This window comes from Nocardia coffeae, from assembly GCF_019890715.1.
GTDB classification, from domain to species: domain Bacteria; phylum Actinomycetota; class Actinomycetes; order Mycobacteriales; family Mycobacteriaceae; genus Nocardia; species Nocardia jiangxiensis.
In genome coordinates, this window is sequence record NZ_JAINZY010000013.1 from 173,015 (window position 1) to 288,357 (window position 115,343).

At 65.4% G+C, this 115,343-nt stretch carries 100 protein-coding genes and 1 pseudogene (1 of these 101 cut by a window edge); 54 read left to right on the top strand and 47 right to left on the bottom strand.

Translation table 11 applies throughout. The features are described from left to right. Positions 1 to 847, top strand: the 3' portion of a protein-coding gene (locus K7711_RS35970; RefSeq protein ID WP_222975359.1) for a hypothetical protein. 770 nt of this gene lie to the left of the window's left edge; 847 of the gene's 1,617 nt are visible here — the last part of the coding sequence; its start codon lies off the left edge, out of view; it ends in the stop codon at positions 845 to 847. Here K7711_RS35970 and K7711_RS35975 read toward each other — a convergent pair. Together K7711_RS35975 and K7711_RS35980 are read right to left on the bottom strand one after the other, a co-directional pair. Then, positions 828 to 1,115, bottom strand: a complete 288-nt coding sequence (locus tag K7711_RS35975) for a hypothetical protein (RefSeq protein WP_222975361.1) — start codon at positions 1,113 to 1,115, stop codon at positions 828 to 830. The genes K7711_RS35970 and K7711_RS35975 overlap by 20 nt on opposite strands. Before the next feature lie 85 nt (positions 1,116 to 1,200). Beyond that, complete coding sequence (locus K7711_RS35980) at positions 1,201 to 1,563, bottom strand: DoxX family protein (protein WP_040824495.1); 363 nt, start codon at positions 1,561 to 1,563, stop codon at positions 1,201 to 1,203. A 319-nt stretch (positions 1,564 to 1,882) separates the two neighbouring features. Between K7711_RS35980 and K7711_RS35985 the strand changes: the two genes are divergently transcribed. The 3 genes from K7711_RS35985 (at position 1,883) to K7711_RS35995 (ending at position 5,387) form a co-directional block, all read left to right on the top strand. Continuing rightward, the gene (locus K7711_RS35985) at positions 1,883 to 2,818 is read left to right on the top strand and encodes an RNA polymerase sigma-70 factor (protein WP_222975363.1); all 936 of its coding nucleotides are present in this window, start codon (positions 1,883 to 1,885) and stop codon (positions 2,816 to 2,818) included. Between the two features lie 48 nt (positions 2,819 to 2,866). After that, the gene (locus tag K7711_RS35990; RefSeq protein WP_222975365.1) at positions 2,867 to 4,363 is read left to right on the top strand and encodes an aldehyde dehydrogenase family protein; all 1,497 of its coding nucleotides are present in this window, start codon (positions 2,867 to 2,869) and stop codon (positions 4,361 to 4,363) included. 70 nt (positions 4,364 to 4,433) lie between these two features. After that, positions 4,434 to 5,387: an alpha/beta hydrolase gene (locus K7711_RS35995; RefSeq protein ID WP_222975367.1), complete on the top strand. Its 954-nt coding sequence runs from the start codon at positions 4,434 to 4,436 to the stop codon at positions 5,385 to 5,387. 117 nt (positions 5,388 to 5,504) lie between these two features. Here the strand turns inward: K7711_RS35995 and K7711_RS36000 are convergent, their stop codons facing one another. The 4 genes from K7711_RS36000 to K7711_RS36015 form a co-directional block, all read right to left on the bottom strand. Further along, a complete protein-coding gene (locus tag K7711_RS36000) occupies positions 5,505 to 6,173 on the bottom strand; it encodes an HNH endonuclease family protein (RefSeq protein WP_222975369.1) in 669 nt (222 codons plus the stop codon). Between the two features lie 171 nt (positions 6,174 to 6,344). Further along, complete coding sequence (locus K7711_RS36005) at positions 6,345 to 7,145, bottom strand: class I SAM-dependent methyltransferase (protein ID WP_308015106.1); 801 nt, start codon at positions 7,143 to 7,145, stop codon at positions 6,345 to 6,347. Positions 7,146 to 7,251: 106 nt separating this feature from the next. Continuing rightward, the gene (locus tag K7711_RS36010; RefSeq protein ID WP_308015107.1) at positions 7,252 to 12,717 is read right to left on the bottom strand and encodes an ATP-binding protein; all 5,466 of its coding nucleotides are present in this window, start codon (positions 12,715 to 12,717) and stop codon (positions 7,252 to 7,254) included. Between the two features lie 111 nt (positions 12,718 to 12,828). Beyond that, entirely contained in the window at positions 12,829 to 13,488 is a 660-nt protein-coding gene (locus K7711_RS36015; protein WP_222975373.1) for a TetR/AcrR family transcriptional regulator, read from the bottom strand. 203 nt (positions 13,489 to 13,691) lie between these two features. On the opposite strand from K7711_RS36015, the gene K7711_RS36020 reads away from it, so the two are divergent. The 4 genes from K7711_RS36020 (at position 13,692) to K7711_RS36035 (ending at position 16,533) form a co-directional block, all read left to right on the top strand. Continuing rightward, positions 13,692 to 14,621, top strand: coding sequence for a metal-dependent hydrolase (locus K7711_RS36020; protein WP_222975375.1), 930 nt, complete (start codon positions 13,692 to 13,694; stop codon positions 14,619 to 14,621). A gap of 8 nt (positions 14,622 to 14,629) precedes the next feature. Next, complete coding sequence (locus tag K7711_RS36025) at positions 14,630 to 15,778, top strand: DUF7802 domain-containing protein (RefSeq protein WP_222975377.1); 1,149 nt, start codon at positions 14,630 to 14,632, stop codon at positions 15,776 to 15,778. Positions 15,779 to 15,797: 19 nt separating this feature from the next. After that, positions 15,798 to 16,055, top strand: a complete 258-nt coding sequence (locus K7711_RS36030) for an SAM-dependent methyltransferase (RefSeq protein WP_222975380.1) — start codon at positions 15,798 to 15,800, stop codon at positions 16,053 to 16,055. A 91-nt stretch (positions 16,056 to 16,146) separates the two neighbouring features. Continuing rightward, positions 16,147 to 16,533, top strand: a complete 387-nt coding sequence (locus tag K7711_RS36035) for a VOC family protein (RefSeq protein ID WP_222975382.1) — start codon at positions 16,147 to 16,149, stop codon at positions 16,531 to 16,533. On the opposite strand, the gene K7711_RS36040 is transcribed toward K7711_RS36035, so the two are convergent. The 3 genes from K7711_RS36040 to K7711_RS36050 all read right to left on the bottom strand — a co-directional run bounded on the left by K7711_RS36040 (position 16,467) and on the right by K7711_RS36050 (position 18,943). Further along, positions 16,467 to 17,093: a TetR/AcrR family transcriptional regulator gene (locus tag K7711_RS36040; RefSeq protein WP_222975384.1), complete on the bottom strand. Its 627-nt coding sequence runs from the start codon at positions 17,091 to 17,093 to the stop codon at positions 16,467 to 16,469. The genes K7711_RS36035 and K7711_RS36040 overlap by 67 nt on opposite strands. Next, positions 17,093 to 17,521: a VOC family protein gene (locus K7711_RS36045; protein WP_222975386.1), complete on the bottom strand. Its 429-nt coding sequence runs from the start codon at positions 17,519 to 17,521 to the stop codon at positions 17,093 to 17,095. Before K7711_RS36045 ends, K7711_RS36040 begins: the two co-directional genes overlap by 1 nt. A gap of 63 nt (positions 17,522 to 17,584) precedes the next feature. Continuing rightward, positions 17,585 to 18,943, bottom strand: coding sequence for an SGNH/GDSL hydrolase family protein (locus K7711_RS36050; RefSeq protein WP_308015108.1), 1,359 nt, complete (start codon positions 18,941 to 18,943; stop codon positions 17,585 to 17,587). 384 nt (positions 18,944 to 19,327) lie between these two features. Here K7711_RS36050 and K7711_RS36055 point away from each other — a divergent pair, with 384 nt between their 5' ends. Both K7711_RS36055 and K7711_RS36060 read left to right on the top strand, forming a co-directional pair. Further along, positions 19,328 to 20,215 carry an oxygenase MpaB family protein gene (locus K7711_RS36055; RefSeq protein ID WP_222975388.1) on the top strand — a complete coding sequence of 296 codons (888 nt, stop codon included), beginning with the start codon at positions 19,328 to 19,330 and terminating at the stop codon, positions 20,213 to 20,215. Positions 20,216 to 20,243: 28 nt separating this feature from the next. Continuing rightward, the gene (locus tag K7711_RS36060; protein ID WP_308015109.1) at positions 20,244 to 21,209 is read left to right on the top strand and encodes an oxygenase MpaB family protein; all 966 of its coding nucleotides are present in this window, start codon (positions 20,244 to 20,246) and stop codon (positions 21,207 to 21,209) included. A gap of 45 nt (positions 21,210 to 21,254) precedes the next feature. On the opposite strand, the gene K7711_RS36065 is transcribed toward K7711_RS36060, so the two are convergent. Both K7711_RS36065 and K7711_RS36070 read right to left on the bottom strand, forming a co-directional pair. Further along, on the bottom strand, positions 21,255 to 21,719 hold the full coding sequence (locus K7711_RS36065; RefSeq protein ID WP_308015110.1) for a FadR/GntR family transcriptional regulator: 465 nt from the start codon (positions 21,717 to 21,719) through the stop codon (positions 21,255 to 21,257). 120 nt (positions 21,720 to 21,839) lie between these two features. Further along, entirely contained in the window at positions 21,840 to 22,775 is a 936-nt protein-coding gene (locus K7711_RS36070) for a LysR family transcriptional regulator (protein ID WP_222975390.1), read from the bottom strand. 317 nt (positions 22,776 to 23,092) lie between these two features. On the opposite strand from K7711_RS36070, the gene K7711_RS36075 reads away from it, so the two are divergent. Next, positions 23,093 to 24,289, top strand: a complete 1,197-nt coding sequence (locus K7711_RS36075) for a cytochrome P450 (protein ID WP_222975563.1) — start codon at positions 23,093 to 23,095, stop codon at positions 24,287 to 24,289. 66 nt (positions 24,290 to 24,355) lie between these two features. Here K7711_RS36075 and K7711_RS36080 read toward each other — a convergent pair whose 3' ends face one another. Continuing rightward, complete coding sequence (locus K7711_RS36080; RefSeq protein ID WP_222975392.1) at positions 24,356 to 25,141, bottom strand: spirocyclase AveC family protein; 786 nt, start codon at positions 25,139 to 25,141, stop codon at positions 24,356 to 24,358. 233 nt (positions 25,142 to 25,374) lie between these two features. Between K7711_RS36080 and K7711_RS36085 the strand changes: the two genes are divergently transcribed. The 3 genes from K7711_RS36085 (at position 25,375) to K7711_RS36095 (ending at position 28,288) form a co-directional block, all read left to right on the top strand. Continuing rightward, positions 25,375 to 26,028, top strand: coding sequence for a TetR/AcrR family transcriptional regulator (locus tag K7711_RS36085; RefSeq protein WP_222975394.1), 654 nt, complete (start codon positions 25,375 to 25,377; stop codon positions 26,026 to 26,028). Positions 26,029 to 26,118: 90 nt separating this feature from the next. Further along, entirely contained in the window at positions 26,119 to 27,624 is a 1,506-nt protein-coding gene (locus K7711_RS36090; RefSeq protein WP_222975396.1) for an FAD-dependent monooxygenase, read from the top strand. 25 nt (positions 27,625 to 27,649) lie between these two features. Then, positions 27,650 to 28,288: a TetR/AcrR family transcriptional regulator gene (locus K7711_RS36095; RefSeq protein WP_222975398.1), complete on the top strand. Its 639-nt coding sequence runs from the start codon at positions 27,650 to 27,652 to the stop codon at positions 28,286 to 28,288. Positions 28,289 to 28,341: 53 nt separating this feature from the next. Here the strand turns inward: K7711_RS36095 and K7711_RS36100 are convergent, their stop codons facing one another. Then, positions 28,342 to 29,274, bottom strand: coding sequence for an aldo/keto reductase (locus K7711_RS36100; protein WP_235748297.1), 933 nt, complete (start codon positions 29,272 to 29,274; stop codon positions 28,342 to 28,344). A gap of 93 nt (positions 29,275 to 29,367) precedes the next feature. On the opposite strand from K7711_RS36100, the gene K7711_RS36105 reads away from it, so the two are divergent. Next, the gene (locus tag K7711_RS36105; protein ID WP_222975402.1) at positions 29,368 to 29,949 is read left to right on the top strand and encodes a TetR/AcrR family transcriptional regulator; all 582 of its coding nucleotides are present in this window, start codon (positions 29,368 to 29,370) and stop codon (positions 29,947 to 29,949) included. Between the two features lie 22 nt (positions 29,950 to 29,971). On the opposite strand, the gene K7711_RS36110 is transcribed toward K7711_RS36105, so the two are convergent. Further along, the gene (locus K7711_RS36110; RefSeq protein ID WP_222975404.1) at positions 29,972 to 32,779 is read right to left on the bottom strand and encodes a helix-turn-helix transcriptional regulator; all 2,808 of its coding nucleotides are present in this window, start codon (positions 32,777 to 32,779) and stop codon (positions 29,972 to 29,974) included. 839 nt (positions 32,780 to 33,618) lie between these two features. Here K7711_RS36110 and K7711_RS36115 point away from each other — a divergent pair. Together K7711_RS36115 and K7711_RS36120 are read left to right on the top strand one after the other, a co-directional pair. Next, positions 33,619 to 34,905, top strand: coding sequence for a prenyltransferase/squalene oxidase repeat-containing protein (locus K7711_RS36115; RefSeq protein WP_222975406.1), 1,287 nt, complete (start codon positions 33,619 to 33,621; stop codon positions 34,903 to 34,905). A gap of 24 nt (positions 34,906 to 34,929) precedes the next feature. Next, a complete protein-coding gene (locus K7711_RS36120; protein WP_222975408.1) occupies positions 34,930 to 35,766 on the top strand; it encodes a DMT family transporter in 837 nt (278 codons plus the stop codon). Here K7711_RS36120 and K7711_RS36125 read toward each other — a convergent pair. From K7711_RS36125 to K7711_RS36145, 5 genes are all read right to left on the bottom strand, one after another. After that, positions 35,705 to 36,403, bottom strand: a complete 699-nt coding sequence (locus K7711_RS36125; RefSeq protein ID WP_222975410.1) for a phosphoribosylanthranilate isomerase — start codon at positions 36,401 to 36,403, stop codon at positions 35,705 to 35,707. The two genes, K7711_RS36120 and K7711_RS36125, sit on opposite strands and share 62 nt — an antisense overlap. 117 nt (positions 36,404 to 36,520) lie before the next feature. Continuing rightward, positions 36,521 to 38,818, bottom strand: coding sequence for an ATP-binding protein (locus K7711_RS36130; protein WP_222975412.1), 2,298 nt, complete (start codon positions 38,816 to 38,818; stop codon positions 36,521 to 36,523). Positions 38,819 to 39,032: 214 nt separating this feature from the next. Further along, on the bottom strand, positions 39,033 to 39,497 hold the full coding sequence (locus K7711_RS36135; RefSeq protein ID WP_222975414.1) for a hypothetical protein: 465 nt from the start codon (positions 39,495 to 39,497) through the stop codon (positions 39,033 to 39,035). Between the two features lie 723 nt (positions 39,498 to 40,220). Beyond that, entirely contained in the window at positions 40,221 to 41,057 is an 837-nt protein-coding gene (locus K7711_RS36140; RefSeq protein ID WP_222975416.1) for a mycofactocin-coupled SDR family oxidoreductase, read from the bottom strand. A 99-nt stretch (positions 41,058 to 41,156) separates the two neighbouring features. Beyond that, positions 41,157 to 42,695, bottom strand: coding sequence for an aldehyde dehydrogenase family protein (locus K7711_RS36145; RefSeq protein ID WP_222975418.1), 1,539 nt, complete (start codon positions 42,693 to 42,695; stop codon positions 41,157 to 41,159). 458 nt (positions 42,696 to 43,153) lie between these two features. On the opposite strand from K7711_RS36145, the gene K7711_RS36150 reads away from it, so the two are divergent. Next, positions 43,154 to 44,143: an alpha/beta hydrolase gene (locus K7711_RS36150; RefSeq protein WP_222975420.1), complete on the top strand. Its 990-nt coding sequence runs from the start codon at positions 43,154 to 43,156 to the stop codon at positions 44,141 to 44,143. Positions 44,144 to 44,296: 153 nt separating this feature from the next. Here the strand turns inward: K7711_RS36150 and K7711_RS36155 are convergent, their stop codons facing one another. From K7711_RS36155 to K7711_RS36165, 3 genes are all read right to left on the bottom strand, one after another. Then, on the bottom strand, positions 44,297 to 45,775 hold the full coding sequence (locus K7711_RS36155; RefSeq protein ID WP_222975422.1) for an aldehyde dehydrogenase family protein: 1,479 nt from the start codon (positions 45,773 to 45,775) through the stop codon (positions 44,297 to 44,299). A gap of 6 nt (positions 45,776 to 45,781) precedes the next feature. Beyond that, positions 45,782 to 46,624, bottom strand: coding sequence for an N-acyl homoserine lactonase family protein (locus K7711_RS36160; RefSeq protein WP_222975424.1), 843 nt, complete (start codon positions 46,622 to 46,624; stop codon positions 45,782 to 45,784). Between the two features lie 97 nt (positions 46,625 to 46,721). After that, the gene (locus K7711_RS36165) at positions 46,722 to 47,840 is read right to left on the bottom strand and encodes an NDMA-dependent alcohol dehydrogenase (RefSeq protein WP_222975426.1); all 1,119 of its coding nucleotides are present in this window, start codon (positions 47,838 to 47,840) and stop codon (positions 46,722 to 46,724) included. Positions 47,841 to 47,923: 83 nt separating this feature from the next. Between K7711_RS36165 and K7711_RS36170 the strand changes: the two genes are divergently transcribed. After that, entirely contained in the window at positions 47,924 to 48,172 is a 249-nt protein-coding gene (locus K7711_RS36170) for a hypothetical protein (RefSeq protein ID WP_222975429.1), read from the top strand. Positions 48,173 to 48,280: 108 nt separating this feature from the next. On the opposite strand, the gene K7711_RS36175 is transcribed toward K7711_RS36170, so the two are convergent. Further along, on the bottom strand, positions 48,281 to 49,204 hold the full coding sequence (locus tag K7711_RS36175) for a hypothetical protein (protein WP_222975431.1): 924 nt from the start codon (positions 49,202 to 49,204) through the stop codon (positions 48,281 to 48,283). 463 nt (positions 49,205 to 49,667) lie between these two features. Here K7711_RS36175 and K7711_RS36180 point away from each other — a divergent pair, with 463 nt between their 5' ends. Beyond that, positions 49,668 to 50,207 carry a nuclear transport factor 2 family protein gene (locus K7711_RS36180; protein WP_222975433.1) on the top strand — a complete coding sequence of 180 codons (540 nt, stop codon included), beginning with the start codon at positions 49,668 to 49,670 and terminating at the stop codon, positions 50,205 to 50,207. 165 nt (positions 50,208 to 50,372) lie between these two features. After that, positions 50,373 to 51,305: an alpha/beta hydrolase fold domain-containing protein gene (locus K7711_RS36185; protein WP_222975435.1), complete on the top strand. Its 933-nt coding sequence runs from the start codon at positions 50,373 to 50,375 to the stop codon at positions 51,303 to 51,305. A gap of 1,119 nt (positions 51,306 to 52,424) precedes the next feature. Here the strand turns inward: K7711_RS36185 and K7711_RS36190 are convergent. The 5 genes from K7711_RS36190 to K7711_RS36210 form a co-directional block, all read right to left on the bottom strand. After that, on the bottom strand, positions 52,425 to 53,444 hold the full coding sequence (locus K7711_RS36190; protein ID WP_222975436.1) for a zinc-dependent alcohol dehydrogenase family protein: 1,020 nt from the start codon (positions 53,442 to 53,444) through the stop codon (positions 52,425 to 52,427). Between the two features lie 192 nt (positions 53,445 to 53,636). Continuing rightward, complete coding sequence (locus K7711_RS36195) at positions 53,637 to 54,071, bottom strand: cupin domain-containing protein (protein WP_222975438.1); 435 nt, start codon at positions 54,069 to 54,071, stop codon at positions 53,637 to 53,639. Positions 54,072 to 54,233: 162 nt separating this feature from the next. After that, positions 54,234 to 54,710, bottom strand: a complete 477-nt coding sequence (locus K7711_RS36200) for a Dps family protein (RefSeq protein WP_222975440.1) — start codon at positions 54,708 to 54,710, stop codon at positions 54,234 to 54,236. A gap of 174 nt (positions 54,711 to 54,884) precedes the next feature. Then, a complete protein-coding gene (locus K7711_RS36205; protein WP_222975442.1) occupies positions 54,885 to 55,541 on the bottom strand; it encodes a TetR/AcrR family transcriptional regulator in 657 nt (218 codons plus the stop codon). After that, complete coding sequence (locus K7711_RS36210; protein ID WP_222975444.1) at positions 55,538 to 56,437, bottom strand: NAD(P)-dependent oxidoreductase; 900 nt, start codon at positions 56,435 to 56,437, stop codon at positions 55,538 to 55,540. Before K7711_RS36210 ends, K7711_RS36205 begins: the two co-directional genes overlap by 4 nt. A gap of 304 nt (positions 56,438 to 56,741) precedes the next feature. On the opposite strand from K7711_RS36210, the gene K7711_RS36215 reads away from it, so the two are divergent. Beyond that, complete coding sequence (locus K7711_RS36215) at positions 56,742 to 57,437, top strand: aquaporin (protein ID WP_222975446.1); 696 nt, start codon at positions 56,742 to 56,744, stop codon at positions 57,435 to 57,437. A gap of 179 nt (positions 57,438 to 57,616) precedes the next feature. Here the strand turns inward: K7711_RS36215 and K7711_RS36220 are convergent, their stop codons facing one another. The 3 genes from K7711_RS36220 to K7711_RS36230 all read right to left on the bottom strand — a co-directional run bounded on the left by K7711_RS36220 (position 57,617) and on the right by K7711_RS36230 (position 60,834). Continuing rightward, positions 57,617 to 58,330, bottom strand: a complete 714-nt coding sequence (locus tag K7711_RS36220; RefSeq protein ID WP_235748299.1) for an NADPH-dependent FMN reductase — start codon at positions 58,328 to 58,330, stop codon at positions 57,617 to 57,619. Positions 58,331 to 58,628: 298 nt separating this feature from the next. Further along, positions 58,629 to 59,096, bottom strand: a complete 468-nt coding sequence (locus K7711_RS36225; RefSeq protein WP_222975448.1) for a hypothetical protein — start codon at positions 59,094 to 59,096, stop codon at positions 58,629 to 58,631. Between the two features lie 31 nt (positions 59,097 to 59,127). Beyond that, positions 59,128 to 60,834 carry an alpha-keto acid decarboxylase family protein gene (locus K7711_RS36230; protein WP_222975450.1) on the bottom strand — a complete coding sequence of 569 codons (1,707 nt, stop codon included), beginning with the start codon at positions 60,832 to 60,834 and terminating at the stop codon, positions 59,128 to 59,130. Between the two features lie 524 nt (positions 60,835 to 61,358). Here K7711_RS36230 and K7711_RS36235 point away from each other — a divergent pair. The 3 genes and pseudogenes from K7711_RS36235 to paaI all read left to right on the top strand — a co-directional run bounded on the left by K7711_RS36235 (position 61,359) and on the right by paaI (position 63,914). Beyond that, entirely contained in the window at positions 61,359 to 62,327 is a 969-nt protein-coding gene (locus tag K7711_RS36235) for a zinc-dependent alcohol dehydrogenase family protein (RefSeq protein ID WP_222975451.1), read from the top strand. Between the two features lie 58 nt (positions 62,328 to 62,385). Next, positions 62,386 to 62,874, top strand: a pseudogene (locus K7711_RS36240) (arsenate reductase ArsC); the annotation flags it as partial. Positions 62,875 to 63,488: 614 nt separating this feature from the next. After that, on the top strand, positions 63,489 to 63,914 hold the full coding sequence (paaI, locus tag K7711_RS36245) for a hydroxyphenylacetyl-CoA thioesterase PaaI (protein ID WP_235748301.1): 426 nt from the start codon (positions 63,489 to 63,491) through the stop codon (positions 63,912 to 63,914). Between the two features lie 76 nt (positions 63,915 to 63,990). On the opposite strand, the gene K7711_RS36250 is transcribed toward paaI, so the two are convergent. The 3 genes from K7711_RS36250 to K7711_RS36260 all read right to left on the bottom strand — a co-directional run bounded on the left by K7711_RS36250 (position 63,991) and on the right by K7711_RS36260 (position 67,096). Continuing rightward, positions 63,991 to 64,302, bottom strand: a complete 312-nt coding sequence (locus K7711_RS36250) for an EthD family reductase (protein ID WP_222975453.1) — start codon at positions 64,300 to 64,302, stop codon at positions 63,991 to 63,993. Between the two features lie 13 nt (positions 64,303 to 64,315). Next, a complete protein-coding gene (gene paaZ / locus K7711_RS36255; RefSeq protein ID WP_222975455.1) occupies positions 64,316 to 66,364 on the bottom strand; it encodes a phenylacetic acid degradation bifunctional protein PaaZ in 2,049 nt (682 codons plus the stop codon). 108 nt (positions 66,365 to 66,472) lie between these two features. Beyond that, the gene (locus K7711_RS36260; protein WP_222975458.1) at positions 66,473 to 67,096 is read right to left on the bottom strand and encodes a TetR/AcrR family transcriptional regulator; all 624 of its coding nucleotides are present in this window, start codon (positions 67,094 to 67,096) and stop codon (positions 66,473 to 66,475) included. Between the two features lie 127 nt (positions 67,097 to 67,223). Between K7711_RS36260 and K7711_RS36265 the strand changes: the two genes are divergently transcribed. The 10 genes from K7711_RS36265 (at position 67,224) to paaK (ending at position 76,202) form a co-directional block, all read left to right on the top strand. After that, a complete protein-coding gene (locus K7711_RS36265) occupies positions 67,224 to 68,426 on the top strand; it encodes a thiolase family protein (RefSeq protein ID WP_222975460.1) in 1,203 nt (400 codons plus the stop codon). Next, a complete protein-coding gene (locus K7711_RS36270; protein WP_222975462.1) occupies positions 68,426 to 69,163 on the top strand; it encodes an enoyl-CoA hydratase/isomerase family protein in 738 nt (245 codons plus the stop codon). The genes K7711_RS36265 and K7711_RS36270 overlap by 1 nt, the downstream gene beginning before the upstream one ends. Further along, complete coding sequence (locus K7711_RS36275) at positions 69,160 to 70,014, top strand: 3-hydroxyacyl-CoA dehydrogenase family protein (RefSeq protein WP_222975463.1); 855 nt, start codon at positions 69,160 to 69,162, stop codon at positions 70,012 to 70,014. The genes K7711_RS36270 and K7711_RS36275 overlap by 4 nt, the downstream gene beginning before the upstream one ends. Positions 70,015 to 70,045: 31 nt before the next feature. Next, entirely contained in the window at positions 70,046 to 70,846 is an 801-nt protein-coding gene (locus K7711_RS36280) for an enoyl-CoA hydratase/isomerase family protein (RefSeq protein ID WP_222975466.1), read from the top strand. An 82-nt stretch (positions 70,847 to 70,928) separates the two neighbouring features. Beyond that, the gene (gene paaA / locus K7711_RS36285; RefSeq protein WP_222975468.1) at positions 70,929 to 71,912 is read left to right on the top strand and encodes a 1,2-phenylacetyl-CoA epoxidase subunit PaaA; all 984 of its coding nucleotides are present in this window, start codon (positions 70,929 to 70,931) and stop codon (positions 71,910 to 71,912) included. Beyond that, entirely contained in the window at positions 71,909 to 72,265 is a 357-nt protein-coding gene (gene paaB, locus K7711_RS36290; RefSeq protein WP_235748302.1) for a 1,2-phenylacetyl-CoA epoxidase subunit PaaB, read from the top strand. The genes paaA and paaB overlap by 4 nt, the downstream gene beginning before the upstream one ends. A gap of 24 nt (positions 72,266 to 72,289) precedes the next feature. After that, positions 72,290 to 73,207 (top strand): 1,2-phenylacetyl-CoA epoxidase subunit PaaC, encoded by a 918-nt coding sequence (gene paaC / locus K7711_RS36295; protein WP_222975470.1) that lies wholly within the window; start codon positions 72,290 to 72,292, stop codon positions 73,205 to 73,207. Between the two features lie 5 nt (positions 73,208 to 73,212). Beyond that, on the top strand, positions 73,213 to 73,734 hold the full coding sequence (paaD, locus tag K7711_RS36300) for a 1,2-phenylacetyl-CoA epoxidase subunit PaaD (RefSeq protein WP_222975472.1): 522 nt from the start codon (positions 73,213 to 73,215) through the stop codon (positions 73,732 to 73,734). A 1-nt stretch (position 73,735) separates the two neighbouring features. Further along, the gene (gene paaE / locus K7711_RS36305; protein ID WP_222975474.1) at positions 73,736 to 74,839 is read left to right on the top strand and encodes a 1,2-phenylacetyl-CoA epoxidase subunit PaaE; all 1,104 of its coding nucleotides are present in this window, start codon (positions 73,736 to 73,738) and stop codon (positions 74,837 to 74,839) included. 28 nt (positions 74,840 to 74,867) lie between these two features. Continuing rightward, the gene (paaK, locus tag K7711_RS36310) at positions 74,868 to 76,202 is read left to right on the top strand and encodes a phenylacetate--CoA ligase PaaK (protein ID WP_222975476.1); all 1,335 of its coding nucleotides are present in this window, start codon (positions 74,868 to 74,870) and stop codon (positions 76,200 to 76,202) included. A gap of 544 nt (positions 76,203 to 76,746) precedes the next feature. Here paaK and styC (K7711_RS36315) read toward each other — a convergent pair. Both styC (K7711_RS36315) and K7711_RS36320 read right to left on the bottom strand, forming a co-directional pair. Next, the gene (styC, locus tag K7711_RS36315; protein WP_235748303.1) at positions 76,747 to 77,253 is read right to left on the bottom strand and encodes a styrene-oxide isomerase StyC; all 507 of its coding nucleotides are present in this window, start codon (positions 77,251 to 77,253) and stop codon (positions 76,747 to 76,749) included. After that, a complete protein-coding gene (locus K7711_RS36320) occupies positions 77,234 to 78,352 on the bottom strand; it encodes an AraC-like ligand-binding domain-containing protein (protein ID WP_235748304.1) in 1,119 nt (372 codons plus the stop codon). Before K7711_RS36320 ends, styC (K7711_RS36315) begins: the two co-directional genes overlap by 20 nt. Positions 78,353 to 78,646: 294 nt before the next feature. Between K7711_RS36320 and styA the strand changes: the two genes are divergently transcribed. From styA to K7711_RS36385, 13 genes are all read left to right on the top strand, one after another. Then, positions 78,647 to 79,927 carry a styrene monooxygenase subunit StyA gene (gene styA / locus K7711_RS36325; RefSeq protein WP_222975478.1) on the top strand — a complete coding sequence of 427 codons (1,281 nt, stop codon included), beginning with the start codon at positions 78,647 to 78,649 and terminating at the stop codon, positions 79,925 to 79,927. Next, entirely contained in the window at positions 79,927 to 80,466 is a 540-nt protein-coding gene (styB, locus tag K7711_RS36330; protein ID WP_222975480.1) for a styrene monooxygenase NADH-dependent flavin reductase subunit StyB, read from the top strand. Before styA ends, styB begins: the two co-directional genes overlap by 1 nt. A gap of 35 nt (positions 80,467 to 80,501) precedes the next feature. Then, positions 80,502 to 81,017 carry a styrene-oxide isomerase StyC gene (gene styC / locus K7711_RS36335; RefSeq protein ID WP_222975482.1) on the top strand — a complete coding sequence of 172 codons (516 nt, stop codon included), beginning with the start codon at positions 80,502 to 80,504 and terminating at the stop codon, positions 81,015 to 81,017. 86 nt (positions 81,018 to 81,103) lie between these two features. Beyond that, positions 81,104 to 82,591, top strand: coding sequence for a phenylacetaldehyde dehydrogenase StyD (gene styD / locus K7711_RS36340; RefSeq protein WP_222975484.1), 1,488 nt, complete (start codon positions 81,104 to 81,106; stop codon positions 82,589 to 82,591). Positions 82,592 to 82,704: 113 nt separating this feature from the next. Then, positions 82,705 to 83,649: an ABC transporter ATP-binding protein gene (locus K7711_RS36345; RefSeq protein ID WP_222975486.1), complete on the top strand. Its 945-nt coding sequence runs from the start codon at positions 82,705 to 82,707 to the stop codon at positions 83,647 to 83,649. Beyond that, positions 83,646 to 84,428: an ABC-2 transporter permease gene (locus tag K7711_RS36350; RefSeq protein ID WP_222975488.1), complete on the top strand. Its 783-nt coding sequence runs from the start codon at positions 83,646 to 83,648 to the stop codon at positions 84,426 to 84,428. Before K7711_RS36345 ends, K7711_RS36350 begins: the two co-directional genes overlap by 4 nt. A gap of 401 nt (positions 84,429 to 84,829) precedes the next feature. Next, positions 84,830 to 85,243, top strand: coding sequence for a hypothetical protein (locus K7711_RS36355; protein WP_222975490.1), 414 nt, complete (start codon positions 84,830 to 84,832; stop codon positions 85,241 to 85,243). A gap of 106 nt (positions 85,244 to 85,349) precedes the next feature. Then, positions 85,350 to 85,802, top strand: coding sequence for a hypothetical protein (locus K7711_RS36360; RefSeq protein WP_222975492.1), 453 nt, complete (start codon positions 85,350 to 85,352; stop codon positions 85,800 to 85,802). A 35-nt stretch (positions 85,803 to 85,837) separates the two neighbouring features. Beyond that, positions 85,838 to 86,398, top strand: a complete 561-nt coding sequence (locus K7711_RS36365; RefSeq protein WP_222975578.1) for a hypothetical protein — start codon at positions 85,838 to 85,840, stop codon at positions 86,396 to 86,398. Between the two features lie 8 nt (positions 86,399 to 86,406). Next, entirely contained in the window at positions 86,407 to 86,940 is a 534-nt protein-coding gene (locus K7711_RS36370; RefSeq protein WP_222975494.1) for a hypothetical protein, read from the top strand. Between the two features lie 227 nt (positions 86,941 to 87,167). Further along, positions 87,168 to 87,710, top strand: coding sequence for an Mce/MlaD family protein (locus K7711_RS36375; protein WP_308015112.1), 543 nt, complete (start codon positions 87,168 to 87,170; stop codon positions 87,708 to 87,710). Then, positions 87,707 to 88,369 (top strand): hypothetical protein, encoded by a 663-nt coding sequence (locus tag K7711_RS36380; protein ID WP_222975498.1) that lies wholly within the window; start codon positions 87,707 to 87,709, stop codon positions 88,367 to 88,369. Before K7711_RS36375 ends, K7711_RS36380 begins: the two co-directional genes overlap by 4 nt. A 55-nt stretch (positions 88,370 to 88,424) precedes the next feature. Then, positions 88,425 to 88,949 carry a hypothetical protein gene (locus tag K7711_RS36385; protein WP_222975500.1) on the top strand — a complete coding sequence of 175 codons (525 nt, stop codon included), beginning with the start codon at positions 88,425 to 88,427 and terminating at the stop codon, positions 88,947 to 88,949. 64 nt (positions 88,950 to 89,013) lie between these two features. Here the strand turns inward: K7711_RS36385 and K7711_RS36390 are convergent, their stop codons facing one another. Beyond that, positions 89,014 to 92,424: a serine/threonine-protein kinase gene (locus K7711_RS36390; protein WP_222975502.1), complete on the bottom strand. Its 3,411-nt coding sequence runs from the start codon at positions 92,422 to 92,424 to the stop codon at positions 89,014 to 89,016. A gap of 895 nt (positions 92,425 to 93,319) precedes the next feature. Between K7711_RS36390 and K7711_RS36395 the strand changes: the two genes are divergently transcribed. Next, on the top strand, positions 93,320 to 93,571 hold the full coding sequence (locus K7711_RS36395; RefSeq protein WP_222975504.1) for a hypothetical protein: 252 nt from the start codon (positions 93,320 to 93,322) through the stop codon (positions 93,569 to 93,571). 322 nt (positions 93,572 to 93,893) lie between these two features. Here K7711_RS36395 and K7711_RS36400 read toward each other — a convergent pair whose 3' ends face one another. The 8 genes from K7711_RS36400 to K7711_RS36435 form a co-directional block, all read right to left on the bottom strand. Continuing rightward, entirely contained in the window at positions 93,894 to 97,211 is a 3,318-nt protein-coding gene (locus tag K7711_RS36400) for a protein kinase domain-containing protein (protein ID WP_222975506.1), read from the bottom strand. A gap of 252 nt (positions 97,212 to 97,463) precedes the next feature. Then, entirely contained in the window at positions 97,464 to 98,051 is a 588-nt protein-coding gene (gene leuD / locus K7711_RS36405; protein ID WP_222975508.1) for a 3-isopropylmalate dehydratase small subunit, read from the bottom strand. A 40-nt stretch (positions 98,052 to 98,091) separates the two neighbouring features. Next, positions 98,092 to 98,955 (bottom strand): dioxygenase family protein, encoded by an 864-nt coding sequence (locus K7711_RS36410; protein ID WP_222975510.1) that lies wholly within the window; start codon positions 98,953 to 98,955, stop codon positions 98,092 to 98,094. Next, positions 98,955 to 99,833 carry a citryl-CoA lyase gene (locus K7711_RS36415; RefSeq protein WP_222975512.1) on the bottom strand — a complete coding sequence of 293 codons (879 nt, stop codon included), beginning with the start codon at positions 99,831 to 99,833 and terminating at the stop codon, positions 98,955 to 98,957. The genes K7711_RS36410 and K7711_RS36415 overlap by 1 nt, the downstream gene beginning before the upstream one ends. Continuing rightward, positions 99,830 to 101,023, bottom strand: a complete 1,194-nt coding sequence (locus K7711_RS36420; RefSeq protein ID WP_222975514.1) for a CaiB/BaiF CoA transferase family protein — start codon at positions 101,021 to 101,023, stop codon at positions 99,830 to 99,832. Before K7711_RS36420 ends, K7711_RS36415 begins: the two co-directional genes overlap by 4 nt. A 47-nt stretch (positions 101,024 to 101,070) precedes the next feature. Then, positions 101,071 to 102,435 (bottom strand): amidohydrolase family protein, encoded by a 1,365-nt coding sequence (locus K7711_RS36425; RefSeq protein WP_222975516.1) that lies wholly within the window; start codon positions 102,433 to 102,435, stop codon positions 101,071 to 101,073. After that, positions 102,432 to 103,556, bottom strand: coding sequence for an alpha/beta hydrolase family protein (locus K7711_RS36430; RefSeq protein WP_222975518.1), 1,125 nt, complete (start codon positions 103,554 to 103,556; stop codon positions 102,432 to 102,434). Before K7711_RS36430 ends, K7711_RS36425 begins: the two co-directional genes overlap by 4 nt. Positions 103,557 to 103,558: 2 nt before the next feature. After that, entirely contained in the window at positions 103,559 to 105,154 is a 1,596-nt protein-coding gene (locus tag K7711_RS36435) for a bifunctional 3-(3-hydroxy-phenyl)propionate/3-hydroxycinnamic acid hydroxylase (protein ID WP_222975520.1), read from the bottom strand. A gap of 387 nt (positions 105,155 to 105,541) precedes the next feature. On the opposite strand from K7711_RS36435, the gene K7711_RS36440 reads away from it, so the two are divergent. Continuing rightward, positions 105,542 to 106,357: an IclR family transcriptional regulator domain-containing protein gene (locus K7711_RS36440; protein WP_222975522.1), complete on the top strand. Its 816-nt coding sequence runs from the start codon at positions 105,542 to 105,544 to the stop codon at positions 106,355 to 106,357. Between the two features lie 1,504 nt (positions 106,358 to 107,861). Continuing rightward, entirely contained in the window at positions 107,862 to 109,163 is a 1,302-nt protein-coding gene (locus tag K7711_RS36445) for a DUF6884 domain-containing protein (protein ID WP_235748305.1), read from the top strand. A gap of 631 nt (positions 109,164 to 109,794) precedes the next feature. Here K7711_RS36445 and K7711_RS36450 read toward each other — a convergent pair. Further along, on the bottom strand, positions 109,795 to 111,321 hold the full coding sequence (locus tag K7711_RS36450) for an ATP-dependent nuclease (RefSeq protein ID WP_222975524.1): 1,527 nt from the start codon (positions 111,319 to 111,321) through the stop codon (positions 109,795 to 109,797). An 849-nt stretch (positions 111,322 to 112,170) separates the two neighbouring features. Here K7711_RS36450 and K7711_RS36455 point away from each other — a divergent pair. The 3 genes from K7711_RS36455 to K7711_RS36465 all read left to right on the top strand — a co-directional run bounded on the left by K7711_RS36455 (position 112,171) and on the right by K7711_RS36465 (position 114,280). Then, positions 112,171 to 113,199, top strand: coding sequence for a hypothetical protein (locus K7711_RS36455; protein ID WP_222975526.1), 1,029 nt, complete (start codon positions 112,171 to 112,173; stop codon positions 113,197 to 113,199). Positions 113,200 to 113,586: 387 nt separating this feature from the next. After that, positions 113,587 to 113,772 carry a hypothetical protein gene (locus K7711_RS36460; protein WP_222975528.1) on the top strand — a complete coding sequence of 62 codons (186 nt, stop codon included), beginning with the start codon at positions 113,587 to 113,589 and terminating at the stop codon, positions 113,770 to 113,772. Between the two features lie 364 nt (positions 113,773 to 114,136). Next, a complete protein-coding gene (locus K7711_RS36465; RefSeq protein ID WP_222975530.1) occupies positions 114,137 to 114,280 on the top strand; it encodes a hypothetical protein in 144 nt (47 codons plus the stop codon). 3 nt (positions 114,281 to 114,283) lie between these two features. Here the strand turns inward: K7711_RS36465 and K7711_RS36470 are convergent, their stop codons facing one another. Next, positions 114,284 to 114,529 carry a hypothetical protein gene (locus K7711_RS36470; RefSeq protein ID WP_222975532.1) on the bottom strand — a complete coding sequence of 82 codons (246 nt, stop codon included), beginning with the start codon at positions 114,527 to 114,529 and terminating at the stop codon, positions 114,284 to 114,286. Positions 114,530 to 115,343: the final 814 nt, after the last annotated feature.

Here is a 115,343-nt window from a genome sequence, read left to right on the forward strand (position 1 = left end):
CGCCATCGCCGACGCGCTCGGCGCGATGTGCGCCGCCGACGCGGACGTGTCCGGAGAACCGGGAGACACCCTGCGCGCCGGTGAACTCGCCTATATCATCGCCGGGCTGTGCCGGGTGGAGACGGCCTATGCCACGCACCCGACGCATCGGGGGACGTACGCGGCGATCTTCGCGGATCGGATGACCGAGATGAGAACCGAGCTGCTCGCCTGTTTCGCGGTGACCGCCAGGGAGCGTCATCGACACGAGGACAACATCCGGGCGCTGCTGCGCCTGGACGCCTTCGCCCGTCGGCTCGACGGCATCGATCCGGCGGCCGAACCGGGCGAGATCGCCACCGCTGTGGAGGATTACGAGCACGCGTCGATCGATCTGCTGCGCACCACCGAATACGGCACGATCCGCGACATCCTGGTGGCGCGCTACCTCACCGCGAAGGCCCGCTCGCTGACCCATCGCGATGCCGAATCCCGGCGTTCACCCGACCACACCCCGGACCGGCCGGCGGGTTCGCTGGTGCATCCGCAGCCCGCCGTACTGATCCAGGGCGCGATCCAGTTCTACAATCACGCGGCCACGGCGGGCAGCTCCCGTGGATCCACCGGCGTCCTGCGCGCACTCGCGGCCGCGGGCAGCGCCGAGCTGAGACGGGCGAATCCGGTGCGGCGCAAGGCGGATGGTGAGTGCGCACCGGCCGACAGCGAGATCGACACCATCGCCCAGACGATCAACGATCTGGTCCTGATCACCGTCAGCCGCCGAAACCGCTTCACCGACAACGAGATCGAACACCTCCTGGCGATGGTCGACCCGATGTACTACTACATCACCTCCGGCCGAAACTGACCACCGGGCGTTTGCGGCGGAACTCCATCCACGGGCCCGGCGGGATCGCGATCAGCGCGCCCACCGTCAGGCCCGCGGCGGACAGCTCCGACACCTCGGCGGGCCCGGCGCGCAGGACGCGCACCGCGATCAGCGGCAATGCGCCGAAGCCGAGCCCGGATCCGTAGGCGCTGACCGCGCAGGCCGTCCACAACCAGGCGGATCGCCGTCCCAGCGACCTGTCACCCGAGCCACGCACCGGCGCATCACCCCATTCCGACAACCTCACGTTGACCAGCGGAATGAAACCAGTTCCTGCACAAGGGAATCAAACAACCACACGGTCGGCGTGCCACGGCCATCGGTTGTGTGGGTCAGAACCGTCCGACGGCGACGAAGACGGCGATCGCCAGATAGATCACGTTCACCGGGACGACCTTGGCCTCGCCCTCACGCAGATGGGCGACGATCGCGCCGATCATCAGCGCCACCCAGCACACCGCGGTCACCGGCACCATCACCGGTGCGATATCGAGTGCGGCGGGCAGGATCAATCCGGCCGCGGCGAGGATCTCCAGGATCCCGAGCGTTTTGACGAAGCCGTTCGTGGCGTGTGTGGTCCAGCCCGCGCCCGGCGCGGCAGCCAGCTTCTCCCGCGGCATGAAAGTCTTGGTGATACCGCCGAGCAGTGCGACGACGGCCAGTACTCCGGCGGCGATCCACAGTGCGAGGTTCATGATGTGCTCCCTGTCGAATGTCGGCGGCTCGAACCGGAGCCGCGATCAGCCATGGGACGCCGCTGGGGCGAGCGGCGTGACAGATCGGCCCGGGTGATCACCGTCACTCCCGGTGGTTGTCACAGACTGTGCGGGGCCGGCGTCTCGTGCACGACACGATGCGACTCGAGCAGACTGGAGGTCCGATGGTCGGCGACGATCCGCAACCGTTCGCAGGGATGGGGGATGGAGGTTCCGCAATTCGCTGCGATGTCACAGACTGTGCGAGATCGGAGTTCGGCGGACCGCACGATTCGGGTCGATCTGATAGGAGGCGTCGATGAACGGCACTGGTTCGCACGACAGTGGCTCTGGGACAGGACAGGTCGATCCCGCGACCGAAGCCTTTCTCGCCCATCGCAATCTGCTGTTCACCGTCGCCTACGAGATGCTCGGCTCGGCGGCGGACGCGGAGGACGTTCTGCAGGAGACGTGGCTGCGGTGGGTCGGCGTCGAGTTGGCGGAGGTGCGCGATCAGCGGGCCTATCTGGTGCGGATCGCGACGCGGCAGGCGCTGACCCGGTTGCGCACGATGGGCCGCCGCCGCGAGTCCTATGTCGGGTCCTGGTTGCCCGAACCGCTGCTGACCTCGCCCGATGTCGCCGCCGACGTGGAATTCGCGGAGAGCGTCTCGATGGCGATGCTGCTCGTGCTGGAGACGCTCGCGCCGACCGAGCGGGCGGTGTTCGTACTGCGCGAGGTGTTCGATCTGGCCTACGACGAGATCGCCGAGGCCGTCGACAAGACCCCGGCCGCGGTGCGGCAGATCGCGCACCGGGCCCGCGCGCACGTCGCGGCGCGGCGGCCGCGCGAGATGGTCTCCCCGGCGCAGACGCGGGTCGCGATCGAGGCGTTCGAGCGGGCGGTCCGGACCGGTGACATGCAGGGGTTGCTGGATATTCTCGCGCCCGATGTCGTGCTGGTCGGTGACGGCGGCGGCATCCGCCAGGCGGTACCGCGCCCCATCACGGGGGCCTGGAAGGTGGCGCGTCTGCTGGCCTCACGGCACGGCAGGTTCGGCGGGCTGATCGCGGCCGGATTGCGGCACGAGCCGGTCGAGGTGAACGGTTATCCGGCGCTGATCCTCGAGTTCGACGACGAGATCGACACGGTCCTGGCGGTGCGCGTCGACGACGGCCTGATCACCGGGCTCTACGCGGTGCGCAACCCCGAGAAGCTGGCGCGGATGGAGCGGGAGACCGGCCTGAGCCGCTGACCGCTGTGCAACATTGCAATATAATTTGTGGTCTTGTACGGTCGCCTGGTGAAAAGCGCCACGGCAGAGTCGCCGTCCACGCAGCTCTGGTTCGACGTCCGCGATCCGGCGACCGGTGTGGTCGTCGAGCGGTATCCGCTGCACACCGAAGCCGATGTCGACGCCGCGGTGGCTCGCGCCCGCGACGCGGGAACCTGGTGGGCGGCACTGGGATTCGCCGAACGCGCGCGCCGGCTGGATCGCTGGCGCGCCGAACTGACCCGCGGCCGGGACGATCTCGCCCGGATCATGCGGCAGGAGATGGGCAAACCGCTGTCCGACGCGAAACTCGAGATCGCCATGGCGTTGGAACATCTGAAGTGGGCGGCCCGCAATGCCGAGCGGGTGCTCGGCCCGAGGTCGGTGAACGCGAGTCTGCTGACGATCAATCAGTCCTGTCGCGTGGAGTACCGGCCGTTCGGGGTCGTCGGGGTGATCGGGCCGTGGAACTACCCGGTGTTCACCCCGCTCGGCTCGATCTCCTTCGCGCTCGCGGCGGGAAATGCGGTGGTGTTCAAGCCGAGTGAGTACACCCCGGGCGTCGGTGCCTGGCTGGTAGCGGCATTCGCGCGCGTCGTACCGGAAAGCCCTGTTGTGCAGGTGATCACCGGCGAGGGTGCGACCGGGGCGGCGCTGTGCCGCAGTGGTGTCGACAAGATCGGCTTCACCGGTTCGACCGCGACCGGCAAGCGCGTGATGGCCGCCTGCGCCGAAACTCTCACGCCGGTGCTGATGGAATGCGGCGGTAAGGATGCGCTGATCGTCGACGCGGACGCCGATCTGGCCGCCGCGGCCGATGCGGCCCTGTGGGGCGGGATGTCCAATGCCGGGCAGACCTGCCTGGGCGTCGAGCGGGTCTACGTGCACACCGAGGTGTACGACGAATTCCTCGACAGGCTGGTCGATCTCGCGCGTGGCGTGCACGCCGGGGGCGATGGGGCGAAGATCGGTCCGATCACCATGCCCAAGCAGCTCGGGGTGATCCGTCGGCACATCGAGGATGCGGTCGTGCGTGGCGCGCGGGTGCTGCTGGGCGGCCCGGACGCGATCGAGGGCCAGTTCGTGCAGCCGACGATCCTGGCCGATGTCCCGGAGGACGCCGCGGCCGTGGTCGAGGAGACCTTCGGTCCCACGCTGACCGTGGCGCGCGTGGCCGATATGGACGAGGCCGTCGAGCGGGTCAACGCCAGCAGCTACGGCCTCGGCGCGACCGTCTTCGCGCGCCGCCACGGCCGGGCGATCGCCGATCGCATCGAGTCCGGCGGCGTCTCGATCAACGCGTTCGTCGCGCACGCCACCATCCCGACCCTTCCGCTGGGCGGCGTGCGCGCGTCGGGCTTCGGCCGGGTGCACGGTCCGGACGGCCTGCGCGAATTCGCGTACGCGAAATCCACTACGCGACAGCTGTTCCCGTCGCCGCTGGCGCTGACGACCTTCAGCCGCGGCGCACGTGTCGACGCCGTCGTGGATCGGCTCGTCTCGGTCCTGCACGGGCGAGTCGGGTGATCGCGCTGGGCAAGCCGCTCGCCGCCGAGGAGATCAGCGATGAACCCACCAGCGAGATCGGGTAATTGCGATGACCAGGCCAATCGGCGAACGTGGCTCGGTACGTGCACGGGTGGTGCGGCGGGGGTGCGCGTTGACCGTGCGCCCGCTGGCCGCGCTCGCGCCGGTCGACGCCCGCACACTGCTGCTGGCGCGTCCGGTGATCGATCGGATGTTGCGCACGGCCGCACCTGTTCTGCGCGGCACCCGGATCGAGCAGGTGCAGGGTGCCTCGGTGAACGGCGAACGCGTGCACGGTGAGTGGGTGCGCGGACCACGGGTGACGCGCATCGATCACGTCGTGTTGTACATCCACGGCGGCGGCTTCGTCGCGGGCTCCGCGGCCGCCTATCGCGGCGTGGCCTCGCGGCTGTCCACCGCGACGCGGATGTCGGTCTTCTGCGTCGACTACCGGCTGGCCCCGGAACATCCCTTTCCCGCAGCGGCACAGGACGTTTCGGCGGCCTATCGCCGACTCCTCGCGCAGGCCGGGTCCGCGGATCGGGTGATCGTCGCCGGTGATTCGGCGGGCGGGTTCCTCGCCGCACAACTGGCCATCGACCTCGCCCGCGCCGGCCAGGCTCCGCCCGCGGCGCTGGTGTTGTTCTCCCCGATGACCGATCTGAGCCTGAAACTCGCGGCCCGCCACCCCGGCGCCCGCCGCGAGGGCCTGCTCTCGATTCCGGTGTCCCGCAAGGCGATAGCCCAGTTCACCAGCGCCCCGCTGGACCTGCGTCCCGAACCCGGAATGCAGCTGCCTCCAGCCCTGATTCACACCAGTGACGCCGAATTCTTCGGTGCGGATGCCACCACCCTCGCGCAACGCTGGACCGCGACCGGCGCGCCGTGCGACCTACAGATCTGGCCGGATCAGATGCACGTCTTCCAGACCCTCCCGCTCCTGATCCCGGAATCCCGCCTGGCCTACCGGGCCGCCGCCCGGTTCATCCGATCCCATCTGCCGCCGACCGCCCTCGCGGTCTGATCGCGGAGTCGCAATTTCGCTGCCCCGGTGGAGAACCCGATCGGGAGCCGATCCGCACCAGTCGTAACGGACCAGTGCCGTAACGGTTTTCGCCGGGAGGGCGGCGGCGCCCGTCGGTCACTTGGTGCAGTGAGTCAATACGCCGTTGATCGCGTCGTGCTCCGCCTTATCGATGGTCAGGTGGTACTTGGTCTTGGTCGCCACCCACTTGATGGTGTACGCGCAGCTGTCCTTCTCCGGGAGCCAGCGGGCCGGATCCTGGTCGCCCTTCTGGCGGTTGGAGCGGGCCGACACGACCTGGAGCTGGTCCAGGTCGTTGGCGAACGTCTTGCGCTGATCCTTGGTCCAGTTGCGGGTGCCGGAGCGGGCGGCCTCGGCCAGGGGGACGACGTGGTCCAGGTCGGTCTGACCGGCGTCGTGGATGACCACGCCGTCGTAGGCCGAGACCCAGGTGCCCGATACGGCACGGCATTGGGTATCGGTCTTGACGTCGGTTCCCTGCCGCTGCAGGGCGATCTCCCGGGTGTCGCAGCTCTTGCCCTGACCGATCCAGTGCGGCCAGTCGTCGCGGTTGTAGGTGTTCCCGGTGTCCTCGGGCGCGACGGTCAACTTGGCCAGCTGTGTCAGTGCCGTGGACGCCTGGCCGGTGGTCGAACTGGAACTGGAGGTACTTCCCTTACTGATCCACCACGAGACCGCGGCAACCACCAGGACCAGTACCGATACCGCGATTTTTACCCAGCCCGAGGATCGGACCGTCTTCGAACCCGCCACTACGCCACTCACAACTTCCGAAATACGAACCAGCAAAACGTGAATCCATAATGACGGATCGGGGCGAGTTATGGGGGAGCAACACCAGGGGACTTGCTCACAGCAGGGGGCAGAATCCGCAGGGGCAGGGGAAGATTCACGCGCGGATCACGCCCTGACCAGCGATTATCCTGCGGCACACCGCTATTGGGCCGGAACGCGAATCAGTATCTCTCCGTGCACGATCGAGATCCAGCCGTCCTCGGCCTCGGCCCACTCCCGCCATGCGCCACTGATGCGCCGCAAATCCTCGGCGCTCGCCGATCCGGAGTCGACGAGCTGCCGCGCCAGCGCCGACTCGACGACCCGCCCGGCCCACATACCACCCCACTCGCGCCGATCCTCGAGCGTCGCATAGCACCAGGTGGACGAGGTGGCGGTGATATCGGTGGCGCCCGCGGCCCGCGCCCAGGACAGCATCCGGCGGCCCGCATCGGGCTCACCGCCGTTCGCCCGCGCCGCCGTGCGGTACAGCCGCAACCACTCGTCGAGTTCGGGGAGTGCGGGCCACCAGACGAATCCGGCGTAGTCGGCGTCCCGGGCGGCCACCAGCCCACCCGGACGGGTCACCCGCATCATCTCGCGCAGTGCCGCAACCGGATCCGCCACGTGCTGCAGCACCTGATGTGCGTGCACGACGTCGAACGACCCGTCCGGGAAGGTCAGCCCGTGCACGTCCTGCACACTGAATTCGATATCGGTCACACCGCGTTCGGCGGCCAGTTCCCGAGACAGCGACAGCTCGGCCTCGCCGATCTCGGTGGCCGTCACCCGGCCCACGCGCGTGGCCAGATCGACCGTGATGGTGCCCGGCCCGGCGCCGATGTCCAACAGCGAGGCATCCGGATCCAGATGCGGCAGCAGATAGGCGGCGGAATTTTCCGCGGTGCGTGTCCGGTGCGAGCGCAGCACCGTCTCGTGATGACCGTGGGTGTACTTGCTCACGGGAATCTCCTTCCGGTGAAACGGCGTCGCGCCCACCGAAACTCGTTCGATGGGCGCGACGCCGAGCGTACCGGACGCGACTATCGGCACGTCCGGGGAGCGGATCTCAGTTCGACAGCCGGACCTCGATCGCCTCGATGATGCGCGGACGCAGCTCCTCGGTGCGCACGATCGAATCGACCGAACCCACCTCGACCGCACGCTGAATGCTGTGCACGCGATCGAATTCCGCGGCGACCTCACCGAGCTTCTCGGCCCGGACCGAGGTCCGGGTCTCGTCGAGTTCGGCGGCCAGTGCGGCGCGGTCCGCGCCGGTGGCACTGCTCGCGTTCGCCTCCAGCTCCCGCACTCGCGGATCGGTCGCGGTCCGGGTGTCGACCTCACCGGAGAACACCACGGCCGCGGCCGGTGCACCGCCGAGCACCGAGGCGAACGAGCCCTCCAGTGCCAGCACGGTCATATTCGGGTTGAGCGCCTTGGAGAACACCACGAACGCGCCGCCGTGATACCGCGAGATCACGGTGAACACGATGGGCCCGTCGAAGTTCACGATCGCGCGGCCGATCTCGGCGCCGTACTCGAGCTGCAGCTTGCGCATCGACTCGGGCGATCCGTCGAAGCCGGACAGGTTCGCCAGCACGACCAGCGGCCGGTTACCGCTGGCCGCGTTGATCGCCCGCGCGGCCTTCTTCGACGACTGCGGGAACAGCGTGCCCGCGGTGTAGGTGTCCGGGCCGTCGGTCGGGGTGAAGCCGCGCCGCGGCACGCCGCGCGACTCGATACCCAACAGGCACACCGGAATTCCGCCGAGGTGCGCATCCTGCACGACGGCGGTCTCGGCGTCGGCCATTCCCGCCCAGCGCTCGAGCACCGGGTGGTCCTGGTCGGACAGCGCCCGCATGACGGTCCGAATGTCGAAGGGCTTCTTGCGATCCGGGTTGCTCGCGGCGGAGAAGATCTCGCCGACGGTGCTGAAATCGCTGTCCGCCAGCACGTGCGGGTATCCGGAGACGTCGCGGTCGACCGGGTCGCTGGTCTCCGCCCGCCGCGGCGCCTTCTCGCCGGGCGCGATGTAGGTGTGATCGTAGTGCGACATCAGAATGCTGCGCGCCGCAGTCAGATTCGGCGCCCAGTACTGCGCCTGGCCGTTGGGGCCCATCACCCGGTCGTAACCGCCGATGCCGAAGTTGTCCTCGGCCGAGACGCCGCCGGAGAAGTCCAGCGCCTGCTTACCGGTGAGCACCATGGTGGATTCCGGTGTCATGACCAGGATGCCGCGGGTGTGCATCAACATGGTGGCCTCGGCGTTCCAGTACGGCTGGGCGCCGACGTTGATACCGGTGACCACGAGGTTGATCTCGCCGCCATCCTGGGTGAACTCGACGATCCGCTTGAGCGCCGCGGCCACCCAGTCCATGTTCTCGGTACCGGACTTCATCGAGATCCGCGCACCGGAGGACAGCGTGTACCACTCCAGCGGCACCTGCAGTTGCTCGGCCAGATCCAGGGCCGCGATGACCCGGCGGCACTCCGGTTCCGACAGTGCGCCCAGGGATTTCGTCGGATCGCCGAGCAGCACGACGCGGGTCAGACCCTGCGGATGCCGCTCGGTCGTGGTGCTGACCACACCCGCGACGATGGCCGCGGAGTTGTGCCCGCGCGGCCGATCGACCTGCACCAGCGCGTGGTTGCCGTCGAGGTCGTACTCGGTGAAATCGCCCAGCAGACTGGTCAATTCGTACGGGTAGACGGTGTTGCGGCTGCTCGCCCGCAGCACCTTCTGCCGGTACTCGTCGAGCGGTTCGACGGCCTCGTCGGTCCGCTCGCCGACGATCGTCTCGGTGCCGCCGGTGGGGTTGAAGCAGATCCGGATGGCGACCTTGGTCAGCTCACCGGTCTCCTGATCCCGCTCGCGGGCGATGATCAGGATCTCCTCCAGCCCGGCGCCCACCGTGGTCGGCTCGACGCGCTCGACGATGGTCGCGAACTCCGCGGCGGTCAGATCGATCGGCGGCCAGATGTACATCACGATGCGGTTGGTGTTGAACCGCTTGGCCGAACGTCGCCGGGACTGCGCGCGACGGATCGAGTCGAGGCAGGTGGCGATGGTGGCCTCGGCGGTCGGCAGCGCGAGCAGCCGGCCGTCGTGTTCGCGCAGCGGGGTCAGGTCGCGGACCTGGGCGAAGGCGACCAGCCGCTCGTCGGCCGGATTGTCCTTCGCGACACCGCGGAACAGGTACACCTCGTCGTCGTCCGAGGACGGCAACCGGGTCAGGTCGAACTTGCGCAGCCGCTTCATCTGCATCCGCTCCGCGATGTACGGGTGCAGACCGCGGATCAGCCGCTCCTCGGCCATACCGGTCGAGGTGGGGCGGAAGGTGAAGTGGTGGTGCATGACCGCGCCGCCGCTACCGGCGACGGTGGTGGTGATCCGGTGCACCTGGTTCGGCAGCGGGTGCGCGGCCAGAACCTCCTGCAGCGCCGAGGCCATCTCGTCGAAGTCCTCGGGCTGATGCTCCCAGCCGAGGTAGATGTCGGCCTCGATGGACATCGTGCCCACCGCCATTTCGCTCAGGCCGCGCAGCGCGGTGTCGAGCGCGTCGAAGCTCACCGCGGCCGAAACCAGGCTGGTGCCACGACGTTCGGCGATCACGAAGGAGCAGTCGCCGACCTGCTGGGTGCGCACATCGCTCAGACCCTTGTTGCCGTAGTACCGGCGGGTCAGCACCTCGAGCATGACCGAGTTGTCCAGGCTGCCGCGCACCAGGCGCTGGCCCAGCAGCCGCACCAGCGGCTCGGTGCTGCGTACCGTCTCGGCGATGCGCTCGGCGCGATCCGGCGAATCCGGCTGAGCGTCCAAGTGGCGCAGGTGCTTACGGACGTTGGTGTAGACGCGCGCACGGTTGCGCCGCAGCAGCGGCTGGCCGTACCAGGCGTACACCAGACCGCGGGCGAGGTCGGCGATCACCGGGAAGCGCACCTGCGTCGCGGTGACCAGACGCTCGAGCGCCAGACCGACCGGCTCACGCAGCACGCGGTCCGGCACCGGCTCGCGCAGCCACTCACGCAACAGCGTGGTGACGGCGGTGACGGTGTCCGAGGGCCGCTGCTGGGCCAGGAAGATCCGGAACACCGCGCCCTCGAGATCGGGGGTGCGGTCGAGCTCGGTGATCCCGTAGTGCGCCAGGGCGCGGGACAACCTCGTCCGGTACGCCTCGGGCAGTCCGGCGCGCTCGACGTCCAGGCTCTGCAGGTAGGTGTGGAAGTACTCGCGGGCGCTGTGCACGTGCCCGTGCTCGCCCTCGTCGTCCCACGACCGGTTGTGGCTCAGTTCGGTGAGGTCCGCGAACATCTGCACGAGTTCGACTTCCTCGGCCAGCGGACGATGGTTGTTCGCGATCGAGGCCCGGCGCGCGGCCAGGTAGTCCTCGACGACGCGGCTCTCGTCGTGCGGGTCGACGTCGAAGCCCAGCAGCAGACTGCGCAGATCCTGCAGGCCGCGGGCCAGGCGCTCGTCCGGCCGGACCGAATCGGATTCGCTGGGCAGATCCAGCTCCACCGCGCTGTTGGTGGTCTCCTCGGCGGCCTCGCCGTCCTCGGCGAGCGGCTCGAGCCGCAGCAGCGGCGCGCCGGTCTCGACCTGGCTGCCGACCGAGACGCCGCACTCCTTGACCCGGGCGCGGAACGGCGCGCGCAGCACCGTCTCCATCTTCATGCTCTCCAGCACGAGCACCGGGGCGCCCGCCTCGACCTCGTCGCCGATCGACAGCGGCATCGCGACGACCAGAGCGGGTGCGGGGGAGCGGACGACGCCACCCTCGTCGCGGCTGATCCGGTGGGTGACGCCCTCGACGTCGATCAGGCTGGTCGGCCCGTGGGTGCCGGTGATCAGGCGGTAGCGGGTGCCGTTGACCACGATGTGTCCGGTGTGGCTGTCGAAACGCTCGAGATCGACTGCGGCGGTACGGATCTCGTCACCGGCTTCGATGCCGATCCGGAACCGGTGCGCACCGATGCGGGCCACCCGCACGCGGTAGGTGACGCCGCGCAGCTTCAGATCCAGCGGACGACCGCTCTCGTGCTGCACCTGCGGACGCCCACCCGAGGCGGTGGACAGCAGCCGGTGCTGCTCGACGCGCTCCTCCTCCTCGTAGGCGTCGATGGCGGCGGCGGCCAGCGCGATGGCGGAGTGCCGGTGCGAGACCAGCCGTCCCTCGCCGCGCACGCGGTCGATCCAGCCGGTGTCGGCGCTGGCGTCGATCACCTCGGGCTGATTCAGCAGATCGAGGACGAAACTCTTGTTGGTCGCGCCGCCCTCGATGACCACGCGCGTCTGACCCACCGCGCGCCGCAACCGGCCCAGGGCCTCGTCGCGGTTGCGGCCGTAGGCGATGATCTTGGCGATCATGGAGTCGAAGGCGGCCGGAATCGTGTCGCCCTCGCTGACGCCGGTGTCGACCCGGATGCCCGGACCCGCGGGCAGGTCCAGCCGCGCGATGCGGCCCGGGGCGGGTGCGAAGTCGCGGTCGGGATCCTCGGCGTTGAGCCGGGCCTCGATGGCGTGTCCGCGCTCGGCCGGGGGCTCACCCTCGAGCTTGCCGCCGGAGGCGACCAGCAGCTGCGCGCGCACCAGGTCGAATCCGGTGGTGGATTCGGTGATCGGGTGCTCGACCTGCAGGCGGGTGTTGACCTCGAGGAAGGCGAACAGCTTCTCGCCGGGGTGGTAGAGGAATTCGACCGTCGCCGCGCCGCGGTAGCCGACGATGACCGCGAGCCGCTCGGCCGAGGCCTTGAGCTCGGCGGCCTGTTCGGTGCTCAGGACCGGCGAGGACGATTCCTCGATGATCTTCTGGTTGCGACGCTGCACCGAGCAGTCGCGCACGCCCAGCGCCCACGCGGTGCCCTGACCGTCCGCGATCACCTGGACCTCGACGTGCCGGGCGCCGGTGACCAGGCGCTCCAGGAAGACCACGCCGCTGCCGAAGGCCCGCGCGGCCTCCTGGCTGGTGCGCTCGTAGGCGTCGACCAGATCGGCCTCGTTGGTGATGACGCGGATACCGCGCCCACCGCCGCCCGCGGTCGCCTTGAGCATCAGCGGGTAGCCGATCTCGCCGGCCGCGGCCACGGCGGCGTCGACGGATTCGACCGCTCCGCGGCTCCACGGCGCGACCGGCACGCCGACCTCCTCGGCGATCAGCTTCGCGCCGATCTTGTCGCCGAGTTTGCGCATGGCCTCCGCGTTGGGGCCGATGAAGGTGATGCCGATCTGGTCGCACAGTTCCGCGAAGGCAGGGTCTTCGGCGACGAAACCCCAACCGACCCAGGCGGAATCGGCCTTGGTCGCGATCAGGGCGCGTTCGAGCGCCTTCAGATCCAGATACGGGCGCGCGGAGGCTGGGCCCAGGTCGTAGGCGATATCGGCCTCGCGCACGAATGTCGCGTTCCGGTCGACGTCGGTATACAACGCAACGGTTTCGATCGCCTGCCCCGTTTCCGCGGCCAGATCTCGAGCGGCGTGGATGAGGCGCATGGCGGCCTCGCCCCGGTTCACGATGGCGATGCGGCTGAACACTCGCCAACTCCTTTCCATTTCACGGCACTGACCCGATCGGGTGAGGGTTTGCGACTGTTGGTTGTGCGTAGTGTGCACCCTGTAGGTGGATATGTGCACGGCGTATGAGTGTTACTGGCCCGTATCCTCGGACAATGCCCCGTCAAGGGCATGGGAAGGGGTGCGATAGCTGGTCTGCGCCGCGATCGCGGTGCCCATCCAGCGCCGTAGGTAGCGCCGTAGTTCCTCGTCGCCGCGCGGCGGATTGCCCGGCGCCAGGAAGAACGACTGCATGGTCCGCAGGACGTATTCGACGAGTTCGGCCAGGGCGTCGTCGTCGTAACCGTGCTGCTCCCAGTCGACGTCGAAACGCCGGATCATGGTCACGCCGAATGCCTGCGCCTCCTCGGAGGTGAGGTTCTCGGGCTGCAGATTCGAGTACGTGCTCGACAACAGGATGCCCAGATGCGGTGTGGAGCGCACCTCGGACAGGGTGAAGACCACCCCTTCGGTCAGTGCCTCGACCGGGTCGTCGATACCGCTGACCTGCTCGGCCAGCCGATCGAGGAAGCCGTCCACCGAGGCGTACGCCGCGGCCCGCATCAACGCGTCCGAACTCGGGAAATAGCGGTACACCGTCTGCCGGGTGACCTCGAGCGTCTCGGCGACCTCGGCGATGTTGACCTCCGAGCCGGTGCGCCCGATCAACTCCACGGCCGCGCCGACGATCCGCCGGGAGGCCTCCTCGTCACTGCTCGGTGGGCTCCCGCCCCACCCGCGTCGTCGTGCCACTGACCTGCTTTCTCGGCTCGAACCGGCGTCGCGGGGGATCCCCCGATCGAATCGGCCCTCGACGCTACCAGGGAGCGCACCCGAAACCGGTGATGACGTTCTGCGCGAATCCAATCATACAAACATACGCGGCTATGTATGATCGTCTCGTCTAGCGGCCTGCGCGGGCAACGATGCCCGGATGAACGATGGAGGTAGAGCAGGTGACCGACCTACATGTCCGGAAGATGCGATTCGCATTCGCGGACTACGACGTGCCGTTCCTGTGGAACGAGAAGAATCCGGCCTTCTCGTCGATGGCGAACGCCGTGTCCTTCCTGGCGATCGGCTTCGAGAAGATGATCGTGAACATGATTCGCGAGGCGATGCCGCGGATCAGCGATCCGGAGGTGGCCGAGGAGGCCGACGCGTTCGTGCGCCAGGAGGGGCAGCATTCGACCGCGCACCGCCAGCACGTCAACGGACTGATCCGCCGGTATCCGCGGTTGCGCGAGACACTGGACGAGGTGATCGGCGAATTCGACCTGCTCACCACGAAAACCTCGCTGGACTACCGCCTAGCCTACACCGCGGACCTGGAGGCCACCTTCACTCCGGTGTTCAAGTTGATGCTGGACAACGACGCGAACCTGTTCGCGCCCGGCGACGACCGGGTGGCCTCGCTGTTCATCTGGCATTTCGTGGAGGAGGTCGAGCACCGCAGCTCCGCGCTGATCATCTTCGACGCGATCGTGGGCAGCGACGTCTACCGGATGCGGATGGCTCCCTCGATCTTCCGGCACGTGATGAAGGTGATCCGGATCGCCTGCAAGGGTTTCAATGCCCATGTGCCGCTGGAGGATCGGCAGGTGGACGCGTTGTCGATGTTCGCCATGCACCGGCACCGCCGCCGGTTGGGCCGGTGGATTCCGTCGCTGCGGGTCCCGGACAAGGGGACGATGCCGCGCGCGTTCACCGAACTGCCGTTGCGGGAACAACTGGTCGCGTTGAGCGGCATCGTGCGCAGTCAGATGCCTAGGCACAATCCGGCACACGAGAATCTGCCCGAACTCGCGGATCTGTGGTTCCGGCGTTTCGACGAGGGTTATGACGTAACCCTTTGGTACACGGCCGAATTGACCTCGTCGAAGTAAGGGGAATCATGTCCGATCACTGTTCGCCGACATTCGCTCGGCTGGCGACCGAGATGGGCTTCTCCTGCCGGACCGAGGGCGGGCTCATCGCCTTCCGCAATCCGTTCGCACTGGAGAACTGGACCCTGCCGGTACTCGAGGTCGTCATCATCCTGGGCGCGGTGCTGACCCTGGTGCACGCCATCCGGCGGCTGCGCCGCGACGGCGACCCCACCAATCTGGTGCTCTGGTTCGGCGCGACGGCCTACCTGTTCATCATCGAACCGCCGCTGTACTTTCCGGCCGCCTTCGGCATCAGCGGACATGTGGACACGATGTTCGCGCACAACGTGTTCACGGTCGACTTCCTGTGGGGGCGGCTGCCGCTGTACATCGTCGCGATCTATCCGTTCATGGCGACCATCGCCTTCGAAATCGTCCGCATGCTCGGCGTTTTCCGGCGATACGGGGTGCTGGTCGGCGCGATCTGCGTCGGGTTCGTGCACCATGCGTTCTACGAGATCTTCGATCACATCGGGCCGCAACTGAAGTGGTGGGAGTGGTCCACCGGGAATTCGCTCAATCAGCCCATGTTCGATTCGGTGCCGTTGTCCAGTGTGGTGGTCTTCGCCGCGCTGTGGCCGATGTCGCTGGCCTTCTTCGTGCAGCTGTTCGTCGGGCGGCATGTCGACTCCGGGCGCGAGTTCAGTGGCCTGCAACTGGTTTGGCGCACGATCGTGATCGGGATTCTGGGTTCGGCGGGCACCGGAGTGCTCCCGATTCCCGCCACGGTGCTCGGCGCGAACAACATCACCGTGCGCGGGTGGCTCTATGCCGCCGAACTTGTCGTGTTGAGCGTCATCGCGATTCCGGTCCTGGTGCGTCAATGGGTGCGGCTGCGGCAAGGTGAGGTTCCCGCATACTCGGACAACGTCGTTCGCATCTGCAGCGGGGTCTATCTGGCCGCCATGGCGGTGCTGTGGCTCACCGCGCTGCCTGATTTCCTGCACGCGTCGAACGGCTGGGCGCGCAACGCCGGTCCGGTGGGCAATATCTGGTACACCATCGCCTGTTTCGTCGTCGCGATCCTGTGCAGCGCGGCGGTTTTCGCCGGGCCGCGGTCGCGGAGTGCGGTGAGCGCGGGGGTGTCGCCGGAGGTGGCTCCGGCCGCCGGGTAAAACAGAGGTTCGCACGCGGATGATGCGTCCGAGCTTCGCAGACCGTGGGACATCCTCGGGGCGGCAGCCCTCCGGCTCCGAGGATGCCTTCCCGCGCAGTCGCGCGCAGATCTCGCATTTCTTCCGCGACCTCGACCTGGTCGATCCCGGAGTGGTGGTCAGCCGGCTGTGGCCCGCCCCGGCCGAATCCGCCGCCGAGGAGGTGGGTCACGCCAAGACCGCGGCCGAGATCGACGCCGAGGTCGCTTTCTTCTGCGGAGTGGCGCGCAAGCCCTGAACGGGACGGGGCGATCGGGAGCGCCTGTCGCCGATGCTGCGCCGGGATTAGAATTCGAAGCGGACCGAAATCCGACCGAGGGGAGGTCGTCATGCGAGTCGTGGACTTCGATCATCTGGTGCTGAACGTCTCGGATGTCGAGCGTTCGCTCGAATTCTATTGCAGCACACTCGGTTTGGAGCCCGTTCGAGCCGACGAGTGGCGAGCCGGGCAGGTCCCGTTCCCGTCGGTGCGGGTGACCGATCATACGGTCATCGATCTGCAGCACATGCCGCGCGGCGAGGCGAACGTCGATCACATCTGCCTGGTCGTCGAGCCACTGGACTGGCAGGAGATCATCGACTCCGGCATCTTCACGGTGCTCGAGGGGCCCGTTTCCCGTTGGGGTGCCCGAGGTCAGGCGACGTCGATCTACGTCGCCGACCCGGACGGCAACACCGTCGAATTGCGTTGGTATCCGGAGGATTCCACCGCCTGAGTGCAGATCGTCGTCAGAACCGCGTCGACGGTCTGCTCGGCCAGTCGCGGTGTCAACGGTTGGTGCCCGAACAGCACCCGGTAGTACAGCGGCGCGGCGAGCAGGTCGAGCACGAAGTCCATGTCGAAGTCGGCCCGGATCTCGCCGCGTTCGATCGCCGACCGCAACGCGGCCGCGCTCGATTCCCGTCGCGGGAGGAAGACCCGGCTGCGGAATTCCTCCGACAGTTCCGCGGACGCCGACAGTTCCGCGACGAGCGCGGGCAGCGCCTTGCCCAGCGGCGTACTCGACAGTGCGCGAACCAGCGTTGAAATGCCTTCGAGGAGATCGGATCTCAGATCCCCGGTGTTCGGGGTCGGCGCGACGCCCATCAGTTCGGCCACCGCATCGACGACCAGATGACGTTTCGACGGCCACCGCCGGTACACCGCAGGCCGGTGGACGCCGGCCCGGGACGCCACCGCGCCGATCGTCAACTGTTCGTAGCCCTGTTCGTCGAGCAACTCGACCACGGCGGTACGGATGGCCGCGTCGAGTCGGGTGTCCCTGGTTCGCGCCATCAGAACACCGGCCGGGGGACCAGTACGACTCGCCACCCGTCCGGATCCTCGAACGTCAGCGCTCCGACCCCGGCCCAGTACGGATTTTCCGCCTCCACCGGCTCGTGTCCGGCTGCGGCCAGCCGCTCGACGAGTACGTACATCGCCGCCTCGCCGCGGAAGTACAGCACCAGCAGATTCTCCGCGGTCGGCGCCGGGCACGGGCTGCCGTCGACGTGGCTGGTGAATTCGAGGTGGTAGTCGGTGCCGGGCAGGCCGAGCATCACTCCGTCGTACCCGGCGTGATTCTCGAACCGGTACAGGACGGGCAACCCGATCACGCCGGCATAGAACCCCTCCACCTCGGCCAGTTTGTCGGTGGGCCGTGCCACCCGGACCTGCCCCACGGACAGGCCGCTCGGCCATCCGGCCGTGTCGGTTCCGCTCATATCGAAACGGTACATCATGTACCGATATTCGGTCGACGTCGCCGTGGATCCCGACGATCCGGCCTATGTTGCGTGGCAGGAGCTTTCGGCAGCGGTGAGCATCGACGGATCGACCGCGTCTGCCATGGCCTGATACCCCCGGGGGCCGGGATGCAGATGATCGGCACTGCTGGCGGCGGCCCGCAAGACGGCGGGATCGGCGGGGTCGCGCAGTGCGGCGTCGAAGTCGACCACACCGTCGGCGAGGTGTTGGGTGCGGATCCACGCGTTGATCCGCTGCCGGGTCGCCTCGCTGTTCGGTGCCAGGGCCAGTCCGTCGATGAGGGCGTTCGAGGCGGGGAGCAGTGTGCCCAGCCAGATCTTCACGCCTCGGGCGTGGGCTCGCGCGATGAGCTGCTGATATCCGGCGATCATCTGATCGGCGTCGGGCCGGGGCAGCAGACCGAGATCGTTGATCCCCTCCTGGAGCAGAACTCCGGCGACCCCGGCCTGATCCAGGGCGTCCCGATCGAAACGTTCCAATCCGCTCGGGCCGAGCATGAGTGGTTCACCGCTGCTGAGCACTCGATTGCTGCCGATGCCCGCGTTCACCACGGAGATCGGGATTCCGGCGCGGCCGAGGATGTGTTGCAGACGGTCCGGGTAACGGCCGTCGGTATCGGCGACCGTGCGGTCGGCCGGGACGCTGAGCGGGGTGGAGCCGACGAAGCCGTCGGTGATGGAGTCGCCGAACGCCACGACCGCACGCACCGGACCGGAGGCGGCGACGTCCAGGCCCGAGACGTACAGCCAGGAATCGGTGGTGGCTCCGAACCCCCGCTCGTCGGCCCGCGTGGTCAGATCGCCGCTGCGCGCCGTCGCATAGTAGGAGGTGGCGTTGGCATTCCAGTGCTTGGTCGGCGGACCTGCCGAACCGGGTACGTAGACGCTGACGGCGAGCGGCGTGAATGCGTTGAACCGCAAGGGAACCGGGTCGCTGACCGCGTCGCCGCCGACCGGCACGGTGATCGCGGTCTTCCCGCCGAAACGCACCGGCTGCGGGTCGCGCACCCCGGCTGCGGCGGCGCGAACGCCGACGCTCACCCGTCCGAAGGTCACCGGGGTGAGACCGAACCGGTTGGTCAGATGGATCCGCACCTCGGACCCGCCGAGATGAGGAGTGATGACCATGCGGAAGGTCTGATCGTCGACCGACAGGGGGACCGGACCGCCCGAGGCGTCGACCGGTGTGATCGCATCGGTGGGACTGGCGAGCCAGCTCGCGACGAAATGCCTACCGCAGGAACCGGATTCCGCCACACTCGACGGTGAGGCCACCACCGCACCCGCGATCAGCGCACCCACGGCCGCCACCACTCCCGCGCCACGCGCGCCGCGCCGCCGCGCGCGCCGCTCGCCGCCGACGACGTTGTCGGATCCCACTGTTCACACCTCTCGTCGCAGCCACCCCGAGCGGTCCGATCCGGCAGGACGCGCTGCTCGGAGTCAGGATCGGACGTCGTCGACATCCGATCCGCACCCGGCCGCCCGGCCAAAAATAGACACTTGGTGGTCAAAGTGTCTATTAATGTAGAGGGCGCACCCTCGTTAGTCCAGAGAAGTTCTGGACCGGCTCGAATCAAGGCCTCCCGCAACGGAAATCGGCCTTCGGGTCGATCGGGGATGACGACTGCGGCTCGGTTGTCTGGCGGTCGGCGAACCATGATGAGAGACTGGTAAGTAACTCGTATCAAACTCTCGCCGCATGTGGCACACTCGGTGATGAAAGCCGCTGCCCCGTCGACGAAGCCGGGAAGGACACCGATCATGACCGAGCGTGTGCCCCCGAATCGGGGGCCGGCACGCACACCGCCGCACCGCACCGCGCGCGCGGCGACCGATGCCGCGGACACCCTGTTCCTCACCGACGAGATGTCGGCGTGGCTCTCACCCGCCTACGGTGCGGCGAACGTCGTGATGCAACTGGCCCGCGCCGGAATCGCCTACGGCGTGATGGAGAGCCGGGTCGACAGCGGCAATCTGCACGAACACCCGATCAAACGCGGGCGCACCACCATGACGTACATCGCGGTGGCTGTGGCGGGCAGCGCCCGAGATCGCCGGATCTATCGCGAGGCCGTCGACGCCGTGCACGCGCAGGTCCGCTCGACGTCGCGGAGTCCGGTGTCCTACAACGCTTTCGACCCGGAACTGCAACTCTGGGTCGCCGCGTGCATGTCCGCGGTATTCGCGGACACGCGCCGGTTGCGCGGCGGGCGCACCTATCACGATCCCGAGGCCGTGCACCGGGCCGCGTCGGTATTCGCGACCATGTTGCAGGTGCCGCCGCAGATGTGGCCCGCCGACCGCGAGGCGTTCGACCGGTACTGGAACGAGCAGCTCGATCGGCTCGAATTCGACGATCGGATGCGCGAATTCCTCATCGGCATAGCGCGATTGGACTTCCTGCCCCGTCCGGTCCAGATCCTCCTGGGGGAGTGGGATCTGTTCATGACGCTCGGATATCTGCCGCCGAGGCTGCGCGAGAAGCTGGGTTTCGACTGGACCGCCGCCGAGCAACACCGTTTCGACCGTTGGCAGCGCGGTCTGGCCGTACTGGACCGGCTCACCCCGCGCGCGGTGGTGCGGTTGGGCATGCGCGCCGCGATCTGGGATATGCGCCTGCGGTACGTCACCGGAGCGACCGTCGTATGAACAGTGTCACCAAGGGAAACGAGGTACCGTGACCACCACCGAATCGACGCCGGGCGACGCCGTCCCGTCATCGGAACAGCCTGATGCACAACTCGATCCGCGACACCGCGCGCTGGTCGAGGATGTGCGCTGGTTCCTCGGGTCGCCGCTGGGCGGCGTCTTCGGCGGCCTCGCACTCGATCAGGTCGCCTATCGGCGGATCGCCGCGGCCGTGGACCGCACCGGGCGTTTCGCCGACAATTTCACCGACCGCGGCATTCGCAGTTTCGCGTTCACCGCGTTGATGGCATTCGGCGATCCGACGGACCGGGAGGCATTCCGCGCTGATCTCAAGCGGCTGCACGCGGATGTGAAGGGAACGGGCCGAGGCGAATTCGCCGACGACCGGTACAGTGCGCTCGCACCGGAGCTGTGGATCTGGGTCGCGGTCAGTTCGTTGCACGTGTTCTACCTGGCCTACCTGTACGTGTGCGGGCGTCGGCTCGACGAGCAGGAGAAACAGGTCGTCTACCGGACCATGTGCGCGGAGATGTCGTATCTGGAACTGCCCAGCCGCGCGGGCAAACTGCCCGAGACGGTGCAGGAGATGACCGACTACTACGACCGGGTCGCGGCCACCGAACTGGCCGACAACGAATTCCTGCAGTTCGCCCGCCGCAACTTCATCGCCCCGCCGCCGTCGAAAATCCTGATCCCGCCGGGCCTGCATCCGGTGCTCAGGCCGATCTGGCGGCCGCTGACGAAGCTGGCCGCCCGGCCTACCATCGTCTGCTCCGATACCGTGGCCCATCCGCGGATGCGGGAGCTGTTCGGCGTGCGCACGACCGCCCGGGACCGGCTGGAGTTCGCGGTCTACGTGACGATCCTGCGACTGGCCTGGCGGCTGCTGCCGCGCCGGTTGACCCTGGAACCATTGGCCTACAACCGTTATCGGTACGAGCGGATCCGCCGACGGTATCGCAGCGTGCTGCTGGATTCCTTCGCCGCACCCTGATTCCGCAACATTCCGGAGGGGGAACGGGAACGCTGAACGAGCCGGTCAGCCGGGACGTTTGAGCAGATCCATCTGTTTGTAGACGTCGCCGAGGTGGTCCAGGTGTCTGCGCATCAGGGTCATGGCGGTCATGGAATCGCGCTGTTCCACCGCGGCGAGGATCGCGCGATGGTCGTCGTCCACGCAGGTCCAGAAGTCCTCGGGGGCGGTGTCGCGGCTGAACCGGCTGCCGAGCACCCGGAACACCGGGACGGTCACCAGATCCAGCAGCGGATTGTCCGCCGCGCGCAGCAGCACCCGGTGGAACTCGTGGTTGACCGCATAGGTTTCCGACCCCAGCGATCCCGACGGATCGAACAGCGCCGCATGGAGTTCCTCGATATGGGTGTCGTTGTGCCGGAACGCCGCGGCACCCGCGGCGGGCACGCCCAGCGACTGCGCGACGAGCCGCACAGCTTCCAGGCAGCCGCTAGGGAGCGAATCTCGTTGGGCCTGCGGACGGACCTGCACCTCCGTCGCCCGCCGATCTCGGTCGACCGGAGTGGATGATCTCCGGGGTGTGGAGCTGGAAAATCCAGTGGCACAGCTATTTCCGGTGCCTCGCTGTCCAGCCGGTAGGACTCCGGATCTTCAGGTTGAAGGAATGTTCGCCCAGCGCGCGGCGAGTACATCGCGATGCGGATCGGTCGCCGGAATCCAGACGGGCCCGTCGAGACCTTCGGGTGTGAACTCGGCCGACAGCTGTTCGGCATGTTCGCGCAGAGCTGCGACACTCGGTCGGTGTTCGTCGGCGCGGGTGATCAACGACCAGCACCACAGCGGCGCCGGATCGTGGATCGGCCGTGCCCGCAGGCCCGCGGGCAACGGCGTCGGATGGCGTTTGGGGGAGGCCAGGACCGGTGCGTCGAGCCGCTTGCAGTGCTGATGGAATGCGGCGCCGGTGATACCGCCGTCATCGATGCGCAGGAGGCGGCACCCGATCGACTCGGCGAACTCGATCGCGAACCGGTTCCACGCATCCCAGGACGTCAGATCGGAATCGACCAGTACGGTGAGTTCCCCGGCGGCGACCGATGTCGCGCCGACCCGGGGCGTGACAGCGAAAAGCGGTTCGGCCCACAGCAATCGGTAGTCGAGCCGCTCGTCGCGGTGCGGAGCCCAGGTGACGGCGGCGTCCAGGCCGCCGTCGAGCACTCGTCCGATCTGGACGTGACTGGGCATCACCCACTCGTCCACCCGCGGATCCGAGCCGGGGGAGGCGAGCAGCTTGTCGGGCAGCCAGCTCACATAGCCGAGCCGCAGCGGCCCGGTGGTTCCCGCCAACCGACGCTCGGCCGCGGCAGCCAGTGACAGGATCTCGCGGGCGTCGGACAGCAGCATCGTGCCCGCGGAGGTGAGTTCGACGTGGCGGCGGTCCCGCTCGAACAGTGTCACCCCCAGACTCGCCTCGAGCGCCTTGATCTGCTGGGACAGCGACGGCGCCGCGATGTAGAGCCGCGCGGCGGCCCGGCCGAAGTGCAGTTCCTCGGCGACGGCGACGAAGTAGCGCAGCTGCCGCAGTTCCATCGCCTCAGACTAAACCCGGTGTCAGGCGTGTTCGGCGTGAGCCTGTCGATCATCGGCAGGCGAATGCGGGACCGGTCGACGCTGTGATGACCGGGCACTGCGGCATGCGCTCGGTCCCGCAGACTATTGACCAATTCCGCGCAGCTCGCTATTTTGGAACAAAAGTTAGGTTCCCTAGGGTGGTCCGTCCGGCCTTCTGCTCGGCCGGACCGATGTGCGCGTTCGCGTGCGACCCGACTCGACCGGTACCCCGAGATCGAATCCATTGCCCGCCAGGGCGGTCGATGCCACCCGCGCGGTGTGGAAAGGCGGAGAACATGTATGAATTGGTCGAAGCGGACCCGTATTACGACCCATACGATTTCGCGATCGATGACGATCCGTATCCGGTGTGGCAGCGATTGCGTGCGGAAGCGCCGCTGTATCGTAACGACAAATACGGGTTCTACGCGTTGAGCCGATATGCGGATGTCGCCGAGGGCCTGCATGATTGGCGGACATTTCGATCGGGGCGCGGTACCGTGCTGGACATCATTTCCAGCGGGGTGCAGCTTCCGCCGGGGCTCATACTGTTCGAGGATCCGCCCTCGCACGATATCCACCGCAGGATTCTGGCGCGTGTGTTCACGCCGCGCCGGATCGCGGCCGTCGAGCCCATTGCCAGGCAGTTCGCGGTCGCGGCGCTGGACCGGCTGGGCGACGCGCACCGGTTCGATTTCATCGCCGATCTGGGCGCCGCGATGCCCATGCAGACCATCGGCGCGTTGCTCGGAATTCCCCAGCATGACCAGTCGACGATTCGTGACACCACCGACAGCATCATTTCGCTGGAATCCGGCGAACCGGGGGAGGGAATGAAAGTCGAACCGCCGAATCTCGAGCTCATCGCCGAATATGTCGACTGGCGTGCGCGCAATCCCTCCGACGATCTGATGACCGATTTGATCAATGCCCGGGTCGAGGACGCGGACGGTACGGAAAGGCCGCTCACCCGTACGGAGATATTGACCTATGTCAGCATGATCTTCGGTGCGGGGAGTGAAACCACCACGCGGCTGATCGGATTCATCGGGCAATTGCTCTCCGAGCATCCCGATCAGCGACGCCAGCTCGTCGTGGACCCCTCGCTCATCCCCGGCGCCATCGAGGAGGTGCTGCGTTTCGAACCGCCCTCGCCGGTGCAGGGCCGCTATGTCGCGAGTGCGACCGAGTACTACGGCCACACGGTCCCCGAGGGGTCGGTGATGCTGCTGCTCAACGCCTCGGCCAACCGTGACGAACGGCGGTACGCGGACCCCGATCGCTTCGACATCCACAGGCAGGGAAGCCATTTGAGTTTCGGGTTCGGACTGCATTTCTGCCTCGGCGCCGCGCTGGCCCGGATGGAGGCGCGCGTCGCGCTGGAGGAGGTCCTGCTCCGCTGGCCGGACTGGGAGGTCGACTACGCGGGCGCGGTCCGGGCACACACCGCCAGTGTCCGCGGCTGGGCGAAATTGCCGGTCGTGACACGGTGAGCGACGAGGGGCCCGTCCGCGGGCCCCTCGTATCATCCTGTCCGGCAACACGTTCGGAGCGTGCGATCACCGAGGCTGATTCGGGACGCCCGGAAACAGTTGCCCCGCAGGCCCTGCGGTCACCTGCCCCTGCATCTTCGTCACCAGATGGGGTGCGAAGACAGCGCCGTAGAGCGCGGTGCCCAGAACCACGATCCCGACTACGGACAGCACCGAGGACCGGACACGGTTCGCCGACAGCCGGTCGGCCAGCACATCGATGACAGTGCGTCCCTCCGCATCGGTCCGGCCCAGCACATACGTGAAAACCATCATCTGCACACCCATCGCGAGGGCGTCGTAGAGCGGGTACTGATGTTTGGTCCCCTCCCACAGCGCCAGCCCGTGGATCACGCGGCCGTAGTAGAACACCCCGAGTCGCGCGCCCAGGATCGCGTTGAACAGGAACGCCCAGACGAAACCGACCACCAGGCCGACGACGAGCAGGGTTTGCGGTCGGCGCCAACCGAATCGGGCGATCAGCCACCGTCCGAGCGCCGTGCCGAGCACCGCGGGCAGCACGAAATAGGCGATGTAACCCGGCGGCACCGCGGCGGGCAGTCCGCCCCAGGTCATGTTCAGCGGCCACCACGACGGCATGCGCGGTATCGCGGGCGGGAACTGCGCGTAGACGGCCCAGTCGTAGGGCGCCTCGATCCAGGAGAACGACATCGCCGAAACGCACAGCAGCAGTAGGGGATGCAGCCGACGACGGCGACAGGACAGGTACACCCCGGCGGCCAGGAATGCCAGCCCGCCGACGTAGGCGAAACCGATGGCGGCCTTCAGTAGCGGTGTCGAGGTCAGCGTCATCGATCACGCTCCTGGTCGCGGCGGGCTTCCGGGTCGAACCGGTACACCACGCCGAAGATGACGACGACGAGCCCGAACAACGTGCCCAGCATGATGCCTGCGCCCATGTCCGCACCCCCTTCGAAACGAGCTCCGGAGAGCTTTGGATAGCAGCCACTATCCTAAATGAGGACAGTGGGCACTGTCCTATAATTTCGCCAACCGTCCAGAGCTGTTTCCAGGAGCGAACGATCGTGCCCCACAAGCCTTCCGGTCGTAGCGGCCCGGCCGATCCGCCCACCCGCCGGCCCCGCGGCGAGCCGCGCCGACTGCTGCTCGACGCCGCTCGCACCCTGTTCGCGCGGCAGGACTACCGCAGCACTACGACTCGGGAGATCGCCGAGGCGGCCGGTGTGAGCGAACATCTGCTGTTCCGCAACTTCGGTTCGAAGGCGGCCCTGTTCCGCGAGGCCGTGGTGCTTCCGTTCACCGGCTTCGTGGACGAGTTCGGCCGCACATGGCGAGCGGTCGTGCCCGACGAGACCGACGAGCAGGATCTGGCCCGGCAGTTCGCCGGACAGCTCTACGACCTGTTCGTCGAGAACAGAGGTTTGGTCATCACGCTGCTGGCGGCCGAGGCTCTCGCTCCGGAGGAAATCGAGGACACCGGCATCGCCGACATCAGGCGCGCGCTCGACGCGCTCGGTCGGATCAGCGCCGAGGGTATGCACCTGCGGGGCGTGCGGTCGGATCATCCGGCCCTGGCGGCGCATTCGACGGTCGCGATGATCGCCGGGATGGCCGCCCTGCGCTCGACCTACTTCGGCGCCGAGCAGCCGCCCCGAGCGGCGATCGTCGAGGAACTCACCCAGGCGATCCTGTACGGCTTCCTGCATCGACGCGGCTGACCGGAGAGGTCGGTTGCCGGGCGCGGCGGTCCGCGCTAATTTGTAAACAGTACTGTTCTGTTTATAAATTAGTCGAGAAGGGAGCCGGTCATGGAGGTGCTGATCGTCGGTGCGGGGCCGACCGGATTGACCGCGGCCTGTGGATTGCTCGAGCGCGGGGTCGCGGTGCGGGTGGTGGACAGTGCGCCGGGGCCGGCGACCACCTCGCGCGCGCTGGGTCTGCAGCCGCGCGGGGCGGAGGTGCTGCAGCGTCTCGGCGCGCTCGGTGATCTACCGCAGCGCGCGGCCGACGTGCGCGGAGCGGGGATTCACGTGAACGGCCGGAAGATCGTCGACGTGGGCGCGGCGTTCGACGCCGCCGGACCACGGCTGCTGTGGATCCCGCAGACGGAGATCGAGGCGCAGTTGCGCGAGCGGTTGGCCGCACTCGGTGGCCGGGTCGAGTGGAACCGCCCGTTGCGCGGCCTGGTGCAGGACTCCGACGGGGCGGAGGTGGATCTCGGCGGCGAACAGGTGCGTGCGCAGTGGGTGATCGGCTGCGACGGCGCGCACAGTCAGGTGCGCAAGAGTGCCGGGATCGGATTTCCGGGATCGCAGTTGACCGAGCGGTTCCTGCTCGCCGATGTCCATGCCGAACTGCCCGGCCGGGCTCGGGTCATGGGGATATTCCTCGGCGCGGCCGGCCAGTTCGTGGTGATGCCGCTACCGCATCCGGACGGTGACCTGTGGCGGTTGATGGCCCCCGTCTCCGGCGATCACGCCGACGATCCGGACGAGGCCGAGATCCTGAAGTTGCTGTGCCGCTTCGCTTCCGAGCGCGCGGGGATCCCGGATCTGCGTATCGACCGCGCGGTGTGGACCTCGGTGTTCCGCTTCAACCGCCGACTGGCCGATACGTATCGCCGCGGCCGGGTGCTGCTGGCCGGGGATGCCGCGCACATCCACTCACCGCTCGGCGGCCAGGGTTTGAACACCGGTATCGGGGACGCCGAGAATCTGGCATTCAAGCTGGCCTTGGTGATCAGCGGGCGAGCCGGAGTCGATCTGCTGGACACCTACGCCGCCGAACGACGGCCGATCGCGGAATCGGTGCTGTCCGCGACCAGCGTCGGCACCAGAATCGGTTTCGCCGAAACAGCCACGGGCCGAAGGCTGTTCGCCGTGCTGTCGCCGCTGCTGCGCATCCCCGCGATACAGCGTCGGCTCACGGGCGCGGCATCCCAGCTGGGGATCAGCTATCGCAACGGGCCGTTGGCCGCTCCGGCGGCCCGGCGTGCGCGGGGCGGCCCGCAACCGGGCGATCGCGTGCCGAACATCCTCACCCGCGACGCCGAGGGGTATGACGCACCGCTGCACAGCCAACTCGGCGCCGGCTGGGCGGTACTGGCGAGCGGCGACGCTGCCGAACACCTCCGTCAGGCAGCGAAACGACTTGGCGCGGAACAGGTCCGGACGTTGAGGCCGATCACCGGAATGCTACGCGAGGTCTGCCTCGTCCGCCCCGACGCCCATCTCGCCTGGCGGGGCACCAGCGCGGCGGAGTTGGGCCGCTGGTTGGATACGGCACTGTGCCACAACGAACGGAGGCCGGTGTGAGCGAGATGATGCGCAGGGGCGTCGTATGAGCGAGGAGACATCCGCCGCCTCGCGCGGACGTCCCCGCGATCCGCGCGCGGACGAGGCGATCCTGCGTGCGGCCCTGGAACTGTTCATCGAACACGGTGCGGACGCCACCAGCATCGACCAGGTCGCCAAACGCGCCGGTGTGGCCCGGCTGACCCTGTACCGGCGCTGGCCGAACAAGGAGGCGCTGCTCATCGCGGCGCTGGACCGAGCGCGCGATATCGACGACCTCGCGCTCTACCGGCAACTGCTGGACACCGACACCGAACCCGCCGAACACGAATTACGCAGTGCGGTAACGACACTGCTCGAGACGTTCACCGAGATGGTCACCCGCACCGACATGCGCCGCCTGATCGCCCGGCTGATCGGCACCGCCTCCAGCCACCCCGAACTGCTGCGCACATTCTGGGATACCTACCTGCGGCCCCGTCGCGAACTCACGCACGCGGCCCTGCGTCGCGCGATCGAACTCGGTGGCCTGCCGCCCGGCACCGACCCCGAACTACTGCTGGACACCGTGGTCGGCACGGCCCTGTTCCCGAGCCTGCTGTACCCCGACCCGCCGAGCGAGGAATCCGTGCGCGAGCGGGTGAACGCGGTACTCCGCCAACTCGGCATCGAGCCTCCGGCATGAGTATCCGGAGTGCCGGAGACCGATGTATCCCGGCCGGGGAATCGGCTGACTGATCACAGAGGCGCCAGTCCGAGTCGGCTCCTGGCTTCGGCGTAGAGATCCGTCGGCAGCGGTCCGCGAGCGGCGATCGCGATGTTGTCGCGCAGGTGCTCGAGATTGCCGGTTCCGACGATGGTGCTGGCCACGTCGGGATGACTGATGGTGAAGCGCAGGACGAATTCGTGGCGGCTCATACCGTCGAGCAGCTCATCGAAACGAGCTGTCTCCCAACGATCCTGGGCCGAGGGGCCGGACGAGCTCAACGGTTCGACCGTGAAGTTCCGCTCCGCCGACGCCGTACCGCGCGCGGTGCCGCCGCGAATGATCACACCGGCCTCGGCCCGCGCCGCGCGCGTGATCAACGCATCGTGGTCGGGTTGCAGCGCCGAATAGGGGATCTGGAACTCGTCGAACACGTCCATCTCGATGTGCTCGGGCAGGTGGGGCAGTGTGCCGGACATGCCGATGAAGCGCACCTTGCCCTCGTCCCGCAGTGACTGCAGGGTTTCGATGGTTTCCGCGGCCGCCATCTCGCCGCGCGAGGGCGACAGATGCACCTGAACCAGATCCAGGCGATCGGTGCGCAACCGTGTCAGGCTCTGTTCGACGCCCGCCCGGACATTCGCGGCGCTGAAGTCGTGTGTGTCGGGCATGGGTAGTACGCCGGGCGGCAGGGACAACGCGCAACCGCATTTGGATGCGAGGAAGTACTCGTCTCGACGCGAACCGAGGTGGCGGCCGATCAGTTCCTCGCTGTGGCCGTAGTCGATCGATGTGTCGACGAGGTTGACGCCGAGGTCGAGCAGTTCGTTCAGCAGCCGCCCGGCGTCCTCGTCGGAAAGCGTTGGGCCGCTCATGTATTCGGGCCCGCGTAACTCCATGGCGCCATAGCCCAGGATGGACACCTCGGCCCCGGTCCGGCCGAGCACTCTGCTGGGAAGAGTCATTGTTCGTTCCTTTCGATCCGACTGCACCATTACGGTACTGAGCAGTTTCGGAACTGACAAGTACTATTCTGAGCGAGAGTTCGGAGGTGCGCAGTGTCGGAGCGACAAGGCCAGGGTGGCCGGAAACGCGATGCGTCGCGTGACGGGGTCATCCTGGAGGCGACGTTGGATGTGCTGGCCGAGACCGGTTACGAGCGAATGACCACAGATATGGTGGCCGCCCGCGCCGGCGCCAGCAAAGCGACGATCTACCGGCGGTGGCCGTCGAAGGCCGACCTCGTCGTCGATGCGGTGGAGAGCCTGCGTGCCGAACCCGCCACCGTCGCGGCCGACACCGGAACTCTCGTCGGGGATCTGGACTCGCTCCTGGACGCGTCCGGCAATCCTTCCGCATCGAGAAAGTCCAAGGTCATGATGGGTCTGCTGTCGCTGATGCCGCACGACGCAGACCTGTCGGGCGCGGTCCAACGCCGCATCGTGGGCCCCCGCACCGAAGCGATCCGAACCGCCGTCGAACGAGAGCAGGCGCGCGGCGGAATCCGCCCGGACCGCGACCCCGGCCTCCTCGCCTCGGTGGTCGCGGCCATGCTCGCCTACCGCTCGATCGTCACCGGCGAGCCCGTCGACCACCAGTTCCTGACAACCCTCGTGGACGGCGTGCTCATCGATCGGTAATCAGTAGCTTCCCAACGCTTGTTCACACCTGGCGGGCGAGACCGACGGCGATCTGGACGCGGGACTGCAGATCGAGTTTGTTCAGAATGCTGGACACGTGGGTCTGCACGGTCCGCCTGGACAGGAACATCCGCGTGGCGATGTCGGAGTTGGATCCGCCCTGGGCAACCAGTTCGGCAACCTTCTGCTCGGTGGGGGTGAGTGCTTGCCAGCCGGTCTTCGGCCGTTTGCGGGGGCCGCGCGATCCCCGACGGACACCATGTTCGCGCAGTCGCGACTCGGCTCGCGAGATATCCCATTGGGCGTCCATGCCCGCGTACGAGCGCATCGCCGCGTCCAGAGCCGACCGAGCGTCCGCGGTTCGGCCGTGGCGCGCGAGGATCACGGCGAGTTCTTCGCGGGCCTGTCCCTCGTAGAGCGGGCGTCCGGCGCGGTGGAAGGCCTGCGCCGATTGCTCGAGCAGTTCGGGCTGGTCCAGGGACAATCCGCGGCACAGCAACACGGTGCCGCGTCTGCTGAGCGTGGAATAGCGGGCATCGAGAGTCTCGGCCGCGGTCGACATCTCGTCGAGAACCTGTCGGTTGCCCGATGCCACCGCCAAGCGCGCGACATCGGGATAGGCGTAATACACGGTCGATCCGGCCAGCCCCGACGCCAGCTTCCGACATGCCTCGGAGAGAATGTCCAGCGCCTCGTTCGGCTTGCCCCGAGATTCCAGCAACAACGCGTCGACCCAGGAATCGAAGTGCAGATACGTCTGGCTGCCGACCCGGTCGTCCGGTCCCGCCCAGTTGAGACCCGCATCGAAAGTGCCTCGGTGCACGGCGATCAGCGCGGTCATGCTGTTGGTCACCACACCATGGCCGAAGATGTCCGGCAAGCCTTGGCGGGCAAGGATTTCGGCGAGCGCATCGTCCCAGCGGCCGCTCAGGAAATACAGCCGGGCTCGCGACACCAGATGCAGTCCACGGTTCTGCAAACCATCGACCACGGCGTGGCCCAGAATCTCCTCGGCCTCGGCGGCCCGGTCGAGCTCGATCAAGGAATGCGCTCGAAGCACGTACGGATCGAGCTGATCCAGTCGATTCCCGGAGCGCTGACATGTTTCGTACGCGGCGGCGACCCGCTCACCGAGTGCGAGAGCCTGGTCCAGGTAGCCCTGGGTGTATCGCAGTCCGCCGAGGGTGGTGCAGCCCATGCCGACGGTCAGCGGGTCGTCGAGATCGTCTCCGATCGAAATGGCTCGCGTCGCGGCTTGTTCGCCGACATCGAATTTCTCGGCGAAGAAGTAGAACAGGGCCAGGAATGCGTTGTAGAGGCCCTCTTCCCACCGGGTCAGTCCCGGCTGGGCCAGTACGAGGTTCGCCGTGGCGGCCGCGTCGTCGAGCCGGCCCTGAGCGTAGTACGCGCGCACCAGAAGCCACTGCAGCGCTTTGTCGTTCGCCGAGCCCGGCGCGGTGGAGGTTCGGCTCGCGAGGATGGCCTTGGCCGTGGTCTCCGCTTCGGCCGCGCGGCCGTTCCACAGCAGGGCCCGGACATGCTGAACCCGAAAGTTCTCGTGGGCGGTTCGGTCCGATCCGGAACCTGCCACCACTCCGGCGAGCAGGTTGATGGCCAGCTCGGGGGCCCGAACGGTGAGCGTGTCCGCGGTTTCGGCCAGCCATCGCAGGCTCTGGTCGTCCAGGGGAGCGTCGCCGGCCAACAGGTAGTTGGCGATACGTTCGGCCGGGGCGCCCGCTGTGATCAGCACGCGGCCCGCGCGAAGCTGCAGCGAGGTGCGGGCCGATGTGGGCAGCTGATCGGCGAATACCTGACGCAGCAGATCATGCCGAAAGACCAGCTCGTCGCCGGATTTGACCAGCATGCCCGCTTCGGTGGCGATGCTGATGGCCTCCCAGATCTCCATCACCGCCAAGTCCAGGACCGTCGAGAGCTCCATCGCCTCGACGCTGGTGCCGAGAGCCGCGGCCATCGTCAGTACCTGCTGCGCCGTGCGAGGTAGGAAATCCAGTCTGCGCTCGACGGTTTCGGTGAGCGACTCGGGCAGCGGGAAGCGCTCCGGCTGCCCCGCGGGAACTGTCACCAGCTCGGTGATCTCTCGGCCGACGGTGAGTGCCTCTGCCTGCTGTAGGCCCGCCACCAGCTCGACGACGTAGAACGGGTTACCGCCCGCGCCTGCGACCGCAGCGGTCAATGCCGGGCCGGGCGCGGCCCCGAGCCGGTCTTCGATCAGAGCCGCGACGTCGGGTTCGGTCAGTGGTTTGAGCTGCAGCTCCGTGGCGCCCCAGGCATAGAACTGCTTCAGCAGGGCGGCCAGGCTTTCCCCCCGCGGCAGGGGCCGCATCGCCAGGACGATCATCAACGGGAGTTCGGTGGCGGTCTCGCCGAGTCTCTCCAGTGCGGCCAGGCTGGACGGGTCGGCCCAGTTGGCATCGTCCAGTATCAACATCACCGGACTCGTGGTGCACCATTGATCCACCAGAGCCAGCAGCGCCTCGACGACCGCGAAGTGCCGGCTGAACGCGCCGTCACCGGGCAGATCGACGCCGCGCAGCAACGAATGAAGTTGTGCCGCAGAAGGATCGAGCGTTCCGTGGCCGATACCCAGGCACCAGCCGAGCGCGGCGTAGGGCACCTCCTGCTCGATCTCCGCGGCTGTGCCCCGCAGCAGCCGTGCCCCGTGCGAGGACGCCGATCGGCTCACCGCATTCAGCAACGAGGTCTTGCCGATTCCCGGCTCGCCGCTGATGATCACGATCCCGCCGCGCCCCGCGGCGGCTTGCTCGGCAACTGCGGAGATCCGGGCGAAATCGTCCTGCCGTCCGACCAATCGGTTGCTTCCCGTTCGATCGCGGCCGAGTCCGGCATCGGGTGACCCCGGGTGATCGGTGCCTCGCGCGACAGGAGAATCGGACGACTCGGACGAATAGGAACTGCTTGCCACACCTGCGATCCTGCCACGCGCCCAATCGAAACTCTCTGCAATACGGAAACAGTCGGTCCCGCCACGCCCGGTACTCACCGCGTAGCGTTCCGTCGACGAGATCGGACCGCCGCGGGATCGCGATCGGGCCGCGGGTCCGCAGCCTGTTCGGTGACAACTCCGACTGCGGCAGAACAACTTTCGCCGAGCAGGTGTGGCACCCGACGGCCGGGCGTCGTGTTCTCGACGGATCGGCGCGATAGTCGGCAGTCGGCGCCTTCGGTTCGGCGGCGCGTGTCCCGCTCGGGTCGCCCCCGCCGCGTTGTCGACCCCCGCTGTCGTGGAAGTCCGGGTATGTCACGGGAATTGCTCGACACGCGGGCGATCCCGGCCGGGGCCACCGGCACATGGGGTTGCAATTTCAACTCGGACCGGTGCAATTCCGGTCACACGGTGACGGCCTGGTGATAAAATTCAGGTCTCCGATAGGTGACCCGGGGTGCGTAGCGTCGGCGAATCCGGCTCGCTGCCTGCGGATCTCGTGGCGCCACTGTGGCGGACGCAGCCGAGACCCCGATATGGAACCGAAACACGTTCGCTACCAGTCCATTCAGGTGACTCCGGGACGAGCGGATTGTCGGACCACCCGAGTAACTTGGCGGTTATCAGCGCCTGATCGAAAGTCTCTGGGGCAACGTACTGTAAGGGGGCGGAGGGCCGTGTCGAACATCGACGAGCGTATCCGGATGGCTGTGGAATGGCTGCGTGGCAGCCAGATACCCCATCTCAGCGGGGGTGCGGGCTGGGGCTGGATTCCCGATGTGCCACCCAATCCGCAGAACACCGCCGAGGTGGTCTGCGTTCTGCATCGCGCCGGGTGCGAAATCCCGCGTGCCGCAAAGGTCGCCATGTTGGTCCGGGCAACGGTTGTGCAACGGCCGAACGGCGACGAATGGTACTTCCGTACCCCGATCGACGTCGCGTGGCGCATCCGCGCGCTGCGCTGCCTCGGGGTCGAGGAGTCCGATCCCGATCTGGCCGGAGCCGTGCGATCCCTACTGGACCAACAGGATTCCGAAACCGGCGGATGGCGGATATCGGGCTTCCTCGGCCCGGTATCGATCACCGCGACCGCCGCCGCGGTCGAGGCCCTCATCGGTGACGGCGGCTTCGACGGTGAACGGCACCAAGCCCTCTCGCGCGGCATCGGCTATCTGGTCTCGGCGATGTATCAGGACCCCCGTTCGCTGCCGATCTACGCGGCGGCGCACATCGCCACCGTGCTCGCTCGCCCCGAGATCGTCCGGATCGGTGACAAGCGTGCCGAGCGGGCGTGCGCGATGGCGGTGAAACGGCTGTTGACCGGGTTGCGCAGAGACGAGTGCGAGATCGAGACCGAGATCTTCCGCCGTGACGATCTCGTCGACACCTGGCGTCATCTGACCCTGCATCTGGCGGTCGGTGCGGTGATAGCCGCCGACAGCCGCACCATCTTCGATCCCGCGGTGCGGGCCGCGATCGTCGCGTTGCTCGACCTGCAGGAGATGGATGCGCTGGCGATCTATCGGGGCGGCTTCCGCATCTCGGACGAGGGCCCGGTGACCTCCTACGCCACCACGCAGGCGCTGGAAGCCCTGCTGCAGGTGCGCCCGGCGATCAACGAACGAGTGAATCCGGCGAAGGTGTACGACGAGATCTGCCGGGCCGACGGCGCCCATCGCACCGATCCGCAGGCGATCGCCTCGGTGCGCGGCCACCGCATGTTGATGAATTCCACTGCCGGAGAAGCGTTGTTGGTACTCGGCGCGGCGGCCGGTATCACGGTGTTCGCGTTGGCGGTGGGCTTCGACACCGTATACGGCACGATCGCCAGCCGGGCCCTGGTGGTGTGGGGCACGGCGCTGATCGCCTTCGGCACCTACTGCGGGCTGGCCACGCATTTTCCGCGATTACCGAAGAGACGGGTGGCGAGTGCGGTGTTCGCCGCGTTCACCGCCCTGGTACTGCCCGTGGTCACCTATCTGCTGACCTAGCCTATGGCCGGTCCGATCGCTCTGATGATCGTGGTGACCTGCCTGTGGGGTACCTCCAGCGCGCTGCTGGCGGCACTGGGGGCCCCGACCACGGCGGGTCTGGTCGCCCTCGGCGGGGCGGTGCCGCTGCTGGTGTCGGCGCGGTTGCGCGGACAGCACCCGTGGGCGACGCTCACCGCCCACCCGGGGCTGTACGTCAAGTTGGGTTTGCTGGAGGCCGCGAATCTGGCGCTGTACGTCGCGGCGCTGCGCATCGGCCCGCTCCCGGTGGTGGTCGCCCTGCACCTGACGGCGCCGGTTCTGATCATCGCCGCGTCGCTGCTTCGCGGACGCCGCGCGCCGACGTTCCTGGTACTGCTCGAACTGCTCCTGGTCGCGGCCGCGATCTGGCTGGTCACCGGACGTCACCCGGGCAGTGCCTCGGCGGGGTCGGCCGTGGCCGGATGTGCGCTGGCCCTCGGCAGCGCGGCGTGCGTGGCGATGCTGGTCAGCGTGATCGCGCGACAGCCGGGGCCGAACCACACGATCACCGCCGCGGCACTGCAACTGCTGCTCGGTGGGATCGCGAGCAGCCCACTGCTCGCGCTCGACCCGCCATCGCTGCCGGTTGCGGCCGAGTTGGCCGCGGTGGGCGCCACACTCCTCGGACCCGGATTCGCCCTCTACTGGCAGGCGCTGCGATGGCTGGACGCCGCGACGGCCAGCGTCATCGGGCTCAACGAGGCGGTGGTGGCCACACTGGTGGGGGCGGTGTGCACCCGAAGTCTGCCCACCTCCGCCACCGCCGCGGCGGGCGTGCTCATTCTGCTCGCAGTCGGGCTGGAGCAGCGTTCAGCGCCGCGACGGCGTGTGCCGCCCTGACGAAGTCGCTGCAGTTCGCGGGATCCTTGTCGCCGCGCGAGTCGTCGACGCCGGAGTTGACATCGACCCAGGACGGTCCCACCGCATCGATGGCCGCGGTGAGGTTGTGCGGGTTCAGGCCCCCGGCCAGCATGACCGGGAATTCCGATTCGGCGAGCAGGTCGACGATGCGTGCGCTGATCGACCAGTCGTGCGTGCGCCCGGTCCCGCCGAGCCGGTCCGCGGACCGCGAATCGAGCACCAGCCCATCGCAATTCGGCGCCGCGCGCACCGCTGCGCCGACCGCTTCGGGCCCGGTGACGTGGACCGCGCGGATCACCCGCCGCCCGGCCGCGTCCCGCTGGACCGCGCGCACGGTGTCGAGCGAGATCAGCCCGTGCAACTGGATGCAGTCCACGTCGATCCGGTCGGCGAGACGCAGGACCTCGCCCGCATCGGTGAGATGGGTGACCAGCACGCGCTCCATCGACGCGGGCACCAGCCGCGACAATCGCCGCGCCCGCTCGACGTCGAGTTCGTCCTCACTGAAGTGTGTTGTGCCCGAAATGAACCCGGCCGCATCGGCATCGGCCGCGACGACGGCCCGGAGATCGGATTCGCTCCGGATGCCGCAGATTTTCGCTCGGACGTTGATCATCGGCACACGATACTGCCCAGACTGTGCCTATCCGGCGGGCCACGTCGTTATTGGTGCACCCTCAGTATGAACGCTCTCCCCGCGTTGGGAAGCCCGCTTGTGCGGAAATCCTGATCATCACCGCACGCTGTCGGGTCCGTGTCGATGCGCGGTCCACGCGGCGACCTGTGTCCGGGAGGAGAATCCGAGTTTGCCGAAAATGTTCTCCACGTGATGTTCGATGGTGCGGCGCGAGACCACGAGACGTTCGGCGATCCGCCGGTTGCTGAGTCCTTGGGCGACAAGTTCGGCCACCTGCCGCTCTCGCGGTGTCAGCAGCTCGTCGGCGGAATCCGCAGGCGCCTCTTCCGAGGTCGAAGATACCGGCGTGTGTCGGCGGCGGTCGTCGGCGCAATCGATCGCTTGTTTGTGATCGAGACTCGCTCCGCGTTCGTATTCCGCGTGCAGCACATCCTCGGGCAGTGCCGCGGAAACGGTGCGCTCGCAACGCACATGAGGATTGTTCAGGTATGGGCCGAACGTTTCGATCGAGGTGCCGATGCGCTGCCATTCCGATGCGACCGCGCCCAGCAGACGCGCCGCTCGCCGGTGTTCGCCACGCGCGGCGACGGTCCAGGCCAGTGTCTCTATCAACAGCGAGGTTCCGATGGGATCGTGGAATTCGCGCTGTATCTCGAGCCCAGCACATATCGCCGCTACTGCCTCGTCGTATTCGCCGTGGACTTGATGGTGGTAGCCGAGAGCCCACAGGGCCGACGATTTGCTCCATCGCTCCCCGCAGCGGTCGGCCATCGCTATCCCTTGCCGGGCAGTCACACCGGCTCTGGGATCACCGGAATGCGCCTGCGTTATCGCGAGCTGAAAAAACGTCAGCCGCATGAGGTCCTCGTCCGCCGAGAATTCGGTGACGACGCGCTCGAAGAGCGACGCGGGCGCGACGAGATCGCCACGAAACAGTGCCAAGGTACCGCGCAAACTGTGTACCCATCCCATGGCTCGATGGTCGCCGACCTCGGTGGCACGGGCCGCGCATTCGTCGAGGGCCTGCTCCGCGGCATTCTGGTCGCCTTGCAGTAGCCGCTCCCATGCCGCGACCCACAACGCGGGGATCCGCTCCGGACGATTTCCGTCAGCGCTCTGGAGCGCTCGATCCGTCCATCGACGGCCATCTGCGAGGAACCCGTCGGCGCACCAGTGGTAGCGCAGGGCGGTGACGAGGCGCAGTGCCTCGCTGACGGCGGCCGGAGTGCTGGTTGCCCAGTTCAGCGCCGCTTGGAGATTGTCGTGCTCGGCGCGTAACTCGGCCAGACCGTCCACCTGGTCAGGACCGTTCCACAGTTCGGCAATCCGCTCGGAACGGGCCAGGTAGTAGTCGCAGTGGCGCTTTCGCAGGGTGTCCGGCTCGCCTGCCTCGGTCAGCCGGTCCCAGCCGTAGTCGCGGATCGTCTCCAGCATCCGATACCGTGGCGCGCGATCGGTGGGGACGACAACCAGGATCGATTGGGCGACCAGGTGATCGATCAGGTCCAGAATGCGCTCGGAAGGTAGGTCGGGCCCCGCACAGACGTGTTCGGCGGCTGCGAGGGTGCATCCGCCCGTGAAAACCGACAGTCGCGCCCACAACAGCCGTTCCGCGGGTGGGCACAGCTCGTAGCTCCAATCGATCAACGCCCGCAACGTGCGCTGCCGGGGGATGGCGGTACGGGTGCCGGCACCCAGCAGCGCGAAGCGGTCCTGGAGTCGTTCCAGGACCTCCGACAGTGACAGCGACCGCAGCCGGGAGGCGGCCAGCTCGATCGCCAGCGGAATGCCGTCCAGACGCTGACATACCCGTACTGCCGCGGGCGCGTCACGTTCGGTGAGGTCGAAGTCCGGACATACCGCTCGCGCCCGCTCCACCAACAGCGTCGGAGCGTCATAGGCGGCCAGCGCCGCCAGCGTGAACGCGACGTCGGAGGTGGGCATCGACAGCGGTAGAACCGGGTAGACGTGCTCGCCCGCAGTGCTGAGCGATACCCGACTGGTAGCGAGAATGCGCAGCTGAGCACACGATCGCAAGAGGTGCTCACACACCGCGCTGCAGGCGTCCACCACCTGTTCACAGTTGTCCAACACGACCAGGACTCGCTGGTCGCGGAGATGATCGACGAGTCGGTCCTCGATACTCCGGTTCGACAGGTCGACGATTCCGAGACTGGTCATCATCTCCAGAGCGACCATATCCGGATCGCGCACGCTGGCCAGATCCACCAGCCACACCCCGTCCGGAAACGTTCGGCCGGATACGGCGGCCACCTCCACGGCCAGCCGAGTTTTTCCCGCTCCGCCGACACCCGTGAGCGTCACCAGCCGTGCCGTCGAGAGCAGCGCCCGAACCTTGCGGATCTCCGGTTGACGTCCCACGAAACTAGTCACCGCAAAGGGGAGGTTACCAACCACGCGAGCGGGCTTTCGTCGCTCCATGAAGCCACTCTAACCATGCAATCTTCCGCGACCAGCCGTTTCGGATCCCATCCGCGACCCGCGCAAGGACCCGGATGCGCATCGCTGCATTCCGCGGCGATTCGGCGATTCGGCCGCTACCTCCCGCAGCAACCACACGGACACACAGTCCGGCAACTGTTGGATGTCAGGGCGCGGTGTTCTGGAATCGGTAGGCGGCCGTGTGTTCTGGTCCCGCTTCGGGGGAGTGGCCGGTCGTGTACCGGTAGTCACCGGTGACGTTGTCGTGGCACCGCAATGCCAGCGAATAGGTGATCGGTTGCGGAGTGTCGGTCTGTGTGCTGTCGATGACGGCTGTGCCCGGAGCGGGCACCTTGTAGCGGTAGCTGCCGTCGTGCCAGATCCCGGTGCCGACCACCATGTACTGCTGTTTGTCGGCGGTCGGGAACCGCATGACCACAATCGAGTAGTCCGGCGGCGCCAAGGGAGCAGAGCGGGTGTTGCCGCGCAGAATCAGGAACTTGCCCATGAGCTGATCGGGCATTGCGCACTGTGGTGCCGGCTTGGCAGGGTCGGCGTGACCTGTGCCGCTGGACAGTAGAGTTCCCCCGACGAGCGCGGTGCCGAGGGCGACGCGTGCGAGATACTTCATGTGGTGGTCCCTTTCACCATCTCGGATGCGTGCGTCCAGCTCGACGACTGACACTCGGATATGTTGCGTGCGAACGCGATTCGCCAGTCGTCGTATCTGGACTCGGTCGTCGGGCGTGACGACAACGCGTCGGTGCGTGTGAGATTCGGAGGACAAACCGCAGACGTCGCGAAATGCGGTGCGGATAGGCGTCGAGTCTGCGATGTTCCTGCGGGGGTGGCTATGGCCAGCACCAGTCGAGGGTGGCTGATCCGGGTGTCGGGATGTGAAGGCAGATGTTGACCCAGATGTACGGCGCGTCCACGTGAGATACTGCGGGCTGGTTCACGCTCGGCTTCGTATTCGGCGCCGCGGGCTCGTGCGCGGATGCGGACGGTGCCGCAAGGGCGAGGAGCGGGACGGCTACTGCGGCGACTCCTGCCGCGCGAGCGACTCCTGCGAGCATCTCATCAACTCCTTCGGATCGGATCGTGACTCGATGACGGTTTCTCGGCGACGGACAGCACCGCCAGCATGAGTGCCACCCGGTGGTGTCGCCGATATCCGCGACGTCATCAGCGGCTCGGCGGTGTTGTCCATCGCTGTTCTCCCGGAAGAGTCGCGACGTGGCCTGGATTGAAGTGTCCACCGGACGTAGCGCCGTCGGCATCACCCACCGAGGATGAGCCACGTGAACGGGCGGGCAACGGATCTGCGCGTGTGCGTGGGGCGAACCGCCCGGGATCAGTTGAGGATTTGGCCTGCGTCGACGCGCAACTCCAGCCCGGTAACGTAGCGCGCCTCATCGGATGCCAGGTATGCCACGGCGTTGGCGATGTCCTCGGGTTCGATCCAGGCCAGGTCGAGAAGTGGGATGGTCGCGAATCGTGGTTCGACGTTCGCGCGAGTGAGTTCGTCTTCTGCGAGGTCCGGAGCAAACAGCGCATAGGTCGGCTGGTTGTGAATCAGCTTGGTGTTCACCGTCGTTGGGGCCACGCTGTTGACGCGAATCTTGTAGGGGGCCAACTCCATGGCTATTGTCTTCACCAGTCCGGCGACGCCGTGCTTGGCGGAGCAGTACGGTGACATATTCGGCGCGCCGATGGTAGCCATCGATGAGGTCGTGAATATCATCGACCCGCCCGCGTTCTGCTCCTTCAGAACAGGGATCGCCGCCTTGGCGGTGTGCCAGACGCCCTTGAGGTTGACGTCGTGGACGACATCCCACATTTCCTCGGTGATCTCCTCCGTGAGGCCGTAGTTCCACATACCGGCATTCGCTACGACGATATCTAGGCGGCCGAGTTCACGAACGCCGTCCTCGAGTGCTCCTTTCAGGCCGGGAAAGTCGCGGACGTCGGCTTTCCTGGCGACCATTGTGCGACCGAGTTCCTCGACTGCGAGGGCAGTGGCGTCGAGGTCGGCAGAAGTGGAGGCGTCGGCAACGTTCGTTGCGACCGGGCCGCAAATATCGACGCCTATGATGTCGGCGCCATCGGCGGCGAGCCGCAGAGCCTCAGCGCGGCCCTGGCCACGGGCGGCACCGGTGATGAAGGCGACCTTGCCCTCGAGCTTTCCCATGTGGTTGATCCTTTCGATAATCCCGCGTGCTGAGCAGGGAGTGAATGGGGAGACCGGGTGTTCGGATCAGCACTTGCGCCGCAGTTTCGGCGTGAAGCGTCAGAACTGGCTTGCGTTGCCGAGGACGAGTCCGTAGGCGCGCTTTCTCAGGTCACCGGACATATCGACCGTGATCGACTTGTCCTGAGTGAATTCCTCCAGTGCGTCGGGCCCCAATTCGCGGCCGATACCGCTCTGCTTGTAACCGCCGAACGGCAAGTGCTGAGACATGTTGTGCCAGTCGTTGATCCACACCGATCCGGCCTGCAACCGCGCTGCGACGTCCAGAGCCCGCGCGTTGTCGGAGCTCCACACCCCGGCGGCGAGCCCGTAGTCACTGTCGTTGGCGATCTCGATCGCCTCGTCGACCGAGTCATAGGAGATCACGGACAGGACGGGGCCGAATATCTCCTCACGGGCGATGCGCATGTTGTTGGTAACGCCGGTGAAAACGGTCGGTTCGACCCAGAATCCACGGTCGAAGCCGGGGCCGGATGGCACGCCCCCGCCGAACGCGAGCTGGGCGCCTTCAGCCCTGCCGATGTCGATATAGCCGAGGATCCGGTCGTGCTGCGCTCTGTTCATCACGGGGCCGAGATCGGTGGCGGGGTCGAGGGGGTCACCGATCCGCACGGTCTTCAGACGTGCTGTCAACCGTTCGACGAACTCGTCGTGGAGACTCGACGGCAGCAGCAGCCGCGAACCCGATTCGCAAGCCTGGCCCGCATGCAGAGCGAAGGCATATATCGATCCGTCGACGGCCAGGTCGACGTCGGCGTCATCGAGGACGATATTCGGGCCCTTTCCGCCCAACTCGAGCAGGACGCGTTTGATTGATTCGGATGCGTTGGCCATCACCCTGCGGCCGGTAGCGGTGGATCCCGTGAATGAGATCAGGCGAACGAATGGGTGGCCCACGAGGCGTTCGCCGACCGCACCGTCTCCGACAACGACATTGAACACCCCGGCGGGGAGTCCGGCGTCTCGGAGGATTGCCGCGAGTTCGAGTGCGAATCCCGGGGTCTTTTCATCGACTTTCAGCACGACGCTGTTGCCGACGGCCATGGCCGGGACGGACTTCCACACCGCAGTGCTGGCCGGAAAATTCCACGGGGTGATACCGGCACACACGCCGATCGGTTCTTTGCGAATCATTCCGGCGTGCAGTACCGGGCCAGAGGAGAGAGCGGATCGGGTTGGTTCGAATTTGCGTGTCAGGTCGGCGTAATAGGACAGGTGCGTCATCGGGAAGCCGACGCCGAGCGCAGTGGCCGTGCGGATGGGCATGCCCGTCTCCAGAACACTTTTCGCGGCGAGTTCATCCATACGTTCGGCGAGAACAGCTGCGGCGCGGTCGAATACGTCCGCCCGCTCGGCAGGCGGCATGCGTCGCCACGTGCCTTCGTCGAACGCGTCCTGTGCCGCGGCGACCGCCACGTCGACGTGTTCCGGCTCGGCCACGGCAACGGTGGATTCGACAACTTCGGTCGCCGGGTTGACCACGCCGAGTTTGCCTGCTGCGTCAGCCCATTCGCCACCGATGAACATCCGGTAGTGGGGGATTCCGCCTTGCGGGACCGCGGGGAGCGTATTCGGCATCTGATGCCTCCGTTCTCGATCGAGCCTGTGCTAGCGGCATCGGGTGGACAGCGGACTGTGGACTGCCCGTCGAGAAGTAATGAGAGCCCAGCCACACTGCCGCGAGAAGGTCGGTTCTCGGTAAGCGAGAACCGAAAGTCGGCGCTCGCCCGTTGGGATCTGGTGGATGGAACGAGCCGCCGGGCGAGTGCGCGGTGGTCGCGATGGTCGGCGTTCCCGTCACGGACCCCAGGGTGAGCGATGCCCTCGCGAGAAGTCGGCGGTGATGATGGGCGTCTGATCGCGCGTGTGGCGATGTGGAGCATGTTCCGGCAGTGCGGGGATCAGTCACGGTGTTGTTCACTCCGATCGGCGCCCGACGGGTGCTGCTGAAAGGGGGGCCAGCAGCCTCTGGTTGGCGAGCTGGCCGGTCCGTAGTTTCGGCGAAGTGGCAGCAACCAACGACGAAGGGTGATGAGATGACCGAGAGCAGGAAGACCGGAAGCAACCGCCACGTCGAGACCTACGACCCGGGCTACAACGGGGAGATCCGCAATGTCCGGGTGCCGGCACTGGCATGGGATATCGCTGCGAACCTGTTGCTCCCCCCGGGGTTCGACGAGAGTAAGAAGTACCCGGCGGTGGTATGCGGCCATCCGATCGGCAGTTGTAAGGAGCAGACCTCCGGCAACATCTATGGCGCGGCGCTGGCGAAGGAGGGCTATGTCGCTGTTGCGTTCGATGCCAGTTTCCAGGGTGAATCCGGCGGTGAGCCGCGACTCATCGAGGATCCGACTCAGCGTGTAGCGGACTTCAGTCATGTTGTGGACTATCTGGTCACCCAGGATTTCATCGATGCCGACCGCATCGCTGTGCTCGGTGTCTGTGGTAGCGGGGGATATTGCATCAGTTCCGCGATGATCGAACGTCGCTTCAAGGCAGTCGTCAGCGTGACCGGAGTCAACTTCGGGCGCTTGATGAACGAGGAATTCTCGCAGTTCGATCCGGTGGCCGCGCTCGAGCAGATGGCGGCGCAGCGCACCGCTGAAGCCCGCGGCGGCGAGCCGCGTGTCGACAACTACCTTCCGGCTTCCCCGGACGAAGCCGAGAAAGCCGGCGCGACGGAAGTCGACCTCTACGAGGCCACGTTGTATTACCGCACTCCGCGCGGCGAACAGCCCAACGGATGTACCAGCGCCCTGTTCTCCCATCAGTCCAAGGCTGTGGGCTGGGATGCGTTCACTCGCGCGGAAAAACTGCTGACACAGCCACTTCTGGTTGCCACCGGTGACGTCCCCGGTGCCTTCGGCGCCTACCGTGACGGGCGTGAGATCTTCCGCCGCGCCGCGTCCAAGGACAAGGAGCTGGTGGAGATCGCGGGCGGCACCCATTACGACCTGTACGACAACAAGGACGCAGTCGCCCAGATACTGGATCGGGCAATACCATTCCTCGCCGAACACGTCTGAGCTACGACTTGTTCGGTGCGGTAACCCGATTCGATCCGCACGGCGAGGCTCTGCTTCCGCGGCATCTCACCCGCCCGCGGGCAGGTGAGATGGCGCTGTTGTTACGCCGGTTGTTCCCGCGGCGGCGGGGCGGAGTCCTCGGCCCGCGAGCGATCAGAAGAGGCTGGTGACGACCGACTTCGTCTCCAGGTATTCCTCGAGTGCGTCGGGCCCGCTCTCGCGTCCCCAGCCGGACTGTTTGTAACCGCCCACGGGCATCTGCACGCCGCCTGCTCGGTGGACGTTGATACCGATGCGTCCGGCGCGCAGTTCGCGGGCGATGGAGTGCGCGCGGCCGATGTCGCGGGTCCAGATGCTGCCGGCGAGGCCGTAGTCGGAGTTGTTGGCTTCTTCGACGGCTTGTGCGATGTCGTCGATGCGCATGGCGGTGAGTACGGGACCGAAGATCTCTTCGCGCACTACCGACATGGAGGCGTCGACATCGGCCAGGACGGTGGGTTGGTAGAAGTAGCCGCGGTCGCCGATGCGGTGTCCGCCGGTGACAAGGGTTGCGCCGGAATCGATTCCGGTCTGGACATAGCCGGCAACACGGTCGAGGTGTCGTTGGGAGATGAGCGGTCCGAGGTCGGTGTCGGGGTCGGTGGCGTAGCCGACCTTGTAGGCGGTGATGTGATCGGCGATGCCGTCGACGAGTTCGTCGAAGACGTCGCCGTGGGCGTAGAGGCGGGTTCCGGCGGTACATATCTGGCCGGTGTTCCAGAACATGCCGGTGGCGATGCCGGGGATTGCCGCGGACAGGTCGGCGTCGGCCAGGACGATGACCGGTGATTTGCCGCCGAGTTCCAGCGAGAGCTTCTTCAGGTTGCCCGCTGCGGCTGCCACGATGCGACGCCCGACCTCGGTGGATCCGGTGAAGCTGACCTTGTCGATGTCGGTGTGTGCTGCGAGCGCGGCACCGACGTCGCCGTGGCCGGTGACGATATTGACCACGCCGTCGGGGATTCCGGCGTCGAGAAGGAGGCGTCCGACGGCGAGCGCGGACAGCGACGCTTCCTCGGAGGGCTTGAGCACGCAGGAACAGCCGGCGGCGAGTGCGGGCGCCAGTTTCTGCGCGATGGCGATCATCGGGGCGTTCCACGGCACGATCATGCCGACGACGCCGACGGGTTCGCGCAGGGTGTAGCCGAGGAATCGGCGGTCCTGCGGTCCGATGTCGACGCTGCGGCCGTCGATCTTGTCGGCCCATCCGGCGAAGTAGCGGAACTGGTTGGCAGCTTCGGCGAGCATGAGTTGTGCTTGGGTGACCGGCATTCCGACATCGGTGGTTTCCAGGCGGACCAGTTCATCGGTGTTGGCTTCGAGGACGTCGGCGACCTGCCAGAGGATGCGCCCGCGCTCAGGGCCGGACAGCTTCCGCCACCGCTGCTCGTTGAACGCGCGTCGCGCCGCCGAGGCGGCGTGGTCGACATCGTCGCTCGTGCCTTGTGCGACCTCGGTGACAACTTGTCCGGTCCCGGGATCGATCGTCGGGATCGTCGTGCGGGTGGTGGGCTCGGTCCACTGCCCATTGATGAGCAGGCGCCCCGGCTCGAGCAGACGACTGGTGAGCGTGCTGATCGTTTCGGTAGTCATGATGGCCTATCGGGCGAGTTCGGGCGTTGGGTTGTGCGGGCGCAACCCGTCCGCACTGGTGATTTCCATACCTGAGGCACGCAGTTGCGCCCAGTCTTCGGGATCATGGCTGATCCACACCGTGGTGCCCGGTTGGGTAGTGAGCAGTTTGATCTTCTGCAGTGAACTGACCTTGTTGAGGCGGTCGACGTCGAAAGGCATCCCGGTTGTCTGCGCGATGCTGGCCTTTTTGTGCGCTGCGTCGCTGGTGAGGATGAGGGTGCTGTCGTCGGGAAGACGCAGCTTCAATCCGATGGTGCCCGGGGTGTGACCGTGCAACGACAGCAGCACAACGCTGCCGTCGCCGAACAGGTCGTGGTCGTATCCGGCCGGGACTTCGCTCCAGTCGATCCTCGCCGCGGCGGTGATGTCGGCTTCCCGGAAGAACGCGGCGTCGAGGTTGCTGGGGGTGCGGGCGTAACGCAGCTCACCCGCGCCGATGAACCCTTGGGCGTGTGGAAACAGGTCGAGCCCGCCCGTGTGGTCGAAATGCATGTGTGACAGCACGATTCGCTTGACATCGATGGTCTTGTATCCCAGGGACTCGATCTGCCGGTCGAGCCGGTATGCCTCCGGGAATTCGATCCGAAACGCCGACGCCATCTCGCCGTAAGCGGCTGCCGGGTCGCCGGCCCCATCGCTGGCCAGACCGGTGTCGAACAGCAACAGTCCCTCGTCGTGTTCGATCAGAAACGCGGGAGAGGGAATGGTCTCGTCGATGCCACCGGTTCCCAACAGGAGTATGCCGCAGTCGACGGTCAGGCTGGGGGCGTCCAGCGCCCACACCCGGCGAATGGTGTTGATGCCCATGTTGTCTCCTCGAGTGTGCACCGGCCGGGAACCGAACCCAGCACATTTCCGGTCGGCGCATCGTGGTGGTGGTGCTCGCGGCTGTTGTTCCAGGCGATCAGTCGTAGCTGATGACGCCGCGAATGTTCTTGCCTTCGTGGAGATCTCGATAGCCTTGGGCGATGTCGTCGAGGGGATAGGTCCGAGTGATCATCTCGTCGAGTTCGAGCTGACCGGATTTGTAGAGCGACAGCAGACGTTTGATGTCCCAGTTCCCGTTCGTCGCCCCGAACAGTGCGCCCTGCAGTCGCTTCTGGGAGAGCGTGAGATCGAACAGGGGGATCGGCGCACCGACGGTGTCGTGACTTCCGACCGCGGTGACGACCACGGTCCCGGCCTTGCGGATCGCGGAAAAAGCCTGGCCCACATGTTCGGACCGGACTACTCCGACTGTGATGATCGCCGAGTCCGCGCCCTGTCCGTTGGTGAACTGCCGAGCCAGCTCGGCGGCCTCCTCGATCGTCTCCACCGCGTGGGTGGCACCGAACACCGGCCCCTGTTCCCGCTTGAAGGGGTTCGGATCCACGGCGATGATGTGTTCGGCGCCACCGAATTTCGCGCCCTGCAGCGCGTTGACCCCGATGCCGCCGATGCCCATCACGATGACTGTGTCCCCCGGCTGGACGTCGGCGGAGTTGACGGCCGAGCCCCAGCCCGTGCTCACGCTGCACCCCACCAAACATGCCTTGTCCAGCGGGATGTCCTCATCGATCTTGACGACCGAATCGAGAGAGACGGTGGTGGTCTCGACGAATGTCGAGATCCCGCACATCTGCCCGACCGGCTCGCCGGCTGTGGTGTGCAGCCGATAGCTGCCGTCGGTCCACCGCGGACCGGCCAGAATGCCCGCTCCCAGATCACACAGGCTCGACATCCCCGATGAACACCACCGGCAATGACCGCACGACGGGATCGCCGAGAACACCACGTGGTCACCTTCGGCGATGCCTTTGCTGTTCGGGCCAACTTTCGTGACGATTCCGGCGCCCTCGTGCCCCAGCGCGAACGGATACGTGCCGACGGGCAGATCGCCCTTCGCGTGATGATCGTCGGAATGGCACAGCCCCGACGCCACCAGTTTGACCTGCACCTCGTCCGGATATGGATCGTTCAGCTCCATATCGATGACTTCGAGCTCTCCGGGCGCCTTGCGAATTACCGCACCTCGAACCTGCATGCGTGACCTCCTCGTAGATTCAAAGCATAATATATAGTATGTAAATCGCGGCGAGGTTCGTACGCATCAGTTGGTGAGCGGTCGTGGAACACATCGGCCGTCGATTGCGCGAGCAATTGGTCGAATTGTTCGGCACGGAGCTCGCCGCCCACCCGGACTATCCGAAGGTCTCGATGTTGACGGTCGAGGTTGCCCGCGGTCTGGCGTTCAGTGCCCCGATTCGCCGAGGCCACGGGGATGCGCTACTGCTCGACTACTGGTGCTCGGCCGCGGCGACGATGCTCGGCCGCCCGGCTTCCGCCGACGACCACGACCACCATGCTTTGGTCTGAGATCGTTGGAAACGGCTCGACCGATTCTGCGGGTAGCCGGTGCGCTCACCAACGCCTCGTCGTGTGGCAGGTGACCGGTACGCGATCCGCAACCCATGCGCAGCGGCTTCAGTAGTCGCCGAGGCGGCGGAGGAATTCTGCGGCGATGTATCGCATGCGACCGGCGGTCGTTCGCAGGTCGTAGCCGAGGAGCCGGGTCAAACTGGCGTGCTTGTCCTGCAATGTCGAGTGGTGCATCGCGAGCTCGACCGCGGCGCTGCGGAGACTGGACGAATCGGAGAGCACCCGAAGGATTTCCGCCGATCGGTCATCCAGACGCGCAAGCGCTGTCACGTCTTCATGCGGTGCGGCCGGATCGTGGGCGCGGGCCAGAATGATCATCGCTCCGAGGTCGGTGGCGTCGACGACGGGCGTCGACGAGTTGGTCAGTCGATGTGCGATGACCGCTCCTTCCCACGATTCCGGAGCTTGGTCGGCACGCACCCATTTCCCCAGGCCGGCGGGTCGGGGAGGGGTGATGTGGCCGGTCATGTCCAGGCTCGCCTGGAGGATCCCGTACCGAGTAGGAACGGCCGCCGAGATGCCCGTCGGCGCTGTACCCATTTCGGTGGCGATGAGCCTGATCCGGGTGCTCGGATCGAGGTGCAGCCTTACCAGCCCGGGCGCGCGTTCGTCGACCGATCGCGCCTGGTCGATGATGAGGGCAAGCCCGGCCGCCCCGGTGTTCCATGTATCGATGAGTTCGACCGCGAGAGCCAGCCGCTCGAGGATCAGCTCGTCGTTGACGTGAGGCGTGTCGTCGCGTTCGAACCACACGCTCCCACCGGCGCAAAGTCGCTCCGGTCTTCGTGCCCCCCGGCTGTCGCCGACAACGCTGCGACCTGCTGGGTCGAACCGTGAGATACGCCCGTTTCGTGATGCCCCCGCCACCGTCCTGGACAGAACCGCCGCCCCGCGCAACAACGCATCGAGGCCGACCCTGCTGACGATGAGCGCGTCGAAATACCTGACAACTTCGAGGGCGTCGCTCACGTCCGGGGACAGTCTGCCCACGAGTTCGTGCCTCCATACCTGGGTGATCGAGTGGATTTCCGTGCGAATCTCACGCGGTGTTCTATTCGCCGATGATACGCGTGGGATTCGAGTTCGGTATCGAATCGGTTCGAAATTCAGCCCGATGACGATCGCGTTCCGGGACTGCGCTCGACTGCCGTGGCAGCAACCGGAAATCATCACATTCCAACCCGCATGGCGTTACCCGCCAAATGTGGCACAAAAGGGCCGATATGCCAGCCGATTGTGCATTGATCTCCGAGTATGCCGACCGCGAATGTCGTATGGCGGACGGGACGTTGACAAAGCTGTGCCACCCTTCTATTCTCCGATAGATCGGTCTATCAAGACTGGAAGGTTCGAGCCGAACGAATCTTTCCCGACCTGACAGGGCACATGCCCTCGAATTATCGTCTTCGGTTTTCGAGAACAGGATTCGAAAATGCATGAACTGACATTTGAGCAAATGGAAAACATCCTCCTCGCTCACGAGAAGGCGGAGTTGGAGATGGATATCGAGGCGACTATGGCAACTGTCTCGCCGGACGGCCGTTGGGAGTTTCCCAGTGACGGATTGGTGGCAATCGGGCACGAGGCAATTCGCGAGCACTACCGGCGGATGCTTCCCGGCGCTCAGCAATGGAATATCGCAGCCGAGAAGCGGGTACATGCGGGAGGCTCGAACTCGCTGGTCCGCGAGGCGTGGGTATCGTGGAACACGCCCGAGGGGGGTCGCCTCAAAGGGTTGTACCTGGTGGTGATGACTTTCGATCCCGAGACGAAACTTATCTCGGCCGAGCGGCTCTACACGGACTCCAATTACGCAAAATTCATGGAACGTCAGCTGGACGTCGAAACCTATAAGGACTTCCCGGGCGTGCATACGATCGAATCGGTGGCGCCTGTCATCGATACGCATGACGCCTTCGCGATGGCCCAGTCGCGCGGAATGACTATCGACGGAAAATACGGACGGAAATGAACCGTCGGGGAGTGTAGAGATCTCGGGGGTTGTCGATCCACGCTGGATTATGCCACCGCGCCACAGTGTGTGTACACAACCGTCCGGTGCGGTTTGTCACGGCATACACGCGCGGAAGTCCGGTGTCGAAACGTCGAGCGTTACTGAAGGACCAAAGGTGTCAGAATGACAACGAATCCGATGTTGTCCAAATTTTCTTCGTTCCGATTGCGGAAATTGCCGGGCGTGGCCCTGTATTACGCGATCAAGCTGGCGCCGATCGATTTGGGTGATCCGGCCTTCTTCGCGCGGATGCTCGAAAAAGATCGCGCGGCGGGACCGAAGCGCCCGTCGCGCCGGGCTCTGGCCAAACTCGACTTCCGGGAGGGCGTTGAGGAGGGACTGCGCACGTTTCGCGCCAGACGCAAGGGCGCTCCGGAAACTCCACTGCGACTGCTCTTTCTACATGGCGGCGCCTGCATCATGGATCTCCAGACGATCCAGTGGAATATCCCGATCGGCCTGCTCGAACGCGTCGACGCCGAGGTGGTGGCTCCGATCTATCCGCTCGGCCCGGAGGCGGATTGGCAGGAGACGACCACGGCGATCAAGCAGCACTACCTAGCCCTTGCCGAGGCTCACGGTGCGGAGAACATCATCGTCTTCGGCGACTCCGCGGGCGCCTCCCTGACACTGCTGCTCGCACAGGCGCTGCGCGATGGGGGACTTCCGCAGCCCAAGGCGCTCCTCCTCTTCTCGCCGGCGCTCGACCTCACCGGCACCGACCCCGGGCAGATAGCCCTCGCACGTCGCGACCCCATGTTGTCGCTGAACTTGCTGAAAGAAGTCGAGCACCGGTGGCTCAAAGGACTTCCGCCCGACGACCCGCGGGTCAGCGCGTTGTTCGCCTCACACGCCGATCTGCCTCCGACCATGATCTTCAGCGGGGACCGCGAATTCGTGCACTCCGACGCACTCCGGTTGAAGGCCGTCAACCCGTCGGTCGATCACCGGCCCTACCCAGGCATGGTGCACGTCTGGCCCAACTTTTCCATCCCCGAAGCCCGTCAGGCCCTCGATGAGGCAGCGTCGTTCATCCGTCTGCACAGCCGCGCCTGATGCCCGCGCCGTGCATGTCTGCAACCTGCCTTCAGTGCAGGCCCGGTGTCGGTACCGCACCGCGGTCGCGGACGAGCTGTTCATGATCCGCGGATGCGTGAACTGCGACAAGCTGTTTGCGCCGCAGAACTGGATGTCTTCGGGAAGCGCGGTGGCGTGTACACGGCGATACGGACAGCTGCCTCGAGCTCCTCTACGAGATGATGAAGGAGGACTCGAGGCTCTCCACAACACCCGACAGTGCTCAATGTGGCACCCAAAGTGGCACTGTTCAACCGGTTACACGCGGTTGAACAGGGGAAATGCCCAGTCCTAGCTCAGCCCTTCTTCATCATCTCGTAGACCCCCAATGATCGCGTGTGACCTGGCGTGATTTGGGGGTCTACCCGTGTTGACCTGGTGTTATGGTTCCCGTCGTGTCTGGTTGATCCTCGCTGTTTCCCATGGATTCCCACGGTTTGGGCCGCAAAGTGGCACTCAAAGTGGCAGCGGGATTCCCGTCGTTTCCCGACGTCGTACAGCTGTTGGCGCGGCTTATCGGGGTGTTTGGGTGCGGCAGGCGCGGCGCCCGATCGGATTACCGTGGACCGTCAGGCGATGCTGCCGCTGCCGCCGGTCGCGCGGGAAACGGGTGGCGTGAGCTTGCTGCCTGGCCGCACTGCGGCTGGCCGATCGTGCCGCGCTCGGCGCGAGGCTGAAAGCGGTCGTCGCAGGTTCGTGCCCCCCGGCGGGGCACTGTAAGGATGGGACTGGCGTTGAACAGCGGTTTTCGTAGGGAAACGCTGACAACTGAAGCGCGTTTTGGCTATCCGAAGCCGTTTCGATCCCGTTGATCCGTATTAGGGCGTGTTGTCGGGTGTAGGACTGCTCGAGGTCCATCGCTTGCCCGACGTGTCCCAGGAGGTGTTCCGGCGACATCTCTTGGGTCATAACCCGACGGATCACGATAAAGCAGTCTCTGTAGAGCAACCGCTATGCGAGGGCAATCTCACCGTCGAGGAGCTATCCACACTCACTTCGGACGTCACGCCTGGTCCCCGCTCGCATGATCTGAAGCGAGGAGCGAGATTCAGGGTTGGGCCGGGCCGCGCTTATTCGTCGCAGAGCGGCGTCTGCGTCCTATTGTTCGAATACCAGCAGCGGTTTGCCCCCGTGTTCGGGAGCTTCGGCCGAATAGACGGCGTCGCTGAACATTTCGAGGGGGATCGGCTGGCCCTCAGGCACGCGCAGCGCACCGCTGTCGGCGAGCTGAAGCGTCCGGTCGATCGCGGCGGCTATTCGATCCTTCGGGGTCTCGGTGATCCAGCGGAACAGCCAGAACCCCCGGACGGTCTTGGTTTCGTAGATCAGCGAGCGTGCGAAGACCGGGACAACGAGTTTGTCGGGATCGGTTTGGCGGTGCGTGGACAGCGCACCGTAGACGACCAACTCCCCGTGCGGCGCCAGCGCACGCGAGACGTCCGCACCCACCTGACCGCCGACACAGTCGATCGCCTTGGACACCCCGTTGTGGCCGGCTATATCCGCTACCCGTTCGCGCAGGTCCTCGTCCGCCGTACAGATCACCGCGGTACCGCCGAGTGCGAGGATTTCCTCGACCGCGGACCGGCGGCGGACCACGTTGAGGGTCTTGAAGCCGACGTGTGCTCCGAGTTGGATGACCAATTGGCCCACGGTCGAACCGGCCGCGGTCTGCACGAGCCATTCACCCGGTCGAACATCGAGCTCGGCACCGGTCAAGATCACGGCGGTGAGCGGATTGGTGAGAATCTGGGCGGCCGTGGAATCGCTCATGCCCGCGGGAACAGGCAGGACCCGCGCGGCCTCGGCGACGATGTACTCCTGCCACGTGCCCGTGACTCCGATCGTGACGACGCGTTGCCCGATACTCAAACCACCTGTGCCGCTACCGAGTTCGTCGATCACACCCACGGATTCGATTCCGGGCACGGCGGGGAACTCCGGGGTGAATCCGTATCTGCCGCGGATGGTGTGCAGATCGCTGGCATGCACGGGTACAGCCACGACCCGGATCCGGACCTCGCCGGGACCGGGCTCGGGAATCGGGCGGGCCCGCAGGTGCAGGACCTCGGACGGTTCGCCCAACGTGTCGGCAACGAGAGACCGCATGGTTGTCATCTTCCCGGCGCTCCTCGAGTTGGATCCAGATCTCACACGGTTCGATGTGCATCGCGTCGACCTCGCCTTTCGACAAACGGGATTCGATTCAGCGCGGCCACAATCCAGCCCTACCCCTTCAATGCTGCCACCACTGGAAGCCGTCGGCTTCCATGACGGTGTAGGGCTCCGGTTTTCCTCGTCGGTGTCGCGTCACTGCATATTGTTTCGGGCCATGAAACTGCGGGCGTCACCGTCTGTGGGGTCGACGAACACGATGTCGTCGGGTCGTCGCCGTGGCACATCGACGGACAGCACGACAAAGGGATGTGTGGTGATCTCCGGGAATCCGTGGACCTGTGTCCGTGCGAAGCGAAGGAACATTCCCGGGCGTGCCGGGTTTTCGGTACCAGCGAGACGGAATACCCCCTCGCCGCTGACCACGTACAGGTGCTCGTCACAGTCGTTGTGGTAATGCAGCGGAAGGGTGCGGTAGATCCGGAAAATCCGGCTGCTGGCCTCGGGAAAGTCGCTGAAATATCTGTCGGCCAGCATCGATTCGGATGTCTCGGGCAGCTTGCCGATCTCGGCGAGTACATCGAAGACCTGCCGAGAATTGTCCGTCTGAGGTACGAAGTCATCGTTCATTGCACACGCTCTTTTCTGCCTCGCCAGTTGGGGACGTTTGCGTTCGAGCAAGAACCGAAGCGGCGGAGTACATGAGTAACCCGCCGCCCGGACGCTCACGAGGGCTCCGCTCACGACGGTGTGATGGCGGCCGTGGTAACGGATAGCGGCCCGGGCCGCCGGTCACGCGCTGCGGTTTTCCGAGCTGAGCATCCATGCCTGCTTTTCGAGCGCGTCGATGAGTTGATGCAGCAGATCAGCGGTCGAGGGGTCTTCGGCGTCGACGTCGTCGTGGACCTCGCGCACGGTCCCCGCAGCCCCGCGTAATTGTGCGGTGAGCGCGTCGACGGTGTCGAACGTGCTCCGTTCGCCGGGCGGCAGCAGCGGCAGCGTGGTCGTTTCGGCCACGGTGCTCGGGCGGCCGTCGGGCACGGCGTCCAGGGCGCGCATGCGTTCGGCGATGGTGTCACCGGACTCGCGTGCCAGGTCGACGATTTCGTCGAGTTGCAGATGCAGGTCCCGGAAGTTGTGACCGACCACGTTCCAGTGCGCCTGCTTGCCGTTGAGGTGCAACGCGATCAGATCGGCCAGGACGCGCTGTAAGTGCTCGGTGAGCTTGGTCGAGGCGCGGAAACGGGCGGGGGATTGCACGGTTGTCATGATGTGCTCCTAGATCTATCAGAAATTGTTGTCGGCCAATATGTTTCGATTCAGGTTGTCGTCGAGGACGAGGTCATCGACGTGTCGGTTCAGTCGGTGTTCGAGGCGGTGTGCCCATGTGAGAAAACGGTGGTGATCGGTTCGCGGCACGGGAGGTCGGCGGCAACGCTGCGGTCATCGTGTGTCCCCCTGGGGACGTTCCGGGTTCGTGGTTTCGTGACGGGGGTGCTGGTTGGTTCGTGGGCGGAGGCCGTCCAGGACGACGTCGACGATGTCGTCGACGAAAGTGTGGTCGAGTGGTGCGTGGCCGTGCATCAGCCGGTGGTAGACGGGCCCGTAGAGCATGTCCAGGACGGTTTCGATGCGTGTGCGGGCGGGTATCTCGCCGCGGGCGATGGCTTGCTGCAGGATCATCCGTCCGTGGTCGCGACGCTGTTCGAGGAAGCGGGCGCGGTAGGTGAGTGCGAACTCCGGGTCGGTGACCACTTGCCCGAGTAGTCCGGCGATGACGCGACCGTATGGGCGTCGGGCGATCAGTTCTGTCCACGGCCACAACAGGTTTCGCAGATCATCGCGCAGCGAACCGGTGTCGGGCGCGGCAGGCGCGGATTCCCATTTCCGGTACAGGGCGTCCATGGCGAGCGTTTCCTTGCTCGGCCACCAGCGATAGATGGTGGCCTTGCTGACCCCGGCCGCTGCGGCCACGGTGTCCATGTTCATGGCGGCGACGCCGTGGTCGAGCAACGCCTCCATCGCCACGTCCAGGATCGTCTCGCGGGCTTTCTCGTTGCGTGGGCGGCCGCGGCGCACGGTCGTGGGGGCCTCGCTCACGGCCGGCTCCCGGAGTAGTCGGCGTCGGTCGCGATCCGGCCGTGCAGGGCGGCGTACAGCCCGGCCAGGTCGCGGTTCGCGTACCCGTGGTCCACCGCGAGGTCGACGGCGTTGGAAACGGCTGTGGCACAGGCCATGTGCATCCCGAGACCGGCCGCGGCCTCGGTTGCCAGACGCAGGTCCTTGCGCATGGCGCGCAGATCGAACCAGGCACGATGGGGCAGGTGTAGGGCCATCGGCGCGCGTGTCCGCAGTGCGGGTGATCCGATGGGGCTGTCGGTCATCACCGATGCGGCCTGCTCGGGGTCGATTCCCGCCTTCTCGGCCAGCATCAGCGCTTCGCTGAAGGCCAGGACCTGGTTGGCCAGAGCGACGTTCATCGCCAACTTCAGGGTCAGGGCCTGGGTGCGGGTTCCGACGTAGGCGACCTGGCGGCCGAGCCGATACAGCAGGGGTTCGATCGCGGTGACCGCGCCGAACGGCCCACCCGCGAGGATGACCAGGCTGCCCTCGGCGGCTGCGGGCACACTTCCCGATACCGGCGCGCTGACCATGTGAGCGCCCCGGGACTCGACCCGGTCGGCGAGCTCGGCCACGGTGTCGGGGCCGACCGTGCTCATATCGACGACGATCTGTCCGTGGCGCAGTCCGGCCAGGATGCCGTCGGGGCCCTCGTGGACCGCGCGCAAGGCCGCGTCATCGGACACCATGGTGAAAACAACGTCTACCGGACGAGTGACGTGACGCGGTGTCTCGCGCCAGATCATGCCGCGTTCCACCAGGCCGGCGGCTTTGGCAGGTGTGCGGTTGGTGCCGCACACGGTGTTGCCGTCGAGCAGACGTCGCACGAAACGACTTCCCATGGCCCCCAGGCCAACGAAACCGATTGTCGCCATGCGCATTTCCTTTCTTTCCGGGATGCCGATGCGATCCGGGGTGATCGCTGCTGTGTCGGCGGCTCCGGCCGGGTGATTGCGGTTGCTCGGATCGCGCCGGGCTTCTGCGCTCCGGTTCGGCACCTCTGCCAATTACGGTACTAAGAGTTTTGTATATCGCCAGAGGTGATACGGGAACGTAACCCGGTGGGTGCAGTCGAAACCAGGTTGCAACTGCATACATAGATTGCTCTGAGGATGAGTCGCACAGATCTGCCTACCGTTGACCTTTACGAGCCTGTCAGTTTCGGAAAGGTGGGGCCTCATGCCCGGTACGACGAACGTCGACACGATCGGCGCCGACATTCCCCGCGCGGACCCGATACTCGACGCCGCTCGCAGACTCACTGTCGAGGCGATCGGCACGTTCTTCCTGGTCTTGGTCGTCGGCGCTACCGCGCACAGCGGAACCGTTCTCGCGCCCCTGGCCGTCGGAGCCGTGCTGATGGTGATGGTGTGCGCGGGCGAGCGCGTGTCCGGTGGTCATTACAATCCCGCGGTCACCTTGGCCGTGCTCATCCGCGGCGGAATCCGGCCCGGCGCTGCCTGCGCCTACTGGCTCACGCAGGTAATGGCCGGGCTGGTTGCCGCACTTGTGGTTCCGGTGGTCTTCGGCTCGAGCCCACCGCATCAGCTCGCACCCACTGGCCGGCTGCTGGCGGATTCTGTGGCGGTGGAATTCCTGTTCGCCTTCGCGCTGGCCTACGTGGTACTCAACGTCACCGCCGGTCGGTCAGGGTCTGCGAACCCATACAACGGCCTGGCGATCGGGTCCACCGTCGCAGTGGGAGCGATCACCGTCGGCGGTCTCTCCGGTGGCGTCTTCAACCCGGCCGTGGTCCTGGGCGCGATCGCGATGAACCTGTTCGCGCCCGCCACGCTGCTCTATATTCCTGCCCAACTTGCCGGTGCGGGAGCAGCAGGGCTGCTGGTCCGATGGCTCCGTCCCCGCGATACCTGACCCGTCGGGTCACCGAGACTCACACCGAGAAAACAGCACTCGAAGGCGACGGTCGGCACCGATCGCCGTTGCGCGCACACGATGCCCGGTTCCACCAGCGGCGGTGAATGAAACGGGAACGTCAGATTGACAACCCGTGAAATAATTCCTGCGCCGAGGTGCGCTACCGCCGATACGCGTCACCGTTGCTGATTAGAGAACCGATGCATGAGGACCCCGATCTCGCCCAGGCTCGCAACTTCCTGGTCGAACTGCGGCAGCATGCGCACACACTGCTGCGCCGCCGGGAGTCGACGCAATCGCCCTCGGGACCGCCCACCCCGGGCATCGACGCCGAGTTGGCCGCGGTGCGCCGACAAATCGAACAGCTCTACACGCGGTTCCCGGAACTGCGACCCGCTCCGACGGCACGCGTCGTCTAGCAGCACAGAGCCCATCCGGCACGCACTCGCATGACACGCACCCCTGCCGAACTCATGCGAACCCACCTGCTGGAGGTCGTCAACGAGCCCGATGCCGACCGTCGGGCCGCAGTGACCGCCACGAGTTACTCCGACGACGTCGTGTGGCATGAGCCGGATCGAATCATCCACGGCCGCAAGGAGTTCGAGCTCCGTGCCGCGCAGGTGCGGGCTGCGAACCCGGACTGGGTCTTCCGGCCGGCAGGCCCTGCATCGGAACTCGACGACGTCGGCCACCTCGGATTCCAGTACGGCCCACCCGACCGGCCTGCGGTCGCGCGGGATCGACCGGTTATATTCCGGCGTCACGAACAACAGGGCGTCGACCGAGGTGATGGCCGCTTTGAGGGCCCGGCCCTCCGGCGGGTAGTCGGCGTCGTAATCCGGGTTGTGCAGCGGCAGATGCTTGATCGGAATCTCGGTGAACGTCAACTGCGGCGGCGCCAGCCGGATCAGGGCCCCAGCGCTGCGTAGAACTCGCCGTCGTCGGGCAACGCGGGGGCATGGGCGTGCCCCGACACCGGGCTGGTCGCTGTAGAAGCGGCGGGCGCGCTCGACCGAGCGAGCGGAGCACTCGGCGTGGTAGGCGCGCTGGATGATCAGCCATTCATCGGCGGTGCGGCGGTCGGGATGACCGGCATGGTCCAGCGGACGACCCCAACGGACGAAGTGAGTGTGGATAACTCCTCGACGATAGGGGTGTCATCAGGCATTGGAGTCATAGGAGCCCCTACGCCGGGTTGGTCGATGGCCCGCCGGCATTGCGGGCTTCGATGGCCGTGATGGTCTTGACGAGCTCTTTGTCGAGCACGCGTTTCCCGACGGTGCCTAGCACCGCCCCGAGTAGATGTCCCTTGAGGTTCTTGCCGTCGCGAACCACCACGGCATCGACTTCGGTGGTCCCATCGGGCCTCGGTGTGAGTGTGTAGGTGTGCCCGGACGCACCGCCCCACAGGTTGGAGTCGGTGGTCGTCATGACGACGTGGCGCGGGTCGGACCAGTCGTAGCGCAGGCGCTCCCAGATGCCGCGCGAGCCCTCGGTGACATCGGCGTGCGTGGAGTCCTGCTCGTGTACCTGGAGGTACTCGTCGGTGCTGTTGCCGAACAACTGCGCCCGACCCGGGCCGAAGTCGGTGAGGGCGGCGATGAACTGCTCGGGCGTCGAGGTGGTGGTGTGCGTGAGGTGGATCGTGGACATCGTGCGCTCCCTGAGATGAGTAGTTGATGTGTCACGCAGGCCGGAGCTGGGCGCCGTCATTGTGTTGTGGGCCGCGGGGACCGTAGTCGAGTTCGGCGCCTCTGTTGCTGCTGGCAGTGACCGAGGCCGGGGAGTCGAAGCGATCCATGACCGATTCGACGAAGATCAGCCTGTCGTTGGGCGCGGACAGGGCCCTGTGCAGCTCGTCTGGAGTCCTGGCGACGAACGATTGCGCCGTGGTGTCGGGGCACAGCACCGGGGGCAGGTCCGCGTAGGCCCAGGTGGCGATGTTGTTGTAGGACTCGCTTCTGCCGAGGTAGCCGCGCTCGATGGTGTATCCCCCGTTGTTGATCAGGAAGATCACCGGCATGTGGTCGTGTCGCAGGATCGTGGAGAGTTCCTGCGCGGTTTGCTGGAACGAGCCGTCGCCGACGAACAGCAGGTGGCGCCGGTGCGGTGCTGCGGTCAACGTGCCGAGCAGGGCTGCGACCGAGTAGCCGATCGAGCCCCAGTTCACTGATCCGACGAAGGTGCAGCCCGGCGGGAGTTGCATGCCGAACAGGGCATACGACGTGCCGTTGTCGACCAGGAGCACATCCTCGGGCCGGATGTAGTTCTGGATTGCCGGCCAGTACACGGCCTGGGTCAGCTTCGCGGAGCTGTCGGCGTGAGCGCGCGGGGTGGTTGCCGCAGGCCGAGGTATCGCACGACCGGCGACCTGGGGCACGGCATCGATGACGCCGCGGAGAACTTCAGCGAGTGTCACCGCCTGGTAGTTGGCGTCGCCGACGTCGGCCGAGTGCCCGCGCAGGTGGATCGTGTCGGCGGGCAGCGACACCGTGAAGTCGCCCGTGGTCACTTCGATCGGCCGGTAGCCGATGCACAGCAGGCAGTCGGCGGCCTGCATATGCTCGATCGTCTGCTGCGCACTCGCCTTGCCGTTGTAGACGCCGACGTACTGCGGGAATGTCTCGTCGATCACGGCCTTGGCCGTGCTGCTCACTGCGACCGGCATGTCCATCTTCTCGGCCAGTTCCATGACTTCGGCGGCGACACCGAATCGGTCCGCGTCCAGATCCACCAGAATTGCCGGTGCCGCGGCGGCGGACAATCGATCCGAGACTGCGGTGATGCACGACCTCAGCCGTTCGGGGTCGCTGGGCGGTTGTTCGAGTGCCAGCGCCTCGGCGGGAACCTCGATATCGAGATAGGCGATGTCGGAAGGTAACTCGAGGTACACCGGCAGCTTCTCCCGCCACGCGGTGAGGATCAGCCTGTCGATCTCGATCGCCGCATTGCAGGGGGTCAGCCTGGCCTGCGCGGCGGTAACCTGCGCGAAGGCGCCCAGGAAGCGGTCCCAGGTTCCATCGGCCATCGTGTGGTGCATCCCCAAGCCCCGGTCGATGGACCGCAGCGGAATCGACCCGCAGAGACAGACCACGGGAACGTGCTCGGCATAGCAGCCGGCAATCCCGTTGATCGCACTCATCGCACCCACGGCGTTCGTCACCAGCAGCGCCCCCATACCGTTCAGCCGCGCATAACCGTCCGCGGCGTAGGCCGCGTTCAATTCGCTGCAATTGCCGACCCATCGCATGGCGCTGTGGTCCTCGAGTTGTTGGAGCAACTCGAGGTTGTAATCACCAGGGACACCGAACAAGTGGCCGATCCCCGCCTCCGCCAGACGGCGCAGCAGAAATTCGCCGATCGTCATTCGTCGGGCCTCGCGCACGGACATCGTGTGCTCCTGTCGAATCGTCCACGACGACATCAAGGTCGTCTCGAACTGGCCGTCGGTTTTTATTGCAGCGGCGTGATTCTCGGCGATGCACACTCCTCGGTCAGCACCGACGGTCGACGCCGACCCGAACCCCACCCCACCAAGCCAAACGACGACCGCGCTAGAGCCATATGGCACATCCACGTTGCCGCGGCCACATCCGTCGTACTTCACCTCGCACGCCCACCCGGAATCCTCGCTGGGGCAGCAGTCCGGACGCCGCCACGCAACAGATTCTAGAGTGGGATCGCCTCCTATCTGGCCTTTTGCGCCGCTGCTCGCCGGTGGAGGCTGAGCACGAGCGCCAGGTTGACCAGGGATAGTGCCCGCGAGATCACCCCATGTTCGTGCGGTGGGTGGTGGATATACTTTCCGAGGAAGGTGAACGCGCCTGGTTTGACGCGTCCACCGGTGTTACTTCCTCCTAGCTCGGTAGGCAGCCACTCACACAGCGGCCCCACCTTCGATGGAGAGGAATTAATATGCGCGCCATCGAGATCGAACAGTTCGGCGACCCCGCGCAGGTGCTACGCGTTGTCGATATCGAGGAGCCGCCGCCACCGGGTCCGCATGAGGTTCTGTTGAGCGTTGAGCTCTCGCCGTTGAACAAGCACGACCTACTGGTTGTCACCGGCATGCTGGCGCGCCCGCCCCTGCCCCACATACCAGGCGCAGAGGGGGTCGCGCGCGTGCTTGCCATCGGCGCCGAGGTCGATGGACTTCAAGTCGGCGATCTGGTCGTGGTACCCCTGTATGCCGGTGCGTGGCGTGAGCGACTCGTCGTGCCCGCCGACGGCCTGTTCGCACTCCCCGCCGGCGGCGACATCGAGCAGTACTCGATGCTGGGCAGCAACCCCCCGGCGGCAGGGTTGATGCTCAGCGAATGCACCGCCCTGCAGCCCGGTGACTGGGTGGTTCAGAACGCCGCGAACTCCGGTGTGGGACGGTCATTGATCGCGTTGGGCAAACTTCGTGGGCTGAAGACGATCAACCTGGCCCGGAACGACTCAACATTCGCCGAGCTGACAGCAGCCGGGGCCGACGTGGTCCATGTCGACGACCCCGATGCCGTCGGCGATGTTCGAGCAGTGATCGGCGACGCGCGAGTGGCGCTGGCAGTGGAAGCCGTCGGTGGTCCAGGGGTGGCGCGGCTGCTCGAATTGCTGTCCGACGGCGGATGGTTGGTCAGCTATTCCTGGGCCAGGGACGAGCCCATGTGGGTCGATACCTCGACACTGGTCGGCAAGCACCTCACCGTCCGCGGATTCTTCGTCGGCGACTTCGACTACCGCGAGAAGGTGGTGCCTGTTATTCGTGAGGCGGCACCGCTGGTGGCCGACGGCGCCCTGGTTGTCCCCGTGGCGGGCGTGTACCCCCTCGACCACATCCAGGACGCGGTGCAACATCTCCTCCGTGGCGGCAAGATCCTGCTGAACGTGGCGGGCCGATGAAGGCGACGAGTACGCGACCTCGGCACGGTGCGTCGACAAGATGTTTACGTGACCAAACGACTTCCTGCCGCTGCTGGCCGCACGCTTCGTCCGCCAACGCCTGCACGCCCTGGCCAGAGTCGAAGACAAAACCCTCACCGGCACCCCGACCGTGCTGTTCCTGTGCACCCACAACGCCGGATGCTCCCAAATGGCCGCCGCTTACCTCACCCACCTCGTCGGCGACCGCGTCCAGGTACGCTCCGCCGGTTCCGACCCCGACGACCGGGTGAATCCCGTTGCGGTGCAAGCGATGGCCGAGGTCGGCATCGACATGTCCGCCGAGATTCCGAAGGTCCTCACCACCGAGGCCGTGCAGGAATCGGATGTGGTGATCACCATGGGCTGCGGCGACGTCTGCCATTACTTCCCCGGAAAAGAGTATCTGGACTGGAAACTCGACGACCCCGCCGGACGAGGCATCGACGCAGTCCGGCCGATCCGAGACCAGATCGAACACCGCATCCGCGACCTGCTCACCGAACTCGGCATACCGTCGGCAGCGTGATCACCACCCGGGTTCCGGGGCGCTCAGGATCTCGTGCTCTGACACAACCCAGCTCCGCTAACGCATTTACAGAAGGGGCTTCAATATGTCGCATCCGGTATCCCGATCAGCTGCCACCGATACGGTCGTGCGGATACGCTCCGCGAGCGCCGTCTCCGCGGCGATCAATTCCTGCTGGTGAGCCAGCCGCTGCCGCAGCTCTGGCGAGCTTGTCCAACCCCTCAGTGCGGCAGATTTGCCTGAACCCTGTGTTCGATGACATCTAATATACGGAATTGCTGGGGTGGTTTCAATGTTGGCGGCGGCGTGTTTCTGCCGTAATCGGCTGCGGCTGAGCATCTTTCATATTGACTGCGGCGATGGAGGAGTTTCTGGCTGTTGATCGTGGTACGGCTTCGGTGAGACCTTCTGGGTTGTTTGTCGGTGGATTGCGCCTCACTATGATGGCAGCGCCGGGCTGTGGAGTTGGGGGAAGTGATCGGGTACGGGTTGCGGGTCAAGATAAAATATTCTCCCCTGCTTAGGTTGAAATGATAATGGTTGACTGTCCACCTCTAGTTCGATCCAGTTCTCGACTGCTGTAATTCGTTTCGATAATTGATATGATTCAACCCATGGACTTGTCGCTTGCTGAACAGTCGATTGGCGTAGATTTTGCTCGGAAAATGTTTCAAGATGATCCCGCATCAGCTCGGCTCGGAATGCAGTTGGTGTGGAGCAGGGCGGGCGCGGCTTCGGTGTCGATGACGGTAACCGATGATATGGTTAACGGTCATGCCATCACGCATGGCGGGTTCGTTTTTGCGTTGGCCGATACAACGTTCGCGGTTGCATGCAACGGGTACGGACGGACTACTGTTGCTTCAGGTGCGTCTATCACATTCTTGGCGCCCACTCGGGTTGGTGATGAGCTGGTCGCCGAGGCTACCGAGCGGGCCAAGCGTGGGCGTAGCGGTATTTACGATGTCACTGTTCGATGTGGTGATACGGTGATCGCCGAGTTTCGTGGCAATAGCCGCGAGATCCAGCCTCGTGACTGATTCATGACTGCGTGTGGCCTCCTGAACCGACAGTGATCGGATTCAGGAGGCCACACCTTGCGGGCGAGACTGTTGGTCAGCCCAGGATTACTTCCTCTTCTTGTGTGAAGATGGTCGCGCCGCCGGTGGCGAAGTTGGCCACGTCTTTTCCGGCCTTGGCCATTTCCGGGGAAGTGAGTGCCTTCTGCAGATCAGCCTCGGTGTCGAAATACAGGTTGGCCACCATGTAATAGGGAGCGGGAGCTCCGCCAGGAGCTTCGCACTTTCCTGCGGTGAATCGAGCAAGGCCGGGGATGGTCAGCGCAATCGGGGTGTGTGTCTTCGAGTAGTACTCGTCGAACGCGGCTGGGTCGGTGGGCTCGCCATAACACACAGCGACTCGGTACATGATGGTACTCCTTCTAATTCGAGGCCGTAGCCTGCTTGGCAACGAGGGTCAGGACGTCGTAGGTGGCGGTCGGCTTGTCGTCCTGGTTGGTGACGACGGCATCCCATCGGACTTCGCCGTAGTCGGCGGACAGTCGCGGGGTGATCTGCTTGACCGTGAGGGTCACCGTCAGCGAATCCTCTGCCTTGACAGGGGTGAGGAACCGCAGGTTGTCGACACCGAAATTCGCCAGGACCGGACCCGGGTTGGGTTCGACGAAGAGTCCCGCTGCCAGCGAGACGACCAGATAGCCGTGGGCCACGATGCCGCCGAACAGCGGGTTGGCCGCCGCGGCCTCCGGGTCCGTGTGGGCATAGAAGGTGTCGCCGGTGAACTCGGCAAAGTGATCGATGTCGGCCCGGGTGACGACGCGCGGCCCGGCGACGATGGTGTCACCGATCTGCAGTTCCGCCAAGGACTTTCGGAACGGGTGGACCTCGGACTCGTTGCGTGACGCGCCTGCGGTCCACTGCCCGCCGATTCGGGTGATCATGTCCGGCGATGCCTGGACGGCTGTGCGCTGCATGTGGTGCAGCACGCTCCGGATGCCGCCGAGTTCCTCACCGCCGCCTGCGCGCCCGGGGCCGCCGTGTACGAGGGTGGGCAGCGGCGAGCCGTGGCCGGTGGATTCGGCGGCGCAATCACGATCGAGCACCAGGATGCGGCCGTGGTGCGGCGCGACGCCGAGCACGATGCGGCGAGCGACCTCCGAATCGTGTGTGACCAGGGAACCGACGAGGCTGCCGCGGCCCCGTGCGGCGAGATCGATGGCCTCGGAGAGGTCGCCGTAGGGGATGACGGTACTGACGGGGCCGAAGGCTTCGACCTCGTTCGGCGCCTCGGCGGTGTTATCCGCGGCGAACAGCAACACCGGCGGGAGGAACGCCCCCCGCGCCGGGTCCCCGCCCGCGACGGTGAAGTTGTCGGTGTCGCCGATGACGACTTCGGCCTCGTCGGTGAGGGCTTTGAGCGAGCGGAGCACCTCGTCGCGCTGAGCCAGGCTGGCCAGTGCGCCCATTCGCACGCTGCTGTCGGCTTCCGGGTTGCCCACCACGATCGAGGCGAGCCGCTCGGAGGCTGCCTCGACTACGTTGTGCGCGAGGTCAGCCGGGACCAGCGCCCGCCGGATCGCGGTGCACTTCTGGCCGGCCTTCACCGTCATCTCGGTCACCAACTGCTTGACGAAGAGATCGAATTCCGGTGTGTCCGGGGTGGCGTCGGGGCCGAGGATCGAGCAGTTGAGTGAATCGGCTTCGGCGTTGAACTGCACACCGCCCTCGACGACGTTCGGGTGCGAGCGCAGCCTGGACGCGGTCACCGCCGATCCGGTGAAGGCGACCAGGTCCCGGTAGTCGAGGGCGTCGAGCAGGCCCTTGGGGCTGGTGCACAGTAGTTGCACCGAGCCTTCGGGCAGCAGTCCGGAGTCGATGATGCGACGGAAGATGGCTTCGGTCAGGTACGCGGTCTGGTGAGCCGGTTTGACGATGGTCGGAACACCCGCCAGAAACGCCGGGGCGAGTTTCTCGAGCATGCCCCACACGGGGAAGTTGAACGCGTTGATCTGAACGGCGACACCGGGGCGCGAGGTGTAGATGTGCTGCCCGACGAAGGTTCCATTGCGGCCCAACCGTTCGGTCGGCCCATCGAGAATGATGGTGTCGTTGGGCAGTTCACGCGTGCCCTTGCTCGCGTAGCTGAGCAGGGTGCCGAAGCCGCCGTCGATGTCGACAGCCGAGTCGCGCTTGGTCGCGCCGGTCGCCGACGAGATCGGATAGAACTCGTCCTTGGCGCCCATGAGGAGCTTGCCGAGTTGCTTCAGCAGCGCCGCACGCTGGTGAAATGTGAGTTCCCGCAGGGCTGGACCGCCGACCGTACGAGCATGGGACACGACGGCTGCCACATCGGCGCCCTCCGTCGAGAACCGTCCTACTTCTTCGCCGGTGAAGGCATTGAGGAGTGGTGCGCCTTCGTCCTGCGGCGTTTCCCATCGCCCGTTCACATAGCTTGCCAACAACGCTGTCATCGCCCGTGCGCTCCCTTTTCCTACCGTCCATTCGTTCGGTAATCACTCTGAGGGGTGATGAGGGGTCGCGTCAAGACCTGCGAGAAGTTCGGCGGGTTCGGTCGGCTGTCAGGTGCGCTGGGGCGGAGTGGCGCGCAGGCCGTCGAAGGCCATCGCGACGATGTTGTCGGCGAGAGTGTCAGCACTGACCGTGCGAGTGGGGCGATACCACTCGATCAGTGAGTTGACCGTGCCGAAGATCAGCCTGGCGGTGAGGTCCGGGTCGAGGTCGGGGCGCATGCTGCCCTCGTTCGATGCTTCGCGGACCAGATCGCCGACGATGTGGTCGAGTTCGCGCCTGCGGGCAAGCGCGCGCCGCTCCACGGCGGTGTTGCCGCGGATGCGCAGCAGGACGGTCACATACGGCAATTGCTCGACGAGTACGTGCACGCTGCGTCGCACCAGATGCTCGAGCCGGTCGATGGCCGGGCCCTCGGTTGTTTCGGGTTCCTTGGTCACCTCGAACAGGGCGTCGAGCGCGCGGTCGATGCAGAGCCTGAGCAGTTCGGTCTTACCCGAGACGTGGTGGTAGATCGACGACTTGCTGATGCCGAGTCGCTGGGACAGGTGATCCATTGATGTGCCGTCGTATCCGCGCTGGTTGAAGACGGTCACCGCGACCGAGAGTAGTGATTCGAGATCGTATCCGGGGCGCCCCACCTGGCCGGTACGTCTGGACTTGGATGCAGCCATGCGCTCAATCATGACACCCGAACGTCCGGTTATCGACAGGTGTACACCAGGCGGGAGCTGAAAACTGGGGGTTGATTACCGACCGAATGATCGGTTATCAATAGTAGAGACAACCCGAAGGAGAATCGTGGCTGACGACGTGTACGTGGTAGATGGGGTGCGCACCCCCCAGGGCCGTTACGGAGGAGCCCTGGCCGCCGTGCGTCCCGATGATCTGGCCGCGCTCGCGGTCGCCGAGCTGGTCGAACGCAGCGGCGTCCCTGCGGATGCCATAGACGAGGTGATCTTGGGCGCAGCGAACCAGGCGGGGGAAGACAACCGCAACGTCGCGCGCATGGCGGTGCTACTGGCCGGGCTCCCCGAGACGGTGCCCGGCTACACGGTGAACCGGTTGTGCGCGAGCGGACTGACGGCGATCGCCTCGGCTGCGCACACCATCGGTTCCGGTATGGCGGATGTGATGGTGGCCGGCGGGGTCGAATCCATGACGCGTGCGCCGTGGGTCATGGCCAAGCCCGGAACGGCGTGGGCGCGCCCGGGTGAAGTGGCGGACACCTCCCTGGGGTGGCGGTTCAGCAATCCGCGTTTCACGCAGCAGGAGGCCGGCGGGGCCTCGCCCATCACGCTGCCGATGGGTGAGACCGCCGAGGAAGTCGCCGCTCTGGATGGCATCACCCGCGAGGAGTGCGACGAATTCGCGCTCCGCAGCCACACGCGTGCCATCGAGGCGCAGGACGCGGGCCGGTTCGAGAAGGAAATCGTGCCCGTGCCGGTGGGGGAGACCGTGGTCTCCGTCGACGAAGGCCCCAGGCGCCAAACGACATTGGAGAAGCTGGCCCGACTGCGCCCGGCTTTCCGTCCAGGCGGCATCGTCACCGCCGGATCGTCCTCTCCGCTCTCGGACGGCGCCGCTGCGGTGCTGCTGGCCAGCGGTGAGGCTGTGGAGCGGTACGGGCTCTCGGTGCGCGCCCGGTTCGTGGCCGCTGCCAGCGCAGGAGTGGCTCCACACCTGATGGGGCTGGGACCGGTGCCGGCCACGGAAAAAGTGCTGGCGCGATCGGGCTGGGGCATCGCGGATCTGGATGCGATCGAACTCAACGAAGCTTTCGCTGCACAGAGCCTGGCGGTGATCCGGCGACTCGGTCTGGATCCCGAGGTGGTCAATGCCGACGGCGGCGCGATCGCGCTCGGCCATCCGCTCGGATGTTCGGGCGCGCGGATCGTGGTCACGCTGCTCGGACGGCTCGCACGCGAAGGCGGATCCCGCGGGTTGGCAACCCTCTGCGTCGGTGTGGGCCAAGGCGTTTCGGTTCTGGTGGAGGCCGTGTAATGGACTACGACACCATCAACGTCGAACGAAGCGCGGACCGCGTTGTTGTCGAGCTCGATCGTCCGTACGCGCGCAACGCGATCAACGCGGCGATGGTCAACGAACTGCACACGGTGTGCGGCGAGCTCGAGCAGGAGCCCCGGTTCCTCGTGATCCATGGCGCCGGTGAGGATTTCGCGGCCGGCGCAGATATCGGCGAGTTGCGTGTGCGGGGCCGCGAAGAAGCGCTGACCGGAATCAATCGCGCCCTGTTCGACAGAATCAACCGCCTGAGCCTGCCGACAGTCGCCGCGATCGAAGGCAACGCTCTCGGCGGTGGCGCGGAGCTGGCGTACGCCTGCGATATCCGAATCGCCGGGCAGGGGGCCAGATTCGGCAATCCCGAGCCCGGGTTGGGGATTCTCGCCGCGGCGGGGGCCTGTTACCGGCTCAGCGAACTGGTCGGAAAATCCGTGGCGAAACAGGTCATCCTGGGCGGTGGGCTGCTCGATGCCGACGCCGCACATCGGCACGGCCTGGTTATGGATGTGGTCGAGCGGGGAACCGCGCTGACAGCGGCACGCGCGTTGGTCGATCGCATGTCCAAGGCATCGCCGTTGGCGCTGCGCCTGTCCAAGAGCGTGGTCGACGCGGCGGGGCCGCACCCACTGCTGGACGACGTCGCACAAGCGGTGCTCTTCGAGAGCTCGGATAAACGCGAGCGAATGGCGAACTTTCTGGAACGGAGACGGGCATGAATGTGCCGAAGGTAGTCGGCGTCGTCGGCGGTGGACGGATGGGCGCGGGAATCGCGCAGGTCTTCGCTGTGGCGGGCGCCTACGTGACGATCGCCGAGGCGGACGAATCCGCCGCGGCGGCAGCCTTGCAGCGGGTGGAACACGGACTGGCGCAGGCCGAGGCCAAGGGCAAGCTGGCCTGCCGACCGGAGGATGCGCTCGGCCGGGTCCAGACCGTGACCTCGGTGAGTGCTCTGCCGCCGGAGGCGAACCTGGTGGTCGAGGCCGTACCGGAAATCGTCGAGGCGAAGCTGGCTGTACTGACCGCGGTGGAAGCTGTGGTCGGCCCGGAAGCGGTGATCGCCAGCAACACCAGCTCGCTGTCCATCGGTGATCTCGGCAGCGCGCTGGAACAGCCCACCCGGTTCCTGGGCATGCACTTCTTCAACCCGGTGCCCGCCTCGACTCTGGTCGAGGTCGTACGCGCGCCGGACACGTCCGGATCGGTGATCAAGACTGTCCTGGGCTGGGTCGAGGCGCTGGGCAAGACCGATATCGTCGTGAAGGACTCCCCCGGATTCGCGACCAGTCGCTTGGGGGTTTCACTGGGACTCGAAGCCATCCGCATGCTCGAGGAAGGCGTCGCTGACGCCGAATCCATCGACCGCGCAATGGAACTCGGCTACCGGCACCCGATGGGACCGTTGCGGTCCACCGATCTGGTCGGCCTGGATGTGCGTCTGGCGATCGCCGAGTACCTGCACGCCACGCTGGGCGAGCGTTTTTGTCCGCCACAGCTGTTGCGAGACAAGGTTTCTCGCGGCGAACTCGGCAGGAAGTCCGGTCAGGGCTTCTACGACTGGCGTCAATAACCGGCAACTGTATCGGCTGAAGGGAACTCCCATGGACGAGAACTCGACCAACCTGGTCGTCTCGACGGTCGCCGATGGCGTGGCTGCGATCATCCTGAATCGCCCCGCGGCATCGAACGCCTTGGATCGAGCAATGAAGGCAGAACTGCTCGACGCGTTGCGCGCTGCGCGCGATGACCACCGCGTTCGCGCGGTCGCGATCACCGCGGCCGGCAAGAACTTCTGTGTCGGCCAGGATTTGGCTGAGCACGTGGAGGGGCTTCGGGCGGATCCTGCGCACGCCATGGATACCGTGCGTGAGCACTACAATCCGATCGTGACGGCGCTCGCCGAGATCGAGGTCCCGGTTGTCGTCGGAATCAACGGTGCCTGTGTGGGGGCCGGGCTCGGGCTGGCGCTGGCCGGCGATATTCGAATCGCAGGTCAGCGCAGCAAGTTCGGCACCGCATTCACCGGTATCGGGTTGGCGGCGGACTCGGGCCTCAGCGCGACGCTGACCGCACTTGTCGGCGCGAGCCGGGCGAAAGCCCTGTTCATGCTGGGCGAGACCTTCGACGCCGCACGGGCGCAGGAGTGGGGTGTGGTCCATCGCGTGGTGGACGACGCCGAGGTCGCCGACGAGGCCGGCAAACTCGCAGTTGCGCTGGCAGCGGGGCCGACTGCCGCGTTCAGGGAGGTCAAGGCCCTGATCGCCGCCAACCAAGGCGCCGAACTGGCTGACGTCCTGGAACGTGAGGCAGACGCGCAGGTCCGGCTGGGTGCCTCGGATGATCACCAGGCTGCCGTCGAAGCGTTCCTCAGCAAGCAACGACCGAAATTCGTCGGTCACTGAATCCGATTGATACTTGTGCTCTGAGCTGCTCTAAGGCACACTTTAATAACCGATCATTCGGTCGGTAAGTAGGAGGCTGGCAATGCCACGAACTCACCTTGCCGCGGTCGATGAGACCGCGGATCAGGCGGCGCTCGAACAGGGCTTCTCCGAGGTCATCGCAACCGGGCAGCGCATTGAGCCGCGGGACTGGATGCCGGAGGGGTATCGCAAAACGCTGGTCCGGCAGATCGCCCAGCATGCGCATTCGGAGATCATCGGAATGCAGCCCGAGGGCAACTGGCTGACTCGTGCACCGTCGCTGCGGCGCAAAGCAATCCTGATGGCGAAGGTGCAGGACGAGGCCGGTCACGGCCTGTATTTGTACTCGGCGGCCGAGACTCTGGGAGTCGACCGCGACGACCTGGTCGATCGGCTGATCTCGGGGCGGCAGAAGTACTCGTCGATCTTCAATTACCCGGCGTTGACCTTCGCGGACGTGGGTGTCATCGGGTGGCTGGTCGACGGTGCGGCGATCTGCAACCAGGTTCCGTTGTGCCGCAGTTCGTTCGGCCCTTATTCGCGCGCGATGATCCGCGTCTGCAAAGAGGAATCGTTCCATCAGCGGCAGGGCTACGAAATGCTGATGACGATGATGAAGGGCACCGATGCCCAGCGTGCGATGGTCCAAGAGGCTGTCGACCGGTGGTGGTGGCCCGCGCTGATGATGTTCGGTCCGCCCGATGACGACTCGCCCAACACCGAGCAATCGATGGCCTGGGGAATCAAACGGCACACCAACGACGAGCTCCGTCAGCGATTCGTCGACATGAGCGTGCCGCAGGCGCGCGAGCTCGATGTCACGCTGCCGGACCCGGAGCTGAAGTGGAACCAGGAGCGCCAGGCGCACGATTTCGGGACTCCGGACTGGAGCGAATTCACCGCGGTGGTTCGAGGCGATGGCCCGTGCAACGCGGAGCGTGTGGAGCGCCGGCGGGCGAGTCACGAACAGGGTGCATGGGTCCGCGAGGCCGCGTCGGCGTTTGCCAACAAGATCCACGAAGAAGCCGAGGAAGGGCACAAATGATCCCGGAATACGACACACCCTCGGTGCAGGAATCGCCTTCGGATCCCGCGCGGGACGAGGGGGAGGCCGTGGCTGTCGGATGGCCGTTGTACGAGGTATTCGTTCGCGGGAAGCGGGGGCTCAACCATGTGCACGTCGGTTCGCTGCACGCCGCCGACGACGAGATGGCTCTGCGCCATGCTCGCGATGTCTACACCCGCCGAAACGAAGGCGTGAGCATCTGGGTTGTCCGATCGACCGCCGTGGTGGCGTCGAGCCCGGAGGAAAAGGATCCGTACTTCTCGCCGAGCGGCGACAAGGTGTACCGGCATCCGACCTTCTACGACATCCCCGACACCGTGCCGCACATGTGACCGAAGCGATGGAGAACGACAACCATGACTGAGCACGATTCGGCCTATGCGGACCTGGTCGATCACAACGAACACGACCAGTGGGCGTTCGGAACCAGCTTCGACGATCCGCTCGCCGGTGTGGACACCACTCTGACCGACGGCGTCGACGGGGCCGACCTGGCCGCGTACTGCCTGATGCTCGGTGACGATGCCCTGATCAGCGCGCAGCGCCTCGCGGAGTGGAACACCATGGCACCCGAGCTCGAGGAGGAGGTGGCCCTGGCCAACATCGGCCTGGACCTGCTCGGTCAGGCGCGGTTGCTGCTCGCCCGTGCCGCAGCCGCGGATCCGAGCATTGTGCCGCAGCTTCCTGCCGATACCCCGGTGCCGGATGAGGATGCGTTGGCGTTCTTCCGCGACGAGCCCCGGTTCCGCAATGTGCGGTTGGTGGAGCTGGAGAACGGTGATTTCGCCTTCAGTATCGTCCGGCTGTTCGTCTTCTCGACCTACCGGCTGTCACTGCTGCAGTCTCTGCGGCAGTCGAAGGACTCGGTCCTGGCCGCCGTCGCGGCCAAGGGAGCCAAGGAAGTCACCTATCACCGCGACTACGCCGCACGCTGGCTGGTGACCCTGGCCGATGGCACCGACTACTCACGCAGCCGAATTCTAGACGCGGTGCAGCGGATCTGGCCCTACACGCACGAGTTGTTCCTGACCCATCCGGTCGAGGAACGCCTGGCCGCGACGGCGACGGCAGTGCCGTCGGAGGCGCTGCGCGAGGAGTTCGACTCGATTGTCGGCCTGGTGTTCCGATCGGCACATCTCGATGTGCCCGACGTGCAGCCTGCCGCCGGAGTAGGTGGCCGCGCCGGGCGGGAGGGAATCCACACCGAGGCAATGGGATACCTGCTAGCCGAGCTGCAGTCGGTGGCTCGCGCCCATCCGATGGGGCGGTGGTGAGCACGATGCCGACCTTCACAACGGCTGGAACCATGGCTGCGGCGCGGGCTGTCGCGGCCGCGGTGACGGATCCCGAGATGCCGATGCTGACGCTCGCCGACCTGGGAGTTCTGCGTGACGTCCGGCAGAACTCCGACGGCGGAATCACGGTCGACATCACCCCGACGTACTCGGGATGTCCGGCCATGGCCACGATGCGAGCGGACCTGCTCCGCCACCTGTCCCGCGCCGGGTTCGATGACGTCGACGTCCGGACGGTGCTGAGTCCGGCGTGGAGCTCGGACTGGATCAGCGCGGAAGGTCGGCGCAAGCTCGCCGCGGCCGGTATCAGCCCGCCACACCGGGCGGTCGCCGATTCCGACGGGCCGATTCCCATCAGCTTGATCCCGCGGACACAGGTGATCGCCTGTCCGCAGTGCGGGTCGACGAATACCGAGCGCACCTCCGAATTCGGTGCCACGGCATGTAAATCGCTGCATCGCTGTCTCGCATGCGCGGAGCCGTTCGACCACGTGAAGGAGATATGACGTGACCAGCACGCAGACTACGGCCGTGGCGTCTGGGAAAGAACTGCGCAACAAGCCATTCCACGTGTTGCAGGTGGAGTCCGTCGATCGCTTGTGCGAGGACGCGGCCGCGGTCACCTTCGCGGTTCCTCCCGGTCTGCGGAGCGACTTCGCCTTCCTGCCGGGACAGTCGATCACCCTTCGCAGGGATGTGGACGGCCAGGAGCAGCGCCGATCGTATTCGATCTGCGCACCGGCGGGCTGGGCCCCTCGAATCGGGGTCCGAGTCGTGCCGGGAGGAGCGTTCTCCGGATGGCTGGTCAATGAAGTCCGGGCCGGTGACGAGTTGGAGGTGCAGCCGCCCACGGGCAAGTTCGCCGCCGATCCCGACGCCGGCGGGCGCCACGTTCTCATCGCCGCGGGATCGGGCATCACGCCGATGCTCTCCATCGCCGCGACAGTCCTCCAGGACCCCGATGCACACGTCACGCTGTTCTACGGCAATCGTCGTGTCGGCTCGGTCATGTTCACCGAGGAACTCAGCGACCTGAAAGACCGCTACGGCCAACGCCTGCAGTTGGTACATGTTCTGTCCAGGGAGCCGCGGAACTCCGAGTTGCTCAGCGGCCGCTTGGACCGCGACCGGATCCGGCGGCTGCTGCAGGCTTTCGTCCCGGTCGCCGAGACCGATCACTTCTGGCTCTGTGGTCCCATCGGGATGGTCGTCGACGCCCGCGACACATTGCACGAACTCGGTGTCGAGGGCTCGCGTATCCACCAGGAACTGTTCTTCGTCGAGGACACTGCGCCCGAACAGGAACATCATGTGGAGCGCGCGTTGTCCGGGCCGAGCAGTGAAGTGACCATCGTCCTGGACGGCAACGCCAGCACGATGACACTGCCCCGCAACGTCTCGGTGCTCGACGCCGCACAGAAGTCACGAGCCGATCTGCCGTTCGCCTGCAAGGGCGGGGTCTGCGGTACCTGCCGCGCCAAAGTCACCGCCGGCGAGGTCGATATGCGCCGCAACTACGCCCTGGAGCAATCCGAGGTGAACAGCGGATTCGTCCTGACCTGCCAATCATTCCCCACCAGCGACACCGTCACCGTCGACTTCGACGCGTGAACTCGAAACCGCTCACCCCGGAGTCACCATGACCGAGTTAGTAGATTTCCCCACCTCCTCCGTCCCTCGCTCACCCGATGGGCTCGAACCCATCGAGGTGGCCTCGCGAGACGAGATTTCCGCCCTCCAGTTGACGCGGCTGAAATGGTCCCTGCGGCACGCCTACGACAACGTGCCGCACTACCGCGCGGCCTTCGACGAGCGAGGCGTACATCCCGAGGATCTGAAGGACCTCAGCGACTTGTCGCTGTTCCCCTTCACCAGCAAGGCGGACCTGCGCAACAACTACCCGTTCGGCATGTTCGCCGTGCCGCAATCGGATGTTGTTCGCGTGCACGCCTCGTCGGGTACCACGGGCCGGCCGACCGTCGTGGGCTACACCGCCGAAGACATCAACACCTGGGCCAATCTGGTGGCCCGGTGTCTGCGCGCCGGTGGCGTTCGCTCGACCGACAAGATCCACATCGCCTACGGCTACGGATTGTTCACCGGTGGTCTGGGTGCGCACTACGGTGCGGAACGACTGGGCTGCACCGTGATTCCCGTATCGGGCGGCATGACCGAGCGACAGCTCCAGCTGATCAACGACTTCCGGCCCGATGCCATCATGGTGACTCCCTCCTACATGCTGACCTTGGTCGATGCCATGGAACGAGCCGGAATCGACCCGCGGTCCACCTCTCTGCGCACCGGCGTATTCGGTGCGGAGCCATGGACCGAGGAGATGCGCGCGGAGCTGGAGCACAAGGTCGGTATCGAAGCCGTCGACATCTACGGACTGTCGGAGATCATCGGGCCCGGCGTCGCCCAGGAATGCGTGGAAACCAAAGACGGCCTGCACGTCTGGGAGGACCACTTCTATCCCGAGATCATCGACCCCGAGACCGGCGAGGTTCTGCCCGACGGATCCGAAGGCGAGCTGGTCTTCACCTCGCTGACCAAGCAGGCACTTCCGATCGTGCGTTACCGCACAAGGGATTTGACCACCTTGCTGCCGGGCACGGCCAGGTCCATGCGCCGCATCCGCAAGATCACCGGCCGCTGTGACGACATGATCATCCTGCGCGGGGTGAACCTTTTCCCGACCCAGATCGAGGAGCTGATTCTCGGCATCGATACGCTCGCACCTCAGTATCAGTGTGTGCTCGACCGCCCGGGGCGACTCGACCAGTTGACGGTACGCGTGGAAAGCCGGCAATCCCTGTCCCCGCAGTCGCGAGCGGACGCTGCGCAGATGCTGGCCGGGCGGATCAAGAACCGGATCGGAGTCAGCGTGGTTGTCGATGTGGTCGATCCGGATGTGATCGAACGCTCGCCCGTCGGTAAGGCGAGACGACTGGTCGACCTGCGTCCCAAGCAGTAGACGCAGCGGGGCGTTTCGAGTCCGCCTCGTCAGCCACCATCGGTACGGCACATTGCCGGGGTCGCCCGGCTGCTCGCTTTCGCCATCGCTCGAAGGAATGGCGTCGAGCGATGGCGGTCGGCGCGGCTCATCAGGCCGGAAACGCACAGAACAGCTCCACCTATTAGAGACAACAAGCCGCTTTTTCGATGCTGCCGAGTGGATTGTCCGAGCCGAGATGGCGGCTGCTCGGTCGCCGAAGGAGCCCGATTTCTGGAACCTCGAGGTTTTCGCGCCCGCGATCGGTTCCCTACGCGCACTGGAGAATCGGTGGAGCGACCGCCCGGCGCAACGTGGAAGACCAAGCGAATAGTGCTGTTGTCCAAGGTATTTCGGACAATCGAAATCCGGCTCCCGCGCGGTCGTCCCTGCTCTACAGCCCAGCTTTGAGCTCGAGTATCAAGCCCCTGACCATGACCGCTCTGGCGTGGCTCGGCACATGAACGATGCCGGTGGTGTACGAGCGGCAGGCCCGTACACCACCGGAATTAGTGAATTGATCCCGTCAGTCGCTGAACTTGGCGAGGCCCGAGCCGTCGCCGTTGCGATTCTTCAGGGCTTTCCAGCCGATGACCGGCAGGGCGTAGGTGACCAGGACGCCGAACAGGTACGCGGGCGCCAGTGCGATGGTGGAGAAGATGTTCTGCTCGCCATGCTTGTTGGGGCCGAAGCTCAGTCCGCGGTTCTTGGTCATGTTCGACGCGAAGTAGAACAGGACGTTGGCCCAGCCGTCGGCGACGACGATCCAGCCCAGACGCGACGCTCGTTTCTCGGGGAGCCCTGCGGCGGGCAGCACGGCTGCGGCGGCAATGACCATCATGCCGTTCAGGGCGGGACCGGTGTGAGCGCGAGCCCATCCTTCGTCGGTGCCCGGGATGTCGAACTTGACGATCTTGCCGGGACGAACTTCCCACCCGCCCAACAGCTTTGCCCAGAGCACCAACCCACCGAGCAGGGTGGCGAAGATCATGAGAATGCCGTGGCCGGCCATCCTACGCTGCAGTTGCTCCATCCCTTACCTCCATCGCTTGCGAACCGGAAACCTTCACCGCTGTGGCCGACGCTGCCCGGAACTCGCGAGGCGGTGTGCCGTAGGCGGCCTTGAACAGCCGGGAGAAGTACGAGGAGTCGATCAGTCCCCAGCGTGCGGCGATGGCGGCGATCGACATCGAGGCCCAGCGCGGGTCGGACAGATCGAGGCGACATCGTTCCAAACGCCGATGGCGGATCCAATCGGTAACCGTGGTGGACTCGGCTTCGAAGAGTTTCTGCAGATACCGCGGCGAGATGTGGTGCGCCTCGGCGATATGAGAGGTGCTGAGTTGCGGGTCGTCGAGTCGCGCATCGATGAACGCCTTCACCCGCATGATCAGGGCTTTGCGGTGCGTTTCCGGCGGTACCACGGACTCACATCCGAGCTGCTCCGAGAACGAGGCGGCCAACAGTGTGATCACCGCGCTGGACAACTCGACGTTGGCCGGCAGTTCGTCGATGTACATCTGCTCGGACATGTTGAGTAGAAGCGGTGCTACGAGCGCGCCGACTCCGCGACGCCCGGATACCCGCCGTGCGGTGAAATCGCGCAGTTCGGACTGGCGGATCGGCAGCAGATCGTAGGGAAACATCACGACGAGGGTCTTGAACGCGCTGTCGAAGGCCAGCTGGTACTGACGACGGGTGTCGTAGAGGGCAAAATCGCCCGGTGTGAGCGCGGCTTCACGGCCGTCCTGCGTCAGGATGCAATAGCCCTGAAGCTGCAGGCCGAGCTTGAGGAATCCCGGATCCGATTGTCGGATGGTGTCCGCTGTACGGGCCACTTCGCACGATCCGCCGGCCACGACGCTGAGATGAGCCGATCCGAGCGACTGATTGATCAGCTCGCCGCCGAACGGATCTTCGCCGACATGGGGCGTCGCGCGAAGCGGCACATAGGTTTTCGAGATCGTCTCGCTCCACATGCCGAACTGCTCGCTCGCTGGGAGGTCGGTAAACCGTACGAGTGACGACATTTGCTGGCTCACCTTCCTCAATCCGTCGACAGCCCTCTGCCTTGCTGTGCAGAGATGCGCTCGAGCTGTGACGGGCGTCTCATCGTAGCGCTGTCGCGTCATGTTTCACAATAGTTAATAACCGATTGTTCGGTCGGTAAACACGATAATTATCCCAAGTGAAAGCTCGATTCGCAGGTGAATGGACTCACATGCTGACCGGTGCGCTTACGTACTGGAATGTGTGCGGAATCGTCCAAGACCTGTCGGGTCCGGACTGTTGATACTCAGTGGCACGGGTCACACGCCGAGCGTTTTCCCGAAGTTGCACACCGATCGCGAGCCATCCCAAGCCCCGTCGCCGACACGACGTCCGGCGTGTGCGTAGCCCGCGAGTTCTACGAGGAGACCAATCACATGACCAAGCGCATCGCCATCGTTGGCGCTGGCACCGCCGGCCTGCACCTCGGGTTGTACCTGCAGCAGAACGGTGTGCAATCGACCATCTTCACGGACAAGCGCCCGGAGGACTACCCGAACGTCCGGCTGCTGAATACCGTTGCGCACCACGCGGTCACGATCGATCGTGAGAAGGCGCTCGGCGTGGACCACTGGCCGGACGCCGGCTACTTCGGTCACTACTACTACGTCGGAATCCCGTCGATGCCGCTCGAGTTCTACGGCGGCCTGCCCACCGGGCCGAGTCGCGCGGTCGACTACCGCATCTACCTGCCGACCCTCATGCAGGACTACCTCGAGCGGGGCGGGGAGTTCGAGTACCGCGACGTCGGCGTGTCCGACCTCGACGACCTCTCGGTCGATTACGACCTCGTGGTCGTCGGCACCGGCAAGGGCGGCCTGGGACAGCTGTTCGCACGCGATGAGCAGAGCTCGCCGTACCGTGAGCCCCAGCGGCAGCTGTGCGTCGGCCTGTTCAAGGGCATCGCCCCGGCCGAGATCCGCGCGGTGACGTTCTGTATCTCCCCGGGCGCCGGCGAGATGATCGAGATTCCCACCGTGACCTTCGGCGGCGACGCCACGGCGCTGGTGTTCGAGAACCACCCCGGCAGCGACCTCGAGATCCTCACGCACACCCGGTACGAGGAGAACCCGCAGGCGTTCCGGGATCTGATGCTGGACAAGCTGCGCAAGCACTACCCGATCACCGCCCGTCGGATCAACGAAGACGAATTCGACGTCGCCAACAGTGAATTGGACCTTCTGCAGGGTGCGGTCGTGCCGACCGTCCGCCACGGCCACATCAAGCTGAACAACGGCAAGACCGCGATCCTGCTCGGTGACGCGCACGCCACCGTGGACCCCGTGCTGGGCCAGGGCGGCAACATGGCCTCCTACGCCGCGCACGTTCTGGGCCAGGAGATCCTCGCCACCGAGAGCTTCGACAACCGGTTCTTCGAGCAGGTCGACGCACGCCGCGCCGGTCGCGTGCTCGGCGCCACGCGCTGGACGAACTACATGCTGAAGAACCTGCGCGAGATGCCCAACGAGTTCGTCGAATTCCTCGGCGCGGTGGCGCTGGACCGGACGCTGGCCGACAAGTTCACCGACAACTTCAACCGTCCCGAGACCCAGTGGGACATCTTCTCCAGCCCTGCGACCATGAAGTCCTGGGTGGAGGAGAACGCTACCGGGAGTGAGGGGGCCAGCAGCCCTTTCGAGGAAACGGCGGCAGTGTGATGACCGCCGTCGTCGAGAAGGTCGCTCCCGCCGCGCCTTCGCTCCCGGATCCGAAGACGCTGCTGGCCGCCGATCGGATCGAATTCCGAAGCTCGGTAGCGCTTTTCGCTACGGGTATCGCGGTCGTGACCATGGTCGACGAAGAAGGAAACGTCCACGGGGTCACCGTGAACAGCTTCACCTCGATCAGCCTGGACCCGCCGACCGTCATGATCTCGCTCAAGCCGGGACGCGCACATGACCTGATCTCGGCGACCGGTTGGTACGGGGTTAGCGTCCTGAGCGATGGACAGCAGGGGCACTCCAGCTACTTCTGCGGTGCCCGAGATGGCGACTGGGCACCGGAATACCTTGATGGCCAGCATGTTCCGACCTTGGCCGGCAGCTTGGCGCGGTTCGAATGCGAAGTCTCCGATGTGGTGACGGTGCACGATCACACGCTGTTCCTGGCACGAGTGGTGCGGTGCGAATCCGAAACCGGATCCCCGCTGATGTTCTTCGCCAGCAACTACCACCAGCCAGTTCTCGATCCCCGATGACGCATCGGACGACAGACCGCACAGGAGATACACCGATGAAAACCCTCGAACGCAAGATTTACGGGCATGGGGTGCTGATGATCCTCAGTACGCTGATATTCGGGCTCGGACTCTGGATGAAGTTGGTGGGCGGGTTCGAAATCGTCCCCGGCTACTTCGTCCACTTCAACATCCCCGGAACCGCGGAGGGGTGGGCCAAGGCGCACGTCGGGCCGGCTCTGAACGGAATGATGGTCATCGCCGTCGGCCTGGTCCTGCCCAAGGTGAACTTCTCCGAGGTCGCGGCCAAGCGGTTGGGCTACATCATCGTGGGTGACGGCTGGGCCAACGTGATCTTCTACTTCTTCGGGAATTTCGCACCCAGCCGCGGCTTGAGCTTCGCCTCGAACCGTCTGGGCGTGACCAACATCTTCGGGATCATCGCGCTCGCACCGGCGTACATCTTCGGTGTGCTGGCGATCGGCGCCCTGTTCATCATCGGATGGCGAGCCATCCGTCAGGTCGGGGACACCCCGTCCGACCTGACTCCCGCACAGGTCACCGCGGCTTGACCACGGCGGCAGTCATCGACGAGTTCCACAAACGGCTCTCACACATACTCTTTCGCCGCTCGCGGCAAGAACGGAAAGAATCGACTATGACCACGGTCAACGAGGCCACCAAGCCGACCACGCTACCCGAAGGCACGCCGACCGAGCTCTACATCAATGGTCAATGGGGCCCCGCAGCCGGCAACCGCAGCCTGCCGAACATCAACCCCGCCACCGAAGAACTCCTCGCGGACATCGCCTTCGGAGGTCCCGCGGACATCGATGCCGCGGTGAAGGCGGCGCGCGCGCAGCTGTCGGGCGAGTGGGCGGCCCTGCCCGGCGCGGCGCGCGGCGTGATCCTCAATCGGATCGCCGACCTGATCGAAGAGCACGCCGAGGTTCTCGCGCAGCTCGAAGCTCTCGACATCGGCAAGCCGGTGGGACAGCCCCAGATGCTGGACGTCCCCAACGCCGTCGCCACCTTCCGCCACTTCGCGGGCTGGGCGGACAAGATCACCGGCGCGACGATCCCGACCTCCGGGTACATGGGTCGTCCCACGCACTCCTACACGGTGCGCGAGCCGATCGGTGTCATCGGCGCGATCGTGCCCTGGAACACGCCGCTGATGATCGCGGCCTGGAAGCTGGCGCCGGCCCTGGCCGCCGGTAACACGCTGGTGGTCAAGCCGTCCGAGGATGCCCCGCTGTCGATCCTGTATCTCGGCAAGCTGCTGGCCCAGTCCGGTCTGCCCGACGGTGTGGTCAACATCGTGCCTGGAGACGGTGCGGTGACCGGCAACGCGCTGGTCGAGCACCCGGGTGTCGACAAGATCAGCTTCACCGGCAGCCCCGTCGTCGGGCGTCTGATCCAGCAGAAGGCCGCCGAGACGTTCAAGCGCGTGGTGCTCGAGCTCGGTGGTAAGTCGCCGCAGATCATCCTGCCCGACGCCGACATCGAGGCGGCCGTGGCCGGCTGCGCGATGGGACTGTTCTTCAACCAGGGTGAGGTCTGCGCCGCGGGTACCCGCATCTTCGTGCACCGGTCGCGGTACGACGAGGTCGTCGCGGCCCTGGCCGGCGCGGCCGAGGCACAGGTTCTGGGAGACCCGTTCGATCCGGCGACCACACTGGGTGCGCTGGTGAGCGAGAAGCAGCGCAACACGGTGCTCGGCTACATCGAGAAGGGCAAGAGCGAAGGCGCGCACGTCGCTGCGGGCGGTGTCGGCGTGGATGGTCCCGGCTACTTCGTCCGTCCCACGATCTTCTCCAACGCGACCAACGACATGACCATCGCGCAGGAGGAGATCTTCGGCCCGGTGGGTGTGGTGATCGCGTACGACGATGTGTCCGAAGCGATCCGGCTCGCCAACGAGACCCAGTACGGGCTGGCGGCAACCATCTGGACCCGCGACGTCGCGCAGGCGCACACGCTGGCCGGACAGGTCCGCGCCGGTGCGGTGTGGATCAACGGTTGGGCGGCCATCGACCCCGCGCTGCCGTGGGGCGGCATGAAGACCAGTGGTATCGGTCGCGAGCTCGGCTGGGCGGGCATTCTGGCCAACACGGAGGAGAAGGTGGTCACGGTCGTTCTGTGACCTGACCTGACGCGCTTCTCTTCCCTGCCTGCGGCCCCCGGCCTCCCGCATCACACCCGGGCGGGGGCCGCACCCTCTTCTCTATCCGGATAGTTGTACTGAATGGAGTCGTCATGAGTCAGCTGCTGTCGGCTGTAGGCGTCTCGTCCGTAGTCCTGGACAGTGTCGTGAAGCGCTACGGTGATCACACCGCGGTCGCGGGCCTGGACCTCGAGGTCCAGCGCGGCGAGATCACTGCCCTCCTGGGGCCGAACGGTGCGGGAAAATCCACGACATTGGAGATGTGTGAGGGGTTCATCCCCGCCGATGAGGGGCATATCCGCATCTTCGGGCTGGACCCGGTCCGGGACCGCGACATTCTCCGGCCGCGCATCGGGGTCATGCTGCAGGGCGGCGGCGGCTATCCAGGTGCGCGGGCCGGTGAAATGCTCACTCTGGCAGCAGATTGCGTTCGTTCTCCGCTCGATCCGGGATGGCTGGCGGACCTTCTGGGACTGTCCGCGGTGCTGCGCACGCCGTATCGGCGGCTCTCGACCGGGCAGCAGCAACGGCTCGCACTGGCCTGTGCTCTGGTCGGTAGACCGGAGCTGGCCATTCTCGATGAGCCGACCTCGAATCTGGACCCGCAAGCGCGAAGCCTGGTGTGGGAGTTGATCAATCACCTGCGTGAGGACGGGGTCGCGGTCCTGCTCAGCACGCATGCCCTCGACGAGGCCGAGGCCCTCGCCGATCAGGTCGTCATCATGCATCACGGTCATGTCGTCGCCGCCGGAACGCCGTCGGAGCTGACCCGCCGCGACGCGGACCACACCCTGAGATTCAGTGCCCCACCACATTTGGAACTGGAAGAGTTCCGCCGCGTTCTCGCGTTCGACTACCGGGTCGAGGAGCCGGCGCCGGGCGGCTACGTGATCACCGGTTTCATCGACGCCTCCGTCATCGCCACAGTCGCCCGTACCTGCGAAGGGCTCGGTGCGGTGATCACCGAACTGTCCGTGGAGAAGCGGCGGCTCGAGGATCTTTTCCTGGACCTGACCGGACGGGAGGTGAGGGCATGAGTCTCGACGCCCGATTCGGACTGGAGCGAGGAGCCTTCGCCCCGATGCCGGGTGCGGGGACCGCACCCACGGTTCTGCGCGCACTGACTCGCCTCGAACTGAAGTTGTTCCTGCGCAACGGAGAACAGCTGATGCTGAACATGCTGATACCGCTCGCGGTGCTCATCGGCCTGTGCGTGACCCCCTTCGGCCACCTGGCCTCACCACGGGCCGGCACGGTGGTTCCCGGGGTGATCGCCCTGGCTGTGGTGTCCAGCGCGTTCACCGGGCAGGCCATCGCCGTCGGTTTCGACCGCCGCTACGGCGCACTGAAGCGGCTCGGCGCCACGATCGCCCCGCCATGGGCAATCATCGTCGGCAAGCTCTCGGCGGTGACCGGAGTCGTCGCGCTCCAGACCCTGCTGATCGGGGTCGTGGGATTCTGCCTCGGCTGGCAGCCCTCTGTGCTCGGGCTGGCCACCATGGTTGTCGTCATCGTGATCGGAGCCGCCGCGGTGGCAGCCACCGGCCTGCTGCTCGGGGGGAGTCTCCGGGCCGAGATCGTGCTGCCTCTGGCGAACATTCTGTGGTTCGTGCAAACCGGGTTGTGTGGCCTGGCACTGGTGTCGTCGCCGAGCAAGCCCTGGATCGCGGTCATCGACATCACACCGATGGGCGCCTTGGCCACCGGGCTCCGCGCGGCCGCGGACAGCCGCATCGACATTCCAGCCATCGCGGTACTCGCTGTGTGGGGCGTTGTGGCGACGGCCCTGGCCCGGCGCACATTCAAATTCGTCTGAATATCCCTGACATCGGACTGCTGGACGGCGTCCGATGTCGAGAATAATTCCAGATCGTCTGGTGATCTAATGAATTCGCCGGATACGCGTACCGACAAATGGCGTCGGTGCGCGTATCCGGCATTTCTTATTTACTGCCGATGAGTGGTGCGCAAATGTCGCATACATTGTTCGCTGTTGTGCAAGCAGCCCGAGTATTCATACGCCATGCTTCTGTGAAGCCGATCACATCACCGTCATTGGGCGGATGAATCCAGCTCAGCTTCGACGCAATTCAGTGGACGTCGTGATCGATGGGGGATGTGATCGGCTCTGGGGGTCGGTGTAGTGAAAAGCCGACTTCTCGCCCGTGTAAGACGACGCTCGGTCGAAAGATACCGAGTCGATGAAGGAGATCAATTATGTCCGATCAGCTGAAGTTCTTCTCGCAGGAGTGGTGTGACGCCGCTCGTGAAGCCGTCAACGCGAACCCGGAAGTGCTGAAGGGCTTCAAGGATCCGGACTCGTTCACCAATACCATGCAGTTCGGCGGGCTCAACGGCGCCGGTCCGATCACCACGCTCGTCTGGAACAAGGGTGAGCTGGTCTCCTGGACCGCGGGAACCGTCGACGAAAACGACCTGTGGTTGATCATCAACGGCACCCTGGAAACCTGGCAGGAGGCTGCGGCCGGCCGGGAGCTCGGCGGAAAGCTGCTGATGGCCGGCAAGATCAAGTTCGCGAAGGGGCCGATGAGCGCTGCGATCGAGAACGCCGGCGCGCTGAACAACTTCCTGCTCACGTGGGGACAGATTCCTACCGACTGGAACGTCTGACACATCTGATCAGACCACACCTCGGCTGCGCGGGACGCACTGCAGACGTTCTGCTGGTGCGTATCGCGCGGCCGGGTGGCCATTCAATACCCCCGGAGAGCCTGCCATGACAACCACCGAAAAAGACTACGTAGTCCAGAACTTCGACGGCGACAACGCGAATGGAGTTTCCTCCATTGTCACCATGCTGCTCGAGCAGAACCTCGACAATTTTCCGAAACGAGTCCGAGTCGCACGCCGAATCGCCAATCCGGTCACTATCTACAGCACCGACACCGACACCGCATGCACAATACTTTTCGGTGACGAAAAATCGGTCGTCTACAACGATGTCGTCGGTGATCCGGATGTCACCGTAATGGCAACCGTGGACCAGATTCTCGACGTCTCGCAGCTGAAGATGAAAGCAGGCGGGCTCCTGCCGGTGGGCTTCTTCACCAAACGCGGTTTGGCAGTGCTCGGGTCGATCGCGACTCGGAAATTGGTGGTCAAGGGATTGATAACCCATCCGATCACCGCCTTGCGCGTGATCGCTCTGGTATCGGTGGTCGAGTCGTGAGCGCGCAGAGCACCGTCTACGGCTACGAGCGCGCGATTCCGTCCCGCGACCGTGCACACGCGTCTCAGGCGACGGTGCGCGCCCGTGCTGTGGTCGTGGTCGCGCTGATCCCGATCGCTGTGTTCTACCTGGGGCCTCGGATCTACAACCTGGTCGCGACGCCCTACCGGCTCGATCACGCGGTCGTATCGGCCAGCAAGTACAACCCGGCGCTGGACAAGATCGTCGACGAGGAGAAAGTGTCGCTCGCCGCGTTCGACTCACTCGACAAGGTCAAGAAGGCACTTGCGAGCGTGCTGGCCACCGATCGAACGGTGTCGGCCGAGTTGAACAAGCTGGTCGACCAGATCACCCAGGACCTGCAGGCGATCTTGGATCACGCCGGGACGAACGTGTCGGTACTGATCACTTCACTGGACGCGCTGTCAGCGAAAATCGATGGCCTGCAGGCTCCTTCGAATGGCGCCTCGACCGCGCTGAGCGCGGATCGCACGCATCTCGCCGGCATTCTGGACTCGGCGCACAGCACCGCCAACCTTGTTCACGATGCTCGTGTCTCCGCGGAGACCGCCGCCAACGACCTGTCCGGAAAGTAGGACCACCCATGAGCTTCTTCGGACGCCCAGGCGGGCCCGCACGGTTCGTCCTGTCGATCGTCGCGGTCGGCGTGATCGGGCTGCTCGGTTTCGTGATCATCAACCTGAACACCCGGCTCGACAACCAGGAACGCGCGAACCAGACCAGCATCGGCGCCTCGCAACGAATCGTCCAGGTCAACGACAAGCTGACCCTGCAGTTGCAGCAGCTGACCACTCTGACGCACACGGCCAAGACGGCTCTGGATTCGACCTCGGCGCTCGGCCCGCTACTGGACAAGTTGCACAACGCCATCACCCCGGCCGCCCAACGACTCAGCAGCAGCACCAATGGCGCGAAGTTCACCAACCAGCAGCTCGCCGCCATTCAGAATGTCTTGGACGAGGTGGAGCACACGGTCACGCCGCTCGTCCCCTCGGCTCAGGCCTTCGGCGATCAAGGCAAGCAGTTGCTGGCGACCGTCCAGGGTTTGGTGAAGGACCTGCAGTCCGCCGTGGACTCCGCCAAGACCATCAATCAGATGCTGCCGCTCCCGGGCTGACCGCGCCGACGATCATCATCAGACCCACGAACCGACTGGATCCTGCTATGCCTAATGCCCATGCATCGTCCGGGGGAATCGCGCTGGACAGACTCGCCGCACTCAGGCGATTCGACATTCCCACCTCATCACTGCCGAGCCGAGCCGGCCGACTCCGGCGCCGCGTAGATCTGCCGTCGCAGTACGGGACCGCGAGCTCGAGCGCACCTGCCGTCGGGCGCTTCTCCGTGGCCACGGAGTGGATGGGTCGCCTCGCCGCGGTCATGGCCCTGGCGCTGGTGGTGCTGGTCCTGATCTCCGTGCACAAGGGACTGAAGGTGCAGCACAGTGCCCGCACCGTGGTGGACAACTTCCGCACCACCAACCAGTTCTTCTCGCAGCGAGCCGATTTGAGCGCTCCGGCGACCGCCCGCAAGGAACTGGACCAGCTCAACGCGGTCCTGACCCAGCTGAACGCGACGACCGCCGCCGACACCAACCAGCTCGGTAACCTCCTGCCGGATACGCGTGCTCTGCTGGCCGCCGGGCAGGGGGATACCAAGATCGCGAATCAACTCAATGGAGTCGCCGGCACCCTGGCCGGAGCCGCCGGATCGCTACACCAAATCGCCGGAGACGCGAATACGACAGTGACCAGTGTCGACAGCCAGCTCGGCCAGGCAATCGATCTCGCCAACCAACTCAACGCCCAACTCACCCGCGCGACCGGCAAACTGGGCCCTCTCCCGGCACAGGACGGTGTGATTCCGGCACCTGGAGGTAAACGATGAAGATCAGCAAAGGGGCTTTCGCGTCCACCGTTTTGGTGTGTGGAGTCGCACCCGCCGTCGTGATGTGCGTCGTGAACGGATTCCTGCCGGAATTTCGTGACGTGGTGGACCCGCTCGGGCGGCCTTCCCAGCTGAGCAACGAGCTGATCGATTCGGCTGGCCAGTTCGACACGCTGACCTCGATCCTCGTTCCCAAGCACGCGCAGCTCGCGGCCGGAGTTCAGGAACTCACTCCGTTGTCGAACGATCTGACGGCCCTGACCGACAAGGCCGGCGAGTTGTCGGGACATGCGATCGGGTTGAATGCCGATACCGCCACGGACGTCGGCATCGCCGAGCCGCTGCCCGGTCTGCTCGCCAAGGTGACCCAGCGGTCGGACCAAGCCTCCCCGACCGTCGCCGCGCTGACGGACTCGGTCGGTTCGGTGGCCACGCAACTGCAGAACATCGACGGCGGGCTCGTGGCGATCACCGCGACACTGGGTGAGGTCGGAGTCAAGAGCGGGAACATCTCGTCCACATTGGCGAACGTGAAAGAGGAGGCCGAGCACGTCCGCGAGTTCGGTCCGCTTCTCGCCGTGGTCGGCCCACCCGTCAACAGCCTGAACCTGCCTCGGGTGCCGTTCGACGCACCGCCGTTGCCAGCGCTGCCGCGCTGAATCCGCACTCTCACCGCTAATTCGTCACCACAGCTTCGAAAGGAGGGAGCACACGATGTTCCGTCTCTCCTGGGCATTCGCCCTCGCGTTCACGATCGCGGCTCTCACCGGCGTGCTGATCCTGACCCGGGATCTCAGTATCTCCAACGACATCTTCAAAGATGGAGTCTCACAAGCCAAAACGGTCGACAGGACAACCGACACAGCGCTCATCGCTGCCGGCGAGCTCGGCCCCGCCGACCATGCGGTCACCCAGAGCATGCCCCAGGTCGTCGGGGTCATCGGTTCGTTGACCGCGGCCGACGGAACGCTGGACACGCTGGGCACACAGCTGCAGTCGTTGGCCGACGCATTGAAGGCAGCCGATCCTCCGCTCGTCGGGATCATCCAGGCGGGCGGGGCGGCAACGGTGCAGGCCAACGCAGCGGCCCAGCCGGCAGCCCAGATCGTCAACACCCTGTCCGACGCCAATACCAAGGCCCAACAGCTCAGCGGAGTGCTGGACAACACGTTGAGCCTGAGTCGGACGATCGACTCCAAGTTGCGTGTGGCGCTGATCCTCCCGAAAGTTCCCCGCTGATCGAGACGAACGGACCGTCACCCAGCCGGGTGACGGTCCGTTCTCGTCGGTCCTGCATCGAGCGTCAGGCGTTCCGTGTCTCGATCGGCTGACGAAGCCGCCGGCTCCCGCGACGAGGTGATGAGCCGACCTCAGCGGTCTGGGGTACGCCGTTGGGCCCCTCGTCGAGAGCGAGGCGGGGGAGCCCCGCACGTATGCACTGGGAGAACACTTGTCCGGCACTCTGTTTCGCAGAGGTCGGGCGGCCGGCAGCGGACAGGCAGCGCGCGAACCGCAGCTGCGCCTGAGCGAGAGCCTTCGGACGGTTCTGGAGACCGATCAGCCGCACCATCAGCTGTGCCCTTTCGACCGCCTCGCCGGAAGCGTCGTTCGTCTGCTGCGCGAGCAGCAGCCGGATGATCGAATCCTGTTGTAACTCGGAAATTCCCGCTTGAACCGCCGTGCCGCAGCTACGGTACCGAGGGAGGTTGTCGAGCTCGAAACGGGCAGTTTCGGAAATCGGGAGACCGAGGCGGATGTGCTCGTTGACGATACGCGCCGCCAGCCGTGGAAGTGATTGCTCGGCAGCGGTTTTCGCGCCCTCCGCGAGCAGTTCGACAGCTGCGGCGCGATTGCCGCGCAGCGCCTTCACCCGGGCTCCGGTACCGTATATCGCCATCAGGAAATCGACTGGGCCGCTTCGACATCCCACGTTGAGGCACGAATCGAGCAGCCGATCCGCCTCCTCGAGCCGTCCCTGCTCGTAGCGAACCTCGCCCAGCAGAGCGCCGGCCAGCAGCGACGAATGTGTCTGCGCGCCGTCTCGTCGGGTCAGCTCCATCGCGGTGCGGAAGTACTGCTCGGCCGATTCGGTATCGAGCTGTTCGAGGCAGGCCAGGCCCGCCATGGACAACCCGTGCACGAGTCCGAACGGGCCTCGGCGCTGACGGCGGTACGGCGCCGCCCACTCCTGCCAGTGTCTTGCTGCGCTGTAGTCGAATCGGTTCCAGGCATCGATCGTGGCGAGATTGGCCGCACAGGTAGCCGTGAATGGTGTCGGTGCGTGTTCGACACGCTCGATCAGCGCGGTCGGCAACTCGTAGAAGCGGTCGGTCACATACCGCTGGGCGTAATCGACCATGCTTGCTTCGAGCCGAAGGACATCGGCTCGTTCCGCGGTGACCGTTCGGCGTTCGAGCACGGTCCGCACATGCGCCAGTGCCGTGTTCGTCTGCACTTCCCGCTGTAAGCCGCAGTTGGCCCAGGCGATACACAGCTGCAGCCCGGGGTGTGAATCGGTTAGTGCGGCAGGCAGTTTGGCCACAAGCCCCAAAAGCGTCGCCATGCGCGAGCTCTCGAGTAGCTCCAGCGCGCACGCGTCGACCAGGGCAACGGCTCGTTGCGGGTCGTCGGCAGCCAGTGCGTGGTCGATGGCGGCGTTGATCGAGCCGTGTTCTGCCAGCCAGTCCGATGCTCGCAGGTGAAGCTGTGCAAGGCGAGCCGGGTTCTCACGCATCATCCTGCGCTGCAGGTAATCGGCGAAGAGCCGGTGGTACCGGAACCATTCGCTGTTGTCATCCAGTCGGCGCAGGAACAGATTCCGGTCGGCGATCTCTTCGAGCCGGGCTTGACTGTCGCCGACATTCGACAGTGCGGCCGCGAGCGGCGCACAGATCCGATCGGTGATCGAGGTGGTCGACAGGAAGTCCAGCGTCTCGGGCTCGAGGGCGTCGAGCACGTTCTCGGCCAGATACTCGGCGATGACATGGTGGTGGCCGGTGAGGCCTTCGATGAACGTAGCGGGGGAGCTGTTGCCGCGAAGCATGAGTGTGGCCAGCTGCAACGCGGCGGGCCACCCTTCGGTGGACGATTGCAATCGCGCGACGTCATCGGCGGTCAGCGGTAAGTCGTTGGCCTGCAGCAGAAAGGCCCTGGACTCGTCGGGATCGAAACGCAGCATTCGAGCATCGATGTCGAGCAACTCGTCTTTGAGCAGCATTCGGCTCAGCGGCAGGCCGCCGCGGGTCCGGCTGGTGATGACGATCCGCAGGTGGTGACACCCGCGCTCCAGCAGGTATTCCATCGCGGCGAGGGTGGCCCGGCTGTTGATGTGATGCCAGTCGTCGACGATCAGAACCGTCTCGCGACCGGACTGATGGATCTCGTCGATGAGCGTGGACACCATGTGTCCGGCCGCATCGGAGTACCGCTCCTCCAGGAGCGCGCCGAGGTCGCCGGCGAGTTGTGGCCGTGCCCGGCGGATGGTTTCGATCAGGTGGTTGAGGAACCAGACGACATTGTTGTCGTCCGAGTCGGCGGTGAACCACGCGACCGAGATGTTCTCGGACTCCAATGCTCGGCCCCACTGCGTTGCCAGGGTGGTCTTGCCGAATCCGGCGGGGCCGCTGATGAGCGTCAACTGCCGGGACCCGCCTCGGCGAAGGACCGAGAGCAGACGGGATCGCTCGATCGCGGTGCGTGCGGTGGAGGGCGGTTTGAACTTGGTCACGGCGATCGGTGGAGGCATCGCGGCAGCGGTTGCCGACGCCGAGTGCTCCTGCGGTGTCGAAACGGTGACTACGGCGGCAGATGTGGCCGGCGGCACGACGACCACGTCGACCGGCCATCCCGAGTTTTTCTGCACCTCGCGGAGTCTTTCGCCGAATTCCGTCGCGGACTTGGGCCGATCCTCCGGCTTGGCGGACATCGCGGATTCCGCGATTTCGCAGACTGCCGAGGGGATCCCTTTCCGGCGTAGGTCCGGGATCGGGCCGGTCAGAATTCGAGAGAGTTGCGCGGCAAGTGGCTCGCCGGTGCGCCGTGCGAATGCCGGTCGACCGGACAGCAGGCAGAAAAGAGTGGCGGCCAGACCGTAGATGTCCGAGGCCGGGCTCGGACCGGCGCCGTTCAGCAGTTCGGGTGCAGTGAAGGCCGGTGTGCCCTGGATGAGTGAAGTGGAAGCGGTTGTGGCGTCACCGAATTGGGCAATGCCGAAATCAGCGAGCTGTGGTTCTTCGTAGTCGGTGAGCAGGATGTTGTCCGGCTTGACGTCACGGTGCAGGATGCCGATCGAGTGCGCCGCGGCAAGGGATCCCGCGATCTTCACCCCGATCGACAGGACGTCCGCCGGGGACAGCGACCCGGCCGCGTGCAGTCGCTGGTCCAGGGAGCCACGCGCGTAGAAGGGCATGACCAGATAGGGACGCCCGCTCGCGGTGATATCGGCCCGCAGTACTTGAAGGATATGGGGGTGCCCGGACAGGCGGCCGAGCGCGCGCTGCTCACGCAGGAACTGCTCGCGGTCCGCCGCGCTGACGTTCGGCATAAGAACTTTGACAGCGACGTAGCGTTCCAGTGCGTACTCCACGCACCGGTACACGGTTCCGAAGCCGCCGCGGCCGACCTCTTCGGCCTCGCCGAATCCGGCATCAGCCAGCTCGGCTGCGATTCCGGAGGGGAATTCGCGCCGTGCAGTGGTCTCGTCGGATGTCGTCATGGCTACCCACCGCCACACTCACGTGGCCGGCGATCGAGAAGGCCGGAGCCGCAGACGAGGTCCCGCAAGTTCGAGACCGAACTCCCGAATCATGCGCTCACCTCCATCGCTTGCTGCCCGACCTCCATTGAACGATAGCCTCGGCGATGCTGCGTAAACATCAGCTGTGCGAACCATGAGTTGTCCGATTGCGCCCAACCGCAACTGCTTGTGGTTCCGCAGCTTAGGTGTCTCAGCTGACCGAGCTGGGAGCCAGGCCGTACCGTGAGCGCGGTTCTGCATCGGCACGGCGTTCCGATGCGGCGACGTGGCTTGTCTCGTGAACAAGTTGATGTGGCGATTGCTCCTTACAGCGGTGGTTGGTCCCTTGCTCGCGTCACCCGTCACCTCGCCGTCGATCCGGCCACCGTGTTGAATCGTCTGCGCGAGCGTGGGGTCCGCACTCGCGACACGCACGGGCGGGCTCGGTCCTGACATCAATCCATGACGACCGGTTGGACCTCTTGGGACGAGCATGGCTTACGGTCGCGGTATTGAAAGCCTTCGGACTTAATCAACGCCGAGCGGGAACGAAATCACACCTTGGGAGGCCAACTAGAACAAGAAAATAGGCGTTGACCAGTAGATATGTGACACCCGACCGAATCTGGCCTTATGGTCGAAAAACAGCAAAACCCCTGATCAGGAGCACTATTCGTGCCAAATGGTGGACCTTGGGGGAGCTTACTATAACTCGAAACCGCAGGTAGAAGCCCTGGAAGCCCTGCGGCGGAAGCTTCCCGACCCCACCACACCCGCTCCACCGCCCGCCGATCGACCCAAACCCAGCAGGGCCCGCCAACTCGGCACCGATCAGGTCCAGGAACTCATCGCCGGATATAAGAGTGGAGACACGGTGTACCAGTTGGGTGCCCGGTTCGGTATCGAGCGACGGACGGTCAGCGAGATCCTGCACCGGCACGACGTGCCCATGCGCCGCCGAGGCTTATCCCCCGAGCAGACCGATGACGCCATCCATCTGTACAACCTCGGCTGGTCCCTCGCCCGCGTCGGCCAACACCTGGGTGTCGACCCCACCACCGTGCTGGCCAAACTCCGCCAACGCGGCATCCCTACACGAGACGCCCACGGACGACCACGCGCATAACCCAGCAGCATCGCCACAAGAGAACGGACGTCGGTGCCGCAGGTTCGCGCCCCCGGCCGGGCACTATAAGGATGGGACCGGTTCTGACCGGCGATTTTCCCGGGGAACGCTGATAATCCAACAAACGTTCGCACACTTGGGATGAGGGATCGTCTTGCCCAGGATAGGGACCTAGCGGGAATCACGAGACATCACGAATTCCTGAGTGGGGGTCAGGGGTTCGCGTCCCCTCAGCTCCACAGGAAACTCCGGGGGTGGTCGGCGGACCTCCATGAGATCAGAGGCGCAGGGGCTCCACAACGCGGAACACTCTGCGCCCCAATCAGTCTCGCGAGGCGCGCACTCCGGTCGGTGCGGGTCGGTTCCGCTCGGTGATCCACGCAGCGATCTGGGTGCGTGAGGTGAATCCGAGTTTGGTGAGGATGTGTTCGACATGTCCGTCAGCGGTGCGCACGGAGATGTTCAGGTGGGCGGCGATGGCCCGGTTGGTCAGGCCCTCGGCGACGAGGCCGGCTACCTCCCGCTCCCGGGTGGTCAGCTCCGCCGAGGGACCCGGGCCGCGAGCCGCGGTCCGGGGTTGCTCTCCCAGGGCGTAGTCGATCGCGGTGTCGAGATCCATTCGGGCGCCTTCGCGGTGGGCGGTCTCGAATGCATTTCGGCCGAGCGCATGACGTGCTGCCCGTTCGCAGTCCTCATGGTGGACCGCCAGGTTCGAGAGCAGCACTGTGGAGGTGCCGGTCGACACAGACTGCGCCTGCGCGGCGCCCAGCAACACCGCGGCGCGCCGCGCGCTGCCCTGAGCTCCCACTATCCATGCCAGTGTTTCCAGGACCATCGCGGCCATTACCGAGTCTTTCAGTTGCCTGATCAGCTGCAATCCCTGCCGCAGCAGCCGCAGCGCACGGTCGCGATCACCCTGGCGCCACGTGGCAACCGCCGTCACCCACAAGGCATTCAACCGATGTGCGGAGTCGCCACAGGATTCGGTGATCGCGAGGACCCTTTCCTGGTACGAGATCGCTGTTGCGCTGTCCTCCTGCAATTCGTGAGCCCAGACGAGCCCGAGAAGTGCCCAGACCTGACCGGAAGCGTCGCCCTGCGCGGTAAACGATCCGAGGGCGGCTTCCAGGGGGGCGCGTGCGCGGGCAGGGTCACGGTCGACGACCCTGTGGATGCCGTGGGCGAGGTCCGCGAACGCGTGCACGATCGGGTGCTTGGTCGTTGCGGCGAGCGTGCGCGCCTGCGTGACCAGCGCGGACGCCGCGCGAAGATCGTCCTGTAGCTCGGCCACGACGCTGGCGCGCCACAGTGCCTTCGCACGTACCACCGGGTCGGTCGCGGGTCCGCCGGGGAGGGCGCGGTCGAGCCAGTGGCGTGCCTCGCCGGCCTGTCCGTGGGAGATCCAGAACGGTTGCAGGGCAGCCGCGAACGACAATGCGGCGTCGGATTCTGCTTCGGTGTCGGTCAGGCAGAAGTTCAACGCCTCGCGCAGGTTGGGTTGTTCACGGTCCAGGCGGGCGATCCAGTCGAGCTGGCGCGGGCTGATCCAGTCGGCGTCGACTCGATCGGCGAGCGTGCGGTACCAATCTTGGTGCCTGCGCTGAATCTCCCGGTACCGGCCGGCTTGCCCGAGTTTGTCGCGGCCGTAGTCGCGGACCGTGTCGAGCACCCGGAACCGCACCACCCAGTCCGATTCCTCGCGGATCAGGATGGACTTGTCGACCAGGGCGGTGAGCACGTCGAGCAGATCCTGCGCTGCGAGGCCGTCTCGACACACCTGTTCGGCGGCGTCGAGTTCGCAGCTGCCGGCGAATACCGACAGTTGCGCCCAGACCTGTTGCTCAGCCGGGGTGCACAGCGAGTAGCTCCAGTCGATGCACCAGCGCAGGGTCTGCTGGCGGTCTGGTGCGCTGCGGCTGCCGCGCGTCAGCAGCGCGTACCGATCGGTCAGCCGTACCAGGATCTGTTCGGGTGACAGCACGCGCAGCCGGGCCGCCGCCAACTCGATAGCCAATGGCAGCCCCTCGAGGCGGCGGCAGATCTCGGTCACCGCGGCGACGTTGTCCTCTGTGAGCACGAAACCCGCAACCGCGACGGCGGCCCGCTCGACGAACAGGGTGACCGCGTCGTAGCGCGACGCACCTCGTAGCGACGGCGACCGCTCCGGATCGGGAACCGTCAGCGGCCGCACGTGCAGCACCGCCTCCCCGCCCACGCTCAGGGCCTCGCGGCTGGTGGCGAGGATCCGCAGCTTCGGGCACGCCCTCAGCAGTGTCTCGGCAACCTTCGCCGCCGCATCCACGATCTGCTCGCAATTGTCGATCACCAGCAGCAACTGCCGGGATGCCAGATAGTCGATCAGCACATCGAGCACCGGCTTGCCTTGCGGGCGCAGCCCTATCGAGGTGGCGATCACGCCCGGCAGCAAGGCACCGTCGCGCAGCTGCCCGAGCTCGACCAACCACACCCCATCAGGGAAACCCCGCCGCGCACCAGCCGCCGCACGCAACGCCAGACGCGTCTTGCCCACCCCGCCGATTCCGGTCAACGTCACCAGCCGGGAACTCGCAAGCAGCCCCTTGGCCTCGGTCAAGTCGGTGCGACGGCCAACGAAACTCGTCAACTCATGGGGAATCAACCCGCCTGTGCCGACCGACAACCCGAGCAGATCAGGCCCCCACGCGGCCGAGTGGTCGGTGGTCAGCGGAACCGGGGTCGCTGCTGGTTGTTCGGCACCTGCACCTGCACGCACCGCCATCTCCTCGACCGGCAATCCGCGCCCGGCCTGCAACTGCTGCAGCCGCTCGCCCAGCGCCGCCGCGGAGGGCCGCTGCTCGGGGCTGCGACCCATGGCATGCTCGATCACCTGCGCGAGGTCCTCATCGATGCCTTGCTCGCGCAGGTTCGGCGTCGGCTGCGTGGCGATCCGCAGAAACTGGGCCACCACCCGCTCACCGCTGCGCCGCTCGAAGGCCGCATGCCCGGTCAACGCGGCGAACAACGTCGCACCGAGCCCGTAGACATCCGCCGCGGGCGTGGGTTCCTCTCCGGCCAGCACCTCCGGCGCAGTGAACGCCGGCGACCCTGTGACCGTGTCGGTCGCGGTGTGGAACCCGCCGGGGATGCGCGCGATCCCGAAGTCTGCCAGGGCTGGCTCACCGTAGTCGCTGATCAGGACGTTGGCGGGTTTGACGTCGCGGTGCAGGATGCCGAGCCGATGCGCGGTCTCGAGGGCCCCGGCCAGCTTCACCCCCACCCGCAGCGCCTCCGCCGCCGACAATGGACCGTGACCGCGGATCCGGGCATCGAGGGAACCCTGCGGGTAATAGGGCATGACCAGGTAAGGCAGCCCCGAGGAAGTGGTGCCGACTTGCAACACGTCCAGGATGTTGGGCTGTCCGGTCAGTCGGCCCATCGCCCGCTGTTCCCGGACGAACCGCTCCCGGTTCTCCTCACCCAGATCGGCGGTGAGCACCTTGACCGCCACCGTCCGGTCCAGGGCGATCTGGTCGCACCTGTACACCACACCGAACCCACCACGCCCGATCTCCTCAGCGGCGGTGAATCCGGCGTCTGCGAGCTGTGCCGTGACCGCGGGGATCACGTCGCGTTGCGTTTCCGACGGGTCGATGTCGCCCATACGCGGGTCCTGCCCTGTGACGTACCTCAGGATATCGCGCGGCCGGCCGCGGTGGCCTCGCCCTTTCGCATCGCCGGGTCTACCGGCTCAACCCTGACGGTATCGCCGCCTATCAGGCGTATCTCCAGCGGATCTGGGCGTTGCCGGCGATGCTGGCAGCTCCCGGCACGATGCCAGGCCATTCGAGGTGAAGTTCGACGGCATCCGAGCCTGCGGTGCTCGGTGTGTTTGTTGGCTTGGGCGTTAGGAGCGTCATGTGGTTCGGGGTTTCCATCGTGGACGATTCCGCTCGAACTCGGTGATGGCATCGGCGTGCCTGAGGGTGAGGTCGATTTCGTCGAGTCCCTGCAGCAGGAGCCATTTGGTGTGGTCGTCGATGTCGAAGGCGTGAATGTTGTTGCCTGCGGTGACTTTCTGGGTGACCAGGTCGATGGTGATCGGTATCCCCGGCGCTTTGTCGATGCTCTTCCACAGTGCCTCGATGTCGGCGGTAGCCAGCTGCCCGCACAGTAAGCCGGTCTTGCCGGCGTTGGTGCGGAAGATGTCGGCGAACCGGGACGAGAGGACGGCCCGGAATCCGTAGTCGAGCAGCGCCCAGACTGCGTGTTCGCGCGAAGATCCGATGCCGAAGTCGGGACCGGCGACGAGGATGCGGCCTCGATCGAATGGGGTGTGGTTGAGGATGAATCCGGGGTCCTTGCGCCATTCGGCGAACAACGCGTCCTCATAGCCGGTGCGAGTCGTGCGTTTCATGAACTCCGACGGAAGGATCTGATCGGTGTCGACGTTGCTGCGGCGCAGCGGGACCGCGATTCCGGTGCAGCGGAGGAACGGTTGCATGATTTCTTTCGGTGGAGATGCGGCCGTTGGTGATACGGCCTCAGTTCTTCGGCTGTAGCGCGAAGTCGTAACGCGCGACCAGGAATGGCGTGTCCATCACGCGCCCGTCGGGGCTCGGTCCGGCTGGATGTTCGACGAATCTGACGATCAGGGGGTCTTTGACGCCGAAGACGACGTCGGTGTCGAGGTAGTCGGCGCCGTCCTGAAACAGGTGGGTGATCAGTTTCTCGTAGCCCGGTTCGTCGAACATGAAGTGGACATGAGCGGGACGGTATTCACTGATGTCGGTACGGCTCATCAGTTCGCCGACGGGGCCGTCCATGGGGATGGTGTAGCCGAGGGGCGCGATGGTGCGCACGCAGTAGGTGCCGTCGGTGCGGGTCTGGTACTTGGCGCGTAGGCGGGCCTCGTCGATCTCGGGCATTTGTGCTTCGTAGGTGCCGTCGGCGTCGGCCTGCCAGACATCGAGGATCGCTCCGGGGATCGGATGGCCCGCGGTATCGCTGACCGTTCCGGTGAGAAACAGGGGCGTGCCGGGTAGGCCGTCGGACATGTCGTAGCCGTAGGGCGCGGCGGGTGAGTCGTCGATGTGGAAGGGGCCCAGCACGGTGGCCGGGGTTGCCTTGCCGTCGAAGCGATTGTTGAGCTGGACGACGAGCATGCTGAGTCCGACGACATCGGAGGCGAGGATGAATTCCTGGCGCTTGTCGTCGGAGATTTGCCCGACCCGGGTCAGCCATTCGATGGCGGCCATCCATTCGGCCTCGGTGAGTTCGACCTCGCGGGCGTATTCGTGGATGTGCCGGACCAGGGTGGTCATCAGATGCGCCAGGCGCGGTGAGTGCGCGGTGGACCAGCGTTCGATGGCTAGATCGGTGATGTTGTCCTCGGTGACGAATGCCATCACAGGCTCCTTGCAGAGGTGGCGGTGGAAGAACCGGCGGTGGACTGGTGCGGCGGGTTGGTGTCCTGGGCGTCGGGTGCCTGGTAGTAGGCGCTGCGGTCGACGCTGAGATAGATGTCGTTGGCGATCGGGTTGCGGCGTTCCTCGGCGATCTGGCCGAGCAGACCAGCGCAACGGGCCAGCAGGGCGAATCCGCGCAGCAGGTCGACGTCCAGGCCGAGGTCGGCCAGGGCGGCTCCGCAGACTCCGGCGCCGTTGAGCGGCAGCCAGCGGCCCAGCGCGGTTTCGCTCATCCGGCCGATGGCGGCGAACAGCTGCAGGTGCGGGCCCAGCAGGTCTTCCTCTTCGGCAATGCGCATCAGGGCGGGCGTGCGGGGGTCGCCGTCCTTGTGGTTGGGGTGCCCGAGGCCGGGGACGTAGCTGCCGCGCTGTTTTTGCTGCTTGATCGCGGCGAGGGCGAGCTGATCCCAGCCTTCGTCGTTGTCGGGCAAGGCGGAGCCGTCGGCGGTGTGGGCGGCGAGGATCTCGTGCAGGAACTGCCCGCAGTCCTCGGTGACGCCGAGGAACCGGGAGCCGCCGCCGAGAAGACCTGCTGCGAGCGCGCCCTGCAGCGAGTCCGGAGCGCTGAGGTAGGTCAGCCGGGCAGCGATCGCGGTCGGGGTGAAGCCGTGGTCGGCCAGAGCAACCAGTACCGACTCGAACACCCGAAGCTCACCGGGGGTGGGTCGGCGGGTGGTGACCAGCCAGAACGCCAGCTCTCCGAAGCCGACCTGGCCCATGAGGTCGCTGGCGAGGTCGTGGCCGAGAAGTTTGATCTCGGTGCGGGTGGACGTGCCCAGAGCGGTGGGGTATCGGTTCGGGGGGTGCTCGGTGCTCATTGTTCCTCCGAGGTGGTCGCGGTGGCCGAGAGCCAGGCACGGATCTCGTCGCTGTGTTCGCCGAGGGCCGGTGGTGGCAGTTCGTAGCGGGGAGTGAGGGTGGAGAACGTGATCGGGTTGCGGACACCTGGGATCGCGTGTCCTTCGGGGCCGACCTGCACCACCGGGTCCAACCCGAGCTCGCGGGCATACTCCACGCCCTGGGCGATCGTGTTGATCGGTCCGTTGGGGACACCGACGGCGTTGAGCCGTTCGAACCAGTGCTGAGCTGGTTGTGTCCGGAGCCGTTCGATCAGCAGCGGCCGCAGTTGTTCGCGGTTGGCGGTGCGGTCGGCGTTGCTTGCGAAGCGGGGATCGTCGGCGACTTCGGCGATACCGAGGACTTCAACCAGTCGGCGGAACTGTGCGTCGTTGCCGGCGGTGACGATCAGGTCCTTGTCGGCGGTGGGCAGCGGTTCGTAGGGGAACAAGCTCGGGTGGGCGTTGCCCATCCGGTGCGGTGTCACCCCACCGGCGACGTAGGCCGAGGTCTGGTTGACCAGGCCGCTCATCGCCGAGGACATCAGGTTGGTTTCGATGTGCTGTCCTTCGCCGGTGGCGTCGCGGTGGCGCAATGCGGCGAGGATGCCGATGGTCGAGTGCAGCCCGGCCATGACATCGAACACGCTGATCCCTGCTCGATACGGGGAGCCATCGGGATCACCGGTCAGGCTCATCAGCCCCGACATCGCCTGCACGATCAGGTCATAACCCGGAAGGGAAGCTCCTTCCGCTGTGCCGAAGCCGCTGATCGAGCAGTAGATGACGGCCTCGTTGCGTTCTCTGACCGATTCGTAGTCCAGGCCGAAGCGCGTGAGGCCACCGGGCTTGAAGTTCTCCACGACGATGTCGGCGCGGGTCGTCAGGGCGTGGACGACGGTGAGATCGTCCGGATCTTTGAAGTCGAGCACGACCGAGCGTTTGTTGCGGTTGATGGCCGAGTAATAGGTCGAGACGCCGTCCGGGCGGACCGGTGGCATCCAGGAGCGGGTGTCGTCGCCGCCCGGTCCTTCGACTTTGATCACCTCGGCGCCCATGTCGGCGAGCAGCATCGTGGCGTAGGGGCCGGCCAGCACGCGGGACAGATCGGCGATGACGATGCCGTCGAGGGGGCGGGCGGGTCGCGGTTGGCCGGTCGGATCGGAAGTCACTGCGGTTTCCTTTCGCTGGACCCGGTCGGGGGTCCGTGGTGGTGTGGTCAGCCGTCGACGAGGTCGACGCTGAACAGCCGGTCGCGTGAGGCTTCGGCGCGGTGTCGGATGTCGGTGAGGTCGAGGCCGACGAGCCGGCCTTGGTATTTGCGGACCTGTCCGGCGACCAGGACGGTGTCGATGTTTCCGGGATGACCGGCACCGACGATGCTGGCGGCGATGTCGTTGGCGGGCAGCAGGTTGGCGTCGTCGAGGCGCAGGAGGATCAGGTCGGCGGCTTTGCCGGGGGTGATGCTGCCGGTCTTGTGGTCCAGGCCCGAGGCGCGGGCGCCTTCGATGGTGGCCATGGCGAGCAGGTCGGCGGGGGTGAAGGCGGGCAGGGACTCATAGCCTGCGGGGTCGATACTGACTCCCACGTTCTGAGCCGACAGCGCCGCGCGCATCACGTTGAACATGTCGCCGGCCACCGAGGCTTCGGTGTCCACGCTCAGGCTGGGGCGGATTCCGTGGGCCAGCAGCCGGCCGGTGGCGGGCGCGCCGAGGCCGGGCAGGACCGCCTCCACCGCGGCCGAGACCGAGGCGTGGCCACCGGAGTCGGCGAGCATCTTCAGTTCTTCGTCGTCGCTGGTGCAGCAGTGGATGAACAGCAGGTCTTCCCCGAGCAGGCCGGCTTCGCCGAGGCTGCCGATGCCACGGTATTGCGGACCCCAGGGGCCGTTGCCGACGTGCATGCTCGAGCGGATGCCGAGCTCGCGGGCCATCGCGATGTCTTGTGCGGTGACTTCCAGGGTGGACAGCTCCGGGCCGCGCAGCATGGCCTGCAGGGTGACCAGGGCGTCGTCGTCGCTGAGTACCTGCGAGCGCACCCGGCGGATGTCGTCGGGGTGGGTGGCTTCGCCGCGCAGCATCCACTTGTCGGAGTCGATCGAGGGCCAGCCGTAGGCGAAGGCCGCGCGGATCCCGGACTCACGCAGCGCGGCGATCGCGGCGTCGGTGTGGTCGGGGCTGTTCTGGATGTGGGATTCGTCGCGCAGGGTGGTGATGCCGGCGTCGATGGCGCCGATGGCGCCGACGAGGTTGCCGATATAGACGTCGTCGGGGGTGAACTGCGGTCCCCAGGTGAGCTGGATGTGCTGACGGTATTTCGGGAAGTCCCATCCGGTGCCGACCTGGCGGATCGCGCCCTGCCAGGTGTGGCGGTGAGTGTCGACGAATCCGGGTAGCACGGCCCGGTCGGCGCCGTCGATGACGGCGGCGCCGGCGTCGTCGATGCCGGTACCGACCTCGGCGATGACACCGTCATCGATGAGAACATCGCCGACCAACTCCCCCAGAGCCGGATCCTGGGTGAGCAGGTGTGCACCGCGAATCAGGATGCGGCCCTGCGGGATGTCGGGCGTGGCTGTGGTCACCTGGGGTCTCCTTGGTCGTCGCTGAGCCGGTCGGCGAACCAGTCGGCGATGCGGGTGTGCTTGTCGTGGGAGTGGTTGTAGATGCAGTGGTCGCCGTCGGGGAACTCGCTGAAGGTCTTGTCCTGTGCGGCGGCACCGTCGTAGAGGGCGCGGGCGTTCTCGATCAGGAACACGCGGTCCGGCGTGCCGTGCATGACGTGCAGCGGGCACCGCAGCGAGGCGAGCGTCGAATCGGTGAGCACGAAGGTTTCCATCACCTCCCGCGCCTGGTCGGGATCGGAAATCCCCAGCAGCGCTTGCGCTTTGGTGATGAACCGGTGGTATCGGTCGAGGATCTCCGCTGGACGGATCGTGCCGCCGTTCACGCAGCAGGCCGCGATCCTCGAGTCGGTGGCCGCCACGAGAGCGGCGAGGAATCCACCCATGCTGTTGCCCCAGATACCAACCCGGTCGCCCAGCCGGTGGTCGGCGAGCAGGTAGTCGACCATCGCCGAAAACGCCTTGGGCACATCGTGGTCGAGATACAGGCCCTGCAGCACCCGGGTCTCGCCCTGGCCGGGGCCGTCGACGAGCAGCACCGCTACCCCGCGCGCGACCAAATAGGTTGCCCCGACGTGGTACTCCTCGCGCCAGCCGTCGAAACCACCCATCACGATCACCGTCGGGGGCCTGCTCACCCCGTGCGGTCTGAGCAACCACCCGCGCAGCTCAGCACTTCGGTAGGGGATGCCGATGTGCTCGGCGACGGGATCGGTGAGCGCGCCGGCTGCGCCGTAGTACTCGATGAGCTTGCGGTACATGGGCGTTTTGCGGGCGTCGGTGTCCGGCAGCGGCACCTGACCGACCCGGTAGCAGGCGCTGGCGCGCAGGAAATCGGCGCGTGCGGTGAGGGTGTGCCCGGCCGCCAGCGATTCGATGGCCGAATCGGCGATCCGCTCACCGATTCGCGCACCGGCATCCGCCCAGGGAATCCCGGCATCGGCGAGGGCATACAACTCGACGGCGTCGGCGTAGTCCAAGCCGTTGCCGATCAGCCGCTGCAGCGGCATCGCCCGCTTGTGAGCGTCTACTTCAGCCTGCCACGGCGCGGCCGAGGCAGCCGACTGTGCGGTGTCGGTCATATTCACACCGCCGCCGGCTGCGCGTCGGGCTGCGGCACCCGGGCCGGGGCGGGGAAGCGGCCCGCGAACCCGTCGGCCAGCGAGTCCAGCAGCAGCCCCGCCTCACCGGCACTCGACACGCTGCCGAACAACCAGAAGTCGGGGCGCACCAGGACGGTGGACGCGCCGAGTTCGGACAGCCATGAGGTGTAGGTTCCGTCCACGTCGATTACCGGAGCGCCGGATCCGGGCGCACCGACGTGGGCGGTGACGATGCCGATCCGATCGGCGAAATCCCGCTGGATTTCGCTCAGCGAGTCGACGGCCGCGGCGTCCGTGCTCAGTAGCACCCAGCCGGTACCGACGAGATCGTCGAGCAGTCCAATCTGTCCGTCGACTTCGACCAGGCCCTGGTAGCCGACTGTTCCCGCGGTCGGGTCCCCGGGACGGACGAAGGCCTTAGGGCCGGGGATCTGCGGCAACGGCGGTGCCAGCGACGGGTCGGCCAGGGCCGCCTTCATCCCCTGGTCGCGCATTTCGGCGATGGCGGGATCGGTCATCACACAGGGCAACCCGATCTCGCGCGACAGATTCATCCACGCTGTGAAGACCGGCTTCCGGTCGGCGGTGTAGCTGTCGAGAATCTGCGGCGAGGCTTGTCCGCGCAGCACCAGATCCATGCGCCAGGCCAGTGCCGACGCGTCGCGGATGCCGTTGCACATGCCCTCCCCGGCGAACGGCCACAGCACGTGGGCGGCGTCGCCGACAAGGAACACCCGCTTGTCCTGCCAGTGCTCGGCGACAACTTCCCGGAAGCGGTAGACCGGCCGCCGCAGGATCTCCACATCCTCGGGACCCACCCACGGTGACAGCAATTCCCAGACCCGCTCCTCGGTGAAGTCCTCAGGCGTCTCCCCGGGCAGCAACGTCCATTCCCAGCGGTGATGCCGAGCACCGAGCTGGAACAGGCAGCCGGGGCGCGCGGGATCGGCGAACTGACCGTTGTCGAACTCGAAGTGCAGCTTGCGCTTCTCCCTGCAGTCGACCACGAGCTGTTCGTAGTCGCAGTTGCCGACCCAGCTCTCGATGCCGAGGGCTTCACGGATGGTGCTGTTGGCGCCGTCGGCGGCCACCAGATACCGCGCATGAACCTGGCTGCGTTCCCCGGTCTTGCGGTGCTCGAGGGTCACGGTGACGCCCTCGTCATCCTGTTCGAATGACACGGCCTTCGTCGCCATCGTGACATCGACGTTGCCGGTCTCGGTCGCGGCGCGGTTCATCGCGAGCTCGAGATAGTTCTGATAGAAGATCCAGTGCCCGCGGTGACCATGGGGTCCGACCTGGCTCCAGTCCAAACGCAACAGCAACTCCCCGTCGAAAGCCTTGGTGCGCATGTCGTACATCTCCCAGGCCACCGCGTCGGACTTGAACTCCGCATCGATGCCGATCTTCTGCAGCGTGCGGACGATCTCGTCGTCCATGTGGCCCGCGCGGGACAGGCCGTAGAGGGTTTCATGGGCTTCGAATGCGGCGACCGAGTGCCCTGCCTGGCCGAGCTGGATGCTCATCATCTGCCCGACAGGTCCGAAACCGATGACGACGACGTCGTAGGTTTTCAACGCTGGTGGTCCTTTCGAGAGGCCGTGCCGTCCGACCTCGAGGCCGGAGATTGGAAAGTGCGACGTGCAGGCACCGAAGCGATCCGCAGTGTTCGGTCGATCGATGACGGTCTACGCGCTGTGCGCGTGCTCACCGTCGGGTGCCGCACGTTTCTGTTGTGCTTCACGAACGCGCTGCTGCAGATAGTAAGTGCAGCTCAAACGAATTGTGTCCGCCTGGCGGACAGTCGTCCGTTCGTGTAGGGTTAACAATGCCTCGATCGGATCGCTGTGTCAAGCGTCATACGAGAGGCGCACTGTGAGAGCAGGCATCGGCGCCTCGCTGCCGGAGATGTCGGGCTCGAGCTACAACTTGAAAGTCGACCGCCACATCTGGAAGGGGCTGCAATGGCCGAACGTGGGCAAGGACCCGATTTCATCGAAGCCCTGGCCAGAGGTCTGCACGTGCTGAAAATCTTCTCCCCCAGCCGGCCGGTGATGTCGCTGAGCGAAGTCGCCAAGGAAACCGACCTGGCCCGGCCCACCGCCCGGCGCATCCTGCTCACCCTCGAAGAACTCGGCTACGTACGCTCCTCACTCAACGGCTACACCCTCACCCCGCGGGTTCTCGAACTCGGGATGGCCTACATCGGTGCGCTGAACCTGTGGGACATTGCACGACCCCACATGGAAGAACTCGTCTCCCATACCGGCGAGTCCTCGTCGATGACTCAGCTCGACGGCTCCGACATCGTCTACGTCGCACGCGTCGCCGTCCCGAAACTGATCGCCCTACGCGTCGACATAGGGACCCGATTCCCCGCAACGGTCACCTCACAGGGACGGGTCCTGCTCGCCGCGCTCGACCCCGAAACCGTCCACACTGTCCTGGCTGAACCCAGCCGATCGGGTTTGCAGACCACTGACTACAGCCCTGCCCAAATCGACGAAATCCTCACCGAAACAAGAGAACGCGGCTGGGCCCTCGCCGACCAAGATCTAGCCCCAGGGGTCCGATCGATCGCCACCCCGGTGCGCGACGGACGCGGAGTGGTCCGCGCCGCGATGAACGTCACCGTGCACGCCGCCGAGACCTCCATCGAAACCCTCACCGAGCAGTACCTACCCCTGCTGCTTCAGGCCACCGCGGCGACCACCAGCGACTGGACCGCATGGCAGAACCGACCTATCCGACAACTGACACACCCGAAGAACCCACACTGAACCTGACAGAAATGGTTCCGATCACGCGCTGTCAGCTCGACCAGATAGCGCCGGCGTACGCCGGATCCCATACCGCGCCGCGCCCGGCCGGCGAGTTGCGGCCACACGCTACGCCCATCCTCCTCGGCCCTGCCACTAATCCCCAGTCGCCTGCCAGGCTGGCGGCGACATCCCGGGCCTGGCCGATGTCTGCCCGTCGGCCAGGCCGCTGGCAGGCGACACAGTAGACGACCCCCCGACACGATCGGGGTCGGGGTTTGTTGGTTGCCTACCGTTTCCGTGATCGCCGTTGCCGATGGTGCTGGCGGCGCCGGTGATGGGCAGTGCCAGGGCCGGTGTTGCACCATCGCGGCGACGCTGTCGTCGCCGGGGGTGTAGGCGATGCCTGCAGGATGGCGAGAAGGCGCCGCGGCCGTGTTGGCCGATGACGGCAGTGATGCTGGCGGTGGTCGGTATGGCGGCTGGCTGCCGGATAGTGATGTGCTGGTTCACGGTGAGCCAGCGGCAGGGGACGACCTTGACCCCTTACGGAAATAGAACTCACCAAAAAGTGCTTGACCTGCAGAGAATATCGCTCGCGTTCCCGGTGAGAGATTCGGCTAGAACCGTATACATGCAGGTCAGAGCATAAATCCGAACATATGGTGGACCTTGGGGGAGCTTACTATAACCCGAAACCGCAGGTAGAAGCCCTGGAAGCTGTTCGTCGAAGGCTTCCGGACCCCACCACGCCAGCCACACCGTCCGCCGCCCGACCCAGGCCCGCCCGGGCCCGCCGACTTGGCACCGATCAGGTCCGGGAACTAATCGCCGGGTATGAGAGCGGAGAGACGGTGTACCAGTTGGGTGCCCGGTTCGGTATCGAGCGGCGGACGGTTAGTGCGATCCTGCACCGGCATGGTGTGCCGATGCGCCGCCGGGGGCTGGCCCCGGAACAAATCGATGACGCCATCCATCTGTACAACCTCGGGTGGTCCCTGGCCCGTGTCGGTCGACACTTGGGTGTCGACCCCACCACCGTGCTGGCCAAATTTCGCCAACGCGGTATCCCTACACGCGACGCCCACGGACGACCACGCGCGTAATGCGGCATCGACATAGGTGCGCAGATGCCGCAGGATCGTGCCCTCGGCGGGACGCGCAAAGCATGGGCAACCGGAAAACGCCTGGTCATCGTGGGTGCGTATCCGATTTGACGCTTCGGCGGATGGGCCATGGTGCAACTCTTGGGCGCAGCCCGGAGTTACTGAACCTGTGTAGATCGTTCGAACGGCTGTGCGGGCGTGCGTTGGCGATTCGGCCGACGTTCAGCTGCCGAACTGGCAGCTGGACGGTGAGCGTGTAGTCGATGACATGTCCGGTGATCGTCGCATTTCTGCACGTCCTGCGCGGATGGACCAGGACGCGTTCCGGTGGTTGGCCAGCCGGGGCCGATCGAGCGGTTGTTGTAGGTGTAGGGGGTCTGTGTCGGGTCCGCGCGGTATCAATAGCTGTGCGTTTTACGTTGGACGGCGAGCAGTTCGAGTTGAGTCCCGATGTTGTTCGGGCCGGGCTCGAGGGCAGCGTTCCCGAGAACATCCGGGACTATTGGGTTGAGATCGATGGCACCAGGTGGCCTGTCAAGCAAGTGATTTCGCTTGCGACCCGAGTCGCGGACCGACAGCGCTCTCAGTCCGAATCCGCGCGGCGATGGCTCCGGAAGCTTGGTTTCACGATCGGACGCGACGGGGCCAGCTCCACTCCGCGGACCATACAAGCCGTCGATAGGAAGGTGACCGTTCGGGGCGAGCGGCGCCCGCCAAAAGCTGACGCCGTGCTGGTGAGTTGCGTCAAAGTCAAGCGTGAGCATGGCGCCGCAGCCAAGGATCTCTACATCTCCGACTACTTCTCGAGGATGCGGCACTACGCCGAAGCATCGGGCTTGCCATGGTTCATTCTCTCGGCCGAACACGGACTCCTGCGGCCCGACGACTGGGTGGAGCCATACGAGCGGTATCTGCCCCGCACGTCACGTGAGTACCGCTGTGCCTGGGGGCAACGGGTCGCGGAGCAGCTCGAAACGGAGTTGGGCCCGCTGGCCGGTCTCACCTTCGAGGTCCACGCCGGGGCGGAGTACATCCAATCAATCGAGCCGTACCTGCATGCCGCCGGCGCCCAAGTGGTCGATGAGCTGCATGGGCTCCCAATAGGACTTCGCCTGTCGTGGTACAAGCAGCGGACGTCGGGCGACGTCGACGACGCGCCCGCAGTGGTTGGGCGACTACGCGATACAAGCTTGGCGAAGTCGCTAGACGACGTCATGGCGTCGGGCGGTGTCGGCCTGCGCACGCCAGGAATGTACAGCTGGTGGGTCGACGACGCGGGGGCCGCAGACCTCACCACGGGGCTCGGACACACGATCGCCCCGGGACTCATCTATGCCGGACTCGCTGGCGCGACCCGCAGAGGCGGTGCGTCGTCCTCGAACACGCTGTGGGGCCGTATCGCGACCATGCACCTCGGTAAGAAGAACGAGTTCTCCACGTTGCGTCGCAGCCTCGGTTCGATACTTGCCCACACGAATGGCCAGTCGATGATCGACGAAGCGCAACTCACGCTCTGGATGCGCGCGCACCTCCGGGTCATCCTGATTCCTGTGGCGAACGCCGACACGCTGGATGGCCTCGAGACCGAAATACTCGCAGAACTGGATCCCCCGTTGAACATCGCCAAGGTCGCTCGCACTCCGCTTCGGCAGCGGCTCTCCGCGCTCCGGAAGCAGTACGCGGTCTCGCCGACTACCACGTCGAAGGAGGGGGCGATGTGAGCGAGGTCGTGACCCGTGACGTCACTGTGCATCATGGGGTGATGGCAGCTGGTCATCGGAGGAGTCCGGGGCAGCTCGGTGGAGGGAGTCGCGGTGAGAAACCAGTACAAGGCAACGTGCGCAAAGTGTGGAACCGAGCTCGCAGAAGGTGAGGGCATAGTCCACACCCGTAGTCGGCGCTGGCCGTACCCGGTCCTGTGCGATGGCTGCATGACTGAGGTTAACGAGATCGAGAGGGACGCCGCCGAATCGGAGCGTGACTACGACTGAATCCGACACCTACACTCCGATCTTGTGCCGCAGCGGCGGAACGGTTTTCAAGGTCGTAGCTCTCGAAGTTGGGCGAATCGGGCTGTTGTTGGCAAGCGCGAAAGACGCGAGATGAACAGGCATTTCATATGCTGACGGCGTTGGCGAGATTGGTGGTGTCAGACACTGCTGCGCCAGTTGCGGGCGCAGAACCTTCTGCGCTACCAAAGGAGACATGCCGACCGAAGGTTGCTGAGCTGGTCTGGATGCGGCCTGCCGGTGCGTCGCTCTTCCGGGTGCTCGCTGTCAACACGTGCTATCGCAGAAACGGTGGGGATCCCCTCTGTGTCTTCGACGAGCCGTAGTAACACGACGGCGCACTTTATTCCATAATTTCCCGAATGGCGGCGATCAGCTCCTCCGCTTGGTCCGCAGTGTCGGAGAATTCAAGCCACAATCGAATTAATGTTTGAACGATCACTGCCTCAGATCTACCAAGCGTTGAAGCCATCCGCGGAAACCAGTACTGATGATCAAGGCTGGAACATATGCTTAACGCAGCGTAAATGTCGGCAGTTGACCGATCTATGGAATGAGCAAACCTTTCAATGCTCTTTGTTGCTATTGCTGCCAGCTCTTGTTCAGGAGACATTGAACCAGGCAGAAAGTAGATGTTTGATAGGCCTTTCGTCTTCGCTCGATCGTTTCGAAAATCACCGTCGAGAACCCCAATGCAATGCATCCGTTGCGATCTCCTCATGATCCTGGCGCCCGCAACAACCTCGGCTTCGCCTCCGGTTGATACGATGTCTACCTCCCTTGGGAGAGAGGGATCGAGCTCTGCGCATAGGCATTGTAGAACTGTGGCAGCAAACTTGTCCTCCACAAGAATTATAGCCTTTACGAAGAAGTCAATGCCTAGCGAGTCTTTCACCTGAGCGTAAGAACTCGGTTCCACAACCATTATTCCACTTGGGCTGGGTACGCACACTCTCACATGGTTTAGCGGGAATGAAGAAAGCACCTTCGGCGAATGTGTAGCTACAATCAACTGACTATTCAGCTCCAGCGAACACCTCACAAGCTCGTCAATGAGTGGACGGTGGCCAGGCATGGCAAGAAATGTTTCGGGCTCATCAATGAGGCGTGGTTCAGCTAGCTCCGCTAGGCTGTATGCAGCGCACTGCAGTCGATCCCAGCCAATCAAATAGTGCACCCAGGACTCACCCAAGCTCATTTGAGCAGAGTCAATTGTTGACCCACCCCGGGCTACGAAATAGGGGTCGAATATTTTGTTATGGGGCTCTTCAGTGCCGTCTGGTATTCCGTAAGCGGAGACCTCCGCATATTCTTTGCCCAATATATTTTTTATTGCAGCCAACTCCGCTCTTCGGTAATGATATTCAGGAACAGGGCTGCGCCATTTGAAGTCCCTATTTCTAAACCCTGTATCGTAGCTCTGAAACACCATCGAGAGACGCGTGAGCATATCTGGAACAGTTCCTGCACGGGGTGCGGCCGACGTACCGATTGCATCCTTCCAAATCTTCTCTCTTTCGTTGCCGTCGGATGCCAGATTAATGCGTCGCGTTATTTCTTTGCCGCACCATTTGATAGTTATTTCGAAGATCCCTAGAATTTCTATCTCTGCATATCGTCCATGTTCGAAAAATGGTGGCGTCGATCCAAAATTCGAACCGTGACCGAAAGCGGTTTCAAGGGCTCTGAGAAATAGAGTCTTTCCCGATCCATGCGCTCCTACAATTGCGTTTATGCGGTCGAGGGTTATCTCCTGAGTGGCCAGAATGTTCGATTCCACAACCTTCACCTGTAGGATCTGAAACTTGGCTGGCAGCTGCGAAATAGCGCGCCAATTGCGAGCCCTCTTGTCGCTGGAATCTTTTGTCACCGCTGGATTATAGACGAATCGGAGTATTTTCTCCACCAATCTATAATTTACGGCCACTCTGGTTTAATGTCATCGTCTGTTGGTGAGGTTCTGGTGACTACGAACTTGCTGATCACGCGCTAAATAAGCTTTATCAGCCGTATCAACGTCGCTGTCTGTACGGACGGTCCGATAGCTGCCGACGGTGTCCACGTATGCGCGCTGTGGTCGCGCCACCAATCCGCGAACGACACGCTCGGCCGATTTCCGATTGCAGGTCCAGGAAGTCGATCTTCTTGTGCTCTGTCATACACCCCCTCACCGAAGGGTCGACGATACCTGTTCCAGGGCAGGATGATCCGCGATTCACGCGGGTGTCCGGAATTGTTCCAGCAGCCGGGCTATGCAGGCACTGTGAACACGGGAACGGGTCTGAAATGCGGTTCTGTCGGGACAGTTGGTGATTGAAGCCGATTACCAGCTGCGAATCGACCGGACCGTCGCTGATCTCTTGATCTGACCCGGCCGCACCGTCACTGGCTGTTCAATCCGACATATGACGGCGCACCGAGGGGGTTGCGCCCGAACGCATGCGCCGGTACCCGGTCCCGGCTGCGGCGTTCGGGGGGAACAACGGTGCACTGTGCCGGGCGGGGTCGTCGCCGAACTGGCCCCACATGTCCTGCACATACCACGGCCCGGGAGCAGGGCTGGGCCGGATCCTGGTCAACAACCTGCACGTGGGACGACACCCGGACTCGCACCTCGATCTGCGAATACTACTGCCCCGCAGCATATTTCGTGCGCTTCAGACGTGAACGGTTGATAATCCGCGTGCGGATCTGCTCGGGATTCGGGCAGAATACCGTCGTGGATCCGGACTCGAGCCCGATGCTGAAACTTGAGCGCGCGAAAGAGCACTTTCATGAGTTCATCGCCGATCTTGATCGTTACCGCAAAAGTGACCCCTGGCAATTCTCCGTCGCCCTCGAGGACCCCCTGCGTCGCGGCACTGGATCCGACCTGGTGTTGCGATTGAAGGCGCACACCCCGATACCGCGCAGACTCGCTGTGGTGGTTGGCGACTTGGTCCACAATCTGCGTTCCGCGCTGGACTGTGCCATCGTCGAGCTCGCGAGCCGCGGCGAAGGACCTGCTGGGCGTCCACCGACTGAGTCCGAGGAACGCGCATTCCAGTTCCCGATAACCGAAGAGAAAGCGGATTTCGAGGATTGGATTGATCACAGGAAACTCCGACTCTTCCTGTCACCGGATGTCGTACGCGCGATAGAGATCGTGCAGCCGTGGTACAAGACGCAGGAGCTCGCTCGCTGGGATGGCCGACCGGATGACACTGCCCTCGTGCGAGGGATCGTGCTGCTGTCGTATCTGCGACGTTTGCAGAAGCTGAACAACACTGACAAGCATCGGCAGATCTCCATGATGCTTCTGGGTCCCGATAGTGTCGGCGGCAGCCCGGACAAACGCGAGTTCCCTCACGGACTTGAAGGAATCGAGTGGCTGGGGGTTCCTCGGCGTGAAATCGTCGAAATCTCTGAGCTGGAACTTCCTGAAGGTTTCGAGTGGCCAGACCCGAACGATGAGGAGGATGAGGAGTACGACTTCTTCTTCAGCGGGGATGAGATAGTCGACGGTGCCGAGATCGGCCGCTACATCTGTGCGGATCCGGCTCGCGCGATGGAACAGATCGATGTCTACGCGACCCTGCGCGTTGTGCTTGTCGAACCGGGCCTGACCGGAGTGTACCGGGGTGCGCCGCCGGTTGAACGAATGCTGGCGGAGCTTATCGACAACATCGCCAACATCTTGAATCTGTTGGATTCCCGAATCGACAACCCGAGTGATGCGACACGGGCGCGGCAGCCAGGAAAGCCGTGAAACCATGACCCATGGGCATGGTTCCCGGATGATGACCGAATCTCAGCAGAACGTGAAAGATGGATCTGGCACGGTTTGCGTGATTGACCTGCCTGGATTGCCAACGGGCGCTTGATGATCGATCATGTCGCGGGTGTTCTGATCTTGGACTGATCGACGTCCCGTTCCCGCACCTGGATGGGTGCAGTTCGACGGCGTGACCGCGAGGCGACCTGGGCGGCAAACCTGGCGACTTCCGCACCACTGCTGATCAGCGTCCGAATAGCTCCGCTAAACAGCATCTTTCCCTGAGCGTTGTTGGGTTGCTTTGCGCGCAACAGCAGCGCGGTGTCTGAGGTCATTAGCGCGCCTGCTCAGCTGATTTGCGGTAGCGACCAACCTCGCACCGTGCTCTCCTGTCAGTGGGCGGAATTCGGCGTCACGCGACTTGAGGATCCACTGTTCACCGGCTGGCTGTGTGGGATCGAGGATGAAGACGGCGTGGGCGAACTTATTGCGCTCGAGGCGAACCGGGGCAGCATCGTCAAGGAGCGCACGCACATCCGCGGCCAGTTCCGAGTCCATCTCCTTTAGTGCGGCAGCGCACCTTTGCCATGCCGCACCAGGGCTACCAGCGACCTCGGACCATCGCTCAGTCCATGGATGTCCATTCGCCCAAGCCCACGCGATCATCCCGATCTCAAGCTCGAGCATGGAGCAGGCATGCAGCGCCTTTGCGAGCCAAACATGGTGGTCTGGCGGTGGAGCGGGCATCGATACAAGCATGACGAGAGGCCTCCTTGTTGCCGAAGGTCAACCTTGCCCGGAGTACTCCTCGCCTGCAAGCGTTTTACTGCCTGCGACTGGCAGTCGGGCTGTCGGCGTTCGGATCTCACGCGCAACGCTGTACTAGTACCTCGCCGAGGCCGATGAGCCTGGCGAGGAACAGGTGCCCGAAATGCTGTCTCGCACAGAGGTGGATCTGGTGGTCACCCGACGCCTCGGGCCGACCCGCGCGCGGGCTACCTGCGTGCGATGCCTGCGCCGCCTCGGCGACATCCGCGTCCCGACACACCAGCTGCCGCTGTTTGGCCAGGACTGAGGGCTACCGCCGATCCGGTGACAGCTCGGCGTGAGTGCGGTGGCGGAGCTTGCGGATCCAGGACACAGCGATCGATATTCCGCTCGCACCGCCGATCGATACCGCGGCCCACCCGGGCCCGGCGAGTGCACCGATGGCGAGCAGGCCGCTGGCCACAAGGACGAGCGGAACTGCGAGTAGCACGAGTAGCTTGGCGATCGAGCCCCAGCTGCAGTGGCAGCTGAAGACCAGGCGCAGCTGACGTTCCACGACCAAACTCCCGCAGCGTGGCATCCGTACCCGCGACACCCACGGACGTCCACGCACGTGAGGCGGGGCCGGATTGACGGACGGGAACGGACGTCGCTGTCGCAGGAGGGGTTCCGTCCTCGGCAGCGGTGGCTTGGCAGGAACTTTCTGGCCGGACTCCGTTAATCGGCAGGGCCGATCATTTCTCGAAGTCCTAGTGCCGGGCTTTACATCAGAATTATCTCCCACGTTGAAGATTCGCGTCCTTCTCGTCAGTTAGATCGAGCACCAGGGCATGCAGCGTAGACGTGTCGACGACGGGCAGAGCCGAAACTGGGATCTCCAAAGTAGAGATCGACCATGCGCGCGCCAGCAATTGTTTGCTCGATCTCCCGCGACCGCATAGTCCCGAACGTGCCAGCGCCCCCGAACTTTCTGAGGTGAGCTCAATGGCCTCGCACCGTTCTTCGGTACCCGCGACGACATCAGCGATCGGGTGAGTATCTCGGCCTGTTGGTTCGAATCGGTGATGGTGTGGGCGATGGTTTCGGCGTGTTCGGTGAGTCGGGCTGCGTGTTCGGGATCGGTCTGGGCCACCACTGCGACGATTCTGCCGAGTACCGCGGCTTGTTGGTACGGGTCGGTGATGGTGTAGGCGATGGTTTCGGCGTGTTCGGTGAGTCGGGTCGCGCGTTTGGAATCGGTCGGGCCACCTCCCGGGCGATTGCAGTGAGCGCATCGCCCCTCTGACGTGGAGTGGAGTAGGAGTGGGCTAGGTCTTCTGCGCGGTCATACTGACCCAAAAGCGCCATCACGATCAGCAACCGGGTCGGAA

What these genes read in the sequence shown, in the direction of transcription:
- K7711_RS36410 (WP_222975510.1), bottom strand. Translation starts at nt 98,955, where the DNA reads ATGGCATTCGTCACCGAGGACAACATCACCGATCTAGCCATCGAACGC.
- K7711_RS36035 (WP_222975382.1), top strand. Translation starts at nt 16,147, where the DNA reads ATGCGAGTCGTGGACTTCGATCATCTGGTGCTGAACGTCTCGGATGTC.
- K7711_RS36320 (WP_235748304.1), bottom strand. Translation starts at nt 78,352, where the DNA reads ATGACGCGACAGCGCTACGATGAGACGCCCGTCACAGCTCGAGCGCAT.
- styC (WP_222975482.1), top strand. Translation starts at nt 80,502, where the DNA reads ATGAAAACCCTCGAACGCAAGATTTACGGGCATGGGGTGCTGATGATC.
- K7711_RS36045 (WP_222975386.1), bottom strand. Translation starts at nt 17,521, where the DNA reads ATGAGCGGAACCGACACGGCCGGATGGCCGAGCGGCCTGTCCGTGGGG.
- K7711_RS36165 (WP_222975426.1), bottom strand. Translation starts at nt 47,840, where the DNA reads ATGCAGGTTCGAGGTGCGGTAATTCGCAAGGCGCCCGGAGAGCTCGAA.
- K7711_RS36260 (WP_222975458.1), bottom strand. Translation starts at nt 67,096, where the DNA reads ATGGCTGCATCCAAGTCCAGACGTACCGGCCAGGTGGGGCGCCCCGGA.
- K7711_RS35995 (WP_222975367.1), top strand. Translation starts at nt 4,434, where the DNA reads ATGACCAGGCCAATCGGCGAACGTGGCTCGGTACGTGCACGGGTGGTG.
- K7711_RS36355 (WP_222975490.1), top strand. Translation starts at nt 84,830, where the DNA reads ATGTCCGATCAGCTGAAGTTCTTCTCGCAGGAGTGGTGTGACGCCGCT.
- K7711_RS36380 (WP_222975498.1), top strand. Translation starts at nt 87,707, where the DNA reads ATGAAGATCAGCAAAGGGGCTTTCGCGTCCACCGTTTTGGTGTGTGGA.
- K7711_RS36275 (WP_222975463.1), top strand. Translation starts at nt 69,160, where the DNA reads ATGAATGTGCCGAAGGTAGTCGGCGTCGTCGGCGGTGGACGGATGGGC.
- paaI (WP_235748301.1), top strand. Translation starts at nt 63,489, where the DNA reads ATGGACTTGTCGCTTGCTGAACAGTCGATTGGCGTAGATTTTGCTCGG.
- K7711_RS36135 (WP_222975414.1), bottom strand. Translation starts at nt 39,497, where the DNA reads ATGAAGTATCTCGCACGCGTCGCCCTCGGCACCGCGCTCGTCGGGGGA.
- K7711_RS36430 (WP_222975518.1), bottom strand. Translation starts at nt 103,556, where the DNA reads ATGACCGACACCGCACAGTCGGCTGCCTCGGCCGCGCCGTGGCAGGCT.
- K7711_RS36090 (WP_222975396.1), top strand. Translation starts at nt 26,119, where the DNA reads ATGGAGGTGCTGATCGTCGGTGCGGGGCCGACCGGATTGACCGCGGCC.
- paaD (WP_222975472.1), top strand. Translation starts at nt 73,213, where the DNA reads ATGCCGACCTTCACAACGGCTGGAACCATGGCTGCGGCGCGGGCTGTC.
- styA (WP_222975478.1), top strand. Translation starts at nt 78,647, where the DNA reads ATGACCAAGCGCATCGCCATCGTTGGCGCTGGCACCGCCGGCCTGCAC.
- paaA (WP_222975468.1), top strand. Translation starts at nt 70,929, where the DNA reads ATGCCACGAACTCACCTTGCCGCGGTCGATGAGACCGCGGATCAGGCG.
- K7711_RS36415 (WP_222975512.1), bottom strand. Translation starts at nt 99,833, where the DNA reads ATGAGCACCGAGCACCCCCCGAACCGATACCCCACCGCTCTGGGCACG.
- K7711_RS36145 (WP_222975418.1), bottom strand. Translation starts at nt 42,695, where the DNA reads ATGCCGAATACGCTCCCCGCGGTCCCGCAAGGCGGAATCCCCCACTAC.
- paaB (WP_235748302.1), top strand. Translation starts at nt 71,909, where the DNA reads ATGATCCCGGAATACGACACACCCTCGGTGCAGGAATCGCCTTCGGAT.
- styC (WP_235748303.1), bottom strand. Translation starts at nt 77,253, where the DNA reads ATGGAGCAACTGCAGCGTAGGATGGCCGGCCACGGCATTCTCATGATC.
- K7711_RS36115 (WP_222975406.1), top strand. Translation starts at nt 33,619, where the DNA reads ATGGCTGTGGAATGGCTGCGTGGCAGCCAGATACCCCATCTCAGCGGG.
- K7711_RS36055 (WP_222975388.1), top strand. Translation starts at nt 19,328, where the DNA reads ATGACCGAGCGTGTGCCCCCGAATCGGGGGCCGGCACGCACACCGCCG.
- paaC (WP_222975470.1), top strand. Translation starts at nt 72,290, where the DNA reads ATGACTGAGCACGATTCGGCCTATGCGGACCTGGTCGATCACAACGAA.
- K7711_RS36225 (WP_222975448.1), bottom strand. Translation starts at nt 59,096, where the DNA reads ATGTCCACGATCCACCTCACGCACACCACCACCTCGACGCCCGAGCAG.
- K7711_RS36075 (WP_222975563.1), top strand. Translation starts at nt 23,093, where the DNA reads ATGTATGAATTGGTCGAAGCGGACCCGTATTACGACCCATACGATTTC.
- K7711_RS36210 (WP_222975444.1), bottom strand. Translation starts at nt 56,437, where the DNA reads ATGGCGACAATCGGTTTCGTTGGCCTGGGGGCCATGGGAAGTCGTTTC.
- K7711_RS36180 (WP_222975433.1), top strand. Translation starts at nt 49,668, where the DNA reads ATGCATGAACTGACATTTGAGCAAATGGAAAACATCCTCCTCGCTCAC.
- K7711_RS36200 (WP_222975440.1), bottom strand. Translation starts at nt 54,710, where the DNA reads ATGACAACCGTGCAATCCCCCGCCCGTTTCCGCGCCTCGACCAAGCTC.
- K7711_RS36345 (WP_222975486.1), top strand. Translation starts at nt 82,705, where the DNA reads ATGAGTCAGCTGCTGTCGGCTGTAGGCGTCTCGTCCGTAGTCCTGGAC.
- K7711_RS36160 (WP_222975424.1), bottom strand. Translation starts at nt 46,624, where the DNA reads ATGGGCATCAACACCATTCGCCGGGTGTGGGCGCTGGACGCCCCCAGC.
- K7711_RS36250 (WP_222975453.1), bottom strand. Translation starts at nt 64,302, where the DNA reads ATGTACCGAGTCGCTGTGTGTTATGGCGAGCCCACCGACCCAGCCGCG.
- K7711_RS36440 (WP_222975522.1), top strand. Translation starts at nt 105,542, where the DNA reads ATGGCCGAACGTGGGCAAGGACCCGATTTCATCGAAGCCCTGGCCAGA.
- K7711_RS36390 (WP_222975502.1), bottom strand. Translation starts at nt 92,424, where the DNA reads ATGACGACATCCGACGAGACCACTGCACGGCGCGAATTCCCCTCCGGA.
- K7711_RS36465 (WP_222975530.1), top strand. Translation starts at nt 114,137, where the DNA reads ATGCTGTCTCGCACAGAGGTGGATCTGGTGGTCACCCGACGCCTCGGG.
- K7711_RS36185 (WP_222975435.1), top strand. Translation starts at nt 50,373, where the DNA reads ATGACAACGAATCCGATGTTGTCCAAATTTTCTTCGTTCCGATTGCGG.
- K7711_RS36400 (WP_222975506.1), bottom strand. Translation starts at nt 97,211, where the DNA reads ATGGGCGACATCGACCCGTCGGAAACGCAACGCGACGTGATCCCCGCG.
- K7711_RS36100 (WP_235748297.1), bottom strand. Translation starts at nt 29,274, where the DNA reads ATGACTCTTCCCAGCAGAGTGCTCGGCCGGACCGGGGCCGAGGTGTCC.
- K7711_RS36385 (WP_222975500.1), top strand. Translation starts at nt 88,425, where the DNA reads ATGTTCCGTCTCTCCTGGGCATTCGCCCTCGCGTTCACGATCGCGGCT.
- K7711_RS36040 (WP_222975384.1), bottom strand. Translation starts at nt 17,093, where the DNA reads ATGGCGCGAACCAGGGACACCCGACTCGACGCGGCCATCCGTACCGCC.
- styB (WP_222975480.1), top strand. Translation starts at nt 79,927, where the DNA reads ATGACCGCCGTCGTCGAGAAGGTCGCTCCCGCCGCGCCTTCGCTCCCG.
- K7711_RS36235 (WP_222975451.1), top strand. Translation starts at nt 61,359, where the DNA reads ATGCGCGCCATCGAGATCGAACAGTTCGGCGACCCCGCGCAGGTGCTA.
- K7711_RS36270 (WP_222975462.1), top strand. Translation starts at nt 68,426, where the DNA reads ATGGACTACGACACCATCAACGTCGAACGAAGCGCGGACCGCGTTGTT.
- K7711_RS36140 (WP_222975416.1), bottom strand. Translation starts at nt 41,057, where the DNA reads ATGGGAAAGCTCGAGGGCAAGGTCGCCTTCATCACCGGTGCCGCCCGT.
- K7711_RS36120 (WP_222975408.1), top strand. Translation starts at nt 34,930, where the DNA reads ATGATCGTGGTGACCTGCCTGTGGGGTACCTCCAGCGCGCTGCTGGCG.
- K7711_RS36370 (WP_222975494.1), top strand. Translation starts at nt 86,407, where the DNA reads ATGAGCTTCTTCGGACGCCCAGGCGGGCCCGCACGGTTCGTCCTGTCG.
- K7711_RS36190 (WP_222975436.1), bottom strand. Translation starts at nt 53,444, where the DNA reads ATGACAACCATGCGGTCTCTCGTTGCCGACACGTTGGGCGAACCGTCC.
- K7711_RS36155 (WP_222975422.1), bottom strand. Translation starts at nt 45,775, where the DNA reads ATGACTACCGAAACGATCAGCACGCTCACCAGTCGTCTGCTCGAGCCG.
- K7711_RS36215 (WP_222975446.1), top strand. Translation starts at nt 56,742, where the DNA reads ATGCCCGGTACGACGAACGTCGACACGATCGGCGCCGACATTCCCCGC.
- K7711_RS35985 (WP_222975363.1), top strand. Translation starts at nt 1,883, where the DNA reads ATGAACGGCACTGGTTCGCACGACAGTGGCTCTGGGACAGGACAGGTC.
- K7711_RS36125 (WP_222975410.1), bottom strand. Translation starts at nt 36,403, where the DNA reads ATGATCAACGTCCGAGCGAAAATCTGCGGCATCCGGAGCGAATCCGAT.
- K7711_RS36080 (WP_222975392.1), bottom strand. Translation starts at nt 25,141, where the DNA reads ATGACGCTGACCTCGACACCGCTACTGAAGGCCGCCATCGGTTTCGCC.
- K7711_RS36350 (WP_222975488.1), top strand. Translation starts at nt 83,646, where the DNA reads ATGAGTCTCGACGCCCGATTCGGACTGGAGCGAGGAGCCTTCGCCCCG.
- K7711_RS36230 (WP_222975450.1), bottom strand. Translation starts at nt 60,834, where the DNA reads ATGTCCGTGCGCGAGGCCCGACGAATGACGATCGGCGAATTTCTGCTG.
- K7711_RS36150 (WP_222975420.1), top strand. Translation starts at nt 43,154, where the DNA reads ATGACCGAGAGCAGGAAGACCGGAAGCAACCGCCACGTCGAGACCTAC.
- K7711_RS36070 (WP_222975390.1), bottom strand. Translation starts at nt 22,775, where the DNA reads ATGGAACTGCGGCAGCTGCGCTACTTCGTCGCCGTCGCCGAGGAACTG.
- styD (WP_222975484.1), top strand. Translation starts at nt 81,104, where the DNA reads ATGACCACGGTCAACGAGGCCACCAAGCCGACCACGCTACCCGAAGGC.
- K7711_RS36025 (WP_222975377.1), top strand. Translation starts at nt 14,630, where the DNA reads ATGTCCGATCACTGTTCGCCGACATTCGCTCGGCTGGCGACCGAGATG.
- paaK (WP_222975476.1), top strand. Translation starts at nt 74,868, where the DNA reads ATGACCGAGTTAGTAGATTTCCCCACCTCCTCCGTCCCTCGCTCACCC.
- paaZ (WP_222975455.1), bottom strand. Translation starts at nt 66,364, where the DNA reads ATGACAGCGTTGTTGGCAAGCTATGTGAACGGGCGATGGGAAACGCCG.
- leuD (WP_222975508.1), bottom strand. Translation starts at nt 98,051, where the DNA reads ATGCAACCGTTCCTCCGCTGCACCGGAATCGCGGTCCCGCTGCGCCGC.
- K7711_RS36280 (WP_222975466.1), top strand. Translation starts at nt 70,046, where the DNA reads ATGGACGAGAACTCGACCAACCTGGTCGTCTCGACGGTCGCCGATGGC.
- K7711_RS36030 (WP_222975380.1), top strand. Translation starts at nt 15,798, where the DNA reads ATGATGCGTCCGAGCTTCGCAGACCGTGGGACATCCTCGGGGCGGCAG.
- K7711_RS36195 (WP_222975438.1), bottom strand. Translation starts at nt 54,071, where the DNA reads ATGAACGATGACTTCGTACCTCAGACGGACAATTCTCGGCAGGTCTTC.
- K7711_RS36360 (WP_222975492.1), top strand. Translation starts at nt 85,350, where the DNA reads ATGACAACCACCGAAAAAGACTACGTAGTCCAGAACTTCGACGGCGAC.
- K7711_RS36095 (WP_222975398.1), top strand. Translation starts at nt 27,650, where the DNA reads ATGAGCGAGGAGACATCCGCCGCCTCGCGCGGACGTCCCCGCGATCCG.
- K7711_RS35980 (WP_040824495.1), bottom strand. Translation starts at nt 1,563, where the DNA reads ATGAACCTCGCACTGTGGATCGCCGCCGGAGTACTGGCCGTCGTCGCA.